Source organism: Benzoatithermus flavus (genome assembly GCF_037908215.1).
Classification (GTDB): domain Bacteria; phylum Pseudomonadota; class Alphaproteobacteria; order Geminicoccales; family Geminicoccaceae; genus Benzoatithermus; species Benzoatithermus flavus.
Map to the genome: position 1 here is coordinate 1 of NZ_JBBLZC010000021.1, position 95,087 is coordinate 95,087.

Here is a 95,087-nt window from a genome sequence, read left to right on the forward strand (position 1 = left end):
GGGGGGGGGGCGCGCCTGCGGCTTGTGTGGGGGTCCCCCCCCCGGGGGCCCGGGGGGGGGGGGGGGGGCCGCGGCCCGGCCCCCCCCCGGCGCATCGGACTGCGAAAGCTCTCGTGGGTGGCGCCCGGGCTCGTCAGCTCGGCCGGACCGCGACGGCCACGCCGGCCTCGGACCGCGCGGTGTCGTTCTCGAACACCGCCGCCTCGAGGCGGGCCAGCCGCCGCTCCACCGCCTGTTCCCACCGTTCCGCAGCCTCGGCCGGCAACGCCTTGCGCTGGGGCAGAGCGGCGGTCAGCACCTCGCTCAGCCACTGGCCGAGCGTGAGCCCCCGCGCCCGCGCCGCGTCGCCCGCCGCCTTCTGCAGCTTCGCCGGCACACCGCGGACCGTCCACCGGTCGCCGCGCCTGGGCTTCTCCGGCTTGCCGGTCCTCTCGGCCTTCTTCGCCATCTCGGTCCCTGCTGTCAGCCATGGCAGACGCGGCAGCCGCATCCGCCGGCCGCGTGCATATAGGGTCGCTACGGCAACGGTGCAAGCGGCTTTCGTCTGCCGTGTCAGCCGCGTTGGACAGCTGCGGCCTGCTCAGGCCTGCTGGGCCGCCAGCGCTGCGCGGAAGCGGGCGAGAGCGGCCAGAAAGTAGACGGCGCCGATTCCGAGCATCGCGAGGAGCCTGGGCCAGACCGTGCCGAGCTCGGCGCCTCGGTAGAGCACGGCCTGGGCGAAGGCGACGAAGTGGGTCGAGGGCAGGATCTGCACGGTGAGCTGCAGCCAGTCGGGCATGGCCTCGAGCGGCGTGCTGCCGCCCGAGAGCAGGTTCATGACGATGATGACCGGGATGGTGAGCAGCGCGAACTGCGGCATCGAGCGGGTGAGCGTCGCGAGCAGGATGCCGAGTGCGGTGACCGAGGCGAGGTAGAGCGCCGAGCCGCCCGCGAACAGCAGAACCGAGCCCGCGACCGGCACCTGCAGCATCCCTTCCACCACGAGCCGGAGCGAGAGAAGGGCCGCGATCAGGATCACGAGCCCGTTGGCCCAGATCTTCGCCACCATGATCTCGCTGGGTGTGAGCGGCATGACGAGGAGATGCTCGAGCGTGCCGCGCTCGCGCTCGCGCATGACGGCCGCACCGACGAGAATGATCGCGAGCATGGTGACGTTGTTGACGAGCTGCATCACGGCTGTGAACCAGCTCGATTGCAGGTTGGGATTGAACCTGGCCCGGACGACGAGATCGAGCGGCAGGTCCGCCCCGCCCTCCACCTCATGGGCGAACCTCTGGGCCTCGCGCAGGGCGATGCTCTGGATGTAGCCGAGCCCGATGCCGGCCTGGGTGATGGCGGTGGCATCGATGTTGACCTGGAGCGCCGGCTGGCGGCCGGCCAGCACGTCGGCCGCGAAATCGGGCGGGATATCGAGGACGAAGGTGTACCGGCCGGCATCCATGACACGGTCCACCTCGCCCGGCTCGATCAGGGCCGGAGAGCGGAAGTAGGGCGGCTGGAAGGCATCGACGAGGCGTCGGGCAAGCTCGGAGCGGTCCTCGTCGACGACGGCGATGGCGGCGTCGGTCACCTCGGTCCTGACCCCGCTCGCGACGCTCCAGATCGCGAAAGTGAAGACGTAGACGATCAGGAACACCATCACGGGGTCGCGCCGCAGGCTGTGCAGCTCCTTCGTGCCGAGGTGGAAGACGTGACGGAGCCAGCGGCGCAAGGCGGTCAGCGCTCCTGCTTCGCGAGGAGGAGCCAGCTCGCCACGACGAGCACGACGCTCATGGCGAGGAGCACCGCGAGATTCGGGGCCAGCTCGGGAAAGCCCAGCCCCTTCGCGAACACGCCCACACTGATCTCCTGGAACCAGGCGGCCGGAAAGGCGAGGCCCAAGGCCCTGGCACCGGGCCCGAGCGAGGCCACGGGATAGAGCAGACCCGAGAAGTTCACGGCCGGGATGATGGTGAGGATGGCAGTGGCGAAGGTGGCCGCCACCTGACTGCGCACCATGGTCGAGACCAGAAGGCCGAAGGCGGTGGTCGCAAGCACATAGAGGAGGCCGCCGACGGCGAGAACGACGGGATCGCCCCGGATCGGCACGCCGAAGAGAAGGACGGTGAGCAGCACGAGGCTCGCGAAGCTCGCGAGCGCCACCAACACATAAGGGAGCTGCTTGCCCAGGAGGAACTCGAGCTTCGTCACTGGCGTGGCGTAGAGGTTCGCGATCGAGCCCAGCTCTTTCTCGCGCACCACGCCGAGTGCGGTCAGCATGGCGGGAACGAGGACGAGCAGCAGCATGATGACACCGGGCGCGATCGCGTTCACGCTCTCGAAGGCCTGGTTGTAGCGGAAGCGCGGCTCGATCACGATGGGCACGCTCGCGGCCTCCGCTCCCTGCCGATGCGCCAACTCCTCGCCGTAGCGGCGCACGACCCCCTCGACATAGCCGCGCGCGGTCTCGGCCCGAAACGGCATGGCGCCATCCAGCCAGACCCCGACCTCGGGTCGCAGGCCGCGGAGCAGGTCGCGGCCGAAGCCGGGCGGCACCTCGAGCGCCAGCTTGAGCTCGCCGCTGCGCAGGCGGTGGTCGAGCTCCTCGGCGCTCGTGATCGGCGGCCGCTCGACGAAGTAGCGTGAGCCGGAGAACTGCCGCAGAAGCTCGCGGCTCTCGGCCGACTGGTCGCGGTCGAGCGCGGCGTAGGCGAGATGCTCGACATCGAACGAGATGCCGTAGCCGAAGGCGAGCATGAGGACGAGCGGCCCCAGAAGGGCGAAGGCCAGCCGCACCGGCTCGCGCCAGAGCTCCAGCGCCTCGCGCCGCGCATAGGCCCAGAGGCGGCCGAGCCCGCCCGTCCCTCGGCCCGTAGCCGTGATCGCGGCCGCCTCTTGCGGCGGTGCGGCCACGGCCGGCGGCTCCTGCCCGGCCGCCGCTTCCAGCCAGGCGATGAACGCTTCCTCGAGCGTGGCCGCTCCCTGCTCCGCCTGCAGCGCTTCGGGCGTGCCGACGGCCAGCACCCGCCCCGCGTGCATGAGCGAGATGCGATCGCAGCGCAGCGCCTCGTTCATGAAATGGGTCGAGATGAAGACCGTGACCCCGTCCCGCCGCGACAGTTCGATCAGAAGCGCCCAGAACGCGTCGCGCGCGACCGGGTCCACGCCCGAGGTCGGCTCGTCCAGGATCAGCATCTCGGGCTCGTGGATGACGGCGACCGCAAGGGCCAGGCGCTGGCGCATGCCGAGCGGCAGACTAGGTGGCAGCTCGTCCATCACGGCCGCGAGGCCGAACCGTGCGACCAGGGCCTCGATCCGCGCTTTCCGCCGTTCCGCCGGCAGCTCGAACAGCCGCGCGTGCAGCTCGAGGTTCTGCCGCACGGTCAGCTCCTCGTAGAGCGAGAAGGACTGCGACATGTAGCCGACCCGGCGGCGGATCTCGGGATCGCCGGCATCGACCGGCCGACCCAGGAGCGAGGCCCGACCTTCGCTCGCCGGCAGGAGGCCGGTGAGCATCTTCATGGTCGTGGTCTTGCCGGAGCCGTTCGAGCCCAGGAAGCCGAAGATCTCCCCGCGTGCGATGCGGAAGCTCACGTGATCGACCGCGGTGAAGCTACCGAAGCGGCGGGTGAGCCCTTCCGCCTCGATCGCGGGCGGACCCGCCTCGGCCCGGCGCGGCGGGATGACGATTTCCTGGTGCCCGCGGCGGAGCGCTTCCGGCAGGAGCCGCACGAACGCCGCCTCGAGGCTCGTGGCACCGGTACGCTCCATGAGACCCGCAGGCGTTCCCATCGCGAGGACGGTACCGTCGTTCATGGCGACGAGCCAGTCGAACCGCAGAGCCTCGTCCATGTAGGCGGTGGCGACCACGACGCTGAGACCCGGACGTTCGCCCCGGATGCGGGCGATGAGCTCCCAGAACTGGCGGCGGGAGAGAGGGTCCACGCCCGTGGTGGGCTCGTCCAGGATCAGAAGGTCGGGATCGTGGATGAGCGCGCAGCACAAGCCCAGTTTCTGCTTCATCCCGCCCGAGAGCTTGCCCGCCGGCCGGTCGGGAAAGGGGGCGAGGCCCGTGCTCGCGAGGAGCGACCCGATCGGGGCCGCGCGTTCGGCGGCGCCCTGGCCGAACAGCCGGCCGAAGAAGTCGAGGTTCTCCCGCACGGAGAGGGTGGGGTAGAGGTTGCGGCCGAGCCCTTGCGGCATGTAGGCGATGCGCGCGCACACGCTGCGACGATGGCGGGTGTTTCGCATGTCGCCGCTCAAGACCTCGATCTTGCCGGTCTGGAGCCGGCGCACGCCCGCGATCAGTGCCAAGAGCGTCGACTTGCCGACCCCGTCCGGGCCCACGATCCCGACCATCCGCCCTGCCGGGATCGCGAGGGTGACCGCCTTCAGCGCCTCGCTGCGGCCGTAGCGGTGGCCGACCGCCTCGAGGCTCGCCGCGAGCGTCGTGTCAGGCGGCATCCGGCAGCCTGGGCTGCAGCCACTCGGGCCAGGCGACGCCGGAAGCGATGCGCACGTAGGCGACGCCCGGCAGGCCGGTCTTGACCAGCCGCGCGTAGCGCTCGAGCAGGTCGCGGCCGATCTGGACCTTGACCCGGAACATCAGCTTTTCGCGCTCGCTGCGGGTCTCGACCTGCTTGGGCGTGAACTGCGCATCGGATGCCACGAAGGACACATGAGCCGGGATCACGTATTCGGGCGCCGCATCCAGCACGATCCGAGCCTCGGCGCCGATCGCGAGCCGGCCGGCCTCGCCGGTGGGTAGGAAGATCGTCATGTAGACGTCGGTGAGGTCGAGGAGGGTCAGCACCTTGCCGCCGGCCGGGAGCACCTCGCCGGGGTGCGCCAGCCGGTATTCCACCCGCCCCGATCGGGGCGCCTTCAGCTCGTGGTCCTCGATCACCGTCCGGAGCCGCTCGGCGCGCGCGGCCGCCGCCTCGATCGCCGCCGTGGCGGTGGCCTGGCCCGCCTGGGCCGCGGCGAGGGCAGCCTGCGCCGTGTTGCGCTCGTTGGTGCGGCGATCCAGGAGCTCCTTGGCGATGTTGCCTTTCTGGAACAGGAGCTTGGCGCGCTCGTGCTCCTGTGCGGCGAAGGCGAGCTGGCTCTGCCGCTGGACGATGTCGGCCTCGGCGGCTGCGAGCTGCTGGCGCGCCTGGCGTACGGCTGCCTCGGCCTCGCGCAGCTCGGCTTCGAGTTCGGTCGTGTCCATCCTGGCGAGGACCTGGCCGCGCTCGACCCATTCGCCCTCGTCCACGAGCACTTCGGCGACACGGGCCGCATACTTGGTGGCGATGTCGACCCGCTCGGCCTCGATGCGGCCGTTGCTCTGGACGATGCCGGGCGGCAGCTCGGCGAGCGCATGGACGCGCCAGACCTGGTAGCCGATGAGGCCGAGCGCCGCCGCGACGAGGACGGCGACGGCGAGCAGGATGGGACGCCGGCGCACGGGTGCAGCTCAGACGACCTTGCCGACGAAGGGCAGATAGCGGTAGCGCTCGGCGTAGTCGATGCCGTAGCCGACGACGAACACGTCCGGGATGGTGAAGCCGACGAAGTCGACCTCGCCGCCCTCGACCTCGCGCCGCGAGGGCTTGTCGAGCAGCGTGCAGGTCCAGACCCTGGTCGCACCCCGCTCGAGCAGGAAGCCCTTGGTGAAGGCGAGCGTCCTACCGGTATCCTGGATGTCGTCGACGAGCAACACGGGCTCGCCCTTCACGCCGGCGGGCGCATCGCCCATGAGGCTGACGATGCCCGAGCTCCTCGTGTCGTTGCCGTAGCTCGAGACCCGCATGAACTCGATCCTGGGCGTGCAGCCGGCCCGGTGCAGCGCCCGTGCCAGGTCGGCCGCGAACACGAAGCTGCCCTTCAGCAGCGCCACGAGCGTGAAGCGCTGCGGCAGCGCGGCGGCGATGGCCTGGGCCAGTGCCTCGACACGGGCCGAAAGCTCGGCCTCGCTGAACAGTGTTGCGACCTTCTCTTCGGACATTCCGATTTCCCCGAGCGCGTCGTCGGTCAATGTGGGCCGGTATCGTGGCTGGAGAGATGATGGTCCAACGACCAGATCCTCACGCGCCGTTGCGGCCAGCGATTCACTTGGATGCGCCATTCCTCGATGATGGCGACATCGCCGAAGCCGATCCCCTTTGCCGCATAATCGGCGAACCCGTCGAGCAGCGCATCAATCTGCTCCCGAGTCGGCGGCGGTGTCACTACCCAGGGCGCCTCCGCCGCCAGCGCTTTGCGCATCTGAGTGGTGAAATGCTCCGCGCACCGGCGTCGCAGCCTCCCGTCCGCCACGTGGGCGATATGATTGCCGGTCTCGAACACGGCAGCGGGCGGGAGCAGCAGATCGGCCTTATCGGCGAGCAGACCTCGCAGCTCCATCAACACCTCGCGCCGGTGGTCCGATCGTTTCGGCACGTCGAGGATGTCGAGCAGGATGGAAGTGTCGACGATGCAGATGGTCATCGCGAGCCGATCTGCTCCAGATCCTCCAGCCAAGCCTGCACGCCATCCCGGCTCGACGGTGCGGCGCGAGCCTTGACGGAGCGGTCGAGCACGCCTGCAGTGACCAGCTCTCCCAGTGACCCCTGCGCGAGCAGGGAGGGGGCGCGCTCGAGATCGGACAGCCGCACCAAGCGGCTGTACCCGCCCTCGGGATCGCGGAAGCAGAAGACGACGTCGCCTAGCGCCTCGTCCGGCAAGGCATCCATCAGGGCCGGATTGTGGGTGGTGAGGAGCACGCGCAGCCCGCGCTGCGTCGCCACGCGCCTGATACCGTTCATCATGAGCCGCGCCCGGCTCGGATGGACACCGTTGTCGATCTCCTCGATCACCACCATCGATCCGCGCGGCGCGGTGAGCAGGGCAGCCGCCACGGCGAGGACGCGCAAGGTGCCGTCCGAGAGGAGCGGCGCCTCGATCTGCCGCTCTTCGCCGCCGAAGGTTTCGGTGAGTGCCGCCATCACCTCGCCACGTGGGGTAGAGATGAAGCCCAGGCTGGTGATGTTCTGCTCGGGCAAGCTGGCAATGAAATCGAGAAGATCTTTCTGCTTCTTTTCTACCTCCCAAAGTTCGTGCAGAACACCTGACAAATTCCTGCCGTCGCTTCTGATTTGCTTCTCGCCCTTGAAGCTGTAGCCGCGCATCGTCCTCGGCGCCGGATCGAGGAACAGAATATCCGACAGGATCTGCTGGTAGGCTCGTGTGACGGCTGGAATGACCCTCTGAGCCTTGGCATGCCCTGCCTCGAACCGCGCTGGGCTTTGGAGCTGGAGAAGCACGAGCTGCTGATCAGAGCATGTTATCTGTGGTTTCTTCCCGCCGCGAGCAAAATTGTTGTAAGCGACACGAATATCGTGGCTAGCTCCGGTGGCGGGTTGCGTTACCGAGTAAAGCGGAACCTTGCCTGATCCTGAAATGCTTTCGTCGGTGATACGAAGATCTTCATCGCGAAGAGCAATCGATAAGCTGAAATCCTCTTGCCATTCGGTAGACAAAATGTGTTCTAGTGTCTCGATCGATGAGGAGGAGGATGTGGCGCGGCAGCCGAAACGGAACTCTCGAGCACCCCGATAGGGCAGATCCTTCACCGTGCCGCGAAAAATGTCGTCGCTCTGCTGCACCTCGTAGCGGATGGCCGACAGTTTATGGTCCTGCGCCAGCCAGGAAAGGAAACGAAGTGCTTCGATCGCGTTGCTCTTGCCGGAAGCGTTGGCGCCGATGAGCAACGTCAAGGGTGCCAGGGGCAGAACGGCTTGGCGATAGCTCTTGAAGTTCTCCAGCCGGAACTCCGTCAGCATGATGGGCTCCCGTCGGCTGCCGCGCCTGCCGCAAGCTAATGCAGCGCAGGTCAGGGTTCCAGCAAGGCGATCAGCCCCTCGAGCAGCTCGATCGGCCGCGGCGGGCAGCCGCGGATGTGAAGATGCACGGGCACGACGCTGTCAACAGCGCCCGTGGCGTCGACGAGCGCCGGGGAGCCTTTGAAGATCCCGCAGCCGGCGGCGCAGTCGCCCGCGGCGACCACCCATTTCGGGTCGGGGGTGCACTCCCATGCCCGCAAGAGGGCCGCGCGCATGTTGGTCGTCACCGGGCCGGTGACGAGGAGCACGTCGGCATGGCGCGGGCTCGCGACGAAGCGGATGCCGAAGCGCTCGAGGTCGTAGACGGCGTTGTTGAGCGCCTGGATCTCGAGCTCGCAGGCGTTGCACGAGCCGGCATCGACCTCGCGGATCGCGAGCGAGCGTCCGAGCCGCCGGCGGGCGGCCGCATCGAGCCGGCCGGCGAGCTCGCGTAAGAGATCGTCCGAGGGCTCGGGTGCCGGAATGGTGGCCGGGCGCTGGAACAGGCCTTTCAGGAGGAGGCGGCTCACAGGTCGTGTCCGGCGTAGGAGCCGTTGAAGCTCTTGTTGCACAAAGGAAAGTCGGCGACGATGTTGCCTTCGATCGCTGCCTCGAGCAGCGGCCACTGGAACCAGGACGGATCGCGCGGGTGGCAGCGCCGGATCCGCCCGTCGGCAGCGAGTGCCAGCCAGACCAGGACATCGCCGCGAAAGCCCTCGACGAGGCCGATGCCCTCGCCCGCGCACGGCCGAACCGGAACGGCGAGCGGGCCTTGCGGCAACCCGTCCAGGATCTGCTCGACCAGGCCGAGACTTTCTCCGATCTCGTCCAGGCGGATCCAGACGCGGGCGTTGACGTCTCCCTCCTGCCGTACCGGGATCGTGAAGGTGAGCCGATCGTAGGGCGGATAGGGCAAAGCCTTTCTCACGTCGAACGCGCGGCCCGACGCGCGGCCGACATAGCCGCCAGCGGCCCAGCGGCGTGCCAGCCCGACGTCGACCCGGCCGGTGCCGACCGTGCGGTCCTGGAGCGACGGCAGGTCCTCGTAGTGCGCCGCGATCTCGGCCATGCGCGCGCGCAGGCTGCGGACGAGGCCGCGCAGCCGTTCTGCGCCGGCGGCATCGAGGTCGATCGCGACCCCACCCGGCACGATCCGGTCCATCATCAGGCGATGGCCGAAGCAGGCGTCGGCAGCCTGCAGGATCTCCTCGCGCAGGATGCCGCAATGGGCATGGATCAGCGCGTAAGCCGCATCGTTGCAGATGGCGCCGATGTCACCGATGTGATTCGCGAGCCGTTCGAGTTCGGCCATCAGCGCTCGCAGCCAGACCGCACGCTCCGGTGGCTCGGTGCCGGTCGCGGCCTCGACGGCGCGCGCGAAGGCGAAAGCGAAGGCGACCGTGCTGTCGCCGGAGACCCTGCCGGCGAGCCGGACACCGTGCGCGGGATCCACACCTTCGAGCAGGCGCTCGATTCCTTTGTGAACATAGCCCAGCCGCTGCTCGAGCCGCACCACGGTCTCGCCGCTCGCGGTGAAACGGAAATGGCCGGGCTCGATGATGCCGGCGTGAATGGGCCCGACCGGGATCTGGTGCAGGCTTTCTCCCTCGACCGGCAGGAAATGGTAGGGAGCTTTGGCCTCGGGGCGGCTCGAAGGCCAGGTGCCGTGATCGAGCCAGGGGCGGGAATCGGGGCTGCCCTCGGGGTGCAGGCCCCAGAGGTCGCGGATCGCCCGCTCGAGGCGAAGCGCTGGCGGATGCAGAGCACCCAGACTCGGAAAGTGGCCGCCATAGGCGGTGATGCTGGCCAGAGCCAGCGCCTGGGTCTCGGGTTCGTAGAGGACGGCGTTGACGAGCTGATCGTTGGCGAAGAGGGCCAGGAGGTCGAGATGCCCCTCGGCCAGGGCCGTGCCGAGATCGCGCCAGGTCTCGGGTGTCACCACGAAGCGCGGCCAGGGGTGATGGCCGGCCTTGGCGCGAAACGGAGCCAGGAATTCCAGAAGATGCGGGCGCTCGCTCATCGGAGCCTATCCCAGGAGCCCGGCTACGTGCTCGAACCAGCGGACGAGCGGGCCGGGCAGCCACAAGCCGGCGGTCAGCACCAGCGCCAGGTGAAGGAAGAGAGGGAGGTGCGAGCCGCGCACGGCCGTAACGGGCCCGTGAGGCTCGCCGAACACGACCCCTTGCAGGCGCAGGACGAGTGCACCTATGGCGACCATGAGGCCCAGGACCAGGGGCAGGGCCAGAAGCGGCTCGCGGGCGAAGGTGGAGCTCACGACCAGAAACTCGCTCGTGAACACACCCATGGGCGGGAAGCCCGCGATCGCGACCACGGCCACGGCCAACCCCCAGGCGAGCACCGGATGGGTGCTTCCGAGTCCTTTGATGTCGGCCAGGCGCTGCGTGCCCTTGACCTGTGCCACATGCCCGACCGCGAAGAAGATCGCGGACTTGGTCAGGCTGTGCATGGTCATGTGCAGGAGACCCGCGAAGTTCGCGACCGGGCCGCCCATGCCGAAGGCGAAGGTAACGATCCCCATGTGCTCGATCGAGGAATAGGCGAAGAGCCGTTTGATGTCGCCCCGGCGGTAGAGCATGAACGCGGCGAAGACGACCGAGATCAGGCCCATCGTCACCATGAGCGGGCCGGGGGCGAGAGCCTCCGCATTCGCCGCTATCACCATCTTGAAGCGCAGGACCGCGTAGATCGCGACGTTGAGGAGAAGGCCCGAGAGCACGGCCGAGATCGGCGTCGGGCCTTCGGCATGGGCGTCGGGCAGCCAGGCGTGCAGGGGTACGAGGCCCACCTTGGTGCCGTAGCCCACGAGGAGGAAGACGAAGGCGAGGTTCAAGAGCGCCGGGTCGAACCGGTCGGCCGCGGCGATCAGATGCGAGAGCGCCATGGCCGCGAGGCCTTCGCCCAAGCTCTCTTGGGCCGTGAAATAGACCAGGATCGTGCCGAAGAAGGCGAGCGCTATGCCCACGCTGCCGAGGATGAAATATTTCCAGGCTGCCTCCAGGGCCTGCGGCGTGCGGTAGATGCCGACCATGACGACGGTGGAAAGGGTCGCCACCTCCACCGCCACCCAGAGCAGGCCGATATTGTTGGCCAAGAGCGCCAGGTTCATGGCACCCATCATCGCCTGGTAGATGGCGTGGTAGAAGCGCACGTAGGCCGGCGTCAGATGACCGGTATCGAGCTCGTGGCCGATATAGCTCGCGGAGTAGAGGCTGGTCGTGAAGCCGACGAAGGTGTTGAGTGCGATCAGGTAGACGTTGAAGTCGTCGACGAAGAGGAAGTCGCCGGGTGCGGGCCGGGCCACGAGCAGGAAAAGGGCCGCGAGGAAGGTCGCTAGCGAGGCGAGGCTGTTGAGCCTCGCACCCAGATGCCAGTCCCGGACCAGGGAGAGCGCCGGCACGGCCAGCGCCGGGACGGCGAGCACGACGAGGAGCGGCAGTCCCTCCATGCTCATTCGCCCCGGAAGCGGTCGAGGGCGTGCACGTCGACCGTATCGAAGCGCTCGCGGATGCGGAAGACGAAGATTCCGAACACGATGAAGGCGATGAGCAGCGAGAAGGCGACCGAGAGCTCGACCACGAGCGGCATGCCCTTGGTACCGGTTGCCGCCAGGATCAGCCCGTTCTCGAGGCTCATGAAGCCGACGAGTTGGCTCACCGCGTTGCGCCGGGTGATCATCATGAGAAGGCCTAAGAGCACCACGGCGAGGGCGAAGGCGATGTCCTCGCGCGCCAGCACGTCGGCACCGCCCGTGACCGGCATGGTGACGAGGATGGCGAGAGCCGTGAGTGCTAAGCCCGCCAGCATGGTGATCCCCACGCCCACGACCTGCTCGAGCTCGCGGTGGACACCGAGTCGCACCACGATCCGGTGCAGGGCCACCGGAATGAAGATCGCCTTGAACAGGAGGGCGATCGCGGCCGTGACGTAGAGATGGGGTGCGTCTTGCGTCCACGCCTGCCAGGCGACGCCGGCCGCGAGGACCAGGGCGTGCAGCGCGAAGGCGTGGAGGAGGCCCAGCATCCGGTCCTGATAGAGCAGCATGAAGCTCACGACGACCATGCCGCCGGCCAGAAGATGGGCGACGTCGAAGGCGAGATTGCCGATCACATCGACCTCGACACGAACAGAAGAAGAGCGGCGAGGAAGCCCAGCATGAGGGCACCGCCCAGAAACTCGCCGACACGGAACACGCGCATCTTGGCGATCGTCACCTCGAAGGCGGCAAGGGCGCTGCCGAGGAGGAAGAGCTTCGCGAGATAAACGACCCCGCCCCGAAGGAGCGCAACGGGCCCGGCCTCGGCCCCGTGCGCGATGCCGAAGGGGGCGAAGAGGCAGGCGACGAGCGAGAGATACATCACGAGCTTGAGCGCCGCGGCGAGCTCGATCATCGCGAGGTGCCGGCCGGAATATTCCAGCACCATCGCCTCGTGGACCATGGTGAGCTCGAGGTGCGTCGTCGGATTGTCGATCGGAATGCGGGCGTTCTCGGCCAAGGCCACCATGAGGAGCGCCACGAGCGAGAGGCCCAAGGAGACGCGCAGGCCCACCTGATGGGTCAGGATGTAGTCGGCGATCCCGGAGAGTTGCGTGGTGCCCGCGAACAGCGCCAGGGTGAACACGACCAGCAGTATCGCGGGCTCGGCCAGGGACGCGATCATCATCTCGCGCGAGCTGCCGATGCCGCCGAAGCTGGTGCCGACGTCCATGCCGGCGAGGGCCAGGAAGAAGCGCGCGGTGCCGAGCAGCGCCACGATCGCGATGAGATCGACGGCCCAGTTGAACAGGAGGCCGGTGGCGAAGGTGGGCACGAGGGCGGCCGCCACCCAGGTCACGGCGAAGACGACATAGGGAACGACGCGGAACAGCCAGGAGGCGCTCTCGGCGAGCACGACCTCCTTGCGCAGGAGCCGGGCCAGATCGCGGTAGGGCTGAAGCACCGAGGGCCCGCGTCGGCGCAGGAGCCGGGCGCGCAGCTTTCGTGTCCAGCCCGTCAGCAAGGGGGCCACCAGCAGGACCAGGAACATCTGGATGCCCTGGACGAGGAGACCGCCGATCAGCGCCATGCCGCCACCACGATCAGCAGGGTCACGAGCGCCGCGAACATCATGCTGAGATAGCGGCGCACGGTGAGGTACTGGAGGATGTTGAGCCGGTCGGCCAGGCTCCCGACCAGCGAGGCCGTGGGCATGTAGAGCCGCTCCCAGACGAGGTCGTGCCAGCGCACCGTGAAACGCGCGGGCCTGGTCTCGCCCGGAGCCGGCATGTCGACCTGCTCGCTCGCCCGGAACACGACCGTCCCGAACACGCGGCGCAGCGGCTGCGAGAAGCTCGCGGCGGAATATTGCGTGCGCGGGTCGGGATCGGGATAGCCGCAATCCCAGGCAGGGCCGCGCCGGAGCGCGCGCGAGGCGAAACGGTGGACGAAGCCCGCCGCGAGCCCCGCCGAGGCCAGAACGAAGACGAGGAGGACGAGGCCGTTGTAGGAGCTGTGCGCAGGCTCGATCGGCACCAGCGACAGCCAGCCCTGCCGCCCCTGCGCCGGCAGGGTGACGTCATGGTTCAGCTCGGCCACGACCAGCGAGAGAAGGTCGATGACCGGACCGGGAAAGACGCCCAGGAGCACGCAAAGGGCCGCGGCCGCGATCATGGCGAGCCGTGCCTTGTGGTCGATCTCGTGCGCGTGGGCCGCGGCCTCGCTGCGCGGCCGGCCGAGAAAGGTGATGCCGTAGGCGCGCACGAAGCAGGCGGCCGCGAGCGCTGCGGCCAGAGCCATGAGGGCGCCTACGGCGGGAGCTAGGAAGCGGAGGACCTCCGGTAGCGCCGGGCTCACCAGCACGGCCTGGAACAGGAGCCATTCCGAGACGAAGCCGTTGAGCGGCGGCAGGGCCGAGATCGCGGCCGCACCCAGAAGGCAGCAGGCGCTCGTCACCGGCAGGCGGTGGATCAGGCCGCCCAGGCGATCCATGTCGCGCTCGCCGCCCGTGCCGTGCAGCACGGCACCCGCGCCCATGAAGAGCAGGCTCTTGAACAGCGTGTGGTTCAGGACGTGGAGGAAGGCGGCGGAGAGCGCCAGCGCCGCTGCCGTCGGCATGCCGTTCGCGGCAAAGGCCAGGGCGAAGCCGAGCGCTATGTAGACGATGCCGAGATTCTCGACCGTGCTGTAGGCGAGAAGTCGCTTCAGGTCGTTCTGCAGGACCGCGTAGAGCAGGCCCAGGACGGCCGAGACGGCGCCCAGCACCATCAGCACCGCTCCCCACCACCAGCCGGGCGGGCCGGCGAGGTCGAAGAGGAGCCGCAGGGCCGCGTAGACCGCGACCTTGGTCATGACCCCGCTCATGAGAGCCGAGACGTGACTCGGTGCGGCGGCGTGCGCCGGGGGCAGCCAGGCATGGAGCGGGACGAGACCGGCCTTGGAGCCGGCACCCAGAAGGGCCAGAACCAGCACCAGAACGTGCGCCGTGGGGCCGAGCGCATGGCGGCGGATGCTCGTGAAATCGTAGGCGCCGCCGGGGCCGGCGAGGAGGCCGAAGCAGAGGAGGAGCGCCGCCGTGCCGAGGCTCGCCATGACGAGATAGAGATAGGCGCCCTCGCGCGTGGCGCGCGCCTCGTGCTCGCGCAGAACCAGAGCCCAGGAGGTCAGGGACATGAACTCCCAGGCGAGGAGGAAGGTGAACGCGTCGTCCGCGAGCAGGACCAGGTTCATGCCCAAGAGAAAGGCCGGCACGAACGGCAGCACGCGCTTGGGCTCGGGCTCGCCCTTGGCGTAACCCAGCGCATAGAGGCAGGCGAGCGCCCCGCCGAGGTCGACCACGAGCAAAAAGAACGCGGTCAGCGCATCCAGCCGGAAATGCATGCCGAGCCAGGGCAGGCCGAGCGGCAGAATCAACGTCTGGGGCAGATGCGAAGGCTGCAGGAGCAGGACGAGAGCCGCGAGCAGGAGGATGCTGCAGGTGGCGAGGGTACCGCCATAGGTGAGCCCGGTCCCGCAAGCCCTGTCGCCCCGGACCAGCCCGAGCACCGCGAGTGCCAGCAGGATGCCGAGAAGCGGCAGGAAGGCGCCTGCGATCAGCATATGGCCCGGCCGCGAAACGCATACGGGATGGCTTGCTGGCCGGGTGCCAGCATCGTGTCATGCATCACGCGCTTCCCCGCAGAGCCCGAACTCGACGGGCAGGTCATAGCGCGCGGGCCGGGCGCCCGCAACGTGTACCCCCGGAAAAATGGCCGCACCCGCCGGCGGGTCACGTCCCGCTGTCGGCCCGGTCCCGCTCGCGGAGCAGGCGATCGAACGCAGCCAGGGTTTCGTGGCTGCAGTGATGCTCGATGCCTTCCGCGTCCACCCTGGCCACCTCCTCGCTCACGCCGAGCCGGCGCAGGAAGTCGTAGACGATGCGGTGCCGCCAGCGGCAATGCTCGGCGAGCGCCCGGCCGTCCGCGGTGAGGAAGATCGAGCGGTAGGGCTCGGAACGGACCAGGCCTTCGCGCTGCAGCTTGGCGATGGTGTTGTTGACCGTGGCGCTCGTCACGCCGAGCCGGCTGGCGAGATCGACCGCCCGCGCCTCGCCCGTGGCATCGATGAGATCGGCGATCAGCTCGACATAGTCCTCGGCGATCTCGCTGCGGTGATCGCTGCGCGTCCGGCCGAAGCCTTCCGCCTGCTGGTCCGCGCCCGGAAGGCGCACCTTGCTGGTGTTGCCCATCGCCATACCGAATCGCGGGAAAGCAACCGCTTCTTCATGGATGCGGGCTAAAGGTTAGCCACGCCCTCCTGCCGGTTCAAGGTCGGGCGCATCGGTGCAAGGATGCCATGGATGGTGGCCGCCCGTTCCGCTAAGGGATGACGGCTTGGCAACCCCCTGGGAGCCTCGAGGATGCCGTCGAGCATGCTGGACCAGTTGTGGACCTCGATCGCCGATGCCGGACGCGAGCTGGTTCGCGGCCGGCTGGGCAGCCGGCGGCGGGCCACGATCCAGTCCTTATGCCGCGACCTGCTCTCGACCAAGGGCGAGGCGTCTGGTGCTGCGCTGGCGCGCGAGCTGGTCGAGGCCTACCGCATGATGACCGACGAGGAGCGGCAGAGCTTCTTCACCATGCTGGCGCAGGACTATGCCGCCGACCCGACCCGTATCCTGGCCGCGGTCGAGGCCTACCGGCAGGACCCGAGCCCGCGCTCGGTCCAGGCCTTGCGCCGCGCCTGCGAGACGCCGCGCCACGAGCTGTTCCGCCGCATGAACACGGCCCCCGGCGGAACGCGTGCGATCGTCGATCTGCGTCGTCAGCTCCTGGCCTATCTGCCGGACCGTCCGGATCTGGAGCCGGTCGACGCCGACCTGCACGATCTGCTTACGGGCTGGTTCAATCCCGGCTTCCTCACCCTCACCCGGATCGACTGGAACAGCCCGGCCTCCTTGCTCGAGAAGTTCCTGCGCTACGAGAAGGTCCACAAGATGCGAGCACTCGAGGACCTGAAGCGCCGGCTCGCGGCCGACCGGCGCTGCTTCGCTTTCTTCCATCCCGCCCTGCCCGACGAGCCTTTGATCTTCGTCGAGGTGGCGCTCGTGACCGGGATGGCCGACAGGATCCAGCCCTTGATCGACCCGGAAGCGCCGGTGGGCGATCCGGAAAGTGCGGATGCCGCGATCTTCTACTCGATCAACAACTGCCTCGAGGGCCTGCGCGGCGTCACGCTCGGCAACTTCCTGATCAAGCTGGTCGTGGCCGACCTCGCGCGCGAGTTCCCCGACCTCAAGACTTATGCCACGCTCTCCCCGGTGCCGGGCTTTTCGGCCTGGCTGCGCCAGGCGCTGGCCGACTCCGGCAACAAGGTGATCGCCGCTGCCGATCGCAAGCTGCTCGCCGCCCTCGATCGTCCGGGCTGGCATCGGGAGCCCGAGACCGTGGAGAAGCTCAAGGGCGTGCTTTGCCGGCTCTGCGCCCACTATCTCGTGCGGGAGAAGCGTAGTGGGCGCCCGCGCGACCCGGTGGCGCGCTTCCATCTCGGCAACGGTGCGAGGCTCGAGCGGATCAACTGGCTGGGCGACGTCTCGGCCAAGGGGCTCGAGGAATCGTTCGGGCTCCTCGTCAATTACAAGTACGACACGGGCCAGATCGAGCGGAATCACGAACTCTACACGAATACCGGCGAGGTCGTGATCTCCTCGGCCGTGAAGGGCCTGCTGCCGGCGCAGGCGGGATGATCCCCGAGGTAGTGTTTTCCGAACGGACAAAGTTCTGTGAGGGCATAGATTGAAATCGTTCCAGAAATAGATGGCCGATGCTCGTTTAGAAATAGTATAGATCGATACGGTGTTCGGAATCCTTGCCAATCGGACGTGTCGGCTCTAATCGGCGCTGCGCACCGGCCGCGATCGTGGCGCCAGAGGCGCCGATCCTGCCGTTTCGAGGCGCGGCCGGATCGAAGCAGCAGGGGATTCATCGGAATGTTCTCGAGCAAGCTTTCTCGACGCGCCGTGCTGGCCGCGTCGGTCGTGCTGACGCTGGTCGGGCCCGCAGCCGCCGAGGAGGTCGTCAACATCTACAATTCGCGTCATTACGGCACGGATCAGCAGCTCTGGGATGGATTCACCAAGGCGACCGGCATTCAGGTCAACGTCGTCGAGGGCACGCACGAGCAGCTCATCCAGCGGATGAAGAGCGAAGGGGCCAGGAGCCCGGCCGACGTGTTCATCACCGTCGATGCCGGCCGGCTCGCCGAGGCGAGCGGCCTCGGGCTGCTGCAACCGGTCAGGTCGCCCGTGCTGGAGAAGGCGATTCCGGCGCACCTGCGCGATCCCGACGGCCTGTGGTACGGGCTCGCCATGCGGGCGCGCATCCTGGCCTATGCCAAGGACCGGGTGAAGCCCGAGGAGCTGAGCACCTACGAGGCGCTCGCCGAGCCCCGGTTCAAGGGCAAGATTCTGGTACGCAGCAGCACCAGCGTCTACAATCTGAGCCTCGTCGGCTCGATCCTGGCCGCCGATGGGTCTGCGGCCACCGAGAAGTGGTGCGAGGGGCTGGTCGCCAACATGGCCCGCCCGCCCGAGGGCGGCGACACCGACCAGCTCAAGGCGGTGGCAGCCGGAGTCGGCGACATCGCGATCTCGAACAGCTACTATCTCGCCCGTCTCGCCGCCTCGGACAAGCCGGTGGACAAGGAGGTGGCCGAGAAGCTCGCCGTGTTCTTCCCGAATCAGAAGGACCGCGGCACCCACGTCAACGTTTCGGGCGCTGCGGTGCTCAAGACGGCGCCCCACAAGGACAACGCGGTGAAGCTGCTGGAGTACCTGGCCTCGCCCGAAGCCCAGCGCTACTTCGCCGACGTCAGTCTCGAGTACCCGGCGAACCCTGCGGTCGAGCCGCATCCTGTGCTTCAGGCCTGGGGACCGTTCAAGCAGGATCCGCTCAACCCGACGCTCTACGCCAAGAATGCCGCCGAGGCGGCGATGATCACCGACCGCTGCGGCTGGCGGTGACGGCGCGATCCGGCCGACCGATCACACTGCGGCGACCTCGCCGAATGGCCCGGCGAGGTCGCATGACGTCGCTGCGATCGAGGGGATGCCAGGATCATCGGACGGGCGGGATTTCGATGCTCTCGCCGAGCTCACCCGTAGCGTCACGGCCGGCTGCTCCGTCCTCCTGCGGCACGAGCGCATACGGACCATCCCGAGAGATCGTCGCGGAACCTGAACTTCCTCGGCTTCTATCGGATTTCGGACTGGTCGGCCCGAGCGGGCTGCGGGCAACGGCGCAGCCGCGGCCGGTCGAGTCAGGCGGCGCGGCCCGCCCGCGGCGGTGCTGGTGACGGGCGATCGGGCAGCGGCCATGTCCCTTCCCACCTGCGTTCCGTTCATCCGATCGCGCTGCGCGAGGATCTCGCTCGACCTGCCGACCGCCCTTTCCAGCCGAGCATCGGACATTGTCGGCCGGCCCGTCGGCCCGCGGCCGATACGCCCGCGAAGCGGCCGGCGCCGAGGCGGCGGAGAGTGAGCTGCTGCTCGCCTCGGAGCGGGATCTCGAGCAGGCGATGGAGCATCTCGGCCCGCTTGCGGGCCGTTCCGGACCGGGAAATGGTCGAGTGATGCCTACCGGCAGGCGCAGACGCGCGCATCTCCTTCGCAAGGACACCTCTCGACCGGTCCCCGAGCCCGCTGCCCGCATTCACCCGATGGGCCCCGGAGTGATGCCTTGCCGGGTCCGGCGGTTTGTGTCTTTATCCCGGCCGTCCTCGTCTGACCCCGGAGCTTGTCTCATGCGCCGTTTCGCGCTCGCCACCACGGCCCTGGCCGTGCTCGTCCTCGCCGGGTCCGCCCGGGCCGAGACGACCGACCCCGTGCTCGCCGTGGTCAACGGCGCCCAGATCCGCAAGAGCGATCTCGAGGCCGCCTACCAGCAGCTGCCGGAGCAGTATCGGCAGATGCCGCTCGAGCAGATCTACGAGCCGCTCCTCGACCGTGTGATCGACGGCCGGCTGTTGCTCGCCGAGGCCGAGAAAGAGAATCTGGCCAAGGATCCCAAGGTCCAGGAGGACATCCAGCGGGCGCGGGACAACGTGCTGCGCGACTCGCTCGTCCAGCGGGTGATCGACCAGGGTACCACCAAGGAGAAGGTCCAGGCGGCCTACGAGGCCATGAAGAGCCAGCCCGGCTTCGCCTACGAGGAGGTGCATGCCGAGCACATTCTCGTCGGCAACGAGGCCGACGCTCGAGACGTGCTGAAGCAGCTGGCGAACGGTGCCGACTTTGCGACCGTGGCCAAGGAGAAGTCGACCGATCCCTCCGCCAAGAGCAACGGCGGCGATCTCGGCTATTTCCGCCGCGAGGCCATGGTGCCGGAGTTCGCGGACGCGGCCTTCTCCATTCCGCCCGGGACGGTCGGCAAGGACCCGGTCAAGACCCAGTTCGGCTGGCACGTGATCAAGGTCGACGACCGGCGGCAGACCGTGCCGACCCTCGAGGAGAAAGAGCCGGAGATCAGGGAGCAGCTCGCGCGCCAGCTCGTGGACGAGCTGCTCGCCAACGTCCGCAAGGGGGCGAAGATCGAGCGCTTCAATCTCGACGGCACGCCCAAGGCCGAGTGAGCAGCGGTGAGCGGAGACCCGTCCGGCCATGGCCAAGATCACCCACCGCTCGCCGCTGGCGCCCGAGCGTTTTCCCAGGGTCCCGGCCGTAGCCGGGGTCCGCTTCGCCACGCTCGAGGCCGGCATCCGCTATCGTGGCCGCCACGACCTCACGCTGATCGAGCTTGCCCCCGGAACCACGGTCGCGGGCGTGTTCACGCGCTCGACCACGGCGGGCCATCCAGTACTCTGGTGCCGTAGGATCCTGCCGCACGGTCGGGCACGGGCGGTCATCGTGAACGCCGGCAACGCCAACGTCTTCCGCGGGTCCGAGGGCGACGCGGCGGTCCGGGCCGAGGCGGAGGCCGTGGGCCAGGCACTCGGGTGCGCACCGGAGGAGGTGTTCGTCGCCTCCACCGGCGTCATCGGCGAGCGGCTCCCGGTCGAGAAGATCACGAGCCGGGTAGGTGATCTCGTGGCGGGTCTGGATGCGGGCGGGATCGAGGCTGCGGCTTGGGCGATCATGACCACCGACACCTTCCCCAAAGGGGCCTTCGCCACTGCCGCCATCGGCGGGGTGCCGGTTACGGTCGCCGGCATCGCCAAGGGCTCCGGCATGATCGCCCCTGACATGGCGACCATGCTGGCCTTCGTCGTGACCGACGCGACCGTTCCCGCTCCGGTGCTGCAGCATCTCTTGAGCGTCGGTGCGGACGCATCGTTCAACGCCATCACCGTCGACAGCGACACGTCCACTTCCGACACGCTCCTCTTGTTCGCGACCGGCAGGGCCCGGAACCCGGAGCCGGCAGGCGCCGACGATCCGCTGCTCGAGGGCTTCCGCACGGCGCTGCAGACGGTGCTGACCGATCTCGCGCACCAGGTGGTCAAGGACGGCGAGGGCGCGCAGAAGTTCATCGCCGTGACGGTCCGGGGTGCCGAGAGCGATGCGTCGGCGCGCCGGATCGGCCTCACGATCGCCAACTCGCCTCTCGTCAAGACCGCGATCGCGGGCAGCGATGCCAACTGGGGCCGCGTCATCATGGCGGTCGGCAAATCGGGCGAGCCCGTGGCGATGGATCGGCTGGGCGTCGCCTTCGGTGGCCATGTGGTGGCGCGAGCCGGTGCGGCCGTACCCGACCTCGACGAGGCGCCGGTTGCCCGCCATCTCGCCGGCCGGGAGATCGCGATCGAGGTCGTCGTCGGCGAGGGTCGGGGTGCTGCCACCGTCTGGACCTGCGATCTCACCCACGGCTACATCGACATCAATGCCGACTACCGCTCTTGAGGCCGGGGCGGAGGAGCGGCGGCTCGTCCTGGTCGCGGCCTGTGCCCTCGTCGATGCCGACGGACGCGTCCTCGTGGCGCAGCGGCCGGAAGGCAGGCCGCTCGCGGGCTTGTGGGAGTTCCCCGGCGGCAAGCTCCTGCCGGGCGAGACGCCCGAGCGCTGTCTGATCCGCGAGCTCGAGGAGGAACTCGGGGTCGATACCGAGGCGAGCTGCCTTGCTCCTCTCACCTTCGCCTCGCACGGCTACGAGAGCTTCCATCTGCTGATGCCGCTCTATGTCTGCCGGGTTTGGCGCGGCGAGCCGATCCCGCGCGAGGGTCAGGCCCTGCGCTGGGTGCGGCCGCGGGCCTTGCGCGATCTGCCCATGCCGCCGGCGGACCTGCCGTTGATCCCGGTCCTCGAAGAGCTGCTCTAGAGGTTCCGGTCCGTTGGCCATCATTCTCGGCGTGGCGCTGCCGTTCTTCGCCGTGCTGCTCTGCGGCATGCTCGCGGCCCGGCTGCGCCTCCTCGACGAGCCCGGCCTTTTCGGCCTCAACGCCTTCGTGTTCTGGTTCGCGCTGCCGGCGCTCCTGTTCCAGAAGGTCGCCGCCACCCCGTTCGAGCGGCTGACCGATGGGACGCTCTATGTCGGCTACGAGGGTAGTTGCCTTCTCGCCTATCTGCTCGTGCTCGTCCTTTTCCGTCGGCTCGGTCGGCGCAGCCTGCCCGAGGCGGCGATATGCGCCTTCGCCGCGGCCTGGGGCAATGTCGGCTACATGGGCGTGCCGCTCCTGATCGCCGCCTATGGCGAAGGGCGCGCCCTGCCCAGCGTGCTCGCGGTCGTCCTCGACACGAGCATCCTTCAGACCCTCACCATCCTGCTCATCGAGCACGGCGGCGGGACCGGCAAGGGTGGTGTGCGCGCCGTCGCCCGTGCGGTCGTGTGCAATCCCCTGATTCTCGCCGTCCTCGCCGGCGGGGTGCTGGCCTGGCTGCGGCTGCCGCTGCCGGCCCCGGTCGCAGGCTTCCTGGGTCTGCTCGGGCCTGCTGCCGGTCCGGGGGCTCTGTTCGCGCTGGGCGCCACCTTGCGCGGTGGCGCTCTCACCCGTGGCATCGGCCTGATCGGCGCCGTCACCGCTGCCAAACTCTTGCTGCTGCCGGCGATCGCCTGGCTGCTGCTGCGCGCGGTCCCGGTGCCGTCCGATCTCGCGGCCCCGCTCCTGGTCTCGACCGCGCTCCCCACGGCCGCCAGCGTGTTCGTGATCGCCCAGCGCTACCAGGTGCTGGAGCGGCAGGTGGCGGCGATCGTCTTCGCGAGCCATCTCTTGGGCATCCTCACCCTCACCGGCGTCCTGGTCCTGCTCGGAACGTAGCGGCTCCGGCTCACAGCTCGCCGATCGCCTCGTACCACCGTGCAGTTCGCGCCGCTCCCTCGCGGAAGCCCACCCGAGGCTCGAACCCCAGCACACGCTGCGCCTTGCTGCCGTCGAAGTTGAAGCTCTTGAGGAAGAAATCCATCCTGCGCCGATGGAGCGGCGGCTGGATCCCGAGCGGGCGCAAGCTCGTCTCGAGCACGAGCGCCGCCACCATGAACGGCCAGGCCGGGAGGCGGACCTTGGGCATCGCCCTGCCGACCGCGGCGGCGATCGCCGCCACCATCTCGTCCGTGGTCACGATGTCGCGGCCCGGCAGCACGAACACCTCGCCCGGTGCGCGAGGATGCTCCGCCGCCAGGAGCAGGCCTTGCGCCAGATCGTCGACGAAGATCGGATGATGCAGGTTCCTGCCGTCGCCCACGTTGAGGAAGGTGCCCTTGCGGATCGCCCGGAACAGCTTCAGGAGACGCCGGTCACCGGGTCCGTAGGTCTCGGAGATGCGGACGGCCACGACCGGCAGCTCGCCCTTGCGCGACAGAACCAGCTCCTCGGCCTTCAGCTTGGTCCGGCCGTAGATGTTGTCGGGAGCCGGCGGGGTCGTCTCGTCGAGCCGGCCCTGGCGTCTGCCGTAGACCCCGATCGTGCTGCCGTAGACGAACCGACCCACGCCCGCCTGCCGGCTCGCTTCGAGCAGCGCCGCCGTGCCGTCCACGTTGACCGAGAAGAAATAGTCGTCCGGGACGTTCATCTCGTGCTGTGCTGCGGCGAGGTGAATCACCGCATCGACACCTCGGAGCGGCCCGTCCGGCTCGGCAAGCGCCTCGAGCCCCGTCAGCAGCACCTCGATTCCGGCCGAGCGGAGCTCGTCGTGGTTCGCGGTCTCGGCCGGCGTGTTGCGCATGCCGGTAACGCGGACCTCGTGACCCAGCGCCTTTGCCCATAGCGCGGTGCGCGAGCCGATGAACCCGGTTCCACCCGTGATCAGCAGCCGCATGGCGGCCTCGCACCGCGAGCGAGCGCCGTCGTGCCACCGCGGTCCGGCGGCGCTGCCCGTCGTTCTGTGCCAAGCGGGCGACGGGTTTCGCACTCCCGGACATGGCTGCATGCTGCGCCGGCGCCAGCCGTAGGGAATGCTGCGCCGTCGCTCGGACGCGATCTGCGGATCGCCATCGTGTCTCTCGCCGTTGTCTGCTCCGATCCGGTGATAGCTTCATCATCTTTCAATTTTCTTTCCGCCATGATGGGGCGACCGAAGCTGCTCGAGGCACGATGCGAACCATCGCCAAAGACGAGACGATCCGCGCCCGCATGGCGCGTGCGCGCACGTCGCCACTCAGGACCTATCAGGAGCTGACGGTGGGCGAGGTCGGTCTGCTGCGGCTCTTGAGCTACGAGCTGCGCACCGGCCTGCTCGGACCGTTGCCCGGCGGGCTCGGCTTCCTCCTGCGCAAGCGCTTCTACCCCGCCCTGTTCGCCGCCTCGGGCTCGGGGCTCGTGATCGGGCGGAACGTCGTCCTGCGTCATCCGGCGCGGATGATGCTCGGCAACGACGTGACCATCGACGACAATTGCGTGCTCGACGCGCGCGGCGCGCCTCATGGTAGGTTCGAGCTGGGTAGCGGGGTGCTCGTCAACCGCAACTCGATCATCCAGGCCAAGGGCGGAGCGCTCACTATCGGCGAGCGGACGTCGATCGGCGCCAATTCGGTCGTCGTCTCGGTCAGCGGGGTGGAGATCGGTCGCGCCGTGCTGATCGCGGGTGGCTGCTACATCAGCGCCGGCAGCTATCCGGTCGGCGACCTGTCGCGTCCCATCATGGACAACGACGTGGTCAGCAAAGGGCCGATCCGGATCGGCGACGGCGTGTGGATCGGCACAGCGGCGGTGATCCTGGACGGGGTAACGATCGGGCGCGATGCGGTGATCGGGGCAGGTGCCGTGGTCACCAGGGATGTGCCGGAGCGGGTGATCGTGGCAGGCGTGCCGGCACGTTCGGTCGGAACGCGTGGCTGACGTCCGGGCGTGTGAGCCAAGCGGAGCGGAACGGGTCATGTGCGGGATCGCGGGGATCGTCGGAGGCCGCCAGGCCGAGCGGGCCGTAATGGCGCGGATGCTGGACGCGTTGCGCCATCGCGGTCCGGACGACGAGGCGATCCATGTCGGTCGCGGCGCTACGCTCGGGCATCGCCGGCTGTCGATCATCGATCTCGAAGGCGGCCGGCAGCCGATCGGCAACGAGGACGGCACCCGCTGGATCGTCTGCAACGGCGAGATCTACAATTACCGGCCGCTCATGGCCGAGCTCGAGGCGAAAGGCCATCGCTTCTCGACGCGCTCCGACACCGAGGTGGTGCTCCATCTCTACGAGGAGATGGGTGAAACCTGCGTCGAGCGCCTGCGCGGCATGTATGCCTTCGCGATCTGGGACGAGGTCGAAGGCAAGCTGTTCGCCGCCCGCGATCATCTCGGCCAGAAACCGCTGTTCTACCGCCTGAACGGCGGCGAGCTCGCCTTCGCCTCGGAGATCAAGGCGCTCCTGACGCTGCTGCCGGGTGCGCCCGAGCCGGATCTGCGCGCCTTGCGGCAATATCTGGCGCTCCGGATCATCGCGCCGCCGCTCACCATGTTCGAGGGTATCGCCAAGCTGCCGCCGGCACACTGTCTGAGCTACAGTCCGGCCCGCGGCTTGCGGATCTGGCGCTATTGGGACCTCGCCTACGAGCCGAAGCTGCGCGGCAACGAGGAGGAGCTCCTGGCCGCTCTCGAGCAGGAGCTGATCGAATCGGTGCGGCTGCATCTGGTCAGCGACGTGCCGGTCGGAGCGTTCCTGAGCGGCGGGCTCGACTCGACGCTCGTGCTGGCTCTCGCCCGGACCCGTGCCGCATCCGGCCGGATGCCGACCTTCACGATCGGGCTACCTTATGGTGCCTTCGACGAGGCGCCCTACGCCCGGCTCGTCGCCGAGCGTTACGGCACCGAGCACCACGAGCAGGTGATGATACCTTCGCTCGTCCAGCACCTGCCGGACCTGATCGATTGCCTCGACGAGCCCTCCGATCCTCTGTCGGTGTGCTCCTACCTGATCAGCCGGATGGCGAGCCGCCACGTCAAGGTGGTGATCGGTGGGGACGGCGGGGACGAGCTGTTCGGTGGCTATGACCGATACTACGGCAATCTGTATGCCGGCTACTACGCGGTGCTGCCGTCGGCCCTGCGACGCCGGGTCGTGGGGCCTCTCCTGCGGCTCGTGCCCGACGGTGCCTGGTACAAGAGCAGGGTTCACCAGGTGAAGTGGCTGCATCAGGCTTCGTTCCTGAGCGGGGGCGAGCGCTATGCCCGAACGCTGGGCTACTTCTACTTCACGCCGGAGCTGATGCAGCGGATCGCCGGTCCGGCACTCGTGACGGATGCCGCGGGCTTCGATCCTTATGCCGCGATCGCCGATGCCTATGCGCAAGCACCTGCGGAGCATCCGGTCGACAGGATGCTCTATGCCGACAGCCGCATCCGTCTTCCTGACCATCCGGTGATGATTCTCGATCGGACCTCGATGGCGCACGGACTCGAGGCGCGGGCTCCGTTCATGGACCACGAGGTGGCTGCGTTCGCGGCCCGGCTCCCGACCGAGCTGAAGGTGCGCTGGCGCACACTGCGATATGCCCAGCAGCGCCTGTGCCAGCACTATCTGCCGAGCGAGATCCTGGCCCGCAAAAAGCAGGGTTTCTCCTCGGCGCTGCCTTACCTCCTCGCCGAGGAGTACAGGCTCCTAGAGCGTGCGCTCCTATACGACTCGCTGCTCGTCCGCGACGGCATCCTTGCTGGTAGCGGTATTCAGGAGCTGCTGATACAGCAGGCGATCGGGCGGGCCGATCACGGCAACCGACTCTGGCTCCTGCTGAATGCGGAAGCCTGGTACAGGATGAAGATCCTCGGCCAGTCACGCGAGGAGCTCGCCGCCGCCATCGCGCGTCACAAGGCCGCGCCGTCACCTCGAGCGGCATGAATGGCGAGTCCCGTTATGCCGACCGGCAGCACGAGCACCCGAGGCATCCCCACCTTCGAGCCCGGTACGGACGGTCCGGTCCGGAAGCGCCGTAGGCCGAACTGGCTGGGCTGGACGCTCGCCATCGTGGTTCTCGTCGGCTGCACTTTTTTCCTCGATCTTGAGGAACTGCTCTCGGGCTTGCGCCGGCTCGGCCCGGGAGAGATCGCGCTCCTGGTGCTGATCTCGACCGCGGACCGGGTGCTCATGGGCATCAAATGGTGGCACCTGCTCGGGATCGCCGGCGTAAAGCTGCCGCTTCTGCAGGTGGTCCGTATCTTCTACCAAGGCAGCTTCGCTGGCGTGTTCCTGCCGAGCCATGTCGGCGGCGATGTGCTGCGTGCCTATTGGGCGAGTGAAGCGAGCGGCGCGCCGCACCACGTTCTGGCGTCACTGATCGTGGAGCGGTTGCTCGGGATGGTCTGCGCGATCAACGTCGCCGTCGCGGGCGGAATGGTGTACGCAGCGATGCTGATGCCGGAGCGGCCGTGGCTCTGGATCGCAGGAGGCGCTCTCATGCTGGTCGGGATCAGCACGGCATTCGCGCTCGCCATGAGCAGCCGTGTGCACGCCTTCGTGCTGAGGCATCTTGCGCGCCATCGTCGGTTCAAGCTGGCCGAGACGCTGCACAGGTTCTATGAGGCTTACGCGTCGTTCGGTGCGGATAAGCAGGGTCTCGCTGCCAATGCGCTCCTGACGCTGCTCGAGCAGATGCTGCAGATGATGCTGATCTACGGCATCGCGCTGGCGCTCGGCATAACGGCGCAGCCGGTCGCCTTTCTCGCTGCGACCGCGCTTTACATGTTCGTCATCCGGATACCGGTGGCACCGGACGGCTGGGGGATCGGAGAGTTGACCGCGATCGGCATCTATGCGCTCATAGACACGAGCACCACGGACGCGTTTTCGATCAGCATCATCGGCCATATCATTCCCATGTTGGCCTTGGCGCCAGGCTTTCTGTTCCTGTTGCGAGGTTCGCCGGAGCCTCCCGCCGCCGAGGCGCGCCGGTTCTGACATGCCGCTTCCTTCCCTCCCGGTCATCGAGCCCGCCATCATGCGCTGCGATCTCTCGATCATCGTGCCGCTATACAATGAGGAGGAAAACGTTCATCTCCTGCACGCGGCGATCTGTGCGGCAGTGCAGTCCTTGGGACTGCATACGGAGATCGTGTTCGTGGACGACGGCAGTCGGGACCGCACCTTCGAGCGCTGCCTGGCGCTGCCGAGAACCGATCCCACCCTGCGGGTGATCAAGTTCCGGCGCAATGCCGGGCAGACGGCGGCCATGGTGGCCGGAATCGACCACGCGCGGGGCGATATCCTGATCACGATGGACGGCGATCTGCAGAACGATCCTCGGGATATTCCGCTCTTTTTAGAGAAGATCCGCGAGGGCTACGATCTCGTCGTCGGCTGGCGCCACGACCGGCAGGACCATTGGTCGCGAGTCCTGCCCTCGAAAGTAGCCAACTGGCTGATCGGGAAGGTCACGGGCGTGCCGATCAAGGATAATGGCTGCTCGCTCAAAGCCTATCGTGCCGAGCTCATCAAGAATATCCCGCTCTACAACGAGATGCACCGCTTCATTCCGGCGATGGCCTCGCTGGCAGCCCCTAGAATCGCCCAGATCAAGGTCCGTCATCATCCGCGTCGTTTCGGCAAGTCGAAATACGGGTTCTCGCGGATCTACAAGGTGTTCGTGGACCTGCTCACGATCCGTACGATCCTGTCCTTCAGCCGTCGCCCCGGAACCTGGCTCGGCATCGTCGCTGGTCTCGCCGGGGGCGGCTCGACCATCTGTCTTCTCCTGAGCCTGTGGCTGCTGGCCATGGAGCCGCTCAGGCATTCGGTGGTGTTCACGAGCATCAGCGTACTCCTCGGGTCATTGTCGATTTTTGCTCTGTTCCTGGCGCTCCTGAGCCAGCTCATCTACGGCACGGCCGTGAAGCGCTTCCGCCCTTTCCTCTTGATGTCGGTCAGGGCGCCAGAGACGTCCACCCGGCCCAGCCTCGGATAAGGCAAGATGATGCGTATCGAGCTGATTTCCGTCGTCGTCCCGGTTACCCAGGACAACGGCGACGTTGTCTCGGCCTATCACAGCTACCGTCGGGTGCTGGGCCGGTACGGCAAGCCGGTCGAGTTCATCTACGTGCTGGACGGGCCGATGCCACAGGCGGCGCAAGCCCTGCGCGCGCTGAAAAACGGCGGCGAGCCGGTCGAGATCCTGTCTTTCGCCACCCCGTTCGGGGAGTCGGCAGCGCTCACCGTAGGATTCCGTCACGCCGCCGGCGACGTGGTCTTCACCCTCACACCTCGTATCGAGGTGGCACCGGACGCGCTGCCGGCGCTGCTCGATGCGCTCGCGACCGCCGATCTCGTCGTCGGTCGCCGTGTGGCCACGAACCGTGGCCAGCCACAGAAGCCACGCAAGTTCGAGCGGACCATCAACGTTCTGTTCGGCACCTCGCTCCAGGACATCCGCTCGCGCGTGCGCGTCATGCGTGCGGAAGTAGCAAAAGAGCTGACCGTCTACGGCAATCAGTACCAATTCCTGCCGCTTTTAGCGCTGGCACAAGGCTTCGCCGTGACCGAGGTCGATCTGCCATCGACCCGCATGCCGCCACGGCTGCAGCGCTTCCTTCCCGTCGACGTGAGCCTCCTGCTCGATGTCGTGACGGTCTACTTCCTTTTGCGTTTCCTCAAAAAGCCGTTCCGTTTTTTCGGCGGATTCGGGTTCGCCGTGCTGGCGCTGGGCGCTGTGTTTACGACCTATCTCGTCCTGGCCCGGCTCGTGTTCGGCATTCCGTTGGTCGACCGCCCGGCTCTCGTGCTCAGCACCCTCATGGTGGTCCTGGGCATCCAGATCATTTCCGTCGGCCTCATCGGCGAGATCGTCGCCTTCACCTATGCCAAGGACATCCGTGACTATCGCGTGGATCGGATCGTCGAGCCGACGACCGTCGAACTGGCCGAGGAGAAAGGTGACACGGCCGTGCAGTCGACCTTGACCAAGGCCTGAGTGGCTGTCTTTGGCAGATGCGATACGGACGTGGCGCACGATCTTGCACCGTACGGGTCGATCATGCTCCACCGAGCCGGTATCGGGACCGTGCTGGGAGCCGGCACCACGGTTTGCGCCTTGGTAGCCCCATCCGACACCGATTCCGGTCGATATGTGCGGGGGATGGCTCGTCGAGGTAAGCTCGCGAGATGTCAGCCGCGGCCTTGGTTGCTCACCTGAGCACGGCGATCGATGGGTCAGCGTCATCGGGCGGCCCGGCAGCCGGGCGAGCGGTCACACCTGCAGATCGTCCGGTTCTCGAGCCAGGGTCGAAGCGAGTGCGAGGTGGCGCTGGTCAGCGGCTACGGGCAGCGCTGGATCGCCGAGATCGTGCGCCGCTACCATGCCGTCAGCCCTGTCGAGCTGGGTGATCGGCGGAACCGGAACGCCGGCGCCAGGTCGCTCCTCGATGAGGAGGCAAGGCGGCGTTGGTCTGCGCGATGGTGACCTGCCCCCGAGATTTCGGACCACGGATGACGTGAGAGAATGGCTCCCGTCAGGAGAGGGGGCCTGCGCCAGTCGAGGTTCACGGAAGAGCAGACGGTCGGGATCATCCGGGGGGTGGATCGCGACGGGGTTGCGTCGGTTGCGAAGCGGCACAAGCTCAGCGAGCAGACGCTGTGCACGTGGAAGAAGCGGTTCGGGGTGTTCCAGCCGGACGCCGTGCGGCGGCTGAAGCAGCTCGCGCAGGAGAACGCGCGGCGGAAGAAGCTGATGGCGGAGCGCGATCTCGAGAGCGAGGTGATGCAGGAGATCGCAAAATGGTGAGCGTGCCGGCCCGCCGGGATCAGGTGATGTACGCGACGCGCCGGGGCGTGTCGCCGCGGCGGGCTTGCACGCCGATGAGGGTGGCGCGCTCGGCGCTGGGCTATCGCTCGCGTCTGGCGGTGAAGGACGCGCCGGTTCTGGCGCGGATGGCGGCGTTGTCGGCGCAGTATCCGCGCTACGGCTATCGGCGGATCCGCATCTGCCTTGCGCGCGACGGCCAGGCGAGGAGCGCGGGTCGCGCGCATCGGCTGTGCCGGCCTGCAGCTTCCGCGCCGGCGACCACGCAAGCGCGTGGCGAGCGGCCGGCCGCGTGCTCCCGCGGCTGGTCAGCGAGCGCGGCGCGCCGGCCTATCTGCGCTGCGACCACGGTCCGGCGTGCGTCGCGCGCGCGGTGCTGGAGTGGATCGTCGAGCAGGGCATCGGCACGGCGTTCATCGATCCGGGTAAGCCGTGGCAGGACGGCGTCAACGGGAGCTTCAACGGCAAGTTCCGCGACGAGTGCCTCAGCCTCGAATGGTTCCGCTCGCGCCGAGGCGAAGGTGGTCATCGAGGCCTGGCGTCGGCACTACAACACCGTGCGGCCCCATCCGAGCCTCGGCTATTTGACGCCAGCGGCCTTCGCCGCGAAGCTCGCACAACAGACCGCAGTGCCCGCTGCACCACCGTCCCGCAAGGGACAGCCGAAGCCAGCAGCAGAGGTGCCAGTCTCAGGCTGACCGTGGTCCGAAGAAGCAGGGCAGGTCAATGGAGGCGAGAATGGCCTCTTCCGGGTCGCCCGTGCCGGTGACGGCGCCACGCTCGAGGCGGCGACGGCTCGGAAGAGCGAACCAGCCCTCGACCAGGTTGAGCCAGGACGCCGAAGTCGGGGTGAAGTGCAGGTGGAAGTGCGGCCGTTTGACCAGCCAGTCATGGATGAGCTGCGTTTTGTGGGTTTTAAGGTTGTCGAGCACGAGATGCACCTCCAGGAGAGCGCGGTCCGGTGGGGCCGGATAGAGGCCGACGATGTCGCGCACCTTGTCGGCGAAAGCGGAATCGGATGACTGCTCGAAGCTCTCCGACCGCTGCGGCTGCGGGCCGAAAGCGCGCCAGATGCGACTCACGGCGGTCCGGCGCATGCCGGCGCGGCGCGCCATGGCGCGCGTGCTCCGATACATGGCGTTCCGCGGCACCTCTTCGAGCGTCGGCGCGACGAGGCGCTCGATCGCTGCGTCGTCGATGGTGCGGGGCGCCCCGGAGCGTGGTGCGCCCATCAGCCCCTCGAGGCGGTGCGCGGCAAAGCGTCGGCGTCAGGTCGCCCCGGTCGGGCGGCCGACGCCCAGGGCCCTGGCCACGCCGAGATTGGTTGCCGCCGGCTCGGCGCGTAGCGTCGGCCGTCATCTCTGTAACGCGCACGATCTTGCGCCGTCCACATCTTGCCCCTCCGTCGTTCGTCACGACGGAAATAGGGTCGTCCCGGTAAAACAGGCTCTCAGACCACTAGGGTCTTCGGACAGACAGCAGGTCGAGTAGCGGCGTGGCGATTCCGCGGCATCTTGGGAGGTTACCACACCGATCCAAGAGTGCCGCGGATGCCCAGACATCGTCTGCGCGATGCCGTATGGGTGTCGCTTCATGCCGAGATAGCTGCGATCCCCGGCATCTGGAAGCGCGGCACCGAACGGTTGCGCCGGTTCGTCGAAGCCGTGGCCTACGTGCTGCGCACCGGCGTGGCCTGGGCCGACCTGCCGGAGCGGTTCGGCAAGCCCAACTCGGTCTACCGCCGCTAGCGCAGGTGGGCCGTGGCCGGGATCTGGGACGAGCCGTTCACCAAGGGCGTGCCCGAGGACGCGCTCGAGACGGTGATGATCGACGCGACGATCACCAAGGCGCAGCGCTTCGCCAGCGGGACGCGCGGGGGCGGCGCGGAGGATCTCGGCCGCTCGCGCGGCGGGCTCACCACCGAGATCCACGCCCTGATCGACGAGCGAGGCCGGCCCTTGTGGCACCTGCTGACACCGGGCCAGGCTGCCGGCTGCCCACGGGCCGCGGCGCTGCCCGACGGCAGCACGCTCCAGCGGCTGATCGCCGATCGCGGCTACGACACCGCCGCCATCTGGTTGGGCAGCGCCGCTGCCCAACGGTGTGCCGAGCACGGGATCGAGGCGGTGACCCCGTCGAAACCGAACCGCAAGCTGCCGATCCCGCACGATCGCGAGCGGTATCGAACCAGGCATCGGATCGAGAACCTCTTCTGCCGAGTGAAGGACTGGATCCGGATCACCTTGCGCAAGGACGAGACCTCGCGCAGCTACGCCGGGTTCGTCAGTCTCGCCTTCGCTCTGATCAACATCCAACTCTGTCATCAGACCCTGGAGGGTGATCCGCTACTTCAGTCGCGAACCGATCATCCGGATCTGGTATGATCCCTTCCACGAGAGAGGGAACTGCCGATACCGGGTGCCTCGATCGGGCAGACGCCGGACTTCTGGTTGGCCGAGCCGCGCGTGGTCAAGGCGCAGATTCAGTCCCTATGCCAGCATGGCGGCCTCCACCGCGACATTCCTCGACAGGCTGCTCGGGCCGGAGCGGCGTAAGACCGGCTGAATGCGCGCCGAGGCGACGGGTGATCCCGGGCCGTGGCGACAGCGGGCCGTGCTCGGCCGCAGCCGCTGGAAAGCCGACGCGCTCTACGATCTGGTGCGCGACTATGCGCTCGAGACCCTGGCGACATCGGATGCGGTGCTGGTGGGGTTGCGCGCGTCAAGTTCCGCAAATTGGGGCCAGGGCGAACGGGCTCGAGCTCGGCAGCGGATGAGATGGCCGAGGTGATCGGGGCTCCGGCCGGCGAGCTTCCTTCGGGCCGGTGATGGGCTCGGTCCGGCGCAGAAAAGCGAGCTGCTGCCCGCCCCAGAGCGCGATCTCGATCAGTCGACCGGAACCAAGGGCCAGAGAAGTCTGCTGCCGCCATTCATCCGATCGCCCTGCCACGAGCTCCTTCGCCCCGCGACACGGGCTCGATACGCGGGTGGAGCTGCCCGAACCCGGGTCAGCCGACCACGACCAGAAGCTCGGTGCCGCCGCGCAGGATGCTCAGCGTGACCTGCTCGCCCCCGCCGGGCAGCTCGGCGTTGCGCAGCTCGGAGAGCGAGCGGATGGGCTGCTGGTCGATGCCGAGAATGATGTCGCCACGGCGCAGCCCGGCCCGTGCGGCCGGGCAGCCGCGGGCGATGCCGGTCACGAGCACGCCGCCGATCCGGTTGAAGGCCGGGTGACCGGGCGGGATGTCGCTCAGCTCCACGCCGGCGAGTTGGTATGGGGGCTGGCCCGCATCGGCCCGGCGATCGCGCGCGGCGGTGATCTTGACGTCGAGCCGGCTGCGCCGGCCGTCGCGGAGGACCTCGAGCGCCACGGTCTGGCCGACCTCGGCGAGCCCGATCCGGTTGCGCAGATCGGCCGAGCTCTTCACCGGGACACCGTCGACGGAGAGGACGACGTCGCCCGGCCTGAGGCCGGCACGGTCGGCGGGGGAGCCGCGCTCGACCTGCGCGATCAGAGCGCCCTGCTGCGCGTCGAGGCCCATGGCCTCCGCGAGCGGCGGGGTGACGTCTTGGATCACCACGCCGATCCGGCCGCGGCGCACATGGCCGAAGCGCAGGAGCTGGTCCATGACCGCGCGCGCCATGTTGGACGGCACGGCGAAGCCGATCCCGACATTGCCGCCGCCAGGGGCGAGGATCGCCGTGTTGATGCCGATGAGCTCGCCCTTGGAGTTGATGAGCGCCCCACCCGAGTTGCCGGGATTGATCGGCGCGTCGGTCTGGATGAAGTCCTCGTATTTGTCATTGGTGATGCCGCCGCGCCCGAGCGCGCTGATGATGCCCGAGGTGACCGTCTGGCCGAGCCCGAACGGGTTGCCGATCGCGACCACGAGATCGCCGACCTTGAGCCGGTCGCTGTCGCCGAACGGCAGCTCGCTCAGGTTGCGGGCCGGGATGCGCAGGAGCGCTATGTCGGTGGCAGGGTCGCTGCCGACGAGCTGTGCGTCGAACTCGCGCTGGTCCTTCAGCGTAACCGTGATCCGGTCGGCGTTCTGTACGACATGATGGTTGGTCAGGACGTAGCCGTGTGGCGCATCGACGATGACGCCCGAGCCGGCGCTGATCGCCTCGCGCTCGCGGGGCTGTTCGGGCAGGTCGAAGAAGCGCCGGAAGAACGGATCGGCGAACAGCGGGTTTTCCGCCATCGGCACCCGACTCACGACCGACACGTTCACGACCGCGGGCGTGGTCCGCTCGAGCAGCGGTGCCATCGTCATGACGCCGCGCTCGGGATCGAGCATGGGATACTGCCCCCATGCCTCCTGCTCCGGAGCCATGCCGGCCAGGGTCAGGCCGACGAGGAGGAGCGTGCGTGCACACCAACGAGCTGACATGTCGACGTTTCCGTATCCCACCCCGAGCGCCGGCTTCGTTGCGCGGCCGGCCGAGCGCCGCATGCACTGTGACGTGGCTGCCGCGAGACCGCAACAAGCTACGAGCCGAGCACGAAAAAATCACGCGAGCGGCGATCCGCTGGCCGTGACGCCGCCGGTCACCGATCGCACGCCAGGCAGAGGATAGCGCACCGGATAGCACGGGTTCGGCAGAACGTGCTGGACCGCCACGCGGCGAACGGTGTCGAGCAGGATCGGGGCACGCAGATTGACGAACGCACGACGCTCGCCCGCCACGTCCTGCAGGCTCACGACGAGGAGCACCGTGCTGTCGGCCGGCGTACAGCCGAGGGCGGCTTCGCAGGCGGCGGCCACGTCGTCCTCGGCCAGAAGCCCGGCCCCGTGCGGGAGGACGACGAAGCGGATCCCCGGATCGTCGAGCGCCGCCAGGAGCAGGGAGGCGGCGGTCCCCGCGAGCGGCGCCAGCCGGAAACGTATCAGGTGCGGGAAGCCCGGCAGGCCTTGCGGGAACCGGATCGGGCACTCCGACGAAACAGGCTGCTCCGGTCTCGGGCACGAGGCAGCACGGAGGGCCGGCCTCTCCCTGCTATCGTGGGCGATCGCGATCATGGCGTGGTCCTGGCCCTCCGCTGGTCGGCTTCGTGCAGGCTGCCGTCGAGCCTGCAGCAGCTTCCGAGCGCATCGGGGCGTGCCTCGCGGATCCTGACCGGACACTCGACCCGTTCGTTCAGTCCACGGCCTGCGGGTCTGGATGGCCGGCTCGGGGGCATGGCACCCGGCAATCCTCTTCCGATGCGCTGGAAATCCACTCTAGCCGTTTGCACTTGCCTAGGGGTCGATGCGCCGGCGCGTCCCGTTCCGCTCACCGCAGGTAATCCGCGAGCGACAGGGCGGCGAGACGGCCGGTCACGGCATAGGCCGCCTCGAGGGTGGCCTGGTCCTGAGCCAGACGGGTCATGACCGTCGGCACGTCGGTATCCTCGATGCCGGAGACGATGTCGTCGAGATAGGCGATGCCGGCCTCGTGCGCGTCCCGGATCGAATCGAGCCGCGCCGCTTCGGCGCCGAGGCCGCCGCGCAGGTCGATGATGCCGTCGAGCGCTGCGTCCAGCCCGGCCATCGCCTGCTCGAGCCCGGCCCGATCGTCGGCTGCATGCGCGACCCGCGCCTGTCCGAGGGCAGCGATCAGGTCGGCGAAGGCCGGATCGCTCGCCGTGACGCCGTAGGTGATCTCGACCCCTTCGTCCACCCGGGCCGAGAGTCGGACCTCGTCGCCACGGTAGTAGAGCGAGGGATCGGCGACGGTGATCGACCCGGCCGGCAGCACTACCGGCGGTCGATCGGTGCGGCTGCCGGCGAAGAGATGATCCTCGCCGAGCTTCGTGTTCAGCCGCGCGGCGATCTCCGCCAGCATGCTGTCGAGCTCGGTCGTGAGCGGCATGTTCCTGCCGGTGCCGCTGTCCAGGCGCCGCACGAGCGCCGCCCGGGCGCGCTGGGCGATTCCGACCAGGCCGTCGAGTGCCGAATCCATCGCCTGCAGCCGTCGGGCGAGCGTCTGGTTCCGGTCGAGGAGCGCACCGGCGAGCGTTCGGGCGTCCCGGGCGCGCAGGAGCAGGCCGGCATCGTCCGCGATCTGGTCGTAGCGCCGTACGGCCTTGCCCGAAGCGATGGCCATCTGCGCCTCGCGCGTGCGGGCCTGTATCGCCGCGAGGGTCGAGGTCAGGCGCTGGCCGTGGGCGAGATCGGCGATCCGGAATGACATGATGCCAGCCCCCCTCAGCGGGCCAGGGACAAGAGATCGTCGAGCATGCGATCGACGATCGAGACCAGCCGCGCCGAGACGGCGTAGGTCTTCTGGTAGAGGACGAGCCGCGACAGCTCTTCGTCGAGGTTGACGCCGGAAACGCTCGCCTGCCGGGCGGCGAGGTCGTCGGCGAGTGCTCGATCGGCCGCCTGCGCCGCATTCGCCCGCTCCGCCGCCACCGCCGTCACGGACACGAGTTCCGCCGCGTAATCGGCGGCGCGGTAAGTCCCGGCCGGCAGCGCGCCCCGTGCCACGGTGGCGAGCCCGGTCTCGAAGGCTGCCGCGAGCTTCTGGGCACCGCGGCCGTCGCCTTTGCCGCCGAGCTTTGCCGAAGGCGGCGGGCCCGCGTTCACGTCGAGCGCGGCTCGCGCGAGCCGGCTGCTGTCGGCTGCGATGTCCTCGCGCACGGCGATCTCCGTCGGCTGCGCTCCGCTCGGCACGACGAGATCGTTGAGGCCGAAATAATGCGAGAAGCCGAGCGTGCGGCGATGGCCGGCGGAATCGGTCACGGTGATGGCGCTGTCGCCCTCGGCCAAGGCGATGCCGTAGCCGGCGGCGCCTGCGATCTCGAGGGCGCCCGACGCGTTCAGGCTCGCCGAGCCGTAGCCGCCGAGATCGTTCGCGATCCGAGCGGCGAGGGCTGCGGGACTCGCGGCGGCGCCGACGTCGACTGCGACCGTGGTCACCGTCGCCCCCGTCCGGCGGTCGATCACGGCGAGCCAGGCGGTGCCGCTGCGGGCCGCGGCAGCGAAGCCACCGGTGTCGGTCCGAGCACCGGTCAGACGTTCGGGAGGTGGCAGGGAAACGGCCGCGTTGTGGGCCGCGTTCAGCGTGTCGCGCACGAGGCCGGCGAGCTCGCCGAGCTGGTCGGCCAGCTCCGGCAGCACCCGGTCGCGCGCTTCCAGGAGGCCCTGCAGCCGCCCGGACCGGAACGGCGAGACGACCCGCTGCCCGGCATCGTCGAGCGGATCGCTGGCGAGCTCGGGGATGAGCTCGGCCCGGATCCCGCCCGTGACGAGGACTACTCCCGCCTCTCCGGCCAGCGGCGCGCCCGTGGCAGGGTCGATCTGGTCCTCGGCGAGCAGGCGAAGCGGGCCGAACGCGGTGCGGGGGCCGACGTCCGCGGCCGGATCGTAGGCGAGCCGATAGAGTTTCTGGTCGAGCAGAGACTGGCCGCCGCGAGTGTAGACGGCGATCGCGCCGTTCTCCCGGCGGGTCACCGAGATTTCGATCCTGGCGGCGAGGCTCTCGAGAAGCGCATCGCGTCGGTCGAGCAGCTCGGCATCGGCGCCCGACCGCGCGATCTCGCCGTTCAGGTCCCGAAGGGCCCGGATTTCGTCGTTGATCGCGGCCACCGTTCCGGCGATCTGCCGGTCGACGTCGCGGCGCATGGCCTGGACCTCGGCGCCGGCACGGCCGATGGCGGCGGTCAGATCCTGCGCCGCCCCGACGAGCGCCTCGGCGCGCGCCGACTCGTCGGGGGCGTCCGCCAGCGCCTGGGCGGCCTTGGCGAGCCGGCCGATGCCACCCGCGAGCCCGCCGCCCGCATCGCCCGGAGCGCCCAGGATCCGGTCCTGGATGCTGGCATAGAGGTCGCTCAGCACCTCGCTGCGCGCGAGCCGGCCCTTCTGCTCGGCGAGGCGAACGTTCAGGAACTCGTCCACGGCCCGGGTCGCGTCGGTGGGTCGGGCGCCCGCTCCGCGGCCATCCAGGACCAGCGCCTCCTGGTGCGCGACCTTGCGTGTGTAGCCTTCGGTGTTGGCATTGGCGACGTTGTTGGCCGTCACGCTCAGCGCACGCTGGGCGACGGCAAGGCCGCTGGTCGCGATCGACAGCACCGAGAACAGGCTCATGGATCACTCCTAGCAGCGGCGGTCGAACGCGACCGCGATGATCCGGCTGCCACCGGCAGGGCCGCGGGCCGGCGTGCCGTAGCCGGGAGAGGTGTCGGCGGCGCTGGTGGCCAGGCTTTCGCCGATCGCCTGGACGACCCCTTCGGCGATCTGCCGCGCCCGGCGCAGGCGCTCGGCATTCGCGCGCACGGTCGCCTGAAACCCGCGCAGCGCGGCATCGAGCGTGGCGCGCTCCTCGGCGGCGAGCTCGGCCAGTGCCTCGGGCTTCTGCCGCAGCCGGCGCAGCTCGAGCTCGTAGCGCTCGGCGAGCGCCGCCTTCTCGGCCTGGAGCGCCTGCAGACGCTCGAGCTTCATCTGACCCAGGAGCGCGTTCTCGGCCTGCATGATGCCCTCGAGCTCGCGCATCAGCGCGAGCAGCATCACGATACGGGTGTGCGATTCGATCATGCAGCCTCCTGGGCCTTGAGCATTTCACGGAGAACGGCATCGGCGATGCCGATACCGCCACTGCGGCTGATCAGCTTGGCGTACTCGTCCTGGAGCATCGCCGCGAAAGGATCGTCCTCGGCATTGCCGAGGGGGCCGGTGAGACCCTGCATGAGCTCGCGCAGGATCTGTGCCAGGAACACGCTCTCGAGCTCTTCCGCCTTGGCGCGCAGCGCCTCCGGCGCTGCCGGTGCCGCTGTGGCGGGCGAGACGGTGGAGACGGTCGCCATCACATCACCTCGATCTCGGCCTGAAGAGCGCCCGCCGCTTTGATCGCCTGGATGATTCCGATCATGTCGCGCGGGCCGACGCCGAGCGCGTTCAGACCGTCCACGAGGTCCTTCAGCGTGGCCGCAGGCGGCAGGGCTACCATGCGACGATGGGATTGGTCGTCGACCTCGATCCTGGTCCGCGGCACGGCCACGGTGTCGCCCTGGCCCAAGGGATTGGGCTGGGACACCTGCGGCTCCTCGGTCACCCGGACCGTCAGGTTCGCCTGCGCCACCGCCACCTGGCTGATCCGCACGTTCTCGCCCATGACGATGATGCCGGAGCGCTCGTCGATCAGGATCCGGGCCGGCGTGTCGGGCTCGACCGGAAGCTGCTCGATCTCGCTCAGGAGCTGGGCCACCCGACCGCCATAGCTCCTCGGCACCGGCAGGATCACGGTCGAGGGATCGGAGGCGCGGGCGCTGCCGGCACCGAGCCGCTCGTTGATCGCGGCGGCGATCCGCTCGGCCGTGGTGAAGTCGGGGTTGCGCAGCGCCAGACGAACTTGGCCGAGCTGGTCGAGCGCGAAGTCGACCTCACGCTCGACCAGTCCGCCGCCGGGGATGCGGGCCGCGGTCGGCACGCCGCGGGTGACGCTGGCGGCGTCGCCCTTGGCCTCGAATCCGCCGACGCTCAGCGCCCCTTGCGCCACGGCGTAGGCTTCGCCGTCGGCACCCAGAAGCGGGGTCACCAGCAGCGTGCCGCCCAGGAGCGACTTGGCGTCACCCAGAGCGCTCACCGAGACGTCGATCCGGCTGCCCTGCCGCGCGAACGGCGGCAGGGTGGCGGTCACCATGACCGCCGCCACGTTCTTGGTGTTGAGGTTGGTGCCGCGCGTGCTCACCCCGAGCCGCTCGAGCATCGCGACCAGGCTCTCCTGGGTGAACAGCGCGTTGCGCAAAGAATCGCCCGTGCCGTTCAGGCCGACGACGAGGCCGTAGCCCACGAGCATGTTGCTGCGCACGCCCTCGAAGTCGGCGATGTCCTTGATGCGCGAGGTCGCTGCCGCCGCGACGCTCGTGCCTGCGACGAGCAGCAGGAGCGCCGCGCCGACGAGGTGGCGCGCCCATTCCCGCAGCGGCAGGAGCGACGACGGCGAGCGGCGGACGGCACTGGTCGAGACCTGCATCTTGCGCCCATGTTGCGGGGACCGAGGATCGACGGCGCTTCTTGCGAACACCGTGCCAAGCCGGGAAAAGCCGCCGTTCCCGGGCAGGCGGGCGGGCCCGGGTAGGGCGCCGGGATGTCCCGACCCGGCAGAATTTTCCTGCTGCCCGGCAGATCCTGCCGGGTCGAGGCGCCGCTTCACCCTCGGTTAACCTCGCGCGCCTAGGATCGTGCCCGGGCACCGCCGATAGGCGGGACGCTTCGGCCATGGAGGGCGACATGCGCGTGCTCGGCCCCGGGGTCTGTCTTGCCGCTGCTCTGCGCCCTGAACCGGCGCGTGCCGGCTCCGGCCCGCCGTTTCCGCCGCCGGTGGCATCGTCCCCCAGCACCATGCCGAGCGCCGGAACCGCGGCCCTGGCATCGCTCGAAGTCGTGCTGGCGCTTCAGATGCTGCCCGACGCGGCGGAACGTCGCCGTCGGGCGCTGCGCCGCGGCAGCGGTCTCCTCGACCGGCTCGAGGAACTGCATGCGGCGCTGCTGGAAGGGAGTCTGCCGGTCGCCACCCTGCATCGGCTCCGTCGGGCGCTGGCGCAGCCTGCCGATGTGCCCGATGATCCGGCGCTCGCCGCCATTCTCGGTGAGATCGAGCTCAGGGTCGCGGTCGAGCTCGCCAAGCTCGAGCGCGCCTGCGGCTGAGCCGCCTTCCGGCCTCCTGACGCACGATGTCGCAGCGCGGCGGACGGAGTGGCGACATTCGGCCGGGCACGACGATATCGAAGGCCGGAGTCGCCGGCGATTCCTGACGCGGCGACGGGTTCGAGCCTCCCTCGGACACAAGGCGTGCCGGGCTCGCGACTCGTGCGCTGCATTGAGCCAGATCAATGCGAGGCAGGGTCCGGCGCGCGAGCTAGGCCCGACATGATCGGTCGTGACCACATCTTGCAGGCAGGGCGGGATGAGCACTGAAGTGATGCAGGCCGAGGACGCGCTCTCGCGCGCCCAGCAGAAGGCGTCCCCACTCTACAAGGGGCGGGTGGAGGTCTACGCGAAGGCGGTCAAGGGACGGTTTCGGACCATCAAGTGGGCAGCGCTCTGCGTCCTGCTCGGCATCTACTACCTCGCGCCGTTCATCCGTTGGGACCGCGGGCCCGGCGCCCCGGATCAGGCCATCCTCGTCGACATGGCCGGGCGGCGGCTCTACTTCTTCTGGATCGAGATCTGGCCGCAGGAGATCTACTTCCTGACCGGCATCCTGATGCTCGCGGCCTTCGGCCTGTTCCTCGCGACCTCGCTCTTCGGCCGCCTGTGGTGCGGCTTCGCCTGCCCGCAGACCGTCTGGACCGACCTGTTCATGCAGGTCGAGCGCTGGATCGAAGGTGACCGTGCGGAGCGTATGCGCTTCGACAAGGCACCCTGGACGAGCTGGAAGATCCTCAAGCGCACAGCGAAGCACGCCGCTTGGCTCCTGATCGCCTTTCTGACCGGCGGTGCCTGGATCATGTACTTCAACGACGCGCCGACCGTGATCCGGGAGTTCTTCACGGGCGAGGCCGGGCTTGCGGTCTATTTCTTCGTCGCCCTGTTCACGAGTACGACCTATCTCCTCGCCGGCTTCGCGCGCGAGCAGGTCTGCACCTACATGTGCCCGTGGCCGCGCATCCAGGGCTCGCTCGTCGACAAGGACACGCTGGCCGTCACCTACGAGGCCTGGCGTGGCGAGCCGCGCGGCAAGTACCGCAAGGGCGAGAGCTGGGATGCCCGCGGCGACTGCATCGACTGCAAGCAGTGCGTCGCCGTCTGCCCGATGGGCATCGACATCCGCGACGGCTTCCAGCTCGAGTGCATCGGCTGCGGCCTGTGCATCGACGCCTGCGACGACGTCATGACCAAGATCGGCCGGCCGCCGAAGCTGATCGCCTACGACAGCGAGCGCAACCAGGAGCTCCGCGCTCTGGGCCAGCCCCCGCAATACCGCCTGGTGCGCCCGCGGACCATCCTCTATGCCGTCATCCTCGGCCTGGTCGCCGCGATCATGCTGGGCGTCCTGCTCCTGCGCTCGACCGTCGACGTCAACGTCCTGCCCGATCGCAATCCCCTGTTCGTGACGCTCTCGGACGGCTCGATCCGCAACGGCTACACCATCCGCGTGATGAACAAGACCCGCTCGGAGAAGGCGTACGAGCTCCGCCTGGCCGGCACGGATGCCGTCCTGAGCGCTCTCGGCCAGGAGGGTCACGCCGGCAGCATCACGCTTCTGGCACCGCCGGACGGCGTCTCGACCCATCACGTCTTCGTGCAGCTTCCGCGCAAGGAGGTGAAGGGCGAGGTGAACGACGTCACCTTCGAGCTCACCGATACCGCCACCGGCAGCGTGAAGACCTTCGGCACCGTGTTCCGGGGGCCCAAGCGATGAGCACCGCCATCATGCAGCAGAAGGAACAGCGCGGCTCCTGGATCCCTTGGCTCTTCGTCGCCTTCTTCCTCGTGGTCGTCGCCGTGAACGGCACCATGATCTGGTTCGCCACGGAGAGCTGGACCGGCCTCTCCACGGACGACCCCTACGACAAGGGCCTCACCTACAACCGGAACCTCGAGGCGGCGCAGCGTCAGGCGGCACTCGGCTGGCAGCCCAAGCTGACGGCCCGGATCGTTTCCGGCTTCTCCGCCGAGGCCGAGCTCGCCGTGACCGACGCCAGAGGCGCGCCCCTGACCGATGCCAGGGTCGTGGCCTCGTTCGAGCGGCCGCTCGAAGAGCGGTCCGACTTCAAGGTGGAGCTGACCCCCACGCGGCCCGGCGTGTACCGTGCCGCTTTCGACCTGCCGCTGACCGGCTTGTGGATCGCCCATGTCACGATCCGCCGCGGCGACGACCTCTACGTCCACGAGCAGCGGATGGTCCTGCGATGACCACGGCCGCCCTGCCTCTCCCCAGCGGTGCCCCGGCGTCGATCGCCGATGCACCCGCGGCGCTCGACGTGGTTCCCTTCGTCCGCCAGGAGGCGGGCAGCGGCACCAACGTCCTCCATCTTCTGGTCGAAGGCGTCCATTGCGGCGCCTGCATCCGGCGCATCGAGCGCGCGCTGCAGCGCGAGGGCGGGCTCGAGACCGCGCGCGTGAACCTGACCACGCGGCGTCTCACCATCCGCTGGAACGGCGAGCCGGTGCGCGGCAACCGCCTGGCGCAGGTGGTGACGGACCTCGGCTACGGCGTCGTTCCGTTCGACCCGGACCGGCTCAAGGCCCTCGACAACAAGGCCGAGAGCGAGCTCCTGCGCTGCCTCGCCGTGGCGGGCTTCGCCGCGGGCAACGTGATGCTGCTCGCGGTCTCGGTCTGGGCCGGCCACTTCTACACCATGGGCGAGGCGACCCGGACCTTCTTCCACTGGTTCGAGGCGCTGATCGCGCTCCCGGCCATCGCCTATGCCGGACGGCCGTTCTTCCGCTCCGCCTTCAAGGCGCTCCGGGCCGGGCACACCAACATGGACGTGCCGATCTCGCTCGCGGTGCTGCTCGCCCCCGGCATGAGCCTGGTCGAGACCATCCGCAGCGGCGAGCACGCCTATTTCGACAGCGCCATCACGCTCCTCTTCTTCCTCCTGATCGGCCGCTATCTCGACCAGCGCGCCCGCGGCACGGCCCGCTCGGCCGCCGAACGGCTCCTGGCGCTCAACGCGTCGGCCGTGACCCTGGTGCTGCCCGACGGCACCACGCGCAGCGTGCGGCCGGAGCAGCTCGAGGCCGGGCAGGAGGTGCTGGTCGCGACCGGCGAGCGGGTCGGCGTCGACGGGGTCGTGATCGAGGGAGCGAGCGAGCTGGATACGAGCCTGATCACCGGCGAGACCGTGCCGCAGCGGGTCGGGGCCGGCGAGCGGGTGTTCGCGGGCACGATCAATCTCGGCGCCCCGCTCCGGCTCAAGGTCCGGGCGGTAGGCGAGGGTACGCTGCTCGCCGAGATCGTGCGGCTCATGGAGCTGGCCGAGCAGCGCCGATCGCGCTTCGTCGCCATCGCCGACCGGGTGGCCAAGGCTTACGCCCCGGCCGTGCACGGCCTCGCGGCCATCACCTTCCTGGGCTGGACTCTCACCGGCGCCGTGGGTTGGCAGACAGCGCTCCTCTATGCCATCGCCGTCCTGATCGTCACCTGCCCGTGCGCGCTCGGCCTCGCCGTGCCGGCCGTGCAGGTGCTGGCCAGCGGGCGCCTCATGCGCCACGGCACGCTCCTGAAGTCGGCCACCGCCCTCGAGCGCTTCGCGCGCGCCGACACGGTGGTGTTCGACAAGACCGGAACGCTCACCACGGGCCGGCTCGAGCTCGAGCGCGGCGGGATCGCCCCGGACGTGCTGACGGCGGCGGCCGGCATGGCCAAGGCTTCGCACCATCCGCTGGCGCGGGCGCTCGCCGCCGCCGCACCGGACGCTCCGGCCGTCTCGGGTGTGGAGGAGGTGCCGGGCATGGGCCTCAGGCTCGTCCGCTCCGAGGGCGAATGGCGCCTGGGCCGGCGCGGCTGGGCCGCGGACGTGCCGGAGGATGCCACGGTCGGGGCCGAACTCTGGTTCGCGCGGCCCGGGGTCGGGCCGGTGCGGCTCGCCTTCGTGGACCGCGTGCGCGAGGATGCGGCCGTTGTCGTGCACGAGCTGAAGCGGCGCGGTTATCGCGTGGTACTTTTGTCCGGCGACCGCGAGCCCACCGTGCGCGCGATCGCGGACGAGCTCGGCATCGCAGAATGGCACGCGGCCTTGAAGCCGCAGGACAAGACGGCCCGGCTCGAGGCGCTGGCCGCCGAAGGCCGCAAGGTGCTGATGGTGGGCGACGGGCTCAACGATGCGCCGGCCCTGGCGGCGGCCTACGTGTCGCTCTCGCCCGCCACTGCGGTCGACATCTCCCAGACCGCGGCCGACGCCGTGTTTCAGGGCCAGCGCCTGGCACCAGTGCTCGCGGTGATCGACGTCGCGAAGCGTGCCGAGCGGCTGGTCAAGCAGAACTTCGCGCTTTCCTTCGGCTACAACGTGTTCACCGTGCCGCTGGCCATGGCGGGGCTGGTCACGCCGCTCGTGGCCGCGATCGCCATGTCGACGAGCTCGATCGTCGTCGTGCTGAACTCGCTGCGCTTGAACTGGACGACGCGGCGTGCCACCTCGGTGCCATGAGCGGCCTGATCTACCTGATCCCGATCGCCCTGTTCCTGGGCCTTCTCGGCCTGGGCGCCTTCTTGTGGGCGATGCGCAGCGGGCAGTTCGACGATCTCGACGGGGCGGCGGAGCGGATTCTCTTCGACGATGAGGACGACGACGGGCACCGGACCTGATCCCGCCTCCGTACGCGAGGCACCGTCCGGTCGGGGGCATCTGATCGCGGTCGCGAACCTCAAGGGCGGGACCGGTAAGAGCACGCTCGCCATCAATGTCGCCTGTGCCCTCGCTGAGCGGGGGCGGCGGGTGATCGTCGTCGACAACGACCCGCAAGGCACGGCCACGGCCTGGGCCGCACGCGCGAGCCTGCCGGCGGCTTGCGTCCACCGTCCGCTCCAGTCGTTCGCGCAGGCCGAGCCCTGGATCAACGCCGTCCAGAGCCTGCGGACCGAATACGATCTCGTGATCGTGGATCTGCCGGCATCGGTGGCGCCGGCGCTCGGGGCCGCCCTGCTGATGGCGACCGTGATCCTGATCCCGACCTCGCCGAGCGAGATCGATCTCGAGGCGACCCGGCGCGTGCTGCGCCACGTCTGCCGGGCGCGCGAGGAGCGTCGGAAGCAGCCGCCGGCCGTGCTCGTGGTGCCGAACCGTGTCGTGCCCATGGAGCGCGGCATCGCCGACTTCGTGCAGCGGCTCGCCCGCCTCGGCGAGCAGGTCGCCCCGCCTCTGCGCCAGAGCGTGGGCTTCGATCTCGCGTTCGAGCAGGGCCAGTGGATCGGCAGCTTCCGGCCGAACAGCGCGGCGCACAACGAGATCCTGACGCTCGCCGAGCTGGTCGAGCACCGGCTCGCAGCACTTCCGCCCTCGCCCTGGCCGGCTGGCTCGGGCCTGCGCCGCGGCTCGGCCGAGAATGGTGACGGGGCCGCGGAGCCGACGGCGGCTCCTCCTCGCCGCGGCGGCATTCTGCGCCGCCTGTTCGGCTCGTCCCGGCGCGGTGTCGACGCGTCCTGACGGACAAGCCGGCCGGCTCGTGGCGACGGAGGCCGGCATCGAGCCCGATCCATGTCGCCTCGACGCAAGCAGGCACTGCGGCAGAGTCTAGTTTCCCTCGTCGAGTGATTTCCACAGGGTGGCGGCGATGGCGACGGATCCCGTTCTCGAACCTTTCCAGCTCAAAGGTCTCCGGCTCAAGAACCGGATCATGAGCACGGCGCACGCCCCGTCCTACGTCGAGGACAACAAGCCGACCTTGCGCTACCGGCTCTACCACGAGGAGAAGGCCAAGGGCGGGCTGGCGCTTACCATGTTCGGCGGCTCGACCACCACCGCCCCGGACAGCCCCTCGGCCTTCGGCCAGATCAACGCCTCGACCGACGCCATCATCCCCTATTTCCAGAAGCTCGCCGAGGTCGTGCACCGGCACGACTGCGCCATCATGTGCCAGATCACGCACATGGGACGGCGCACCTGCGACGACGTCGCCGACTGGCTGCCGACCCTGGCACCCTCGCCGGTGCGCGAGCGGCAGCACCGCTCGTTCCCCAAGGTGATCGAACCGCACGAGATCCGGCGCGTCATCAGGGGCTATGCCGCCGGTGCCCGGCGCTGCATGGAAGGCGGGCTCGACGGCTGCGAGGTGATCGCCTGGGGCCATCTCATCGATCAGTTTCTCTCGCCCGCGATCAACAAGCGCGACGACGAATATGGCGGCAGCCTCGAGAACCGCTGCCGCTTCGCGCTCGAGGTGTTCGGTGCCATCCGCGAGGCGGTAGGCAAGGACTTCATCGTCGGCATCCGGCTCACCGGCGACGAGCACGTGCCGGGCGGGCGCGATCCCGCCGAGAGCGAGGCCATTGCCCGCATCCTGGCCGAGAGCGGCCTCATCGACTTCTTCAACGTCGTGGGCGGCACGCTCGGCACCGACGCCCAGGTCGCCTACACCATCCCGAGCATGGGTCGCCGCTCCGCTCCCTTTCTCGAGCTCGCCGGCCGCATCAAGAAGGCCACGGGCCTGCCGGTGTTCCAGGCCTCGCGCATCACCGACCTTGCGACCGCGCGCTGGGCGCTCGAGCAGGGCTTCGTCGACATGGTCGGCATGACCCGTGCGCATATTGCCGACCCGCACATCGTGGCGAAGTTGCGCCGCGGCGAGGAGCACCGCATTCGGCCCTGTGTCGGCATGGGCTACTGCATCGACCGCATCTACCAGGGCAAGGACGCGCTCTGCATCCACAACGCCGCCACCGGCCGCGAGGCGACCATGCCGCACGTGGTCCCGCCGACCGAGGGCAGGAGGCGCAAGGTCGTGGTCGTGGGCGGCGGTGTAGCCGGCATGGAGGCCGCGAGGGTCGCGAAGCTGCGCGGGCACGAGGTCGTGCTGCTCGAGGCCACCGACCGGCTGGGCGGTCAGGTCAACCTCGCCGCCAAGGCGCCGGGGCGCGAGGAAGTCGCCGGCATCGCCGGCTGGCTCGCCGCCGAGCTCGAGATTCTGGGCGTGGACGTCCGCCTCAACACCTATGCCGAGGCCGACGACGTGCTCGCGCTGGAGCCCGACGTCGTGATCGTCGCCACGGGCGGCATTCCGAACACGAGCTTCCTCGAGGCCGGCGAGGATCTGGTGAGTTCGGTCTGGGACGTGCTCGGCGGCTATGTCGAGCCCACCGGCAGCGTGCTGCTCTACGACGACCACGGCTGGCACCAGGGTCCCTCGACGGCGGTGGCGCTCGCCAAGAAGGGCCTCGAGGTCGAGGTCGTGACCCCGGACCGGATGGTCGCGTTCGAGGTGGGTGCTACCAACTTCCCGAACTATCTCCGCGAGTTCTACCGTCACGGGGTCAAGGTGACGCCCGATCTCGAGCTGCGCTCCGTCCGGCGCGACGGCAACCGGCTCGTGGCCACCTTCTGGAACGAGTACAACGAGGAGACGGTGGAGCGCGTCGCCGACCACGTCGTGGTCGAGCACGGCACGCTGCCCGTGGACGAGCTCTACTTCGCCCTCAAGGAAGGCTCGCGCAACGGCGGCGAGATCGACGTCGAGGGGCTCGTGCGGGGCGCGCCCGAGGAGATCGTCGTCAACCCCGAGGGGCGCTATCTCCTCTATCGGGTGGGCGATGCGGTCTCCTCGCGCAACATCCACGCCGCGATCTACGATTCCTTGCGGCTCTGCAAGGGCTTGTGACGCAGTCGGATCGGGCCTCCGGAGGCTTGACCGGAGGCCCGTCCATCACCATCAACCGGGCATGGCCGAAGCCCCGATCTCTCCTGCGAGCGAGACCCCGAAGCCGCCCGGCCTACGCGGCGCCGAGCTGATCCGGAGCCTGCTGCCGACCCTTCCCTTCGAGCCCGGCGTCTATCGCATGATCGACGAGCGGGGGGAGGTGCTCTATGTCGGCAAGGCGAAGGCGCTCAGAAAGCGCGTCGCCGCCTACACCAAGCCGCAGGCGCTGCCGGCGCGCCTGCAGCGGATGGTGGCGCTCACCCGCGCCATGGAGTTCGTCACCACGGCGAGCGAGGTCGAGGCCCTCCTCCTCGAGGCCAACCTCATCAAGCGCTTCCGGCCCGCCTTCAACATCGTCCTGCGCGACGACAAGAGCTTCCCCTACATCGCCATCAGGAAGGGCCACGACTTCCCGCTGATCGGCAAGCACCGGGGTGCGAAGCGGCCCGACGCCGAGTATTTCGGCCCGTTCGCCTCGGCGGGTGCGGTCAACGAGGCCCTGAACGCGCTCCTGAAGGCCTTCCCTTTGCGGAGCTGCCAGGATTCGGTCTTCGAGAGCCGCAGCCGGCCCTGCCTCCAGTACCAGATCAAGCGCTGCTCCGCTCCTTGCGTCGGCCGGATCGGCAAGGAGGCCTACGCCAGGCTGGTCGAGGAGGCGCGCGCGTTCCTCGCCGGCCGGTCGCACGAGGTCCAGGCCCGGCTGCAGCGCGAGATGGAGGAAGCGAGCAGACAGCTCGAGTTCGAGCGCGCGGCGGCCTTGCGCGACCGGCTCAAGGCCATGGCGCACATCCAGGCCCGCCAGGGCATCAACACCGAGGCCGTCGACGACGCCGACATCATCGCCGCCCACATGGAAGGCGGGCAGGTCTGCGTGCAGGTGTTCTTCTACCGGAACGGCTGCAATTACGGCAACCGTGCCTACTACCCCGCGCACGCCAAGGACGCCGGGACCGGCGAGATCCTGGCCGCCTTCCTGGCGCAGTTCTATGCCGAGCGGGCGCCTGCACGCCTCGTGCTCCTGGCCGAGCCCGTGCCCGAGCAGGAGCTCCTGGCCGAAGCGCTCTCGCTCCGCGCGGGCCGGAAGGTCCAGATCACCGTGCCGCAGCGCGGCGACAAGCGCCAGCTCGTCGAGATCGCGCTCGCCAACGCCCGCCAGGCGCTGGCACGGCGGCTCGCCGACACCGCCACCCAGGAGATGCTGCTCGAGCAGCTCGCCGAGCGTTTCGACCTGCCGGAGGCGCCGCGGCGCATCGAGGTCTACGACAACAGCCACATCCAGGGCGCTCACGCCATCGGCGCCTTCATCGTCGCCGGCCCCGAAGGTTTCGACAGGCGCAGCTATCGCACCTTCGACATCAAGGGCACGGAGCTCACCCCCGGCGACGACTATGCCATGATGCGCGAGGTCCTGCGCCGCCGCTTCGCGCGCCTCGTCAAGGAGGACCCGGAGCGGCAGAGCGGCTCCTGGCCCGATCTCGTCGTCATCGACGGCGGTGCCGGCCAGCTCGCGGCGGCACGGGAGGTCCTGACCGGGCTCGATCTCGGCGACCTGCGGCTCATGGCCGTGGCGAAAGGTCCCGAGCGCAACGCCGGCCAGGAGCGCTTCTTTCTGCCGGATCGGGAGCCGCTGGCCCTGGACCCGCGCGATCCGGTCCTCTACTTTGTCCAGCGCTTGCGCGACGAGGCGCACCGGTTCGCCGTCCAGACGCATCGCGGCAAGCGGACCCGCGCGATTGGGCGTTCCCCGCTCGATCGGGTGCCCGGCATCGGCGCCAAGCGCAAGCGCGCGCTCCTGAATCATTTCGGGTCCGCGCGCGGCGTGGCCGAGGCCGGCCTCCTCGACCTCGAGCGGGTTCCGGGTATCAACAAGGCTGTCGCGAAGGCCATCTATGATCATTTCCACGACAGCGCCTGAGGGCTATACCGCGCAGCCATGCTGACCAGCACGCCCAATCTGCTCACCGTGAGCCGGATCGTGTTCATCCCGCTCATGGTCGCCATGTTCTACGTCGAAGGTGATCTCGCACGCTACATCGCCTGCACCATCTTCGTCGTCGCCGCCGTCACCGACTACGTCGACGGTTACCTCGCCCGGAGCTGGCGCCAGCAGTCCCTGTTCGGCCGCTGGCTCGATCCCGTGGCCGACAAGCTGCTCGTGGCCTCGGCGATCCTGATGCTGGTCGGCTTCGCGCGCGCTCCGCTCCTGCCGGCCCTGGTCATCCTCCTGCGCGAGATCATGGTCTCGGGCCTGCGCGAGTACATGGCCGAGGTCAGCGTCGGCCTGCCGGTGAGCCGGCTCGCCAAGTGGAAGACCGCGGTGCAGATGACCGCGATCGGCTTCCTCCTCGTCGGCAGCGCCGGCCCGGCCTGGCTCCCGGTCGAGGCGATCGGCTGGTGGGGCTTGTGGCTCGCCGCCATCCTCACCCTCGTTACGGGCTGGGACTATCTCCAGGCGGGTCTGCGCCACATGCTGCAGACCCCGGCACCGCCACCGGCCGCCGCCCCGGTCAAGGTCGCCGAGCGCGCCTGAGTTTCCCTCTGCTGCCGGTGAGACCATGAGGATCCGCTACTTCGCCTGGCTCAAGCAGCGCGTCGGCTGCGCCGAAGAGCTGCTCGACCCCGTCCCGCCCCACCTCACCAGCGTCGCCGCGCTCAAGGCCTTCCTCGCCGAGCGCCATCCCGGCTTCGCCGAGGCGCTCGCGAGCAGGGGCGTGATCCGCTGCGCGGTCAACCACGACTACGTGCCCGAGGATGCTCCCTTGCGCGCGGGCGACGAGGTGGCGTTCTTCCCGCCCGTGACCGGGGGCTGAGATGATCCGAGTCCAGGCCGAGCCGTTCGACCCGGGCATGGAGCTCGCCCGCTTCGGCCAGGGCCGCACCGACATCGGTGCCGTCGCCACCTTTCTCGGCCTCGTCCGCGACGTTCACGGCGGCGAGCGCATCGCGGCGATGACGCTCGAGCACTATCCTGGCATGACCGAGCGCCAGCTCGCGGCGATCGAGGCCGAGGCCCGTGCCCGCTGGCCGCTCGACGACTGCCTCGTCATCCACCGTTACGGCCGGATGCTGCCGGGCGAGCCGATCGTGCTGGTCGCCACCGCTTCCGCCCACCGCCACGCCGCTTTGGAGGCGTGCGCCTTCCTGATCGACTGGCTCAAGACCAAGGCCCCGTTCTGGAAGCTCGAGGAGACCGAGACCGGCGAGTCCCGCTGGGTCGAGGCGCGGGAGAGCGACGAGGAAGCGGCAGCGCGGTGGTAGCCATGGGTTCGAGCGCGAAAGGCGACCGTGTCATCCCTCCACGGGCTTCCAAGGATCTGCCGCCTGTCACGATCCGATTCCTGCCAATCCGAATCTTGCCGCAGCCTTTGCTTCCGAAACATTCTCGCCTGAGTCTGCATCAGATCGACGAGGGACTGCCGCCGCTATGAGGTAAGCGCCTCAGAGGCCGGGCTGCTGCTTGCGGGCTTCGGTCACGAAGTCGCCGAGAATCTCGGCCAGCGTCTGCCGGCCGAGCTTCAGGATGCCGCGCGGCATCTCCTGCCCGGTGTCGGCTCCGTGCCGTCGATAAGCTTCAGACCGTGACCCGGGTGATGCCGGAGGCCGCAACCGTCATCTGCTCGGGCCAGTGGCGGTGATTGAGAACCGCACCCTGCTCCCTGACCTCGGCCACGCGGTCGAGATCGATCTCGGCATAGACCCAGGAGGGTTTGTCGAGCTCGCCCAGAGCCAGCACGCCGTCGTCCGGGAAGTCGAGGTCGGGCGGGCCGTAGACGGCGGCAGCGCCACGGTTGGCGTCGACCGCGGGCGACCAAGGGGCGTCGCCAACCGTCGGGCTGTGAACGGCGAGGCACTGGTTCTCGAGCGCGCGGGCCTGAGCGCCCACGCGCACGCGCCAGTAGCCGCGCAAGGTCTCGGTGCAGGAGGGAGCCAGGATCAGCTCGGCGCCGGCCTCGACCTGCGCCCGGGCGAGGAGCGGGAACTCGACGTCGTAGCAGATGCACACACCGAGCCGGCCGAGGCTGGTGACGAACAGCTTGAGCTCGGATGCGCCCGACACGCCCCACTCCTCGCGCTCGAAGCGGGTCATGACGATCTTGTCCTGGTAGTCCTTGGTCCCTTCCGGGCCGTAGAGCCAGGCGCGGTTGTGGTAGCGGTTCTCGCCGGCGCGCACCGGCAGCGACGCGCCCAGGATGTAGACGCCGAAGCGGCGGGCGAGGCCTTCGTGAAAGGCCACGACCTCGGGCTCGAGCGAAGCCACCGCCTCGAGCGAGCCCGTAAGGTCGCTAGGGACGGGTGCGGGGAAGAGGGAGGCCAGCTCCATGGCCCCATACTCGGGAAACACCAGGAGCCTCGCGCCCTCGGCCACGGCCGCCTCGACCCAACCGCTCACCTTGGCCGTGTAGGCCTGCCAGCCTTCCAGCCGGTCGATCGGATACTGGGCCGTGGCCAGCTTGAAGCGACGCTCGGTCATGTCAGGGGCTTGATCCAGAACTGCATGGGCTTTGCGGTCTCGTGATCCTCGTCGAGGTCCTGCCAGCTCAGATGCCCGATCAGACCCGGAATCGGTTCATAGCCGCGCCGGCGCCAGAATGCATCCAGCGGGACGTAGTCCTTCGGGCGGCGCGGGTGGTCCTCGGGCCGGATCACGCCGCAGAAGACCGTCCAGCGGAAGCGGCCAAGCGAGCGGGCGTGCGCCTCGCGCTCCTCGAAGAAGCGCACGCCGATGCCGTGGCCGCGATAGCGCTTCTGGAGCACGGATTCGCCGAAATAGAAGATCTCTTCGACCTCGTAGCCACGCTCGGCGAAGGGCCGGGTCAGGCTCTCGGGCTCGTGCGCGAGCGGCAGCCCGGTCGCGGCGCCCACGACCTCCTCGCCGTCGAAGGCGCCGACGATGACGCTGTCCTTGGCCGCGGCGTAGGTCTTGAGATAGCGCTCCTCGTAAGCCTGCGAACCTTCGTAGAGATAGGGGAAGTCGCGGAACACCTCGATCCGCAGCCGGGCCAGATCGGGCAGGTAATGCTGCAGCCGTTCCCCGGTGAGGCGCTCGAGCCTGATCTCGCTCATGCCGTCCCTCCGACCTGGGCGATCCAGTCCTTGAGGTTGTAGTAGGTGGTCACGCGGGCGATTTTGCCATCGCGCAGCTCGAAGAAGGTGCCGGCCGGCAGGCGGTAGGTCTGGCCGTTCGCCGGCGGCAGGCCCTCGTCGGTGGAAAGATAGGTGCCGTTGACGATGAACTCGGCGGCGGCGCGCCTGCCGTCGGGGCTCGCCATGACGACGATGTCGGTGAGCTCTTCCCGGTAGCAGCGGTCCATGTGGGCGAGGAACCGACGGAACGCCTCCTTGCCGATCTCGCGGCCGCCCTGGTTGATGTCGTGCACCACGTCGTCGGTGAGGAGAGCCAGCATGCCCTCGCGATCACCGCGGTTGAAGGCTGCATAGTAGGCGTTGATCGTCTCGATGCTCATGCCGTTCCCTCCCGGTCGCGTGACGGCCCCCATGTAGGCGGCAGGGGCGGCAACCGCAATCGCGGAAGCGGCGCTCCATGAGCCGAGCCCGACAACGCGGTTCCCTCAGGCCCGGTGCAACTCGGCTTCCTCGTCGAGCGCCGTCTCGGTGTCGACGACCGTCTGCTCGAGCACCGGCAGGAGGTCGCGCCAGCTCTCGCCGGCGCGCGCCTTCCGCTCCATGGCCTCGGCCACCGCGCCGATCCGGGCGAGGCCGAAGCTGCGCGAGGTGCCCTTGAGCCGGTGCAGGAGACGTTGGGCCTCCTCGTCGGCCGTGGCCTTCAGCTTCTCGATCGCCTCACCCGCCTCCGCCACGGCCTCGCCCACGTACTCGTCGATCTCGAGCTCGCTCAGGTTGCGGGCCAGCCCTTCGATCATCTCGTGATCGAGGAGAGGGGCCGCCACGGGATCGGCCGGCGGTGCCGGCTCCTCGTCCAGAGGCTCCATTCCGCCGAGCTCGGTCTCCCCCTGTGCCAGCGAGGCCAGGAGGTGGGCGAGGCTCGTCCAGGTGACGGGCTTCGTGAGCAGGCCGTTCATGCCGGCCGCCATGTAGCGCTGGTGCTCGCTCGTGAACACGTTGGCGGTCAGCGCCACCACGGGTGTGCTCTGGTTTGGCCCCTCCTGCCGGCGCAGGAGCTGCACCGCTTTGACCCCATCCATGACCGGCATCTGGATGTCCATGAGGATGACGTCGAAGCGCTCCTCGATGCAGCGCTCGAGCGCCTCGAGCCCGTTGCCGGCAACGGCGACGTCGTGGCCCTGACGGCTCAGCATCTCGCGGATGAGTTCCTGGTTCAGCGGCACGTCCTCGACCAGGAGCACCTTCATCGCCGGCACCGGCGGCAGGGCCTCGCTGGGCCGCACCGCGGCGGCCTCGGGATCGCCGCGCATCAGCTCGAGCTCGACCCAGAACGTGCTGCCCCGGCCGGGGACGCTCTCGACGCCGATCCGCCCGCCCATGGCGTCGGTCAGGCGCTTGCAGATGGCGAGCCCCAGCCCGGAGCCGCCATAGAGCCGGCTGGTCGAGCGGTCAGCCTGGACGAAGGGCTCGAACACGCGCGCCTGCTGCTCCTGGCTCATGCCGATGCCGGTATCCTCGACCGCAAGGTGCAGGCGCACCTTCGGGCCGTCCTCGGCGAGCGCGCGCACGCGGATCGCGACGCTGCCCGTGGGCGTGAACTTGAGCGCGTTGCCGGCGAGATTGAGGAGGAGCTGCTTCAGGCGTCCCGGATCGCCCACGAGCACCGCAGGCACCCCCGGATCGAGCTCGATCGTGAAGGCGAGTCCGCGATCCCGTGCCTGCGGGCTCAGGATCGAGCGGATGTCCTCGAGCAGGCCGCTGATCTGGAAGTCGACGGCCTCGAGCTCGATCCGGCTGCCGAAGCGCATGAAGTCGAGGATGTTGTTGATGATCGAGAGGAGCTGCTCGCCCGAGGTGCGGATCGCGGCCACGAGCTGGGCCTGGCGCTCGGTCAGGTCCTCGAGCGAGAGCAGATCGACCACGCCGAGCACGCTCGTGAGCGGTGTCCTGATCTCGTGGCTCATGGTGGCGAGAAACTCGGACTTGGCCTGGTCGGCCTGCTCGGCCCGCCGCCGCGCCTCCACGGCGGTGCGGGCGCTCGCCCGCTCGCGCACGGCGAGGCTCACGATGATCCAGCCCATGCCGGCGAGGAGGAGGGCCACCCCGGCCAGCACCAGGCCGGTGACCAGGGTCTGCCGCCACCAGGCGCTCAAGATCTCGGTCTCGGAGGCGCCGGCCACGACCTTCAGAGGGTAGGAGGCGATCGGGTCGACATGGACCCAGTACGAGCGGCCGTCCTCGGTGATCCGCCCGGCACCGCTCATCGGCAGGTCCGCGAGGGAGAAGGGCGGGCGCCCGGCCTCGCCCTCGGGCCAGTAATTGCGGTTGCCGAGATAGATCGTGTCGGTGTCGTCCACGAGTGCCATGGGGCCACGCGCCCCCACCGATGCCTCGTCGAGGAAGCCGGCGAGATAGGCGGCGTTCACGGTCGTCACCACAGCACCCTTGAACCCGCCTGCCCGGTCGCGGATCGGCCAGCTGATCGGCAGGACGCGCCGGGTGGGCGAGACGTGCGGTGCCAGGATCGGCGGGCTGATGTAGAGGCCGCTCACCTCGCCCGAGCGCAGGAGCGCGAAATAGGGCCGGTCTCCGATATCGGTACCGATGCGGCCCGGCTGGGTCGAGGCCAGGATTCTGCCATCCGGCCCGGCCACGGCGAGGCCCTCGAGCTGCGGCAGCCGGGCGGCCTTCACGGTATGCTCGCCCAGGATGCGCCCAGCCAGCGCCTCGGGCGGCGTCTCCGGGGCGACGTCGCTCGTGAGCAGTGCCAGATAGAGGTCGACCGCATCGAGGCTCAGTTTGACGTGCTCACCCGCGATACGGGCGGCGTTGGCGAGATCGCGCTTGGTCGCCTGCACCAGCTTCCGCTGCTCCTGCAGCGCCGCATGCGTGCTGAGGCCGACCAGTACCAGCATGGCGACGACGTAGAGCATCACCGTCAGGAGAACGGGGCGGCCGGCCAGATGGTCCAGCACCCGGCTGGCGCGTGCACGCAGGCTCGAGGACGATGCAGCCGGGTGCCGAGCGTTCGCTGCTTCTGCCATCGTGGCGTCACCTTGCGGCCCGAGGCACGGTGCCGCAGGCCGCCATCACGGCCGCGCGCTCGGGAAACCCGAGAATGTCCGGCATGAAATCACGCGGACATGCCCTGCTGTCGTCTGTCGGGATCCGCATCGGCCGCTATCCATCAACTATTGCATGTCATGTAACGCCGTGACGCTGCCTCTGAGGTGTCATCGCCGTGGCAGCGATCATCTTTGGCCATCGCTTAGGCATAACAAAGGATGACGTTGGACCCAAGCGTGGCGAACAAGGCTGGACGTCATCCGCTCTGGCGGCGAGAGCGGAGCTGCGGCACAGTCGGGCCGGCGGCCCTGGAGCTGCCGCGACTTCGGCGGGACGGGAGCTGGAGGTGGGCTTCTACACGCGGGTCATTGTGCCGCGGCTGATTCACCGCGCCATGCGCGAGGAGATGCTCCTGCCGCTGCGCCAGCGCGTGCTCCAGGGTGTCGCTGGCCGCGTGCTCGAGATCGGTGTCGGCTCCGGGCTCAACCTCCCGCTCTACGGTCGCGGCGTCACGTCGCTGCAGGCCGTGGACCCGTCGCCCTATCTGCTCGGCCTCGCCCGGCGCACCGCCGGCTGGCTGCCCTTTCCGGTGATCCTGCTCGAGCAGTCGGCCGAACACCTGCCCCTGCCGGATGCCAGCATCGATACGGCCGTCGTCACTTGGGCCCTGTGCTCGATCCCGGACCCCTTGGCGGCGCTGCGGGAGGTGCGCCGCGTGCTGGCGCCGGGTGGTCAGCTCCGGTTCCTCGAGCACGGGCTCTCGTCCGTGCCCGAGCTCGCCCGCTGGCAGCAGCGCCTGACCCCGCTCTGGCGCCGGCTCGCCGGCGGCTGCCATCTCGACCGGCGCATCGACCGGTTGCTCGAGCGTGCCGGGTTCTCTATCGAGCAGATGGAGACCGGTCACCTGCTGCCCGGGCCGCGGCTGCTGACCTTCCATTATCTGGGCTCGGCTCGCCGCTGACGGAGCCGCGATCCGAGCCTTGTCGTGGGGACGATCGCCGCCGATAGTACGGCAGGTTGGGGAGAGGGGACGATGCGGGAAGTCACGGTGGCGGCCACGCAGATGGCTTGTGACGGGAATCGGGATCGCAACGTGGCGCGTGCCGAGGTCCTCGTGCGCGAGGCGGCCGGTCGCGGCGCCTCGGTCGTCCTCCTGCAGGAGCTGTTCGAGATCCCCTATTTCTGCAAGGACCAGTCGCCGCGCCATTTCGGCCTGAGCCAGCCTTTCGAGGGCAACCCTCTGATCGCACGGATGAGCCGGCTGGCATCCGAGCTCGGCGTGGTGCTGCCGGTGAGCTTCTTCGAGCGCGCCAACAACGCCTACTTCAACTCGGTGGCGATGATCGACGCCGACGGCCGGGTGCTGGGCGTCTACCGCAAGAGCCACATTCCCGACGGGCCGGGCTACCAGGAGAAGTATTACTTCAACCCCGGCGATACGGGCTTTCGCATCTGGCACACCAAGGTCGGCTGCATCGGCGTCGGCATCTGCTGGGACCAGTGGTTTCCGGAGGCCGCCCGCGTGATGGTGCTGATGGGCGCCGAGATCCTGCTTTACCCGACGGCGATCGGTTCCGAGCCACATGCATCGGGCTACAGCAGCTGCCGCCACTGGCAGCGCGTGATGCAGGGCCATGCCGGCGCCAACATGGTGCCGGTGGTCGCCTCCAACCGGGTCGGGACCGAGGCGGGCGAGAGCTGCGAGGTCACGTTCTACGGCAGTTCGTTCATCACGGACGGCTACGGCGAGATCGTGGAGCAGGCGCCAAGCACGGGCGAGGCCGTGGTGACGGCCTCCTTCGATCTCGACGAGCTGGCCCTGGCCCGTGCTTCCTGGGGTCTGTTCCGCGACCGCCGGCCCGATCTCTACGTGCCGCTGCTCACGCTGGACGGCCAGGATCCGGCGATGTGAGCGCCGGGCGTCAACCTCAGGTGAGTGCGTCGATCTCCTCGATCGACAGCTCGCCCGGCACCAGCGTCACCGGGATCCGGATGCGCCGGCCGAGATTGCCGAGGAGGAAGGTGACGAGCGGCCCTGGATTGCTGGAGCCGCTTGCGGTCGCGAGCACGAGGAGCGAGATCGAGGGCTCCTCCTGCAGCAGGGCGACGAGTTCGTCGGCGCGCTTGCCCTCGCGGATGTGCACGGCCGGCATGGTGCCGGTCTGCGCGAACACCTCGGCCGCCAGCGTCTGCATGCGCTGCTCGGCCTCGGCGCGTGCCTCCTCTTCCATCACCCGCTCCACGCCCAGCCAGTGCTGGAACTCGGCCGGCTCGATGACGTGGAGCAGCGCTACGCGGCCGTTCGTGTGCTGCGCCCGACGGCAGGCGTAGCGCAGCGCGTTGCGCATCTCCTCGGTCTCGTCGACCACGACGAGAAAGACGCGTGGCGTTGCCGGCCGCTGCTGCTCTGGTGCCGGCGAGGCGGGCTCGCTCATGGCTCAGGCCCTTCGGAACACGGCGTCGGCCAGAAAGCCCGCGGCCAACGCCATCAGAATCGAGGCCAGACCATAGAAAGCCGGGCGGTGCAGGGCGAAGTCGTAGAGGTCGGCCTCGATTCCCATCTTCGAGATCTCGAGCGTGCTGGTCTGCGCCCCCGTCACCTCGCCGTCGGCGAACTCGAACACCTGAACCTGATAGATGCCGGGTGGCACGTTGGCAGGGAAGGTGATCCGGGTGCGGAACAGGGTCTGGCCCAAAAAGCTCACCGTGCCCGGCTCGACCGAGTAGAGGCCCGCGCGCTGCTTGTTGCGGATCAGCGCCTCGCGGAACGCGGCGATCTCGGTGGGCGGCATGCCTTTGGCGTCGACCGGAGTGAGGCGCAGATTGTCGGCCCCGAGTTCGTGGCGGGTCAGCACGCCGGGGCTCGCGAGCTCGGCGAGCGGCTCGCTCGCCGCGACGGCGTAGAAGCTGGGCACGCCCTTGAACTCGAGCGATTCCGTGTTGATCCAGATCGGGCCGACCCGGCCCTTCCGGCGCACGGTCGTGTCGCGGGCCGGGCCGCGCACCACCACGGCGATCTCGCTCGCTCCCTGATGCGCGGCACCGTAGATCAGCACCTGGGTTCCGACGAAGGCGGTCGTGATCGCGATCAGCCGCGAGGAGAGATCGTAGACGAAGGTGGCGGATGTCTGCTGCGCCGGCACGGCGCCGAGCACGGTGCCGGCGAGGGCAGCCGCGAGCCAGGCCGACAGCCTCCCCGTCCGGCTCCGCCCGGCCGCAAGAGGAGTCGCGATATGGGACGCGCTGCTCACGGATGGACGCTGGAAGCGGCGCGCAGCAGCGCTTCCTCGACGGGCTTGCTTTTCGCGGACGGTGTCTCGCAGTAGAGCTGGTAGAGCTGCTGCAGCACGGCCAGGGCTTCGTCGGAGGCCACGGAGTAGTAGATCGTCTGGGCCTCGCGACGGGTACGGACGAGGTTGTCGCGCCGCAGGCGGGCCAGGTGCTGGGAAAGCGCCGACTGGCTCAGCCCGACCAGCCGTACGAGCTCGCCCACGGACTTCTCGCCGCCGACGAGCTGACAGAGGATGAGGAGCCGGTGCTCGTTGCTCATCGCCTTCAACAGCGTGCTGGCCTTGCGTGCACTCGCCTGCAATTTGTCCAAATTCATCTGACGCTCCTGCGACCGTCGGCTCGGGGGCGCTGCCGCCCACGCCTGGGAACACTGCGCCGCAGAGCAGGGTTCCAAGAATCCCTAGTATGAATGGGGCGTAATATCCAGTTGCCCTTTTGCGGGCAACCGTTGCCCGACGGTCATGGAGATCGTTCTCAGCGCACGTGCCGCGCGCCGGTGTCGGCGAGCGGTGCCGCGGCGCGCACGGGCGCCGGCAGGAACGGCAAGAGCCGGCCGGTCTCGAGGTGCTTCACGCCCCACCAGCCACCCGCGAGGATGGCGGCGAGCGTGAGCCACGAGCCCAGGCTCAAGGTCGCGACCCCGGTGAGGCCCTGGCCGATCGTGCAGCCCTGCGCCAGGGCGCCGCCGCAGCCCATGAGCGCCCCGCCTGCGAGGTGGCGCACCATGTCGTCGCGAGCCACGAAGGTCTCGAGGCGGATCTGCCGGCACCACAGCCCCACGGCGAACGCGCCCAGAAGCGTGCCCGCGACGAGGGCGACGGCGAAGCCCGGCCGGTCGCTGCCGCCCGTCATCAGCCACAGGAGGCTGTTGCCGACGGGGCCGACATAGGTGAGCGACTGCGGGTGTGCCGGCGTCATCGGGTCGGCGCCGAGCCAGCCGGTCGCGAGCCAGCCCGCCGGGACCAGAGCGCCGAGGGCGAGACCCGTCGCGATCTCGCCCGGTGCCCGCCGGAAGGCCGGATCGCGCAGGGAGAAGGCGAGCAGCGCCGAGGCGACGAGGAGCGTCAGCGCCACCGTCCAGGCGGTCGCGGGTAGGCCGGTGGCGGCGGCCAGGATCGCAGGCAGGCCCTGATCCTCGCCCAGAGGCAGCGTGCCGACGGCGCGCAGGCTCGCGTGCAGAGGGGCGAGCACGCCCAGGATGGTGGCATAGGTCGCGATCCCGGTGACGAGGAGCGCGGTCAGGGCCTTGAGGCTGCCGGTGCCGAGCCGGACGAGGTTGCGGCTGGGGCAGCCGCCCGCCAGCACCATGCCGAAGCCGAACACGAGGCCGCCCAGGACGGCGCCGAGCCAGAACAGGACGGGCTGGCGGTAGGAGGTGCCGGCGAGCGCGACGAGGCCGGCCCCGTCGAGGGCTTGGCTGCCGAGGAGTGCCATCGCGATCGCGAGCGCCCAGATCCGCAGCCGGCGCAAGCTACCGAACAGGACGGCATCGCTGATGCTGCCCATGGTGCAGAAATGGCTGCGCTGGACCACGGCGCCGAACGCGGCGCCGATCAGAAAGACGGCGAACGCCGTCATCGTCTCCGGCACGATCCCGAACACGGCGCCCATGAAGCTCGAGGCCTCGCTCCCGTTCATCCCTGCCATGCTCCGCACGTTCCCGGGCCGTCCACATATGACGGCGGGCGGCGGCGGTTCAAGGCAGGAGAGCGGCGCGGCTCTCCGGGAGCCACCCTCGACTCAGTCGGACTCGCTCGTGAAGGCCGGCCCGAGTCCGGCCTCGCCGTCGACGATCCGCCGGCACTGGCCCTCGAAGCTGGCACCGTCCTCGATCGTGAGCGTGCCGTGGGTGATGTCGGCGATCACCTTGCAGCCGCTCGCGAGCCGTACCCTGCGCGCCTTGATCGAGCCGCTGACGATGCCCTGGACGAGGATCTCGTCGGTCTCGATGTGGCCGACCACGTGGCCGGAATCGCCGATCGTCACGGCACGGCCCTGGACGTCGCCGTCGATGCGGCCGTCGATGTGGAGCTCGCCCTCGGTCGTGACGTTGCCGACGATGTGGAGATCGGCGGCGATGATCGAAGGAGCGGTGTTGCGTAAAGAAGGGCGCGGGCGGGGCGGTGCCGCCACGACGAGCGCCGTGCCGGTGGCCTCCCGGCTCTTCACCTGCTGCCTAGCCTTCAAGAACATGGCGCAGTCGTCTCCCCGCCTCGAGGAAGTTGGCTGGATCGAGCGGCTGGCCGTCGATCCGGATCTCGTAGTGCAGATGCTCGCCGGTGCTCCGTCCGGTGCTGCCCATGATGCCGACGGGTTCGTGGAAGTCGACTCGCTCGCCCACCCGCACCAGGATCTTCTTGAGATGCGCGTAGCGGGTGTGGACTCCCATGCCATGGTCGATCTCGACCATGTTGCCGTAGGCGCCGGCGGGCCCGGCCTCGACCACCCGGCCGGGGTTGGTAGCGAGCGCCCGCGCGTTCTCCTCGCCGCCGAAGTCCAGGCCCTCGTGCATCGCGCTCTTGCCGGTGAACGGGTCCTGGCGGACGCCGAAGCCGCTGTTCAGGCGGTATTGCGCCATCGGAGCCGCGAACGGGATCGACAGCAGCAGACGATGCAGGCGCTGCAGGCGGCTCAGATCGCCGGTGAGCCCGGGCTGCGAGGGGATGACCGGGAGCGGCGGGTCCTTGGCCAGCGCCGGCACGAGCGGGCCGCCTTGGCCCGCGCTCATGGGCGAGCCGACGCGCTGAATCATCCGGTCCACGTCCACGCCGGACCGCTCGAGCACGTTTTCGAGCGCACTCACGTGGTTGACGATCCAGGCCCGCAGGCGCGCCGTCTCGTTGCTCGTGCTCGAGCGCAGTTCGTCGAGGCGCGTCTCGAGCATGCCCACGCGCCAGCGCATGCCCTTCTCGCTCTTGCGCGCGAGGTCGCGCTCGCTCGTGACGGTCGCGAGCCTGGCCTCGAGCGCTGCGACCTGCGCCGCGAGCGAAGCCTTCTCGGCTGCGAGATTGCTCGCGAGGACCTCCTGCTCCCTGGCACCCTGGTGCAGCGCCTCCAGCCCTTTGCGGGTGGCGTCGCGCTCCTGCGCCACCGCCGCCACCTCGGCGCGGGTGGCATCCAGCTCGTGGCGGAGGGTCTCCTGCAGCTCGCTCAGGTGCGCGATCGTCTCGCGCTGTTGCTCGTTGATCGTTTCGAGGTCGGACACTATCCCGCGCAGGCGCCGGGCCTCGGCATCGCCACTCTCGCGACGCTCGTCGAGCGTGCGCTGCAGCAGCGCTATCTCCTCGGCTTGGCGCGCGAGGGTGCCGCGGGTCGCGAGATGGTCGACCGCGAGGAGCACGAGGCCGGCCAGCACGAGCGTGGACAGGCAGATCCCGAGGAGCTGATGGCCCGGCCGCAGGACGATGCTGCGATACTCGCTGCCGGAGCGCAGGTAGAGATGGCGTTCGCGAAGCATCCGTCCGAACGGCATGTTCGGCTGTCTCTTCAGAACGCCCGACATCCCTTCGACTCCGTCCGAGGCTGGTCTTGTCGCAGTCGCGCAACATGAAGCTGCACAAATGCAACAATACTCTACTTTAACGTTGGCGGGATTATGGTGATGTCGACGCCTTCCCACAAGCGGCGTAATATGCGGCGGTGCGAAAGGGTTCTGCCGCTCCACCTGGAATTCGGAAGCCGTCGCTCGTCTTCGATCGGGGAGAGATGCAGGTCGCACGGCTGCAGCGCCGGCGGCAGGACGTCTCCGGCCCGCGGCCGGGATGCGCCGTCGGGTCGCACGGCGAGGCCCGTGCCGAGGTGAGCCGGCCATGGGCCACAGTTCGACCCGCCAGCGATTTTCGCCTCGCGACGCGGCGCGATGCCGTATCGGCCCGGCCTTCTCAGGTGCGCTCGCGAGCGTAGTAGAAGGCCGATACCGCGCCGACCAGGCCCACGGTCGGCGTGACCACCTTGTCGAGGATCTTCAGTATGGCCTCGCTGTTGGCGGGGTCGAACGCGCCCACGGCCAAGGCGGCCAGGACCTCGACCGCGAACAGCCCCAAGAGCGCGTAGGCGAGCCAGGCGCGGGTGCGATCGAGAGGCGTCGGCGGGCTCTCCTGCGGCAGGATCAGGTCGTCACGGTCGGCGATGACGAACTCGGCCTCGGCTGGCCCGAGTCCGGCCCGATTCTCGCCGTCATCGTCCGAAGCCGCCATGCGCATGGCCCGACTACACCTCGCCGCGGCTGCTAGCGCAGCATCACCTCGCGCAGGCGGCGGTCGCGATCCTCGAGCAGGATGCGCTCGCCCCGTGCCTGTGCTTCGCTGAAGAACAGCTCCGTGCCGATCGCGCGCCGGATCATCTCCGCCGGCGTGAGGCCGCGCCGCTCGGCGAGCCTCTGGACCGCCTGCAGCACCTCGCCGGAAAGGTGGAAGGTCAACCGCTGTGCGTCCGGTGTCGTCGGCATGTCCTCGGTGCTCCTCCTCCACGTCTTCCATGATACCCAATCCGGCTGAAGCGTGCGCCAGCTTTCCGGCTGCCCCTGTCGGTGCGCTGCGTGTGCCGGGACAAGCGAACGCGGATCATCCGGATCCGGTACGAGAGAGCGGACCCGTCGGGACGCTCAAGGCTCGGCCAGGGCACGCCCTGCCGGCACGGTCAGCTCGCAGACGAGTCCCTCCGGCCGGAACTCGGTCCGCACCTCGCCGCCGAGCTCGTAGCGCAGCCCCTGCTCGATCAGGGTGTGCCCGAAGCCGTGGTGCAGGGGCTCCCGCACCGGCGGCCCGTCCCGCTCCTGCCAGAGGAGCCGCAAGGTCGCCTCCTGCCCGTCGCCCGCGGGCCGCAGCAGCTCCCAGACAACCTCCAGCCGGCCTTCGGGGGCGTTGAGCGCGCCGTATTTCGCGGCATTGGTCGCGAGCTCGTGCAGCACGAGGGCGAAGGTCTGCGCCGCCTCGGGGGCGAGCGTGAGGTCGGGACCGGTGGCCCGCACCCGCTTCCCGTAAGGCTCGAGCTCGCTCCTCAGCACCGCCCGCAGGCTGGCACCACGCCAATGGCCGGCGGTCAGAAGGTCGTGCGCGCTCGCGAGCGCCTGCAGGCGCTTCATGAAGGCCTCGCGCGCCTCCGTGAGCGTCCTCTGACCACCGAGGCTCCGGGCGGCGATGCTCTGGACGACGGCCAGCGTGTTCTTGACCCGGTGCGAGAGCTCCCGCAGCAAAAGCTGCTGGCGCGCCTCCGCCCGCTTGCGCTCGGTCACGTCCATGATCGTGCCGATGCCCCGGACCGGCTGGCCGGCATCGTCGAACAGGACGCGGCCGGTGGCGACCAGCCAGCGCTCGGTTCCATCGTCGGCGCGGCGGATGCGGAACTCGGCCGTGTAGCGTCCGTTGCCGGATGGCTCGTAGGCGGCGCGGTAGGCAGCGTTGACCCAGTCGCGGTCCTCGGGATGGATCAGACGGGAGAACAGCTCGGGATCGGGGGGCGTTTCGGGTGGCAGCCCCACGATCGCGTGGAACTCCGGCGACCAGCGGCGGGAGCCGGTCCGGACGTCGACATCCCACGTGCCGAGCCCGGTCGCCTCGACGGCGAGGCGCAGCCGGGTCTCGCTCTCGCGCAAGATCTCCTCGGTCGCCCTGCGCTCGGTCACATCCTGGAACACGACCACGCCGGCGGCGATCCGGCCCGCATCGTCGCGGATCGGCGCAGCGCTCACGTTCATGATGCCCAGCGTGCCGTCACCGCGTAAGAACCGGATCTCCTCGCCGTCCACCACCTCCCCGATCGCGATCGCGCGCGCGAGCGGCCACTCATGCGGCGCGTAAGGCCGCCCGTCGGGATGGAAGCCCCGATAGCCGGCATCGTAGGCCTCGATCGTCTCGGCGGCGACGAAGGGACGGCGCCAGATCCGCGCGACCTGCTCGTTGCCGAGGATGAGCCGACCCGAGGGTGCTTCGGCGACGATGACGCCGAGCGGCATGCGCTGCATGACGGCCTCGAGCAGTGCCCGATCCATGTCGCGCTCGTGGCCGAGCCGCTCGCGCTCGAACGCCGCAGCACGGCTCTCGGTCGTGTCCATCATGATGCCGGCCGCGCGTATCGGCCGGCCCCGGGCATCGCGGAACAGCCTGCCGCGGGAATAGACCCAGCGGATCCGGCCGTCGGGCAGCACGATCCGAAAGCTGTACTCGAGCCGGCAGTCGCCGGAAGCGAGCACCGTCTCGGTCAGCTGCTCGACCCGCGCCACATCGTCGGGATGGTAGCGGGCACGCAGGTCGGCGCGCGACAGGATGCGATCTTCCGGGTAGCCGAACAGCCGGGCCAGCCGGGGCGATGGTGCGAAGGTCGTGCCCGCGAGGTCGATCGCCCATTCGGCGGCGCTCGCGGCGTCGAGAGGCGTTTCGAGCATCTGAGCGCTCTCGCTGGTCTCGTCCACGGGCCGGATCTGTTGCAGCTTGGCCTCCAAGGGCGACGACTGTCCCCTGCTTCGTTCATACAGAGAGAGCGCGAGGACAGGAAGCCCGAGGCCCGGCCGGGGGCGCTCGGATGCTCGCGCCGAGGCCGAAGGGGCTGGCTCCTTCCGATGAGCGATGGCTGCCTGACACCGGCAGGGCGAAGGCTCGGCAGGCATGGAGGAGCATGAGGATCGGCCAGCTCCCAGAGGAGCAGCCGTCGTTCAGGAGGCGGAAGAGCACGGTCGGACATGGCTGTCCACACCGCCGAGGCTGTGGATCGGTTCCGTACCGGCTGCCGCGGACGTCTCGAGATGGGCGGCGCATGGTGCCGGCGAAGGGACTCGAACCCCCAACCTCCCGCTTACAAGGCGGATGCTCTGCCGATTGAGCTACGCCGGCAAGCGCCGCATCACGGGGCGGACGCAGAGTGCACCATAGAGAAAACCGGGTCGGAGCGGAAGCCGCGCGGTTCAGGCGTCGTCTTCCGGCCAGACCGGCGCGCGCTTGCTCCTGAACGCGTCGAGGCCGGCCGCGAAGTCCCGGCCGAGCGCGTTTTCGACGATCACGTCGGTGGTGAAGGCGTAAGCCTCCTCGAGGCCGAGCTCGAGCTGGCGGTAGAAGGCGCGCTTGCCCAGCGCCAGGACCCGCGGCGACTTGTCGAGGAGGCGGGCCGTGAGTGCCGCGATCTCGGCATCGAGGGCTTCGGCCGGGACCACCCGGTTGACGAGGCCGAGACGCAGCGCCTCGCGCGCGTCGATGAAATCGCCCGTCAGCAGCATCTCCATGGCCGGCTTGCGCGGCAGGTTGCGCGAGAGCGCTACCATGGGTGTCGAGCAGAACAGGCCGTATTTCACGCCCGAGACCGCGAAGCGGCTGTCCTCCGTGCAGACGGCGAGGTCGCAGGCAGCGACGAGCTGGCAGCCGGCGGCAGTGGCGATCCCGTGCACGCGAGCGATCACGGGCTGCGGCAGGCGGGTGAGCTTCACCATGATCCGCGAGCACTGGTCGAACAGGGCGCGGATCGGCGCCTCGCGCAGGTCCTCGCCCATCTCCTTGAGGTCATGGCCGGCGCAGAACGCCTTGCCGTTGCCGGCGACGATCACGACGCGCGTGGTGCTGTCGGCGGCGATCCGGTCGACCTCCTGCTCGAGCGCGGTCAGGAGGTCGCGCGAGAGGCTGTTGAAGGCTTTGGGCCGGTTGAGGGTGAGGCGGGCGACGCCGTTCTCGTCCGCCCGCAAGAGAAGAGGCTCGTTCTGTCCGTCCATCACCGATCCTCGAGTGCCGGTCACGCGATGAAGCCTTCCTCTTTGTACCAGGATGCCGTACGGGCGAGGCCTTCGTCCAGGCCGATCCTGGGCTGAAAGCCGAGCCGGGTCCTGGCCTTCGTGATGTCGTAGGCGCGATTGTTGACGAAGAACTCGACCCGGCGGCGGTAGATCGGCGGGTCGATGCCCAAGGGGCGGCAGATCCGCTCGCAGAGATCGCTCAGCGCCAGCACCGGTCCCGCCGGGAGCTTCAGGATCTTCTGCTCGGGATGGCCGGTGAGCCGGCCGATCTTGTGGATCAGCTCCCCGAGCGTGGGGCATTCGTTCCCGGCGATGATGAAAGCCTCGCCCGAGATGCCGGGGGTGGTGCCGGCGAGGCGGAAGGCCTCGACCAGGTCGTCGATGAAGATCATGTGGTAGTGCGGGCTGCCGTCGCCCAGGAGGATCACCCGGTCGCGGGCGGCGAGCTTGAACAGCTTCACGAGCCGCGTGTCGCCGGGGCCGTAGACCGGGGCCGGGCGGATCACCACCACCTCGGGACCGCCGCCGCGGCGGGCACGGTCGAGGGCGAGCTGGTCGCCCGCGGCCTTGGTGATCTCGTAGATGCCTTCCGGGCGGATCGGCGTCGCCTCGTTCGCCGGCGCGCCCGTGACGTTGCCGTGGATGCCGACCGTGCTGCAATGGACGACGCGGCGCACGCCGTGACGTTGCGCCGCTTCCAGCATCAGCCGCACGGCCTCGACGTTGACCTCGCGGTAGCGCTCGTCGGAGAGGCTGGGCTCCCTGAACGTGCCGGCGATGGCGTAGACCGTATCGACGCCGGCCACCGCCCGCTCCACCGCGGCCGCGTCGGTGATGTCGCCGCGCGAGACCTCGGCGACGGAAAGGCCGGCCCTGGCCAGCTTCTCGGGCTCGCGCGCCAGCACCCGCACGCGCTCGCCGGCCGCGAGCAGGTGGTGTGTCAGGGCGCCGCCGATGAAGCCGGTGGCACCGGTGACGAGCACGGTCATCGCGCGGCTCCGGCGGCGGGGGCGAGGGCCGGGGCCTCCTCGCGCTGGCGCAGCACGCGGCCGGGCACGCCCGCGGCGACGGCGTAGGCGGGCACGCTTCGGATCACGACGCTGCCGGCGCCGATGACGGCGCCCTCGCCGACCTCGACTCCGTCGAGGAACGTCGCACCCATGCCGATCAGGCACTTGTCGCCGATCCGGATCGGGCCCTTGGTCCAGCGTGTCTGCTCGCGCTGCAGCATCTCGCTGCCCGCTGTCGTGCCGGCACTGCGCACGGTCTGGAACACGCCGCCCGAGAGCTTGCAGCCGCCGCCCATGACCACGGCCCGGCCGATCTCGACTCCGCCTTGGGAGTGGATCACGGTGTGCATGCCGATGTCGCTGTCCGCGCCGATCGTGATCGGCCCGATCTTGGCCTGGATCGACACGCCGCGCCCTAAGATGACGCGGTCGCCGATCGTGACCCCTTGCGGTCCGGCACCCCGGCCGTCGAGGACGCAGCCGTCGTCCAGGACCACGTTGTCGCCGAGCGAGATCAGGTGCGCGTTGCGGATGACGAGGTCGCGGCCGAACACGACCCCCTTGCCGCAGCGGCGGAACAGGCGGGGATAGAACAGCTTGCGCAGCACCAGGCCCAAGGCACCCGAGACCCGGCCGAACAGCATGGTGATCAGCTCGTAGCGGGCGAGCTGCCAGTAGGAGGCGCCGGGGCCGACGACGAGGTCGGCGTAGCGCCGGACCGCGGAACGGTCGCCGGAGAACAGCTTGCTGCGGATGTAATCCTGTTCGTCGAGCTGCTGCACGTGATTCTTTCCCGGCTTCGAGCGCGCGGCAGCGCTTGAACCACGGGCGGCGTGCGCGTGCAAGCTTCAGGGGCGGCGGCGCAGTATGTGGAGCGCCTGGTAGGTCATGACGGGCTCGTGCGCCTGGTTCAGCACCGTATAGGCGATCCTCACCGTGCCGCGGTCGGGCCTGCTCGCGGAGGCGCGGCTCTCCAGGACCTCGCCTGCCACCTTCAGAGTGTCGCCGGGACGCACGGGCCTGAGCCAGCGCAGCTCGTCGAGACCAGGCGAACCCAGGGAGGCGGCATTGATGATCCGCTCCTGGTAGATCAGGCGGAACGAGATCAGGAGCGTCTGGAAGCCGCTTGCAATGATGCCGCCATAGGGGGAGGCTTCGGCTGCGATCTTGTCGATGTGGAAAGGCTGCGGGTCGTGGTCCCAGGCGAAGGCCAGGATCTGCGCCTCGCTCAGCGTACAGCCCGCGGTCTCGAAGCGCTGGCCGGGGATGAAATCCTCGAACCACAGATCGCGCACCATGCCTCTCCTCCCTGGCTTCGGGCGGGGAGACTGCCCGCGCCGATGGCGGCGCGCAAGATCTCCTCAGGCGGCGAGCGCGGCGGCGCCAGCCTCCAGAGGCTTGCGCAGGATGCGGTAGGCCAGAGACACGCCCGCGAGATCGAAGCAGCCGTCGCCGACCTCGCGGTAGCCGAGGCTCCGATAGAAGGGAACGGCCTCGATGAGGGCCGGCACCACCGCCTCGACGAGCCCGGCCGCGGCCATGGCGACCTCGACCCGTTCCATCAGCGCGCGGCCGATGCCGCGGCCGGCGTGGTCCGGGTGGACGAAGACCGCCCGGACCCTGCCGGCGCCGGGTCCGGCCGGCTCCCAGCCGGCGCCGCCGACGGGCCGCCAACCCTCGAGCGCCAGCAGATAGCGCCCGGACCAGATCAGCTCGGCCAGGCCCGGCGCCGGGCAGCAATACCAGGCGGCCAGCTCCTTCCCGGTGTAGTGGCCGCAGCCGACCCCGGCTACCGCCGCGCGCTGGAAGGCCAGGATGTCGGCGTGATCGATCGGCACGGCCAGCCGGAAACCGATCCCGTTCAGCATGGTGCGCCTCGCTCGTCCCGATGGCGGAGGTGGCGACCCTAGGGCAGGACGGTGCCCCGATCTGTGCGCGCCGTCACAAACGGCGGCCGAGATTGACGAGCGCCACGCCCGCGACGGTGAGGACCATGCCGAGGAGCTCGAGGATGCCCAGCCGTTCGCCGAAAAGCGGCCAGGCGATCAGCGCCGTGGTGGGCGGCACCAGGAAGAACAGGCTCGCCACGCGCGAGGCGGCGCCGCGGCGCAGCAGGAGATAGAGGAGCGTGATGGCGCCCAGCGACAGGACGAGGACGAGCCAGAGAAGCGCGAAGACGAGCTCACCCGTCCATGCGATCTGCCGCGTCTCGAACAGAAGCGCCAGGAGCCAGCAGGCCACGGCCGAGGCCGCGAACTGGACGAAGTTGCCGCTGCGGAGATCGTGGCCGGAGCAGAAGCGCTTCTGGTAGAGCGTGCCCACCGTGATGCCGGCGAGAGCGGCGAGGCAGGCGAGCGCTCCCCAGGCATCCGAAGCACTGAGACCCAGCTTCCGGGCGAGGACCAGAGCCACGCCACATAGGCCGAGGCCCAGACCGGCCCAGGTGCTGGGCCCGACGCGCTCGCCGAGGAGAACGGGAGCCGAGGCAGCGACGAGAAGCGGCTGCAGGCTCACGATCAGCGCGGACAGCCCGGCCTCGAGCCCGAGCCGGATCGCGACGAACACGCCGCCCAGATAGACGCCGTGCATGAGGAGGCCGGCGACGGCGAGATGCAGGATCTCGCGGCCGTGTCGCGGCCAGGGAGCGCGGGCGAGGAGTGCTGCCGGCCCCAGGATCGCGGCCGTGAGCGCGAAGCGCAGGGCGAGGAAGGTCAAGGGCTCGGCATGGGGCATGCCGAGCCGGGCGCCGATGAAGCCGGTGCTCCACAAGAGCACGAACAGGCCCGGCACGAGCCGGAGCCAGACCCCGCCTTCACGGTGCGCGGGCGGGGGGACGGGGCCGGCCCGAGGCGGGAGCGGACGGCTCATTCGGGCAGGGGAGCGAACAGCGCGTCGATGTCCTCCTCGGTGAAGCTCAGGCCCGCAGCACTGCCCGAGAGCACGCTGTCGACGAGGGCCTGCTTCTTGGCCTGGAGCTCGACCATCTTCTCCTCGACCGTGCCGGACGAGATCAGCTTGTAGACGAAGACGGTCTTGTCCTGGCCGATGCGGTGCGCCCGGTCGGTGGCCTGCGCCTCGACCGCCGGGTTCCACCACGGGTCGTAGTGGATGACGGTATCCGCACGGGTCAGCGTCAGGCCGGTACCGCCCGCCTTGAGGCTGATGAGGAAGATCGGTACCTCGCCGTTCTGGAAGCGCCTGACCGGGGTCTCGCGGTCCTTGGTCTGGCCGGTGAGCTTGACGAACGGGATCTTGGCCGCGGTCAGCGCCTCGTCGATCAGATCGAGCATCTCGACGAACTGCGAGAACACGATGATGTGCCGCCCGGCCTCGACCATGTTGGGCAGCATCTCCATCAGGAGCTCGAACTTGGCGCTCGTCACCTCGCTGCCCTGGCCGGACTTCAAGAGCCGCGGATCGCAGCAGACCTGGCGCAGTTTGAGGAGCGCCTCGAGGATCGCGATGTTGCTGCGCGCGAGGCCGCGCTGCTGGATCTCCTCGCGCACACGCTGGTGCATGGAGAGCCTGACGCTCTCGTAGAGGTCGCGCTGCGCCTCGGTGAGCTCGATCTCGCGCACCACCTCCTGCTTGGGCGGCAGCTCGGCCGCGACCTGCTCCTTGGTGCGGCGCAGAAGGAAGGGCCTGACGCGCGAGGCGAGGAGCGCCTGGCGAGCGGCATCACCCTCCTTCTCGATCTGGTTGCGGAACACGCGCCGGAAGGTCTCGCGGTCGCCCAGGAAGCCCGGCATCAGGAAGTGGAACACCGACCACAGCTCGCCCAGATGGTTCTCCATGGGCGTGCCCGAGAGGGCGATGCGGTGGTCGGCCTGGATCTGGCAGGCGGTGCGGGCGAGCTTGGTCGCCGGGTTCTTGATCGCCTGCGCCTCGTCGAGGACCACCATCCGGTAGCGGTGGGCGAGGAGCAGATCCTTGTCGCGCAGCAGCAGCGCGTAGCTCGTCAGCACGACGTCGTGGCTGTCGATCTCGTCGAACAGCTCGCGGCGCTCGTTGCCGTGGAGCACCAGCACCTCGAGGTCGGGCGTGAACTTGCGGGCCTCGTTGCGCCAGGTGGGAACGAGGCTCGTGGGCGCGACGATGAGGCAGGGCCGGGTGAGCCGCCCCTGCTCCTTCTCGGCCAGGATGTGAGCGAGCGTCTGGATCGTCTTGCCGAGGCCCATGTCGTCGGCGAGCACACCCGAGAGCCCGAGGCTCGCCAGGAACTGCAGCCAGGAATAGCCTTCCTCCTGGTAGTGCCGCAGCTTGGCCTTGAGCCCCTTGGGCGGGGCTGCGGCCGGGATCTCGCTGGTGCTCGCCAGCCGGCGGGCGAGATCGCGCAGCATCTCGCCGCCTTCCCAGCGGAGCGCGCCGTTGGGCAGCGCCGTCTCGATGGCGGTGAGCCGGGTCATCTCGGCGCGCGACAGCTTGATCCCGCCGTCGCGGGTGATCTTGTGGCTCGCGAACAGCTCGTAGAGCGCTTCCAGCATCGCCTTCAGGCGATAGGCCGGGATCGGCAGGAGGCGGCCGTCGGGGAGCGTGCCGTAGACGCAGTCCTCGCCGAACTCCTCGAGTGCTGCCGGCGTCATGTCCTCGGGGGCGCGCTCGAACAGGTCGAGCAGGATCGGGAGCAGCGGGACGCGCTCGCCGTCGACCTCGATGCCAAGATCGAGCTCGAACCAGTCGATGCCGGAGTCGTTGATCTCGACCTTCCAGGAATCCGCGGGCTGGGCGACGCGGTAGGGATACTCGTCGCTGAAGGTGATGCGCCAGCCTTCCTTGGCGAGGTTCGGCAGGTCGCGGTGGTTGAACTCGACCCACCGCATCGAGACGTCGTCGTCCTCGTCCTCCTCGAAGGTGAAGTCCTGCCGCTGCTCGTCGTTGGCGAACTTGCCGAGCCCGGTGGGGCCGAGCGGCTGCAGACCGAGCGCGTTCAGCCGCTCGACCATCTGAACCTCGTAGAGCGTGTCGCGCGGCAGAACGAGGAGACGGTTGTCCTTGACGTGGTTGATCTCGGTGCGGCCGTCCTGCCAGCCGACCTCCGCGCCGGCATAGTCGAACGAGACCCTGGCGAGCGGCAGGTCGACCTCCTGCTCTTCGCGCTTCCAGCCCATGCCGCGCGAGATCGTGACCCGCGGGCAGTGGAGATGGAGGACCGGCGTCGGCCTGACCTCGAGCCGCTCGCGCTTGCGCAGAGGCTCGGGCAGGGGCAGGGCGGCGGCGCTGGGCTGAAGCTTCTGGCGGACGAGGGTCGCCACGGCCGCGGGCACGGGCGGCGCCTTCAAGAGCAGGCGCGCCACGCGGTACGGCACCTTGGTCTCGATCGGCCCGCATTCGTGCTTCTCGAGATCGATGTACCAGGGCTCGCCCAGGCTCACGACCAGGATCTCGTCGCCGCCTTGCTCGAGCTCGCAGACGGCGTGCTGCTGGCCTTCGCTGTCGAAGCGCCAGCTGAAGCGGCCGGGCCGGGGCTCGCCGGCCTTGAGCGCCTGGCTCTGGCCGTTGCGCCAGTGACAGCGGCCGGTCTCGAGCATGCGGCGGAGCGTGTCGCCGTCGCCGGCCGTGCCTAGCCGCTTGGTCTGGGCGTTGCCGCCACCCAGGAGCCGGCCGATGACCTGGTCCTCGATACCGACGAAGGAGGCCGGATCCTCGGCGACGAGGTTGGAGATCGCCAAGGGATGCTCACGGCCGTAGAGCCCGCCGCGCAGGCGGCGCGCCCGGAAGGTGCTGACGGCGACGGGCTGGATCGAGGCGGTGTCGCGCCAGAGGCGCTGGGCGGGCTCGAGGATGTAGAGCACACAGTCGTCACCTTCGCCGGCCTGGCCGCTGGGCAGCGAGCGGGAGGTCTGGTTGACCGAGGCGATCCAGGCCTCGAGCTCGCTGTCGATCGCAGCGCTCACCTCGTCGGCTTCAGGTGCCGCGGCCTCGTCGAGCGCCGCCATCAGCGTGGCGGCGGCATGCTCGCACTCGGAATAGACGAGGCAGGTGCAGGTGCTGGTGAGCTTGATCCGGCCGCCGCGACCATTCTGGATGTTGATGCGCGTGATGTAGGGCGACCTGCGCTCGCTGCGCACGCGGCCGGTGATCGAGCGCCCGTCCCGCTCGACGTTGATCTCCATGACCGCGCTCTGCTCTCGCAGCGATTCGGCCTTGTGCCAGGTCGACGGCGGAAAGAGACGTTCCAGGTCAGTCCGTGTAAAGGCAAGCATAGGCCTGTTTTACTTTTTGGAGTTGTTGTTGTCGGCAGTTAGTGGTCGAGAAAACGCCTCCGGCTCGGCCATGGCCCGCCGGGCTCGTCCGAAGACGTCTGCCACTGCACTTCCATGTTCACCCGCTTGTTGCGCATCCCAGCCAACCTCAGGTTCAGCAGCGGGACGACAAACTGAAACGTATACACGACAAACCGCAAGTTTTGGCAACCTCCAAGGCGACACGGTCGCAGGGTTGAACCCGCCATCAGCGGATGCATCCAGCGGCTCCGGCCGCTTCATGCGTCAGCATGCCGCACCTTGGAACGGGGATCCGCTGCATCCTCGCTGCCCGGCAGGATCAGTTCCGCCCGTAGGCCACCCAGCGAGGAGCGCGCGAGAACGATCTCGCCATCGTAGATCTGGGCAATGTCCCGCACAATGGAAAGCCCCAGACCGCTGCCCGGCACACGCTCATCGAGTCGCATGCCGCGAGCGAACACGGCCTCACGCGCCGCCTCGTCGAGGCCGGGACCATCGTCCTCGACGAGGAGATGCAGCCGCCCATCCTCGATTCGAGACGCCACGCGAACCCGCGACCGCGCCCACTTGCAGGCGTTGTCGAGCAGGTTCCCGAGCATCTCCTCGAGGTCGGCCGCCGCCCCCAGAAAACCATGCTGCAACGGGACGACAGTTTCAATCACGATCTCGTGAGCAGTTGCGACGGGGCCAAGAACGCGTACCAGAGCGTCGACACTGGCCGCGACCGGAACAATACCTCGATGTGCCCGCTGATGACTCTGGGCGCGGGCGCGTGCGAGCTGGTGCTCGATCAGTGTCTGCATGCGGGCGACCTGCTCGCGGATCGGGGCGCCCGCTTCGCCCAGCCGGTCGGCCTCGAGCAGGAGAAGCTGCAGCGAGGTCTTGAGCCCGTGAGCGAGATCACCGGCCTGCGCCCGCGCCCGCTCGAGCAGCTTGGTCTGATGCTCGAGCAGCGCGTTGAGTTCGTCGACGAGCGGGCTGACCTCGATCGGAAAGCGGCCTTCGAGCCGGTCCATCGCACCGGAGCGTACCCGGGCCAGCGCTGCGCTGAGCCGCGCCAGCGGCAGGAGGCCTACCTTCACCTGCAGGCTCGAGGCGGCGAGGAGCGCTGCCGCCAGGATGGCGAGGTCCAGCGCCAGGAGCCGGTCGAACCGGCCGGTCACGGTCGCGATCTCGGCCGTGGGCAGCGCGACCGCGACCCGGATCGGGGCGTTTGGCGTTTCCTCGAACCGGACGAGCCGCTCGAGCACGCGCACCGTGCCGAGCCCCTGCACCGTGTCCTCGTGCCGGTGCAGATCGCCCGCTGCCGGCGCATCGGGCTCGAGCGAGAGCGACTGATCCCAGAGCGAGCGCGAGCGCAAGGCCGGCCCGCCCGCGGGCTCGACCTGCCAGTAGCGCCCGCCGTAAGGCGTGCGGAATCGGGGATCGCCCGGCGGATCGACGAGGATCACCGTGCCGTCCGGCTGCCGCTGCAGGCCGGCCGTGATCTGGTTGAGCTGGACCAGGAGCTCGGCATCGTACTGGGCGGTGACGTGGTTGCGGAACAATGCCGAGAGGACGAGCCCGGTGCCGAGCACGGCGAGCGTGATCAGCACCGCGGCCGCGGCGAGCAGGCGCAGCCGCAGCGAGCCACCGCTCCCGGTCACGCGGGTGCACTCAGGCGGTAGCCGAGGCCGCGCACGGTCGAAATCGCCTCGCGGCCGAGCTTCTTGCGCAGGCGACCGATCAGGACCTCGATCGTGTTGGAATCGCGATCGAAATCCTGGGCGTAGACGTGCTCGGTGAGCTCGCTCTGCGAGACGATCTGGCCGGGGCGGTGCATGAGGTAGGCGAGAATGCGATACTCCAGGGCGGTGAGGGTCACCGGAGCGCCGTTCAGGGTGACGCGCGCGGTACGGGTGTCGAGCTCGATGGCGCCGCTGCGCAGGATCGGGCTGGCATGGCCGCTCGCCCGGCGCAGGAGCGCCCGGAGCCGGGCCAGGAGCTCCTCGGTGGCGAAGGGTTTGGCGAGATAGTCGTCCGCACCGGCGTCGATGCCTTCGACCTTCTCGCGCCAGCTTCCGCGCGCGGTCAGGATCAGGACGGGAAAGTTCCGGCCCGCCGCCCGCCAAGCGCGCAGAATCGAGAGCCCGTCCCGCTTGGGCAGGCCGAGATCGAGCACGACGGCATCATAGGGCTCGGTGTCGCCCAGGAAATGGGCCTCCTCGCCGTCGGCGGCGCGGTCGACCACGTAGCCGGCGTCGGTCAGCGCCTCCTCGAGATGCCGGCCGATGCCGGGCTCGTCCTCGACCACCAGCACACGCACCGCGCTCAATCCTTCCCTTTGCCACGGCCCCGCTCGCCGGGCGCTGCCGGCAGCACGGCGCGGGTCGCGGCGTCGATCCAGATCTTGCCGATGATGCCGCCGGGGCTCAGCGTCTCGACCTGGTAGACCCAGCGCCCGCCGAGCTCCTTGAGCTCGATCTCGAGGATCGTGCCGGGCCGGGCGCGCCGGGCGATCGCCAGGATCTCCTCGAGCGGCGCTATCTCGCCTCGGCGCAGCGCCCGATAGGCCCGGTCCTGATCGTGATCGTCGTCATCGGCCAGGGTTGAGCCGGCGGCCAGCACCGCCAGCGCCAGTGCCATCATCAGGAGCCGGCGGCTGCGCATGATTCTCCGACCTCGAGCAGGGAGCGGCAATCTGCTCCTCTGAACGCGGGCACCTGAACGGCACCTGAACGGCTCGTTCACGCCTCGCTCAGATCAGGGCCGCTACAAGCCACGCCGTCAACCGGACCCGATAACGCAAGGAGTCGACGATGCGTGGAATTGGCTTCGCTCTCGCCCTGGGGATCGCGATTTCGGGCGCAGTGCCCGCCTTCGCCGCCGAGCTGTGCAAGGAGCACCCGAAGGACCAGTGGCTCAAGCCCGAGCAGATCAAGACCAAGGCCGAGGAGCTGGGCTATCAGGTGCGCTCGGTCGGCGAGGACGAGGGCTGCCTCGAGGTCAAGGGCGTGAACAAGGAGGGCAAGAAGGTCGAGGTTTACTTCGATCCGACCACGGCCGAGGTCGTGAAGACGAAGGGAGGCTGAGCATGAGAGCGCCGGCCGGTCCAGCCGCGGCCGAGGTTCGGGTCTGGGACCCGCTCGTCCGGCTGTTCCACTGGAGCCTCGTCGCCGCCTTCTTCACGGCCTTTCTCGCCGAGGAAGGCGAGACGCTTCACGACATGGCCGGTTACGTGGTCCTGGGCCTGATCGGCTTTCGCCTGGTCTGGGGCTTTGTCGGCCCGAAGCATGCGCGCTTTGCGGATTTCGTGCCGACCCCGCAGCGCCTCGTGGCCTACCTCGCCGGCCTCGTGCGCGGCAGGCCCGAGCGCTATCTCGGCCACAACCCGGCCGGTGGGGTCATGATCCTCCTCCTGCTCGCGGCCGTCCTCGTCACGGCCGGCAGCGGCTGGCTCATGACCACCGACCGGTTCTGGGGCGTGGACTGGGTCGAGGAGCTGCACGAGGTCGCCGCCTACGCGACCCTGGCCCTGATCGGCGTGCACATCGCCGGCGTGGTGGTCAGCAGCCTGCTCCACCGCGAGAACCTGGTGCGCGCCATGATCACCGGCCGCAAGCCGGCCCTGGCGGGCTGACCCGAGCGGAGCGCCCGTGACGGGCGCTCCGCTCAGATCCCGGTGGAGAGCCGCAGCAGGCTCACCGCCGGCGGCCTGCCAGGCAGGTCGAGACGCGACACGCGCGGTGCCGCCTGCGCCACGATCCGTCCGCCCCGCAGCACGAACAGACGCGCGGCCTTGAGCCGGATCGCCTCGATCGGGTCGGCGGCCTCGAGCACGACGAGATCGGCGCGACAGCCGGGCTCGATGCCGTAGCCCTCGAGGCCCATGATCCGGGCCGGCTCGGTCGTCACCGAATCAAAGCAGGCGCGCACAGCGTCCAGGCTCGTCATCTGACCGACATGCACCGCCATGTGCGCGACCTCGAGCATGTCGCCCGAGCCGAACGAGTACCAGGGGTCCATGACGCAGTCGTGGCCGAAGGCGACGGTCACACCGGCCGCCTTCAGCTCCGGTACGCGCGTCATGCCCCGGCGCTTGGGGTAGGTGTCGTGCCGGCCCTGGAGCGTGATGTTGACGAGCGGGTTCGCGATCGCGGCGACGCCGGCCTCGGCGATCAGCGGGATCAGCTTACTGGCATAGTAATTGTCCATGCTGTGCATGGAGGTCAGGTGCGAGCCGGCCACGCGCCCTTGCAATCCCAGGCGCTGGGTCTCGTAGGCCAAGGTCTCGATGTGGCGCGACAGCGGGTCGTCGCTCTCGTCGCAGTGCATGTCGACCATGAGGCCGCGTTCGGCCGCGATCTCGCACAGCTCCGCCACCGAGCGGCGCCCGTCCTCCATGGTGCGCTCGAAGTGCGGGATGCCGCCCACGATGTCGACGCCGAGGTCGAGCGCTCGCAGCACGTTCGCCCGCGCACCGGGATAGCGATAGAACCCGTCCTGCGGGAAGGCCACGAGCTGGAGCGTGAGATAGGGGGCGACCTGCCGCTTGACCTCGAGCAGCGCCTCCACGCCCACGAGCCGGTCGTCGCAGACATCGACGTGGCTGCGGATGGCGCCGATGCCTTGTGCTACCGCCATGTCGCAATAGGCCAGCGCGCGCTCGATCACCGCCTCGTGGGTGAGGAGCGGCTTGAGCTCGCTCCAGAGCTGGATGCCCTCGAGCAGCGTGCCCGAGCGGTTGAGCCGCGGCAGGCCGAGCGAGAGCGTCGCGTCCATGTGGAAGTGGCAGTCGACGAAGGGTGGCGTCACCAGCCGGCCCGAGACGTCGAGCTCCTCCTGCCCGCGCGCGTCGATGGCGGGCCCTACGGCCTGGATCAGGCCGTCCTTGATGAGGATGTCGTGATTCTGCCGGCCGTCCGGCAGATTGGCGCCGCGCAGGATGAGATCGGGCTGCAAGGAAGCAGTCTCCTACAAGGAACGCTGCCGGACATGTTGCCGGCTCCATCAACGGGCGCGACGATGGCGGTTTGCCAGGTCGCGAGCAAGATACCGTCGGTGCCGATGCGCGGGTAAGATCCTTCGAGATGGTGTGGACGGTTTCAGGGTGCGCGGACCGAGACGGCGAGACCCTGCCCCGTGGCGCGCTGGATCGGGGCCCGATCGAAGGTGACGAAGGTCTCGCCGTCGGCCGCCAACCCGTCGAGAGTTCATGCTCTCCAGCTGACGGGTGGTCCTTCGTGCTTCGCGCAACCGCACACGTCTCGATCCGGCTGGGCGGCCAGGGCTTCGTGCGCCGCAGCACGACGACTTCACCTTTATCCTCGACCTCGAATTCCGTGCCCGCCTGCCGGGCCGGACAGGGTCAAGGTCGCGCCCTCGGCGCGTTCAGCGCTGACCCTTCAGATAAGGCCGCATCAACGCCAGCGGATAGGCGGCCCGGCGCGAGACCAGGACGAGCGCCAGAATGCTCAGGAGATAGGGCAGCATCAGGAAGAGCTGGTAGGGCACGGCGCCGCCCACGACCTGCTGCAGGCGGACCTGGAAGGCGTCGAACGCGCCGAACAGGATGGCACCCAGAAGCGCCTTGCCGGGGCGCCAGGAGGCGAAGACGACGAGAGCGATGCAGATCCAGCCGCGGCCGTTGACCATGCCGAAGAAGAAGGCGTTGAAGGCGGAAAGGGTGAGAAAGGCGCCGCCCACGGCCATGAGGGCACTGCCGAAGACGACCGCACCGATCCGCAGCGCGTAGACGTCGATGCCCTGCGCCTCGACGGCGGCCGGGTTCTCGCCGACGGCACGGATCGCGAGGCCCAAGGGCGTGCGGTAGAGCAGCCAAGCGAGCCCCGGCACGAGGGCGAGTGCGGCGAGGGTGAGGGCGGTCTGCTGGGCGAGGACGGGGCCGATCACCGGGATGCTCGCGAGCCAGCCCTCGGCCAGAGGCGGGAAGGGCTCGATCCGGGGTGGGGTCGAGACGTTGGGCAGCAGCACGCGGTAGGTGTAGGAGGCAACGCTCGTGCTCAAAAGCGTGATGCCGATGCCGGTCACGTGCTGGGATAGGCCGAGCGGCACCGTGAGCAGGCCGTGGACGAGTCCCGCCAGCATCCCCACCGAGGCCGCCAGCGCCACGCCCGCCCACAAAGGAGCCCCCTCGTAGACCGCGAGCCAGCCCACCATCGCACCCAGCGTCATGATGCCTTCGATGCCGAGGTTGAGGACACCGGCGCGCTCGCAGATCAGCTCGCCCAGCGTACCGTAGATCAAGGGCGTGGCGATTCGGAGCGTCGCCGCCCAGAAGCTCGCCTGGAGGAGGATGTCGAAGGCTTCGGTCATCGGCGCAGCCGGTAGCGGGTAACGAGGCCGGCAAGGAGCATGGCGAGCAGCGAGAGCGCCACCACGAGGTCGGCGATATAGCTGGGGACACCCACGGTACGGCTCATGCTGTCGGCGCCCACGAACACGCCGGCGACGAAGATGGCGGCCAAGACGACGCCCAAAGGGTCGAGCTGCGCCAGCATGGCGACGACGATGCCGCTGTAGCCGAAGCCCGGCGAGAGGTCCTGGGTGAGATAGCCCTTGAGGCCCATGACCTCGCCGGCCCCGGCGAGCCCCGCGAGCGCTCCCGAGATCAGCCCGGTGCGCAGGAAGACGCGCGCCACCGGCATGCCGGCGAAGCCCGCAGCCCGCGCGTTGCTGCCGACGGTGCGGGTCTCGAAGCCCCAGACGGTCCGCTCCATGTAGAGCCAGATCAGGGCGGCGGCAGACAGCGCCACGAGGAAGCCGGCATGGAGCCGGGTGCGCCCGATAAGGCGCGGCAGGGTCGCGGCATCGACCATGGGCGCCGATTGCGGCCAGCCCAGGCTCATCGGGTCCTTCATCGGCCCTTCCAGCATCATGCCGACGAAGAGGAGTGCCACGAAGTTGAGGAGCAGCGTGGTCACGACCTCGTCGACGCCGAGCCGGAGCTTGAGCCAGGTCGGCCCGAGCATGAAGAGCGCGCCGGCGAGAGCGCTCGCGGCCAGGGCCAGCGGGATCAGGACGGGCGGGGCGAGGCTCAGGGCACCCGAGCCCAGCGCCACGGCGACGACCGCTCCCAAGTAGAGCTGGCCCTCGGCGCCGATGTTCCAGAGCCGCGCGCGGAACGCGACCGCGGCCGCGAGCCCGGTCAGGATCAAGGGCGTGGCGCGGGTCAGGGTCTCGGTGAGCGCGAAGGGCGAGCCCAGGCTCGCCACCGCCATCTGCCGGTAGGCGGCGAGCACGTCGGCTCCGGCGAGCGCGAGCGGAATCGCCGCCAGCGCCATGGCGAGCAGGATGGCGGCCACAGGCGATGCCACCACGAGCCAGCGCGGCGGGTGCGCGCGAACCTCAAGCCGCATGGCGGACCTGGCCGGTCATGAGAAGGCCGAGCTGGCGGATGGTGACACCGGTCGCCGGCATGGTCTCGCTCAAGCGCCCCCGGTACATGACGGCGATGCGGTCGGAAAGGCGCATGAGCTCGTCCAGGTCCTCGGAGATCAGGATGATGCCGGCCCCGCGGCGGCGCGCCTCGAGCAGCCGGCCGTGGATGAAGGCGACCGCACCCACGTCGAGCCCACGCGTCGGCTGGTCGGCCAGGATCAGGCGCGGGGAGAGCTCGAGCACGCGACCCAGGAGCAGCTTCTGGATGTTGCCACCCGAAAGCAGGCCGATGCGCTGGCCCGGTCCCTCGCAGCGCACGTCGTAGGCCCGGATCAGCTCCCGCGCGTGCTCGACGAGGCGGCCGCGGCGCAAGAATCCCAGCTTCTGGAAGCGGCGGCTCTTATAGGTCTCGAGCACCAGGTTCTCGGCGATCGGAAGGTCGGCGACGATCCCATCGCTCAGCCGGTCCTCGGGTGTCCGGCCGATCCCGGCCGCGATGAGCGCCCGCGGGCCGCCAGTGGGCCAGGGTCGGCCCTCGAGCCGGATCTCGCCGGCGCCGGGCCGAACAAGGCCCGCGAGCAGGGCCGCGAACGTGCGCTGGCCGTTGCCGGACACGCCGGCGATGCCGACGATCTCGTGCGCGTGGACGGTGAGGTCGATGTCGGCGATGCCGCGGCCACCGTGGGGGCCACCCGGCACCTCCACATCGGCGAGCTCGAGGAGCACGCGGCCGGGGGCGATCGACTCGCGCCGCGGCATGGCGACGGCGCGGCCCACCATCGCCTCGGCGATCATGCCGGGGCTGGCATCGGCCGTCGCGAACTCCGCCACCTTGCGGCCGGCGCGGAGCACGGCCACGCGACGGCACAAGCGCACGACCTCGTCGAGCTTGTGGCTGATGAACAGGATGGCGAGGCCCTTGGCACTCAGCCGCTCGAGGGTGAGGAACAGGCGCTCGGCCTCCTGCGGCGTGAGCACCGCCGTGGGTTCGTCCAGGATGAGAACCCGGACATCGCGGTAGAGCGCTTTCAGGATCTCGACCCGCTGCCGTTCGCCGACCGAGAGGCTGCCCACGGGCGCATCGAGCGGCACCTCGAGGCCGGCCGAGCCCATGAGATCGGCGAGCTTGCGCCGCGCCGCCTGGCGATGGTGCTTCGGCCGCCAGAGCGGCTCGGTGCCGAGCACGATGTTGTCGAGCACCGAGAGGTTGCCCGCGAGCGCGAAATGCTGGTGCACCATGCCGATGCCGGCGCGAAGCGCCGCATGCGGCGAGCCCGGCGGCAGCGGCCGCAGGGCACCGGAAGAATCGGCGACGAGCACGGCGCCGCTGTCGGCCACGTAGTGGCCGAACAGGATGCTCATGAGCGTGGTCTTGCCCGCACCGTTCTCGCCAAGGAGGGCCAGGATCTCGCCCCGCCTCAGCTCGAGGTCGATCGCCTCGTTGGCCAGAAGCTCGCCGAAGCGCTTGCTGATGGCCTCGAGACGAAGGACGACCGGCGCCGGCACGGGAACGGCGGCGGCCCGGATCACTTGGTCGACTTCGGCTCGCTGTCGTCGATCGCGATCTTGAGGCTGCCGGCCTTGATCGCCGCCTCCGTGGCCTTGACCTTCTCGATCACGGCCGCAGGGACGAGATCCTCCTTCATGGGCGCCACCGAGCAGCCGCCGACGGCGAGGTTGCTCAAGGGCCCGTAGTTCTCGGCCTGGAACGAGCCGCTCGCCACCGCCTTGACCGCCTTGTCGATCGAGGGCTCCATGTGCCACAAGGCACTCGCGACGACCGTGCCCGGATACTGATCCTGCGTGTCGATCACGTTGCCGATCGCCTTGACACCACGCTCCTTCGCGGCATCCGAGACGCCGAAGCGCTCGGCGTAGAGGATGTCGGCTCCCTGGTCGATCAGGGCGAACGCCGCCTCCTTGGCCTTGGGCGGGTCGTACCAGGAGCCGATGAACGAGACCGAGAACCGGACGTTCGGGTTCGCCTCCCTGGCCCCTGCCATGAAGGCGTGCATGAGGCGGTTGACCTCGGGGATCGGGTAGCCGCCGACCATGCCGATCAGGTTCGACTTCGTGAGCGAGCCGGCGACGAGGCCGGTGAGATAGGAACATTCCTGGATGTAGTTGTCGAACACCGAGAGGTTGGGCGCTTGCGGGCCGAAGCTCGAGCCCAGGAGAAAGGACGTCTTAGGGTAATCCTTGGCGACGGCGCGGGCGGCGCGCTCGACACCGAACACCTCGCCCACGACGAGCTGGTTGCCGGCCTCGGCATATTCGCGCATGACGCGCTCGTAGTCGGTGTTGGCGACGTTCTCCGACCACTTGTACTTGATCTCGCCGCGCGCTTCGGCCTCTTTCAGAGCTTTATGGATGCGGCTCACCCACTGCTGCTCGACCGGCACGGTGTAGACGCCGGCGACTTCGATCGGCGCCGCCTCGGCGGCGCCGATCGTCCAGCCGAGAAGCCCGGTGGCGAGCATCGTCGCGAGCAGCAGCGTGCGCCTGGAAAGTGGGTTCCCCATCGTCGTCCGCTCCGTTGCCGGCACCGGTCGGGCGTGCCGGGCCATCGTTCTCGGCTGCGATGTTGACGCGCCGTCCTTGCCTTGGAAAGAGTGAAATCGCCGGCCGGCACCGGCTCAGGTCGAGGTCGCCTTCGCGGCCGCGACGGCCTGCGCTCGCGCCAGAGGATGAAGAGGCCCGAGCCTATGATCAGTGCCGCACCCGCGAGCATGCGCGGACCGGGCACGTCTCCCCAGAAGACGAAGCCGAGCGCCATCGCCATCGGGATGGCGCTGTAGCGGAACGTGGCGACGAACGAGAGATCGCCCATGCGCAGCGCCGCCACGAACGCCACGTAGCCGCCGGCAGCTCCCAGCGCCGCAAGGGCGCACAAGGTCACGTCGATTCCGTCGAGGGCGATCCACGTGCCGCCCAGCGCCGTGGTCACACCACCCAGCGTGACGCAGATGGCCGTGGCCAGCGCCGCCGTGCCGGATCCCACCTCGGGCGAGATCTTGCGGGTGCAGACGTCGCGCGCGACGCTGATGGCAGCGGCGGCCAGCGCCAGGAGCGAGGCGAGCTGCCAGGCCGAGGGCAGGCCCAGGACCACGAGCACGCCCAGGAATCCCACGAACACGGCCGCCCAGCGCCGCGGGCCCACGCGCTCCCCGAAGAAGAGGGCCGCTGCCGCCGTGAGCAGGATCGGGGCGGCGAAGTAGAGCGTGTAGGTGTCGGCGAGCGGCAGGGTCGCGAGCGCCGCCAGGAAGGCGAAGGTGACGCCGAGCTCGCCCAGAGCGCGCAGGAAGGTGAACCGGTCCGGCCGGCCGATGCGCAGGCCCAGGCGCGGCAGGAGCGCCAGCATGAGCACGACCACGATCGTACCGCGCAAGGCGATCAGCTCGCCGATGGGCGCTCGGGCGGCGAGCGTCTTCATGAAGGCGTCGTTGACGCAGAACGACGCCATGGCCGCGATCATCAGGAGCGCAGCGCGCAGATTATGGGCGGCGGTCGGCATGGGCCCCGCTCAAGGTTCAGGCCGGATGCTCGATAGCCGATTCGACCCGTCGAGGCCAATCCCGAGACCTTCCGTGCCGCTCTTGCCGCGATGCCCGGCCACAAGCCGCGGCCGCTCTGGGCGGAGCATGGCGAGGCCGGCCGCGACGACGACGGCGGTGCCGAGGAACACCGGCGGGTCGGGCACGTCGCCCCAGACCAGAAAGCCGATCAGGAAGGCGAGCGGCACGGTGACGTAGCGGAAAGGTGCGGTGAACGACACGTCGCCCGTGCGCGTGCCGGCGACGAGGCAGGAGAAGGCGACGCTCACGAGCACAGCGCTCGCCGCGAAGCCGAGGAGGCCCTTCCCGTCCGGGAGCGCCCAGCCGAAGGGAAGAGTGCCGAGGCTCGCCACGGCCGAGAAGCCGATCGTCATCAGCGCTATGGCCTCGGTCGGCACGGCGGGCCGGACGAAGCGGGTGACGAGGTCGCGGGCGGCGATCAGTGCCGCCGCAGCCAGCACCCACGAGGTGGCGGGATCGAAGGCAGCGCTGCCCGGCCGCAGGATCACGAGGGCGCCCGTCATGCCCGCGGCCACCGCCGCCCAGCGCCGGGGACCGACCTTTTCCTCGAGTAGAAAGGCGGCGAGAACCGTGAGCAGCACGGGAAAGACGAAGAGGACCGCGGTCGCCTCGGCCAGAGGCAGCGTCCTCAACCCTTGAAAATAGCACAAGGCGGTGCCGAGCTCGAGCAGCGAGCGCAGCCAGGAGGCACGATCGCTCCAGGGCAGGCGCACGAGCTCCGGCCGGCGACGCAGCCGTGCCGCCACGACGAAGAGCAGAGCCGCCACCACGCCACGGCAGAACAGGATCTGGCCCGGCGGGTAATGCTGGGTGAGCAGCTTGACGATCGCATCGCTCACCGCGAACAGCGAGACCGCCGCAGCGGTGAGCGCGGCGGCGCGAAGGTTGGCCTGGTGGTCGGTCATCGCGTCCGTGCTGTCCGGGGCGGCTTCATCCCTGACTTTCCGCCACGGCCGTGCTCACGACAAGTGTCGGGGTCGCATGGGCGCGATGCGCCGGACCTCGATCTCGCCGGCGGCCCCGCCTGGTTGCCGGCAGCCGTCGCTGCCGGGCGGGTGGGCGCCCGGCGTGAACCAGACATAGTCGTAGAGAACGCCTATGGTCGGCATCTCGCGGACATGCTCCACTTCGAGCAGGGCTATGCTCACCGTGCGGGCTCCCGGCCGCAGCCGCTCGAGATACCAGGGCGCGCCCCAATCCTTGCGCACGCGCGCGCGGTCCGCGATCAGCACACCCCGGTTCCGCCCGGCGACGGCCGCGAGCCGGTCGGCAAGGCCGGCATCGCGGGCGCGCTCGACGCCAGCGAGACGGGTGAGCAGGTCCTGGCCGAGCTCACCGCAATAGGCGGCGGCGATCGTCCGCTCGAGAGCCGCCGCGAGCAGCGGCGGCAACGGCCGGTCGAGTCCGGTCCGCACGACGAAAGCTGCCGGCAGGGCGCTCGTGCCTCCAGCCATGACCGCAGCCACACTGCTCCCCGGCAGGCCGGCGGCGACGAGCTCGGCGCCGGTGCGCCGTGCCACGGCCAGGACCGCCCCGTACGTGTCGAGCGGCGCGTCGCCCCCTTCGAGATGCAGCGCACGGCCCAATGCCGCGAGGTCGTCGTGACGGTGCTCGACCAGAACCGGCTGCTGGTCGGTCTCGATCACCTCGAAGGCCGCAGCCGCGAGCGGCCTTCGGCCCGCAGCCGCGATCAGCAGCGCTTCCAGCCGGCGGTGGTCGAGATTGTCGCGGCTCTCCCCGATCAGCACGAAGTCGGCCTCGGCGACCCTGGCGAGAAGCTCCTTCTCACCGACCGGCCGGTTCTGCGCCGTGTCGTGAATGGAACCGGCGAGCGGATGCCGCGCTCCATAGGCATGGACCCATTCGGGCGAGGACTGGCAGGCGGTGAGCAAGGCCAGCAAGAGAACCACGGGTGTCATGATGTGCCTCATGCGTGCCGGGCCTTTCGCGCTGCCCGCTCCGGGCAGGAGCCCGGACGGGGTCGGATGGACGCAGGCCTTTTACCATCCCGCAACGCGACGCTGCAGCCCCGGCCCGATGGGCGCGCCGCCCACGATGAGCCTGCTCACGTTTCGGTGGAGCGCGCTTTTGCGCATCTTGCATCCGGTGCAGGAAAACCGCTATCGCAGCGTAGGATTCATACCGAAGCACGGGGAACGGACGAACGTCCAGCGCATGCGCCACCCTCTGATGGAAGCCGGCCGATGACCGGCTGGCTGATCGTTGTCGACCGCCTCTCCGACCTGCCGGCCGCGGTCTCGCGCTACCCCGCCATGACGACGCGCGACTACATCATGCAGCCGCGCGCGACCCGGCGCTCCGCTCCCAAGATCCTGAATCTGTCCCGGAGCTACGGCTACCAGACCATGGGCTACTACTGCTCGCTGCTCGCGGAAGCGCGCGGCCATAAGGTGGTGCCCACGGTGACGACCGTGCTCGAGCTGTCGCGGCGTGCCTCTTACGTCTACGCGCTGGCCGAGCTCGAGGAGACGCTGAACCGGACGATCCGTCACCTCGCGGAGCCGCCCACGGCCTCGTTCCGGCTGTTCATCTGCCTGGGCCACGCCGACGATCACCGTTTCGCCCGCTTCGCGCGCCAGCTCTTCGACTGGTTCCGCTGCCCGATCCTGGAAGTGTTCGTGAAGGCGGGCGACACGTGGCGGGTGCGGAAGATCGCTCCCGTCTCGATCAGCGAGCTGGGCGAGGAAGGGAAGGCGCAGCTCGCTGCCGCGATCGAGGCCCATTTCCGCCAGCCCTGGAAGTCGCCCAAGGCCAAGACCGCCCCCCGCTTCACGCTCGCCGTGCTGCTGGATGCCAAGGAGCAGCTCCCGCCTTCCGATCTCCAGACGATTCGCCATTTCGAGCGCATCGCCGAGCCCATGGGTCTCGGGGTCGAGGTGATCTCGAAGCAGGATTTCGACCGGATCGCCGAGTTCGATGCCCTTTGGATCCGCGAGACCACCAACATCGACCACCACACCTTCCGCTTCGCCAAGCGCGCCGAGCAGGAAGGGATGCCGGTGATCGACGATCCGAGCTCGATCATCCGCTGCACGAACAAGGTCTATCTCGCCGAACTCCTGCAGGCGAACGGCGTGCCGACCCCCAAGACCGTCGTCATCTCCTCGGCGAAGGAGCTGGAAGGGCTGGAAGTGCAGCTCAGCTATCCCATGGTCCTGAAGATCCCGGACGGATCGTTCTCGCGCGGTGTGGCCAAGGTCGGCAACCGGGCCGAGCTCGAGCGCATGGTGCGCGGCATGCTCGAGGACTCGGATCTGATCTTGGCCCAGGAGTTCATGTACACCGAATATGACTGGCGGGTCGGTGTGCTCGACGGCGAGCCCTTGTTCGTCTCGCAGTACATGATGGCGCGAAAGCACTGGCAGATCGTGCGCCACACCGAGAACGGCAAGCCGGTGGAAGGCTCGTTCAAGACGCTCGCGGTCGCGGCCGCGCCGCGCGAGGTGGTCGAGATCGGCGTGAAGGCGGCACGGCTCATCGGCCGCGGCCTTTATGGCGTGGACATCAAGATGAACGAGCGTGGCGTGTTCGTCATCGAGATCAACGACAACCCCAACCTCGTCCACGACGTCGAGGATACGGCCGAGCGTGACGAGCTCTGGCGCCGCCTCGCCGGCTGGTTCCTGAAACGCCTGCAGCGCGCCGAGGAGGGCTCGGCGCCGGTGGGCCTAGCGGCCGTGCCGAAGGCGGGGTGAGCGGACGGCGAGCGCTGCCGCGAGCGCCGCGAGCGGCAGCAGAGCCAGGAGCAGCGCTGCCGCGGCGGCGAGGCGGCGATCGCTGCCGAGCGCCAGCGTCAGGGTCTCGGTGGTCAGTGTCGGCCAGCGTCCGCCGCCCACGAACACCGTCGGCAGGTACTGGGCGACGCTGACCGAGAAGCCCACGGCCGCCGCCACCAGGATCGGCCGGCGCAGGAGCGGCAGCTTGATCCGCCAGAAGACGCGTGCGGGCGCTCCCCCCAGCACGGTACCGGTCGCGAGGAAGCGCGGATCGAGGGCGAGATAGGGATCGTGCAGCATCAAGAGCACGTAAGGCAGCACGAAGACGAGGTGCGACCAGAGAAGACCCGGGAAGGTCGCATCGAGCCCGAGTCGTACGAAGAGGACCTGCAGGCCGAAGAGAAAGCTCACCTGCGGGATCAGGAGCGGCGCGTAGGCGAGCGCCAGGACCCGCGCCCGCGGCTTCGGGCCGGTCCGCGCCTCGTGCTCGAGGCAGGCGAGGACGAGCCCGAGGGCCGCGAGGCTCGAAAGCGCGGCGAGGAGGAGCGTGGTCGCCGCCGGCCACGAGAGATCCTGCGCCACGGCGGCCCAGCTCGCGAGCTGGAGCTGCGACGGCAGGGCGGCCGGAAAGCGCCAGCTTCCGGCCACGGACCAGAGCAGGAGCGCGCCGAGACCGAGGATGCTCGTGCCGAGGACGCCCGTGAAGGCGAGACGGCCGAGGAGGCGGAGCGCGCGCTCGAACGAAGGGCTGGGGCCGGCGAGGAGCCAGGACCGGCAGAGCCGTGCCAGCACCGTCTCCACCGCGCGCCAGGTCCCGATCGCGAGCAGAATCAGCCCGAGCTGCAGCACGGCGCCGGCCGCCGCCACGAGCCGGAGCGCGAGGTCGGGATCGTTGAACCAGCGCAGGAGCTGGACCGCCAGCACCGGCGGCGCCGTGGGGCCCAGGACTACCGCCATGTCGACGACCGAGAGCGCGAAGGCGAGGACGGCATAGAGCGGCAGCCGGACCTGCCCATAGAGCTGTGGCAGCACGAGCTTGAGCCAGGCCTCGGCAGCGCCGTAGCCGAAGGTTCGGGCCACGGCGAGCCGGCCTCCGCTCGCGATCTGGCTCTCGGCGGCGATCAGCGCCAGAACCAGGAACGGGCATTCGCGCAGCGCGAGGCCGAACGTCAGGGCCAGCCCGAAAGGGTCGTTCAGCGTGAGAAGATCGGGCGGCCGCTGCCAGCCCGTGAGCCAGGGCGAGACCAGCCGTGCCGCGAAGCCCGAGGGAGCCACGAGAAAGGCGGTGCCGATGGCGCTCGCGAGATGCGGCACGGCGAGGAGGAAGGGAAGCGTCAGCCGGAGCGGCCTCGTGCCCCGCCGCTCGTGGCTTGCCGCCACGATGAGCACGGCGCTCGCGAGCGCCAGCACGGTGGCGCCGAGCCCGCTCGCGAGTGTCAGCACGACACCGCGTCCCACCCCCGGCGCGGCGAGGAGCTGCCGCCAGGGCTCGAGCGAGAGCTGCCGCACGTCCAAGGCCGGCAGCCAGCCGAAGGCGGGGAGGATCGTGCCGGCGAGCCCGGCCGCGACCGGCCCCAGGAAGAGGGCGATCGTCAATGGCGGAGCGAGGCGCAAGAACGGGCTTCGAGCGCTCGCGACCGGCATCAGCGCGCGTAGCGCTCGGCCCAGCCGCGCTCGAGCAGCTCCATCCAGGACGGATGCGGCTCCGGCAGGGCCGGACCCAGCCGGTCGGGCGGGAGCGTGGCGGGCCCGAGCGCGAGCCCCTCGAACCGGACGCGGTCGGCCGGCGAGAGGGCCGCGAGGTCGAGCACGGTCGGATCGCCCCACACCCGCACATCCTGCTTCCTCGCCTGCGCTTCCGGTTCGAGCAGGAAGTTCGCCACCACCATCGCCCCTTCCTTGTGCGCGGCGTTGAATGGAATCGCGACGAAATGGGTGTTGGCGATGGTTCCTGCCCGGAAGACGAAGCTGCGCACGCTCTCGGGCAGGCGGCCGGCGAGGATCAGGCTCGAGGCTTCGGCCGGGTTGAAGGCCATGGAGAAATCGACCTCGCCGTCGTCCAGGAGTCGGTGCAGCGCCTGGCCCGAGGCGGGATAGGTGACGCCGCCCCGCCAGAGATGCGGCTGCACCCGGTCGAGCCAGCGCCAGACCGGTGTCGCCAGTGCCGCGAACGCGTCCGCGTCCACGGGCTGCTGCAGCCGGGCCGGATCCGGCACGGCCTCGTAGAGCACGTGCTTCAGGAAGGTCGAGCCGATGAAGTCGGGCGGAGCCGGGTAGGTGAAGCGGCCGGGGTGTGTCAGGGTCCAGGCGGCGAGCTCGTCGAGCGAGGCCGGCGGGTCCGGCACCCTGGCGCTGTCGTAGAACAGCACGAACTTCGCCATGCCCCAGGGGCTCTCGTAGCCGTCGGTCGGGATCGTGAAGTCGACGAGGGTGGTGGGCTTGCCCCCGGTGTCGACCAGCCGGAAGTTGGGCAGCATGTCCGTGAACGGGCCGAACAGCAGCCCCTTCTCCTTCATCGCCCGGAAATTCTCGCCGTTGATCCACAGGAGATCGACCGTGCCGCCCTCGGTCCGGCCCGCCTCCTTCTCGGCCAGCACGCGCGCCACCGCCTCGGCCGTGTCGCCGAGCTTGACCTGGACGAGTCCGACATCGAAGCGCGCCTTGGTCTCCCGGCCGACCCAGGCGATGTAGTCGTTGATCTGCGGCGACCCGCCCCAGGCGTTGAAATAGACGGTCTGGCCGCGGGCGCGGGCGAGGACGTCCGCGAACGTTTCGGCGGTGGCGCCGTGGAGCGGCAGCAGAACGGCCATGAGGACGAGGACGAGGCGCATGTCCCTCTCCCGCGGATGGCGGCCATCGGCCCGGCACGCGAGGCTAGCGCCGTGCCGGGCCGCGCGACAGCCTCATGTCGCATCGCCCGAGGAGAGAGGACTCGTGCTAGGGATGGAGCCGCGGGCAGAAAGCCGGACATGCCGGCGAGCCCGGGAGGAGCGCTTCATGACGAGCGAGCTCGAGGCCTTGGGCGAGCACGTGGCGATCGCGACCGGCAGCGATCGCGAGCTCGACCGCGAGCTCGACCGCGTGCTGACCGGCGATGCCTCGACGACGCCGCCGGACTACACGGCCTCGGTCGATCGCTGCATCGACCTCGTCCATCTGGTGCTGCCGGGCTGGGCCTGGCATGTCGGCTGGGACGCCAGCGGCATCCTGCCTTACGCCACCTTGTGCCGGGGCCGGCAGCGGGTCGAGGCCAGAGCGCCGACCGTGCCCCTGGCGCTGTTGCGCGCGCTGGTCCGCGCCCGTAAGGAGCTCGCCCGACACGAGCGGTGAAACCGCCGATCGGGTCTGGCCCGGCCGCGAGGAATTCTTTACCATCCCCGCCGACGCCTCGGTCGCAAGGCAGCCTGATGGTGTGCGCAAGAGCCGACGATCATGCCGATTCGCCGTGAGCTGCGCTGGTTCTACCCGATCGACTGGCCGCAGATCAGCCGGGAGATCCGGTTCGGACGCGCGCGCGGCCGCTGCGAGAGCTGCGGCCGGCCGCACGGTCAGCTCGTGATCCAGCTCGACGACGGACGGTGGTTCGACGAGGCCGCGCGGTGCTGGCGCGACGACGCGGGCCGGCCCGCGGCCTGGCCCGACATCGTCGAGTTCACGGCGGCGGTGAAGAGGCGGATCGTGCTCGGCACGGCACACCTCGACCACGACCCGCAGAACTCGGCCGTCCGCAACCTGCGCGCCTTGTGCCAGCGCTGCCACCTCCGCCACGACCGCGACGAGCACCGCCGCCGCCGCCGGCTGACCTGGCTGCGGCGCCGGGCTCTGGGCGATCTGTTCCTCGGCCCCTACCGCCTCTGGTAGGGGCTCAATCCTTTCTTAACCCGTCTGCTCTAGCCTCGGGGCTCGTGAGCGACGAGGTGCGGGAGGCGGATCGGGCTGCCCCGCCGTCGCGAGGAGGCTCGTATGCAGGCACGGCTCGAGATGGATCCCGGCGGCGTTCGCGACGCACGGCGCCGGCACGGTGCTGCGCTCGTCACGGCGTTCGCAGCGTTCTTCGTAGGGCTCGGCCTTGCGGACGGCACGGCGCTCCGGCCGGTGCTGGCCGCAGCCGACCCGGGTGTCGCTCCCGATGCTATCGGCCAGACCCCTGCGGCCGCGCAGCAGCCGGCCCAGGCGGCAGCCGCGCCCACGAGCCGGCCCGCCATCGTCGAATCGAGAGGCAATCCCGCCTTCGATGCCGCGCGCGAGCGGTTCGCGCGTGCGCTCGGCCACGAGCCCGCGGGCTCGGGCGGCGAGATCGGCGACCGGCTGCTCGTTCTCGACAGCAGCCTCGCGAACCTCCTGGTCGAGCGGCACTGGCAGCCGCCGGGGCAGGCCGGCGGCAGCCCGATCGAGCGGCTCCGCACCATGGTCGAGATCGCCAAGGGGCTGCAGCTTCCGGTGTCCGTGGGCGTGATGCAGGCGGCCTTCGGCACGCCGGCCGAGAACGATCTTCTGGAGCTCGACCGTGCGGTCGCACAAGCGCGCCAGGCGCTCGCGGCCCGGCCGAACGATCGGGCGCTCGTGAGGCTGCGCGACGAGCGCAAACGCGCCCTCGAGGCGGCGCTGGCTCCTCTCCCGGTGTTCCGCAAGTCCGGTCGCAACTGGGCGCTGGCCGATCTCGACGTCGACCGGAACGGTGTCGTGGACGGCAACGACCTGACGGCGCTCGAAAGCCGACGCGACATGGCCGCACGCGAGCCTGCCGCCGCGACGGCGCCCGCGACCGCCAAGGCAACGGAGTGATGCCGATGCAGCGACGCAGCACCACCGCGCTCTTCGCTCTTGCTCTCCTGCTCGCCGCCTGCGTCGGCACGAAGGACGACGGCTCGCCGCTGAGCCACGCCGACCTGCGCGACGCCGACGTCGCGATCGCAGCGCGCGCCATGCAGCAGGCACTCGAGACCCTGCCGGACGGCCGCCGCCTCGACTGGAAGGGCTACGTCGGCACGGGCGGCAGCTTCAAGCCCTTCCGCACCTATGTCAGCACCGGCGGCTATTATTGCCGCCAGTACACGGAGGAGTTGCATCTGTACGATCGCACCAGCACCTTCAAGCACGAGGCCTGTCGCGACGAGCAGGGCCGCTGGATCTGGCTGTGACACCGGCGGCCCCGATGTCCGACTGGCGTGGCTTTTGCGGCGTTCCCGCCGCCGCGTGGTGAAGGTTGCGGTCACGTCCGTCGAGGTGGTGGCGATTCGGGCTGGGTCTGCGGGGGCCGTCGGTCGGGTGGCCCGGGGTGGAAC

Annotated in this window: 89 protein-coding genes, 1 tRNA gene and 3 pseudogenes; 36 read left to right on the plus strand and 57 right to left on the minus strand. The window is 69.4% G+C overall.

What is annotated here, in order from left to right:
• Positions 1 to 133: 133 nt before the first annotated feature.
• The 14 genes from U1T56_RS17955 to mntR form a co-directional block, all read right to left on the minus strand.
• Positions 134 to 448 carry a hypothetical protein gene (locus tag U1T56_RS17955; protein ID WP_418160870.1) on the minus strand — a complete coding sequence of 105 codons (315 nt, stop codon included), beginning with the start codon at positions 446 to 448 and terminating at the stop codon, positions 134 to 136.
• Positions 449 to 580: 132 nt separating this feature from the next.
• Positions 581 to 1,711, minus strand: a complete 1,131-nt coding sequence (locus U1T56_RS17960) for an ABC transporter permease (protein WP_418160871.1) — start codon at positions 1,709 to 1,711, stop codon at positions 581 to 583.
• 5 nt (positions 1,712 to 1,716) lie between these two features.
• The gene (gene rbbA / locus U1T56_RS17965) at positions 1,717 to 4,443 is read right to left on the minus strand and encodes a ribosome-associated ATPase/putative transporter RbbA (protein ID WP_418160872.1); all 2,727 of its coding nucleotides are present in this window, start codon (positions 4,441 to 4,443) and stop codon (positions 1,717 to 1,719) included.
• A complete protein-coding gene (locus tag U1T56_RS17970; RefSeq protein WP_418160873.1) occupies positions 4,433 to 5,428 on the minus strand; it encodes an HlyD family secretion protein in 996 nt (331 codons plus the stop codon). The genes rbbA and U1T56_RS17970 overlap by 11 nt, the downstream gene beginning before the upstream one ends.
• A gap of 9 nt (positions 5,429 to 5,437) precedes the next feature.
• Positions 5,438 to 5,974 (minus strand): hypoxanthine phosphoribosyltransferase, encoded by a 537-nt coding sequence (hpt, locus tag U1T56_RS17975; RefSeq protein ID WP_418160956.1) that lies wholly within the window; start codon positions 5,972 to 5,974, stop codon positions 5,438 to 5,440.
• Between the two features lie 20 nt (positions 5,975 to 5,994).
• Entirely contained in the window at positions 5,995 to 6,450 is a 456-nt protein-coding gene (locus U1T56_RS17980) for a hypothetical protein (RefSeq protein WP_418160874.1), read from the minus strand.
• A complete protein-coding gene (locus U1T56_RS17985) occupies positions 6,447 to 7,784 on the minus strand; it encodes an AAA family ATPase (RefSeq protein WP_418160875.1) in 1,338 nt (445 codons plus the stop codon). Before U1T56_RS17985 ends, U1T56_RS17980 begins: the two co-directional genes overlap by 4 nt.
• A gap of 50 nt (positions 7,785 to 7,834) precedes the next feature.
• Positions 7,835 to 8,353 carry an NADH-quinone oxidoreductase subunit B family protein gene (locus U1T56_RS17990; protein ID WP_418160876.1) on the minus strand — a complete coding sequence of 173 codons (519 nt, stop codon included), beginning with the start codon at positions 8,351 to 8,353 and terminating at the stop codon, positions 7,835 to 7,837.
• The gene (locus tag U1T56_RS17995) at positions 8,350 to 9,843 is read right to left on the minus strand and encodes a hydrogenase large subunit (RefSeq protein ID WP_418160877.1); all 1,494 of its coding nucleotides are present in this window, start codon (positions 9,841 to 9,843) and stop codon (positions 8,350 to 8,352) included. The genes U1T56_RS17990 and U1T56_RS17995 overlap by 4 nt, the downstream gene beginning before the upstream one ends.
• Before the next feature lie 6 nt (positions 9,844 to 9,849).
• Complete coding sequence (locus U1T56_RS18000) at positions 9,850 to 11,295, minus strand: hydrogenase 4 subunit F (protein ID WP_418160878.1); 1,446 nt, start codon at positions 11,293 to 11,295, stop codon at positions 9,850 to 9,852.
• The gene (locus U1T56_RS18005; protein ID WP_418160957.1) at positions 11,292 to 11,948 is read right to left on the minus strand and encodes a hydrogenase-4 component E; all 657 of its coding nucleotides are present in this window, start codon (positions 11,946 to 11,948) and stop codon (positions 11,292 to 11,294) included. The genes U1T56_RS18000 and U1T56_RS18005 overlap by 4 nt, the downstream gene beginning before the upstream one ends.
• A complete protein-coding gene (locus U1T56_RS18010; protein WP_418160879.1) occupies positions 11,948 to 12,907 on the minus strand; it encodes a respiratory chain complex I subunit 1 family protein in 960 nt (319 codons plus the stop codon). Before U1T56_RS18010 ends, U1T56_RS18005 begins: the two co-directional genes overlap by 1 nt.
• The gene (gene hyfB, locus U1T56_RS18015; RefSeq protein WP_418160880.1) at positions 12,898 to 14,916 is read right to left on the minus strand and encodes a hydrogenase 4 subunit B; all 2,019 of its coding nucleotides are present in this window, start codon (positions 14,914 to 14,916) and stop codon (positions 12,898 to 12,900) included. Before hyfB ends, U1T56_RS18010 begins: the two co-directional genes overlap by 10 nt.
• 169 nt (positions 14,917 to 15,085) lie before the next feature.
• A complete protein-coding gene (gene mntR, locus U1T56_RS18020) occupies positions 15,086 to 15,544 on the minus strand; it encodes a manganese-binding transcriptional regulator MntR (RefSeq protein WP_418160881.1) in 459 nt (152 codons plus the stop codon).
• Between the two features lie 183 nt (positions 15,545 to 15,727).
• Here mntR and U1T56_RS18025 point away from each other — a divergent pair, with 183 nt between their 5' ends.
• The 6 genes from U1T56_RS18025 to U1T56_RS18050 all read left to right on the plus strand — a co-directional run bounded on the left by U1T56_RS18025 (position 15,728) and on the right by U1T56_RS18050 (position 22,542).
• Positions 15,728 to 17,041, plus strand: coding sequence for a malonyl-CoA decarboxylase (locus U1T56_RS18025; protein ID WP_418160882.1), 1,314 nt, complete (start codon positions 15,728 to 15,730; stop codon positions 17,039 to 17,041).
• 243 nt (positions 17,042 to 17,284) lie between these two features.
• A complete protein-coding gene (locus U1T56_RS18030; RefSeq protein WP_418160883.1) occupies positions 17,285 to 18,316 on the plus strand; it encodes a Fe(3+) ABC transporter substrate-binding protein in 1,032 nt (343 codons plus the stop codon).
• Positions 18,317 to 19,095: 779 nt separating this feature from the next.
• Positions 19,096 to 19,923 carry a peptidylprolyl isomerase gene (locus U1T56_RS18035; RefSeq protein ID WP_418160884.1) on the plus strand — a complete coding sequence of 276 codons (828 nt, stop codon included), beginning with the start codon at positions 19,096 to 19,098 and terminating at the stop codon, positions 19,921 to 19,923.
• 28 nt (positions 19,924 to 19,951) lie between these two features.
• Positions 19,952 to 21,190, plus strand: a complete 1,239-nt coding sequence (gene argJ, locus U1T56_RS18040; protein ID WP_418160885.1) for a bifunctional glutamate N-acetyltransferase/amino-acid acetyltransferase ArgJ — start codon at positions 19,952 to 19,954, stop codon at positions 21,188 to 21,190.
• Positions 21,171 to 21,605 carry a (deoxy)nucleoside triphosphate pyrophosphohydrolase gene (locus U1T56_RS18045; protein WP_418160886.1) on the plus strand — a complete coding sequence of 145 codons (435 nt, stop codon included), beginning with the start codon at positions 21,171 to 21,173 and terminating at the stop codon, positions 21,603 to 21,605. Before argJ ends, U1T56_RS18045 begins: the two co-directional genes overlap by 20 nt.
• Before the next feature lie 13 nt (positions 21,606 to 21,618).
• A complete protein-coding gene (locus U1T56_RS18050) occupies positions 21,619 to 22,542 on the plus strand; it encodes an AEC family transporter (protein ID WP_418160887.1) in 924 nt (307 codons plus the stop codon).
• A 10-nt stretch (positions 22,543 to 22,552) separates the two neighbouring features.
• Here the strand turns inward: U1T56_RS18050 and U1T56_RS18055 are convergent, their stop codons facing one another.
• On the minus strand, positions 22,553 to 23,539 hold the full coding sequence (locus tag U1T56_RS18055) for an NAD-dependent epimerase/dehydratase family protein (RefSeq protein ID WP_418160888.1): 987 nt from the start codon (positions 23,537 to 23,539) through the stop codon (positions 22,553 to 22,555).
• Positions 23,540 to 23,814: 275 nt separating this feature from the next.
• On the opposite strand from U1T56_RS18055, the gene U1T56_RS18060 reads away from it, so the two are divergent.
• The 7 genes and pseudogenes from U1T56_RS18060 (at position 23,815) to U1T56_RS18090 (ending at position 31,135) form a co-directional block, all read left to right on the plus strand.
• Positions 23,815 to 24,558 (plus strand): acyltransferase, encoded by a 744-nt coding sequence (locus tag U1T56_RS18060; protein ID WP_418160889.1) that lies wholly within the window; start codon positions 23,815 to 23,817, stop codon positions 24,556 to 24,558.
• A 37-nt stretch (positions 24,559 to 24,595) separates the two neighbouring features.
• On the plus strand, positions 24,596 to 26,548 hold the full coding sequence (gene asnB / locus U1T56_RS18065; RefSeq protein ID WP_418160890.1) for an asparagine synthase (glutamine-hydrolyzing): 1,953 nt from the start codon (positions 24,596 to 24,598) through the stop codon (positions 26,546 to 26,548).
• A 15-nt stretch (positions 26,549 to 26,563) separates the two neighbouring features.
• Complete coding sequence (locus U1T56_RS18070) at positions 26,564 to 27,604, plus strand: lysylphosphatidylglycerol synthase transmembrane domain-containing protein (protein WP_418160891.1); 1,041 nt, start codon at positions 26,564 to 26,566, stop codon at positions 27,602 to 27,604.
• A gap of 1 nt (position 27,605) precedes the next feature.
• Entirely contained in the window at positions 27,606 to 28,607 is a 1,002-nt protein-coding gene (locus tag U1T56_RS18075; protein ID WP_418160892.1) for a glycosyltransferase family 2 protein, read from the plus strand.
• A 6-nt stretch (positions 28,608 to 28,613) separates the two neighbouring features.
• Positions 28,614 to 29,609 carry a glycosyltransferase gene (locus tag U1T56_RS18080; protein ID WP_418160893.1) on the plus strand — a complete coding sequence of 332 codons (996 nt, stop codon included), beginning with the start codon at positions 28,614 to 28,616 and terminating at the stop codon, positions 29,607 to 29,609.
• Positions 29,610 to 29,843: 234 nt separating this feature from the next.
• Positions 29,844 to 30,098, plus strand: coding sequence for a hypothetical protein (locus U1T56_RS18085; RefSeq protein WP_418160894.1), 255 nt, complete (start codon positions 29,844 to 29,846; stop codon positions 30,096 to 30,098).
• 63 nt (positions 30,099 to 30,161) lie between these two features.
• Positions 30,162 to 31,135 (plus strand): annotated as a pseudogene (locus U1T56_RS18090) (integrase core domain-containing protein).
• 24 nt (positions 31,136 to 31,159) lie between these two features.
• Here the strand turns inward: U1T56_RS18090 and U1T56_RS18095 are convergent.
• Positions 31,160 to 31,777 (minus strand): annotated as a pseudogene (locus U1T56_RS18095) (transposase); the annotation flags it as partial.
• Between the two features lie 210 nt (positions 31,778 to 31,987).
• Here U1T56_RS18095 and U1T56_RS18100 point away from each other — a divergent pair.
• The 3 genes and pseudogenes from U1T56_RS18100 to U1T56_RS18110 all read left to right on the plus strand — a co-directional run.
• Positions 31,988 to 32,185, plus strand: a complete 198-nt coding sequence (locus U1T56_RS18100; RefSeq protein WP_418160895.1) for a transposase — start codon at positions 31,988 to 31,990, stop codon at positions 32,183 to 32,185.
• A gap of 12 nt (positions 32,186 to 32,197) precedes the next feature.
• On the plus strand, positions 32,198 to 32,821 hold the full coding sequence (locus tag U1T56_RS18105) for an IS5 family transposase (RefSeq protein WP_418160896.1): 624 nt from the start codon (positions 32,198 to 32,200) through the stop codon (positions 32,819 to 32,821).
• A gap of 66 nt (positions 32,822 to 32,887) precedes the next feature.
• Positions 32,888 to 33,146 (plus strand): annotated as a pseudogene (locus tag U1T56_RS18110) (IS701 family transposase); the annotation flags it as partial.
• 298 nt (positions 33,147 to 33,444) lie between these two features.
• On the opposite strand, the gene U1T56_RS18115 reads toward U1T56_RS18110, so the two are convergent.
• From U1T56_RS18115 to U1T56_RS18145, 7 genes are all read right to left on the minus strand, one after another.
• Positions 33,445 to 34,830 carry a DegQ family serine endoprotease gene (locus U1T56_RS18115; RefSeq protein ID WP_418160897.1) on the minus strand — a complete coding sequence of 462 codons (1,386 nt, stop codon included), beginning with the start codon at positions 34,828 to 34,830 and terminating at the stop codon, positions 33,445 to 33,447.
• Positions 34,831 to 34,950: 120 nt separating this feature from the next.
• Positions 34,951 to 35,460, minus strand: coding sequence for a flagellar assembly protein FliW (gene fliW / locus U1T56_RS18120; protein ID WP_418160898.1), 510 nt, complete (start codon positions 35,458 to 35,460; stop codon positions 34,951 to 34,953).
• Positions 35,461 to 35,713: 253 nt separating this feature from the next.
• A complete protein-coding gene (locus tag U1T56_RS18125; protein WP_418160899.1) occupies positions 35,714 to 36,613 on the minus strand; it encodes a flagellin in 900 nt (299 codons plus the stop codon).
• 14 nt (positions 36,614 to 36,627) lie between these two features.
• Positions 36,628 to 38,508 carry a flagellar hook-associated protein FlgK gene (locus U1T56_RS18130; protein ID WP_418160900.1) on the minus strand — a complete coding sequence of 627 codons (1,881 nt, stop codon included), beginning with the start codon at positions 38,506 to 38,508 and terminating at the stop codon, positions 36,628 to 36,630.
• A 9-nt stretch (positions 38,509 to 38,517) separates the two neighbouring features.
• A complete protein-coding gene (locus U1T56_RS18135) occupies positions 38,518 to 38,955 on the minus strand; it encodes a hypothetical protein (protein ID WP_418160901.1) in 438 nt (145 codons plus the stop codon).
• A complete protein-coding gene (locus U1T56_RS18140) occupies positions 38,952 to 39,224 on the minus strand; it encodes a rod-binding protein (protein ID WP_418160902.1) in 273 nt (90 codons plus the stop codon). The genes U1T56_RS18135 and U1T56_RS18140 overlap by 4 nt, the downstream gene beginning before the upstream one ends.
• The gene (locus U1T56_RS18145; RefSeq protein WP_418160903.1) at positions 39,224 to 40,393 is read right to left on the minus strand and encodes a flagellar basal body P-ring protein FlgI; all 1,170 of its coding nucleotides are present in this window, start codon (positions 40,391 to 40,393) and stop codon (positions 39,224 to 39,226) included. The genes U1T56_RS18140 and U1T56_RS18145 overlap by 1 nt, the downstream gene beginning before the upstream one ends.
• 257 nt (positions 40,394 to 40,650) lie before the next feature.
• Here U1T56_RS18145 and U1T56_RS18150 point away from each other — a divergent pair, with 257 nt between their 5' ends.
• The 11 genes from U1T56_RS18150 to U1T56_RS18200 all read left to right on the plus strand — a co-directional run bounded on the left by U1T56_RS18150 (position 40,651) and on the right by U1T56_RS18200 (position 51,978).
• Complete coding sequence (locus U1T56_RS18150; protein WP_418160904.1) at positions 40,651 to 41,067, plus strand: flagellar assembly protein FliX; 417 nt, start codon at positions 40,651 to 40,653, stop codon at positions 41,065 to 41,067.
• A 259-nt stretch (positions 41,068 to 41,326) separates the two neighbouring features.
• On the plus strand, positions 41,327 to 42,784 hold the full coding sequence (gene ccoG / locus U1T56_RS18155) for a cytochrome c oxidase accessory protein CcoG (RefSeq protein WP_418160905.1): 1,458 nt from the start codon (positions 41,327 to 41,329) through the stop codon (positions 42,782 to 42,784).
• Positions 42,781 to 43,278 (plus strand): FixH family protein, encoded by a 498-nt coding sequence (locus U1T56_RS18160; RefSeq protein ID WP_418160906.1) that lies wholly within the window; start codon positions 42,781 to 42,783, stop codon positions 43,276 to 43,278. The genes ccoG and U1T56_RS18160 overlap by 4 nt, the downstream gene beginning before the upstream one ends.
• Positions 43,275 to 45,518, plus strand: a complete 2,244-nt coding sequence (locus U1T56_RS18165; protein ID WP_418160907.1) for a heavy metal translocating P-type ATPase — start codon at positions 43,275 to 43,277, stop codon at positions 45,516 to 45,518. The genes U1T56_RS18160 and U1T56_RS18165 overlap by 4 nt, the downstream gene beginning before the upstream one ends.
• Positions 45,515 to 45,676, plus strand: coding sequence for a cbb3-type cytochrome oxidase assembly protein CcoS (gene ccoS / locus U1T56_RS18170; RefSeq protein WP_418160908.1), 162 nt, complete (start codon positions 45,515 to 45,517; stop codon positions 45,674 to 45,676). Before U1T56_RS18165 ends, ccoS begins: the two co-directional genes overlap by 4 nt.
• Positions 45,648 to 46,514: a ParA family protein gene (locus U1T56_RS18175; protein ID WP_418160909.1), complete on the plus strand. Its 867-nt coding sequence runs from the start codon at positions 45,648 to 45,650 to the stop codon at positions 46,512 to 46,514. Before ccoS ends, U1T56_RS18175 begins: the two co-directional genes overlap by 29 nt.
• A 127-nt stretch (positions 46,515 to 46,641) precedes the next feature.
• A complete protein-coding gene (locus tag U1T56_RS18180) occupies positions 46,642 to 48,681 on the plus strand; it encodes an oxidoreductase (protein WP_418160910.1) in 2,040 nt (679 codons plus the stop codon).
• 61 nt (positions 48,682 to 48,742) lie between these two features.
• Positions 48,743 to 50,635, plus strand: coding sequence for an excinuclease ABC subunit UvrC (uvrC, locus tag U1T56_RS18185; protein ID WP_418160911.1), 1,893 nt, complete (start codon positions 48,743 to 48,745; stop codon positions 50,633 to 50,635).
• An 18-nt stretch (positions 50,636 to 50,653) separates the two neighbouring features.
• Positions 50,654 to 51,250, plus strand: a complete 597-nt coding sequence (pgsA, locus tag U1T56_RS18190; RefSeq protein ID WP_418160912.1) for a CDP-diacylglycerol--glycerol-3-phosphate 3-phosphatidyltransferase — start codon at positions 50,654 to 50,656, stop codon at positions 51,248 to 51,250.
• A 25-nt stretch (positions 51,251 to 51,275) separates the two neighbouring features.
• Positions 51,276 to 51,530: a molybdopterin converting factor subunit 1 gene (gene moaD / locus U1T56_RS18195; protein ID WP_418160913.1), complete on the plus strand. Its 255-nt coding sequence runs from the start codon at positions 51,276 to 51,278 to the stop codon at positions 51,528 to 51,530.
• Between the two features lies 1 nt (position 51,531).
• A complete protein-coding gene (locus U1T56_RS18200) occupies positions 51,532 to 51,978 on the plus strand; it encodes a molybdenum cofactor biosynthesis protein MoaE (RefSeq protein ID WP_418160914.1) in 447 nt (148 codons plus the stop codon).
• Positions 51,979 to 52,291: 313 nt separating this feature from the next.
• Here U1T56_RS18200 and U1T56_RS18205 read toward each other — a convergent pair whose 3' ends face one another.
• The 4 genes from U1T56_RS18205 to U1T56_RS18220 all read right to left on the minus strand — a co-directional run bounded on the left by U1T56_RS18205 (position 52,292) and on the right by U1T56_RS18220 (position 56,849).
• Positions 52,292 to 53,191 carry a carbon-nitrogen hydrolase family protein gene (locus U1T56_RS18205; protein WP_418160915.1) on the minus strand — a complete coding sequence of 300 codons (900 nt, stop codon included), beginning with the start codon at positions 53,189 to 53,191 and terminating at the stop codon, positions 52,292 to 52,294.
• Positions 53,188 to 53,784 (minus strand): GNAT family N-acetyltransferase, encoded by a 597-nt coding sequence (locus U1T56_RS18210; RefSeq protein WP_418160916.1) that lies wholly within the window; start codon positions 53,782 to 53,784, stop codon positions 53,188 to 53,190. The genes U1T56_RS18205 and U1T56_RS18210 overlap by 4 nt, the downstream gene beginning before the upstream one ends.
• Complete coding sequence (locus U1T56_RS18215; RefSeq protein ID WP_418160917.1) at positions 53,781 to 54,185, minus strand: nuclear transport factor 2 family protein; 405 nt, start codon at positions 54,183 to 54,185, stop codon at positions 53,781 to 53,783. Before U1T56_RS18215 ends, U1T56_RS18210 begins: the two co-directional genes overlap by 4 nt.
• A 105-nt stretch (positions 54,186 to 54,290) precedes the next feature.
• Positions 54,291 to 56,849, minus strand: a complete 2,559-nt coding sequence (locus tag U1T56_RS18220) for a hybrid sensor histidine kinase/response regulator (protein ID WP_418160918.1) — start codon at positions 56,847 to 56,849, stop codon at positions 54,291 to 54,293.
• Between the two features lie 368 nt (positions 56,850 to 57,217).
• On the opposite strand from U1T56_RS18220, the gene U1T56_RS18225 reads away from it, so the two are divergent.
• Together U1T56_RS18225 and aguB are read left to right on the plus strand one after the other, a co-directional pair.
• Positions 57,218 to 57,832, plus strand: coding sequence for a class I SAM-dependent methyltransferase (locus U1T56_RS18225; RefSeq protein WP_418160919.1), 615 nt, complete (start codon positions 57,218 to 57,220; stop codon positions 57,830 to 57,832).
• 72 nt (positions 57,833 to 57,904) lie between these two features.
• Positions 57,905 to 58,783 carry an N-carbamoylputrescine amidase gene (aguB, locus tag U1T56_RS18230; protein WP_418160920.1) on the plus strand — a complete coding sequence of 293 codons (879 nt, stop codon included), beginning with the start codon at positions 57,905 to 57,907 and terminating at the stop codon, positions 58,781 to 58,783.
• Between the two features lie 16 nt (positions 58,784 to 58,799).
• On the opposite strand, the gene U1T56_RS18235 is transcribed toward aguB, so the two are convergent.
• The 20 genes from U1T56_RS18235 to U1T56_RS18330 form a co-directional block, all read right to left on the minus strand.
• Complete coding sequence (locus tag U1T56_RS18235) at positions 58,800 to 59,306, minus strand: universal stress protein (protein WP_418160921.1); 507 nt, start codon at positions 59,304 to 59,306, stop codon at positions 58,800 to 58,802.
• 3 nt (positions 59,307 to 59,309) lie between these two features.
• Positions 59,310 to 60,122, minus strand: coding sequence for a TIGR02186 family protein (locus U1T56_RS18240; protein ID WP_418160922.1), 813 nt, complete (start codon positions 60,120 to 60,122; stop codon positions 59,310 to 59,312).
• On the minus strand, positions 60,119 to 60,478 hold the full coding sequence (locus U1T56_RS18245; protein WP_418160923.1) for an ArsR/SmtB family transcription factor: 360 nt from the start codon (positions 60,476 to 60,478) through the stop codon (positions 60,119 to 60,121). The genes U1T56_RS18240 and U1T56_RS18245 overlap by 4 nt, the downstream gene beginning before the upstream one ends.
• Before the next feature lie 158 nt (positions 60,479 to 60,636).
• Positions 60,637 to 61,800, minus strand: a complete 1,164-nt coding sequence (locus U1T56_RS18250; protein WP_418160924.1) for a YeeE/YedE family protein — start codon at positions 61,798 to 61,800, stop codon at positions 60,637 to 60,639.
• Between the two features lie 102 nt (positions 61,801 to 61,902).
• Positions 61,903 to 62,355: a bactofilin family protein gene (locus U1T56_RS18255; protein WP_418160925.1), complete on the minus strand. Its 453-nt coding sequence runs from the start codon at positions 62,353 to 62,355 to the stop codon at positions 61,903 to 61,905.
• A complete protein-coding gene (locus U1T56_RS18260; protein ID WP_418160926.1) occupies positions 62,339 to 63,973 on the minus strand; it encodes a peptidoglycan DD-metalloendopeptidase family protein in 1,635 nt (544 codons plus the stop codon). Before U1T56_RS18260 ends, U1T56_RS18255 begins: the two co-directional genes overlap by 17 nt.
• Positions 63,974 to 64,043: 70 nt before the next feature.
• Positions 64,044 to 64,364 carry a hypothetical protein gene (locus U1T56_RS18265; RefSeq protein WP_418160927.1) on the minus strand — a complete coding sequence of 107 codons (321 nt, stop codon included), beginning with the start codon at positions 64,362 to 64,364 and terminating at the stop codon, positions 64,044 to 64,046.
• A gap of 26 nt (positions 64,365 to 64,390) precedes the next feature.
• Positions 64,391 to 64,609, minus strand: coding sequence for a ribbon-helix-helix domain-containing protein (locus U1T56_RS18270; RefSeq protein WP_418160928.1), 219 nt, complete (start codon positions 64,607 to 64,609; stop codon positions 64,391 to 64,393).
• 156 nt (positions 64,610 to 64,765) lie between these two features.
• A complete protein-coding gene (locus U1T56_RS18275) occupies positions 64,766 to 66,601 on the minus strand; it encodes a PAS domain-containing protein (RefSeq protein WP_418160929.1) in 1,836 nt (611 codons plus the stop codon).
• Between the two features lie 312 nt (positions 66,602 to 66,913).
• Positions 66,914 to 66,989: transfer RNA gene (locus tag U1T56_RS18280), tRNA-Thr, on the minus strand.
• A 71-nt stretch (positions 66,990 to 67,060) separates the two neighbouring features.
• Positions 67,061 to 67,855, minus strand: coding sequence for an enoyl-CoA hydratase (locus U1T56_RS18285; RefSeq protein WP_418160930.1), 795 nt, complete (start codon positions 67,853 to 67,855; stop codon positions 67,061 to 67,063).
• Between the two features lie 20 nt (positions 67,856 to 67,875).
• Positions 67,876 to 68,865, minus strand: a complete 990-nt coding sequence (locus U1T56_RS18290; protein ID WP_418160931.1) for an NAD-dependent epimerase/dehydratase family protein — start codon at positions 68,863 to 68,865, stop codon at positions 67,876 to 67,878.
• The gene (locus U1T56_RS18295; protein ID WP_418160932.1) at positions 68,862 to 69,668 is read right to left on the minus strand and encodes a DapH/DapD/GlmU-related protein; all 807 of its coding nucleotides are present in this window, start codon (positions 69,666 to 69,668) and stop codon (positions 68,862 to 68,864) included. Before U1T56_RS18295 ends, U1T56_RS18290 begins: the two co-directional genes overlap by 4 nt.
• Positions 69,669 to 69,734: 66 nt before the next feature.
• Positions 69,735 to 70,184 (minus strand): MaoC family dehydratase, encoded by a 450-nt coding sequence (locus tag U1T56_RS18300; protein ID WP_418160933.1) that lies wholly within the window; start codon positions 70,182 to 70,184, stop codon positions 69,735 to 69,737.
• Positions 70,185 to 70,247: 63 nt separating this feature from the next.
• Positions 70,248 to 70,754, minus strand: coding sequence for a GNAT family N-acetyltransferase (locus U1T56_RS18305; protein ID WP_418160934.1), 507 nt, complete (start codon positions 70,752 to 70,754; stop codon positions 70,248 to 70,250).
• A 73-nt stretch (positions 70,755 to 70,827) separates the two neighbouring features.
• The gene (locus U1T56_RS18310; protein ID WP_418160935.1) at positions 70,828 to 71,754 is read right to left on the minus strand and encodes a DMT family transporter; all 927 of its coding nucleotides are present in this window, start codon (positions 71,752 to 71,754) and stop codon (positions 70,828 to 70,830) included.
• Positions 71,751 to 74,999, minus strand: coding sequence for an SNF2-related protein (locus U1T56_RS18315; protein ID WP_418160936.1), 3,249 nt, complete (start codon positions 74,997 to 74,999; stop codon positions 71,751 to 71,753). The genes U1T56_RS18310 and U1T56_RS18315 overlap by 4 nt, the downstream gene beginning before the upstream one ends.
• 368 nt (positions 75,000 to 75,367) lie before the next feature.
• Positions 75,368 to 76,756, minus strand: coding sequence for an ATP-binding protein (locus U1T56_RS18320; RefSeq protein ID WP_418160937.1), 1,389 nt, complete (start codon positions 76,754 to 76,756; stop codon positions 75,368 to 75,370).
• A complete protein-coding gene (locus U1T56_RS18325; protein ID WP_418160958.1) occupies positions 76,753 to 77,415 on the minus strand; it encodes a response regulator transcription factor in 663 nt (220 codons plus the stop codon). Before U1T56_RS18325 ends, U1T56_RS18320 begins: the two co-directional genes overlap by 4 nt.
• A gap of 5 nt (positions 77,416 to 77,420) precedes the next feature.
• Entirely contained in the window at positions 77,421 to 77,759 is a 339-nt protein-coding gene (locus U1T56_RS18330) for a PepSY domain-containing protein (protein ID WP_418160938.1), read from the minus strand.
• 149 nt (positions 77,760 to 77,908) lie between these two features.
• Here U1T56_RS18330 and U1T56_RS18335 point away from each other — a divergent pair, with 149 nt between their 5' ends.
• Positions 77,909 to 78,181 (plus strand): PepSY domain-containing protein, encoded by a 273-nt coding sequence (locus tag U1T56_RS18335; RefSeq protein ID WP_418160939.1) that lies wholly within the window; start codon positions 77,909 to 77,911, stop codon positions 78,179 to 78,181.
• A 2-nt stretch (positions 78,182 to 78,183) separates the two neighbouring features.
• A complete protein-coding gene (locus U1T56_RS18340) occupies positions 78,184 to 78,729 on the plus strand; it encodes a cytochrome b/b6 domain-containing protein (protein WP_418160940.1) in 546 nt (181 codons plus the stop codon).
• Between the two features lie 32 nt (positions 78,730 to 78,761).
• Here the strand turns inward: U1T56_RS18340 and U1T56_RS18345 are convergent, their stop codons facing one another.
• The 8 genes from U1T56_RS18345 to U1T56_RS18380 form a co-directional block, all read right to left on the minus strand.
• Positions 78,762 to 80,051, minus strand: a complete 1,290-nt coding sequence (locus U1T56_RS18345; RefSeq protein WP_418160941.1) for an amidohydrolase family protein — start codon at positions 80,049 to 80,051, stop codon at positions 78,762 to 78,764.
• A gap of 429 nt (positions 80,052 to 80,480) precedes the next feature.
• Entirely contained in the window at positions 80,481 to 81,425 is a 945-nt protein-coding gene (locus U1T56_RS18350) for an ABC transporter permease (RefSeq protein WP_418160942.1), read from the minus strand.
• Complete coding sequence (locus tag U1T56_RS18355; protein WP_418160943.1) at positions 81,422 to 82,468, minus strand: ABC transporter permease; 1,047 nt, start codon at positions 82,466 to 82,468, stop codon at positions 81,422 to 81,424. The genes U1T56_RS18350 and U1T56_RS18355 overlap by 4 nt, the downstream gene beginning before the upstream one ends.
• Positions 82,458 to 84,020, minus strand: coding sequence for an ABC transporter ATP-binding protein (locus U1T56_RS18360; protein ID WP_418160944.1), 1,563 nt, complete (start codon positions 84,018 to 84,020; stop codon positions 82,458 to 82,460). Before U1T56_RS18360 ends, U1T56_RS18355 begins: the two co-directional genes overlap by 11 nt.
• Positions 84,017 to 84,970, minus strand: a complete 954-nt coding sequence (locus U1T56_RS18365; protein ID WP_418160945.1) for a BMP family protein — start codon at positions 84,968 to 84,970, stop codon at positions 84,017 to 84,019. The genes U1T56_RS18360 and U1T56_RS18365 overlap by 4 nt, the downstream gene beginning before the upstream one ends.
• The gene (locus tag U1T56_RS18370; RefSeq protein WP_418160946.1) at positions 84,868 to 86,004 is read right to left on the minus strand and encodes a DMT family transporter; all 1,137 of its coding nucleotides are present in this window, start codon (positions 86,002 to 86,004) and stop codon (positions 84,868 to 84,870) included. Before U1T56_RS18370 ends, U1T56_RS18365 begins: the two co-directional genes overlap by 103 nt.
• 9 nt (positions 86,005 to 86,013) lie before the next feature.
• Positions 86,014 to 86,970 carry a DMT family transporter gene (locus U1T56_RS18375; protein ID WP_418160947.1) on the minus strand — a complete coding sequence of 319 codons (957 nt, stop codon included), beginning with the start codon at positions 86,968 to 86,970 and terminating at the stop codon, positions 86,014 to 86,016.
• Between the two features lie 54 nt (positions 86,971 to 87,024).
• Complete coding sequence (locus U1T56_RS18380; protein WP_418160948.1) at positions 87,025 to 87,984, minus strand: ChaN family lipoprotein; 960 nt, start codon at positions 87,982 to 87,984, stop codon at positions 87,025 to 87,027.
• 285 nt (positions 87,985 to 88,269) lie between these two features.
• Between U1T56_RS18380 and U1T56_RS18385 the strand changes: the two genes are divergently transcribed.
• Entirely contained in the window at positions 88,270 to 89,781 is a 1,512-nt protein-coding gene (locus tag U1T56_RS18385; RefSeq protein ID WP_418160949.1) for a RimK family protein, read from the plus strand.
• Here the strand turns inward: U1T56_RS18385 and U1T56_RS18390 are convergent.
• Together U1T56_RS18390 and U1T56_RS18395 are read right to left on the minus strand one after the other, a co-directional pair.
• On the minus strand, positions 89,755 to 91,416 hold the full coding sequence (locus U1T56_RS18390) for an ABC transporter permease (protein ID WP_418160950.1): 1,662 nt from the start codon (positions 91,414 to 91,416) through the stop codon (positions 89,755 to 89,757). The genes U1T56_RS18385 and U1T56_RS18390 overlap by 27 nt on opposite strands.
• Before the next feature lie 29 nt (positions 91,417 to 91,445).
• A complete protein-coding gene (locus tag U1T56_RS18395; RefSeq protein WP_418160951.1) occupies positions 91,446 to 92,633 on the minus strand; it encodes an ABC transporter substrate-binding protein in 1,188 nt (395 codons plus the stop codon).
• A 166-nt stretch (positions 92,634 to 92,799) separates the two neighbouring features.
• Here U1T56_RS18395 and U1T56_RS18400 point away from each other — a divergent pair, with 166 nt between their 5' ends.
• The 4 genes from U1T56_RS18400 to U1T56_RS18415 all read left to right on the plus strand — a co-directional run bounded on the left by U1T56_RS18400 (position 92,800) and on the right by U1T56_RS18415 (position 94,943).
• Complete coding sequence (locus U1T56_RS18400) at positions 92,800 to 93,132, plus strand: hypothetical protein (protein ID WP_418160952.1); 333 nt, start codon at positions 92,800 to 92,802, stop codon at positions 93,130 to 93,132.
• Between the two features lie 102 nt (positions 93,133 to 93,234).
• On the plus strand, positions 93,235 to 93,663 hold the full coding sequence (locus tag U1T56_RS18405; protein ID WP_418160953.1) for a hypothetical protein: 429 nt from the start codon (positions 93,235 to 93,237) through the stop codon (positions 93,661 to 93,663).
• Between the two features lie 102 nt (positions 93,664 to 93,765).
• Positions 93,766 to 94,587 carry a hypothetical protein gene (locus tag U1T56_RS18410; RefSeq protein WP_418160954.1) on the plus strand — a complete coding sequence of 274 codons (822 nt, stop codon included), beginning with the start codon at positions 93,766 to 93,768 and terminating at the stop codon, positions 94,585 to 94,587.
• Between the two features lie 5 nt (positions 94,588 to 94,592).
• Positions 94,593 to 94,943, plus strand: a complete 351-nt coding sequence (locus U1T56_RS18415; protein WP_418160955.1) for a hypothetical protein — start codon at positions 94,593 to 94,595, stop codon at positions 94,941 to 94,943.
• Positions 94,944 to 95,087: the final 144 nt, after the last annotated feature.

Excerpts from the sequence above, each read along its gene's own strand:
- U1T56_RS17955 (WP_418160870.1), bottom strand. The coding sequence starts at position 448 with ATGGCGAAGAAGGCCGAGAGGACCGGCAAGCCGGAGAAGCCCAGGCGC.
- rbbA (WP_418160872.1), bottom strand. The coding sequence starts at position 4,443 with ATGCCGCCTGACACGACGCTCGCGGCGAGCCTCGAGGCGGTCGGCCAC.
- U1T56_RS17980 (WP_418160874.1), bottom strand. The coding sequence starts at position 6,450 with ATGACCATCTGCATCGTCGACACTTCCATCCTGCTCGACATCCTCGAC.
- U1T56_RS17985 (WP_418160875.1), bottom strand. The coding sequence starts at position 7,784 with ATGCTGACGGAGTTCCGGCTGGAGAACTTCAAGAGCTATCGCCAAGCC.
- U1T56_RS17995 (WP_418160877.1), bottom strand. The coding sequence starts at position 9,843 with ATGAGCGAGCGCCCGCATCTTCTGGAATTCCTGGCTCCGTTTCGCGCC.
- U1T56_RS18000 (WP_418160878.1), bottom strand. The coding sequence starts at position 11,295 with ATGAGCATGGAGGGACTGCCGCTCCTCGTCGTGCTCGCCGTCCCGGCG.
- U1T56_RS18010 (WP_418160879.1), bottom strand. The coding sequence starts at position 12,907 with ATGGCGCTGATCGGCGGTCTCCTCGTCCAGGGCATCCAGATGTTCCTG.
- hyfB (WP_418160880.1), bottom strand. The coding sequence starts at position 14,916 with ATGCTGATCGCAGGCGCCTTCCTGCCGCTTCTCGGCATCCTGCTGGCA.
- mntR (WP_418160881.1), bottom strand. The coding sequence starts at position 15,544 with ATGGGCAACACCAGCAAGGTGCGCCTTCCGGGCGCGGACCAGCAGGCG.
- U1T56_RS18025 (WP_418160882.1), top strand. The coding sequence starts at position 15,728 with ATGCTGGACCAGTTGTGGACCTCGATCGCCGATGCCGGACGCGAGCTG.
- U1T56_RS18030 (WP_418160883.1), top strand. The coding sequence starts at position 17,285 with ATGTTCTCGAGCAAGCTTTCTCGACGCGCCGTGCTGGCCGCGTCGGTC.
- U1T56_RS18035 (WP_418160884.1), top strand. The coding sequence starts at position 19,096 with ATGCGCCGTTTCGCGCTCGCCACCACGGCCCTGGCCGTGCTCGTCCTC.
- argJ (WP_418160885.1), top strand. The coding sequence starts at position 19,952 with ATGGCCAAGATCACCCACCGCTCGCCGCTGGCGCCCGAGCGTTTTCCC.
- U1T56_RS18045 (WP_418160886.1), top strand. The coding sequence starts at position 21,171 with ATGCCGACTACCGCTCTTGAGGCCGGGGCGGAGGAGCGGCGGCTCGTC.
- U1T56_RS18055 (WP_418160888.1), bottom strand. The coding sequence starts at position 23,539 with ATGCGGCTGCTGATCACGGGTGGAACCGGGTTCATCGGCTCGCGCACC.
- U1T56_RS18060 (WP_418160889.1), top strand. The coding sequence starts at position 23,815 with ATGCGAACCATCGCCAAAGACGAGACGATCCGCGCCCGCATGGCGCGT.
- asnB (WP_418160890.1), top strand. The coding sequence starts at position 24,596 with ATGTGCGGGATCGCGGGGATCGTCGGAGGCCGCCAGGCCGAGCGGGCC.
- U1T56_RS18070 (WP_418160891.1), top strand. The coding sequence starts at position 26,564 with ATGCCGACCGGCAGCACGAGCACCCGAGGCATCCCCACCTTCGAGCCC.
- U1T56_RS18075 (WP_418160892.1), top strand. The coding sequence starts at position 27,606 with ATGCCGCTTCCTTCCCTCCCGGTCATCGAGCCCGCCATCATGCGCTGC.
- U1T56_RS18080 (WP_418160893.1), top strand. The coding sequence starts at position 28,614 with ATGATGCGTATCGAGCTGATTTCCGTCGTCGTCCCGGTTACCCAGGAC.
- U1T56_RS18085 (WP_418160894.1), top strand. The coding sequence starts at position 29,844 with ATGGGTCAGCGTCATCGGGCGGCCCGGCAGCCGGGCGAGCGGTCACAC.
- U1T56_RS18100 (WP_418160895.1), top strand. The coding sequence starts at position 31,988 with ATGCCCAGACATCGTCTGCGCGATGCCGTATGGGTGTCGCTTCATGCC.
- U1T56_RS18115 (WP_418160897.1), bottom strand. The coding sequence starts at position 34,830 with ATGTCAGCTCGTTGGTGTGCACGCACGCTCCTCCTCGTCGGCCTGACC.
- fliW (WP_418160898.1), bottom strand. The coding sequence starts at position 35,460 with ATGATCGCGATCGCCCACGATAGCAGGGAGAGGCCGGCCCTCCGTGCT.
- U1T56_RS18125 (WP_418160899.1), bottom strand. The coding sequence starts at position 36,613 with ATGTCATTCCGGATCGCCGATCTCGCCCACGGCCAGCGCCTGACCTCG.
- U1T56_RS18130 (WP_418160900.1), bottom strand. The coding sequence starts at position 38,508 with ATGAGCCTGTTCTCGGTGCTGTCGATCGCGACCAGCGGCCTTGCCGTC.
- U1T56_RS18135 (WP_418160901.1), bottom strand. The coding sequence starts at position 38,955 with ATGATCGAATCGCACACCCGTATCGTGATGCTGCTCGCGCTGATGCGC.
- U1T56_RS18140 (WP_418160902.1), bottom strand. The coding sequence starts at position 39,224 with ATGGCGACCGTCTCCACCGTCTCGCCCGCCACAGCGGCACCGGCAGCG.
- U1T56_RS18145 (WP_418160903.1), bottom strand. The coding sequence starts at position 40,393 with ATGCAGGTCTCGACCAGTGCCGTCCGCCGCTCGCCGTCGTCGCTCCTG.
- U1T56_RS18150 (WP_418160904.1), top strand. The coding sequence starts at position 40,651 with ATGCGCGTGCTCGGCCCCGGGGTCTGTCTTGCCGCTGCTCTGCGCCCT.
- ccoG (WP_418160905.1), top strand. The coding sequence starts at position 41,327 with ATGAGCACTGAAGTGATGCAGGCCGAGGACGCGCTCTCGCGCGCCCAG.
- U1T56_RS18160 (WP_418160906.1), top strand. The coding sequence starts at position 42,781 with ATGAGCACCGCCATCATGCAGCAGAAGGAACAGCGCGGCTCCTGGATC.
- U1T56_RS18165 (WP_418160907.1), top strand. The coding sequence starts at position 43,275 with ATGACCACGGCCGCCCTGCCTCTCCCCAGCGGTGCCCCGGCGTCGATC.
- ccoS (WP_418160908.1), top strand. The coding sequence starts at position 45,515 with ATGAGCGGCCTGATCTACCTGATCCCGATCGCCCTGTTCCTGGGCCTT.
- U1T56_RS18175 (WP_418160909.1), top strand. The coding sequence starts at position 45,648 with ATGAGGACGACGACGGGCACCGGACCTGATCCCGCCTCCGTACGCGAG.
- U1T56_RS18180 (WP_418160910.1), top strand. The coding sequence starts at position 46,642 with ATGGCGACGGATCCCGTTCTCGAACCTTTCCAGCTCAAAGGTCTCCGG.
- uvrC (WP_418160911.1), top strand. The coding sequence starts at position 48,743 with ATGGCCGAAGCCCCGATCTCTCCTGCGAGCGAGACCCCGAAGCCGCCC.
- pgsA (WP_418160912.1), top strand. The coding sequence starts at position 50,654 with ATGCTGACCAGCACGCCCAATCTGCTCACCGTGAGCCGGATCGTGTTC.
- moaD (WP_418160913.1), top strand. The coding sequence starts at position 51,276 with ATGAGGATCCGCTACTTCGCCTGGCTCAAGCAGCGCGTCGGCTGCGCC.
- U1T56_RS18200 (WP_418160914.1), top strand. The coding sequence starts at position 51,532 with ATGATCCGAGTCCAGGCCGAGCCGTTCGACCCGGGCATGGAGCTCGCC.
- U1T56_RS18205 (WP_418160915.1), bottom strand. The coding sequence starts at position 53,191 with ATGACCGAGCGTCGCTTCAAGCTGGCCACGGCCCAGTATCCGATCGAC.
- U1T56_RS18210 (WP_418160916.1), bottom strand. The coding sequence starts at position 53,784 with ATGAGCGAGATCAGGCTCGAGCGCCTCACCGGGGAACGGCTGCAGCAT.
- U1T56_RS18215 (WP_418160917.1), bottom strand. The coding sequence starts at position 54,185 with ATGAGCATCGAGACGATCAACGCCTACTATGCAGCCTTCAACCGCGGT.
- U1T56_RS18220 (WP_418160918.1), bottom strand. The coding sequence starts at position 56,849 with ATGGCAGAAGCAGCGAACGCTCGGCACCCGGCTGCATCGTCCTCGAGC.
- aguB (WP_418160920.1), top strand. The coding sequence starts at position 57,905 with ATGCGGGAAGTCACGGTGGCGGCCACGCAGATGGCTTGTGACGGGAAT.
- U1T56_RS18235 (WP_418160921.1), bottom strand. The coding sequence starts at position 59,306 with ATGAGCGAGCCCGCCTCGCCGGCACCAGAGCAGCAGCGGCCGGCAACG.
- U1T56_RS18245 (WP_418160923.1), bottom strand. The coding sequence starts at position 60,478 with ATGAATTTGGACAAATTGCAGGCGAGTGCACGCAAGGCCAGCACGCTG.
- U1T56_RS18250 (WP_418160924.1), bottom strand. The coding sequence starts at position 61,800 with ATGAACGGGAGCGAGGCCTCGAGCTTCATGGGCGCCGTGTTCGGGATC.
- U1T56_RS18255 (WP_418160925.1), bottom strand. The coding sequence starts at position 62,355 with ATGTTCTTGAAGGCTAGGCAGCAGGTGAAGAGCCGGGAGGCCACCGGC.
- U1T56_RS18260 (WP_418160926.1), bottom strand. The coding sequence starts at position 63,973 with ATGGCCGGCTCACCTCGGCACGGGCCTCGCCGTGCGACCCGACGGCGC.
- U1T56_RS18265 (WP_418160927.1), bottom strand. The coding sequence starts at position 64,364 with ATGCGCATGGCGGCTTCGGACGATGACGGCGAGAATCGGGCCGGACTC.
- U1T56_RS18270 (WP_418160928.1), bottom strand. The coding sequence starts at position 64,609 with ATGCCGACGACACCGGACGCACAGCGGTTGACCTTCCACCTTTCCGGC.
- U1T56_RS18285 (WP_418160930.1), bottom strand. The coding sequence starts at position 67,855 with ATGGACGGACAGAACGAGCCTCTTCTCTTGCGGGCGGACGAGAACGGC.
- U1T56_RS18290 (WP_418160931.1), bottom strand. The coding sequence starts at position 68,865 with ATGACCGTGCTCGTCACCGGTGCCACCGGCTTCATCGGCGGCGCCCTG.
- U1T56_RS18300 (WP_418160933.1), bottom strand. The coding sequence starts at position 70,184 with ATGGTGCGCGATCTGTGGTTCGAGGATTTCATCCCCGGCCAGCGCTTC.
- U1T56_RS18305 (WP_418160934.1), bottom strand. The coding sequence starts at position 70,754 with ATGCTGAACGGGATCGGTTTCCGGCTGGCCGTGCCGATCGATCACGCC.
- U1T56_RS18310 (WP_418160935.1), bottom strand. The coding sequence starts at position 71,754 with ATGAGCCGTCCGCTCCCGCCTCGGGCCGGCCCCGTCCCCCCGCCCGCG.
- U1T56_RS18315 (WP_418160936.1), bottom strand. The coding sequence starts at position 74,999 with ATGGAGATCAACGTCGAGCGGGACGGGCGCTCGATCACCGGCCGCGTG.
- U1T56_RS18330 (WP_418160938.1), bottom strand. The coding sequence starts at position 77,759 with ATGCGCAGCCGCCGGCTCCTGATGATGGCACTGGCGCTGGCGGTGCTG.
- U1T56_RS18335 (WP_418160939.1), top strand. The coding sequence starts at position 77,909 with ATGCGTGGAATTGGCTTCGCTCTCGCCCTGGGGATCGCGATTTCGGGC.
- U1T56_RS18340 (WP_418160940.1), top strand. The coding sequence starts at position 78,184 with ATGAGAGCGCCGGCCGGTCCAGCCGCGGCCGAGGTTCGGGTCTGGGAC.
- U1T56_RS18350 (WP_418160942.1), bottom strand. The coding sequence starts at position 81,425 with ATGACCGAAGCCTTCGACATCCTCCTCCAGGCGAGCTTCTGGGCGGCG.
- U1T56_RS18355 (WP_418160943.1), bottom strand. The coding sequence starts at position 82,468 with ATGCGGCTTGAGGTTCGCGCGCACCCGCCGCGCTGGCTCGTGGTGGCA.
- U1T56_RS18365 (WP_418160945.1), bottom strand. The coding sequence starts at position 84,970 with ATGCTCGCCACCGGGCTTCTCGGCTGGACGATCGGCGCCGCCGAGGCG.
- U1T56_RS18370 (WP_418160946.1), bottom strand. The coding sequence starts at position 86,004 with ATGCCGACCGCCGCCCATAATCTGCGCGCTGCGCTCCTGATGATCGCG.
- U1T56_RS18375 (WP_418160947.1), bottom strand. The coding sequence starts at position 86,970 with ATGACCGACCACCAGGCCAACCTTCGCGCCGCCGCGCTCACCGCTGCG.
- U1T56_RS18380 (WP_418160948.1), bottom strand. The coding sequence starts at position 87,984 with ATGACACCCGTGGTTCTCTTGCTGGCCTTGCTCACCGCCTGCCAGTCC.
- U1T56_RS18385 (WP_418160949.1), top strand. The coding sequence starts at position 88,270 with ATGACCGGCTGGCTGATCGTTGTCGACCGCCTCTCCGACCTGCCGGCC.
- U1T56_RS18395 (WP_418160951.1), bottom strand. The coding sequence starts at position 92,633 with ATGCGCCTCGTCCTCGTCCTCATGGCCGTTCTGCTGCCGCTCCACGGC.
- U1T56_RS18400 (WP_418160952.1), top strand. The coding sequence starts at position 92,800 with ATGACGAGCGAGCTCGAGGCCTTGGGCGAGCACGTGGCGATCGCGACC.
- U1T56_RS18405 (WP_418160953.1), top strand. The coding sequence starts at position 93,235 with ATGCCGATTCGCCGTGAGCTGCGCTGGTTCTACCCGATCGACTGGCCG.
- U1T56_RS18410 (WP_418160954.1), top strand. The coding sequence starts at position 93,766 with ATGCAGGCACGGCTCGAGATGGATCCCGGCGGCGTTCGCGACGCACGG.
- U1T56_RS18415 (WP_418160955.1), top strand. The coding sequence starts at position 94,593 with ATGCAGCGACGCAGCACCACCGCGCTCTTCGCTCTTGCTCTCCTGCTC.